Origin of the sequence: Curtobacterium sp. PhB142 (assembly GCF_004341255.1) — a bacterium.
GTDB lineage: Bacteria > Actinomycetota > Actinomycetes > Actinomycetales > Microbacteriaceae > Curtobacterium.
Genome location: NZ_SLUT01000007.1, coordinates 111191 through 226533 on the forward strand (window position 1 = coordinate 111191; position 115343 = coordinate 226533).

General features: G+C 70.1%; 104 protein-coding genes and 3 tRNA genes (2 of these 107 running past the window's edge). 63 read left to right on the forward strand and 44 right to left on the reverse strand.

Annotation, left to right across the window (positions count from 1 at the left end):
* From hrpA to EDF31_RS14755, 6 genes are all read right to left on the reverse strand, one after another.
* A protein-coding gene (hrpA, locus tag EDF31_RS14730) for an ATP-dependent RNA helicase HrpA (protein WP_131846654.1) crosses the window boundary here: on the reverse strand, window positions 1-2777 show its 5' portion. The gene continues 1099 nt to the left of window position 1, outside the view; only the first 2777 of its 3876 coding nucleotides appear in the window; it begins with the start codon at window positions 2775-2777; its stop codon lies beyond the left edge, outside the window.
* Window positions 2778-2795: 18 nt separating this feature from the next.
* Entirely contained in the window at window positions 2796-4640 is a 1845-nt protein-coding gene (locus EDF31_RS14735; RefSeq protein WP_131846655.1) for a DUF255 domain-containing protein, read from the reverse strand.
* A 90-nt stretch (window positions 4641-4730) separates the two neighbouring features.
* Window positions 4731-5276 carry an ATPase gene (locus tag EDF31_RS14740; protein ID WP_131846656.1) on the reverse strand — a complete coding sequence of 182 codons (546 nt, stop codon included), beginning with the start codon at window positions 5274-5276 and terminating at the stop codon, window positions 4731-4733.
* On the reverse strand, window positions 5273-6340 hold the full coding sequence (locus EDF31_RS14745) for an NAD-dependent epimerase/dehydratase family protein (protein WP_131846657.1): 1068 nt from the start codon (window positions 6338-6340) through the stop codon (window positions 5273-5275). Before EDF31_RS14745 ends, EDF31_RS14740 begins: the two co-directional genes overlap by 4 nt.
* A gap of 31 nt (window positions 6341-6371) precedes the next feature.
* Complete coding sequence (locus EDF31_RS14750) at window positions 6372-7244, reverse strand: rhodanese-like domain-containing protein (RefSeq protein WP_165901438.1); 873 nt, start codon at window positions 7242-7244, stop codon at window positions 6372-6374.
* 227 nt (window positions 7245-7471) lie between these two features.
* Window positions 7472-9013 (reverse strand): MFS transporter, encoded by a 1542-nt coding sequence (locus EDF31_RS14755; RefSeq protein ID WP_131846659.1) that lies wholly within the window; start codon window positions 9011-9013, stop codon window positions 7472-7474.
* A gap of 169 nt (window positions 9014-9182) precedes the next feature.
* Between EDF31_RS14755 and EDF31_RS14760 the strand changes: the two genes are divergently transcribed.
* Window positions 9183-9845 carry a TetR/AcrR family transcriptional regulator gene (locus EDF31_RS14760; protein ID WP_165901439.1) on the forward strand — a complete coding sequence of 221 codons (663 nt, stop codon included), beginning with the start codon at window positions 9183-9185 and terminating at the stop codon, window positions 9843-9845.
* Window positions 9846-10023: 178 nt separating this feature from the next.
* Here the strand turns inward: EDF31_RS14760 and EDF31_RS14765 are convergent, their stop codons facing one another.
* Complete coding sequence (locus EDF31_RS14765; protein ID WP_123291815.1) at window positions 10024-11655, reverse strand: phospholipid carrier-dependent glycosyltransferase; 1632 nt, start codon at window positions 11653-11655, stop codon at window positions 10024-10026.
* A 66-nt stretch (window positions 11656-11721) separates the two neighbouring features.
* Here EDF31_RS14765 and rsmI point away from each other — a divergent pair, with 66 nt between their 5' ends.
* From rsmI to EDF31_RS14805, 8 genes are all read left to right on the forward strand, one after another.
* Window positions 11722-12543: a 16S rRNA (cytidine(1402)-2'-O)-methyltransferase gene (gene rsmI / locus EDF31_RS14770; protein ID WP_123292295.1), complete on the forward strand. Its 822-nt coding sequence runs from the start codon at window positions 11722-11724 to the stop codon at window positions 12541-12543.
* Window positions 12544-12677: 134 nt separating this feature from the next.
* Window positions 12678-14255, forward strand: coding sequence for a methionine--tRNA ligase (metG, locus tag EDF31_RS14775; RefSeq protein ID WP_131846661.1), 1578 nt, complete (start codon window positions 12678-12680; stop codon window positions 14253-14255).
* On the forward strand, window positions 14252-15160 hold the full coding sequence (locus EDF31_RS14780) for a TatD family hydrolase (RefSeq protein WP_131846662.1): 909 nt from the start codon (window positions 14252-14254) through the stop codon (window positions 15158-15160). Before metG ends, EDF31_RS14780 begins: the two co-directional genes overlap by 4 nt.
* Window positions 15160-16011 (forward strand): 16S rRNA (adenine(1518)-N(6)/adenine(1519)-N(6))-dimethyltransferase RsmA, encoded by an 852-nt coding sequence (rsmA, locus tag EDF31_RS14785; RefSeq protein WP_131846663.1) that lies wholly within the window; start codon window positions 15160-15162, stop codon window positions 16009-16011. The genes EDF31_RS14780 and rsmA overlap by 1 nt, the downstream gene beginning before the upstream one ends.
* Before the next feature lie 92 nt (window positions 16012-16103).
* Window positions 16104-16376 (forward strand): hypothetical protein, encoded by a 273-nt coding sequence (locus EDF31_RS14790; RefSeq protein WP_131846664.1) that lies wholly within the window; start codon window positions 16104-16106, stop codon window positions 16374-16376.
* Between the two features lie 2 nt (window positions 16377-16378).
* Window positions 16379-16912 (forward strand): type II toxin-antitoxin system VapC family toxin, encoded by a 534-nt coding sequence (locus EDF31_RS14795; protein ID WP_131846665.1) that lies wholly within the window; start codon window positions 16379-16381, stop codon window positions 16910-16912.
* Window positions 16913-16949: 37 nt separating this feature from the next.
* The gene (locus EDF31_RS20040) at window positions 16950-17489 is read left to right on the forward strand and encodes a hypothetical protein (protein WP_165901440.1); all 540 of its coding nucleotides are present in this window, start codon (window positions 16950-16952) and stop codon (window positions 17487-17489) included.
* Window positions 17490-17541: 52 nt separating this feature from the next.
* On the forward strand, window positions 17542-17967 hold the full coding sequence (locus EDF31_RS14805) for a hypothetical protein (RefSeq protein ID WP_123291822.1): 426 nt from the start codon (window positions 17542-17544) through the stop codon (window positions 17965-17967).
* 117 nt (window positions 17968-18084) lie between these two features.
* On the opposite strand, the gene EDF31_RS14810 is transcribed toward EDF31_RS14805, so the two are convergent.
* Window positions 18085-18825, reverse strand: coding sequence for an SDR family NAD(P)-dependent oxidoreductase (locus EDF31_RS14810; protein ID WP_131846667.1), 741 nt, complete (start codon window positions 18823-18825; stop codon window positions 18085-18087).
* Between the two features lie 101 nt (window positions 18826-18926).
* On the opposite strand from EDF31_RS14810, the gene EDF31_RS14815 reads away from it, so the two are divergent.
* From EDF31_RS14815 to EDF31_RS14835, 5 genes are all read left to right on the forward strand, one after another.
* Window positions 18927-19769 (forward strand): helix-turn-helix transcriptional regulator, encoded by an 843-nt coding sequence (locus EDF31_RS14815; protein ID WP_131846668.1) that lies wholly within the window; start codon window positions 18927-18929, stop codon window positions 19767-19769.
* A gap of 177 nt (window positions 19770-19946) precedes the next feature.
* Window positions 19947-20936, forward strand: a complete 990-nt coding sequence (locus EDF31_RS14820; protein ID WP_131846669.1) for an alpha-L-glutamate ligase — start codon at window positions 19947-19949, stop codon at window positions 20934-20936.
* A 108-nt stretch (window positions 20937-21044) separates the two neighbouring features.
* Entirely contained in the window at window positions 21045-22097 is a 1053-nt protein-coding gene (locus EDF31_RS14825) for an LLM class flavin-dependent oxidoreductase (RefSeq protein WP_131846670.1), read from the forward strand.
* Window positions 22097-23404: a PLP-dependent transferase gene (locus tag EDF31_RS14830; protein ID WP_131846671.1), complete on the forward strand. Its 1308-nt coding sequence runs from the start codon at window positions 22097-22099 to the stop codon at window positions 23402-23404. Before EDF31_RS14825 ends, EDF31_RS14830 begins: the two co-directional genes overlap by 1 nt.
* Window positions 23405-23413: 9 nt before the next feature.
* Entirely contained in the window at window positions 23414-24346 is a 933-nt protein-coding gene (locus EDF31_RS14835) for a 4-(cytidine 5'-diphospho)-2-C-methyl-D-erythritol kinase (RefSeq protein ID WP_111084697.1), read from the forward strand.
* Between the two features lie 12 nt (window positions 24347-24358).
* Here EDF31_RS14835 and EDF31_RS14840 read toward each other — a convergent pair whose 3' ends face one another.
* Window positions 24359-26011 (reverse strand): glycosyltransferase family 39 protein, encoded by a 1653-nt coding sequence (locus EDF31_RS14840; RefSeq protein WP_131846672.1) that lies wholly within the window; start codon window positions 26009-26011, stop codon window positions 24359-24361.
* Between the two features lie 95 nt (window positions 26012-26106).
* Between EDF31_RS14840 and EDF31_RS14845 the strand changes: the two genes are divergently transcribed.
* The 6 genes from EDF31_RS14845 to EDF31_RS14870 are packed head-to-tail and all read left to right on the forward strand — an operon-like array spanning window position 26107 to window position 31376.
* The gene (locus EDF31_RS14845) at window positions 26107-27162 is read left to right on the forward strand and encodes a HesA/MoeB/ThiF family protein (RefSeq protein ID WP_165901441.1); all 1056 of its coding nucleotides are present in this window, start codon (window positions 26107-26109) and stop codon (window positions 27160-27162) included.
* A gap of 52 nt (window positions 27163-27214) precedes the next feature.
* A complete protein-coding gene (locus EDF31_RS14850) occupies window positions 27215-27631 on the forward strand; it encodes a TOBE domain-containing protein (protein ID WP_123291829.1) in 417 nt (138 codons plus the stop codon).
* The gene (modA, locus tag EDF31_RS14855; protein ID WP_131846674.1) at window positions 27628-28437 is read left to right on the forward strand and encodes a molybdate ABC transporter substrate-binding protein; all 810 of its coding nucleotides are present in this window, start codon (window positions 27628-27630) and stop codon (window positions 28435-28437) included. The genes EDF31_RS14850 and modA overlap by 4 nt, the downstream gene beginning before the upstream one ends.
* 3 nt (window positions 28438-28440) lie before the next feature.
* Window positions 28441-29241 (forward strand): ABC transporter permease, encoded by an 801-nt coding sequence (locus tag EDF31_RS14860; protein WP_131846675.1) that lies wholly within the window; start codon window positions 28441-28443, stop codon window positions 29239-29241.
* Window positions 29238-30263, forward strand: a complete 1026-nt coding sequence (locus tag EDF31_RS14865) for an ABC transporter ATP-binding protein (protein WP_131846676.1) — start codon at window positions 29238-29240, stop codon at window positions 30261-30263. The genes EDF31_RS14860 and EDF31_RS14865 overlap by 4 nt, the downstream gene beginning before the upstream one ends.
* Window positions 30264-30275: 12 nt before the next feature.
* Window positions 30276-31376, forward strand: coding sequence for an ionic transporter y4hA (locus tag EDF31_RS14870; RefSeq protein ID WP_131846677.1), 1101 nt, complete (start codon window positions 30276-30278; stop codon window positions 31374-31376).
* A gap of 139 nt (window positions 31377-31515) precedes the next feature.
* Here EDF31_RS14870 and EDF31_RS14875 read toward each other — a convergent pair whose 3' ends face one another.
* Genes EDF31_RS14875 through EDF31_RS14885 form a run of 3 tightly spaced genes read right to left on the reverse strand, consistent with a single transcriptional unit; the run spans window position 31516 to window position 34268 of the window.
* Window positions 31516-31755, reverse strand: coding sequence for a MoaD/ThiS family protein (locus EDF31_RS14875; RefSeq protein ID WP_123291834.1), 240 nt, complete (start codon window positions 31753-31755; stop codon window positions 31516-31518).
* Between the two features lie 3 nt (window positions 31756-31758).
* Window positions 31759-32823, reverse strand: a complete 1065-nt coding sequence (moaA, locus tag EDF31_RS14880) for a GTP 3',8-cyclase MoaA (protein WP_131846678.1) — start codon at window positions 32821-32823, stop codon at window positions 31759-31761.
* A gap of 5 nt (window positions 32824-32828) precedes the next feature.
* Complete coding sequence (locus EDF31_RS14885; RefSeq protein WP_131846679.1) at window positions 32829-34268, reverse strand: glycosyltransferase family 87 protein; 1440 nt, start codon at window positions 34266-34268, stop codon at window positions 32829-32831.
* A gap of 21 nt (window positions 34269-34289) precedes the next feature.
* Here EDF31_RS14885 and EDF31_RS14890 point away from each other — a divergent pair, with 21 nt between their 5' ends.
* Genes EDF31_RS14890 through pheA form a run of 4 tightly spaced genes read left to right on the forward strand, consistent with a single transcriptional unit; the run spans window position 34290 to window position 37683 of the window.
* Window positions 34290-35672 (forward strand): molybdopterin-dependent oxidoreductase, encoded by a 1383-nt coding sequence (locus EDF31_RS14890; protein ID WP_207896239.1) that lies wholly within the window; start codon window positions 34290-34292, stop codon window positions 35670-35672.
* Complete coding sequence (locus EDF31_RS14895) at window positions 35669-36118, forward strand: hypothetical protein (protein ID WP_123291837.1); 450 nt, start codon at window positions 35669-35671, stop codon at window positions 36116-36118. The genes EDF31_RS14890 and EDF31_RS14895 overlap by 4 nt, the downstream gene beginning before the upstream one ends.
* Before the next feature lie 9 nt (window positions 36119-36127).
* Window positions 36128-36673, forward strand: a complete 546-nt coding sequence (locus EDF31_RS14900) for a MarR family transcriptional regulator (RefSeq protein WP_131846680.1) — start codon at window positions 36128-36130, stop codon at window positions 36671-36673.
* A gap of 53 nt (window positions 36674-36726) precedes the next feature.
* Window positions 36727-37683 carry a prephenate dehydratase gene (gene pheA / locus EDF31_RS14905; RefSeq protein ID WP_131846681.1) on the forward strand — a complete coding sequence of 319 codons (957 nt, stop codon included), beginning with the start codon at window positions 36727-36729 and terminating at the stop codon, window positions 37681-37683.
* Window positions 37684-37951: 268 nt separating this feature from the next.
* On the opposite strand, the gene EDF31_RS14910 is transcribed toward pheA, so the two are convergent.
* Entirely contained in the window at window positions 37952-39028 is a 1077-nt protein-coding gene (locus tag EDF31_RS14910; protein WP_123291840.1) for a diacylglycerol kinase family protein, read from the reverse strand.
* Window positions 39029-39100: 72 nt separating this feature from the next.
* Between EDF31_RS14910 and serS the strand changes: the two genes are divergently transcribed.
* The 5 genes from serS to EDF31_RS14935 all read left to right on the forward strand — a co-directional run bounded on the left by serS (window position 39101) and on the right by EDF31_RS14935 (window position 42501).
* A complete protein-coding gene (gene serS, locus EDF31_RS14915) occupies window positions 39101-40363 on the forward strand; it encodes a serine--tRNA ligase (RefSeq protein WP_131846682.1) in 1263 nt (420 codons plus the stop codon).
* Window positions 40360-41223: an HAD-IIB family hydrolase gene (locus tag EDF31_RS14920; RefSeq protein ID WP_123291842.1), complete on the forward strand. Its 864-nt coding sequence runs from the start codon at window positions 40360-40362 to the stop codon at window positions 41221-41223. The genes serS and EDF31_RS14920 overlap by 4 nt, the downstream gene beginning before the upstream one ends.
* Window positions 41224-41311: 88 nt before the next feature.
* Window positions 41312-41399: transfer RNA gene (locus tag EDF31_RS14925), tRNA-Ser, on the forward strand.
* Entirely contained in the window at window positions 41399-41941 is a 543-nt protein-coding gene (locus EDF31_RS14930; RefSeq protein WP_131846683.1) for a GNAT family protein, read from the forward strand. The genes EDF31_RS14925 and EDF31_RS14930 overlap by 1 nt, the downstream gene beginning before the upstream one ends.
* Entirely contained in the window at window positions 41938-42501 is a 564-nt protein-coding gene (locus tag EDF31_RS14935; RefSeq protein ID WP_131846684.1) for a GrpB family protein, read from the forward strand. Before EDF31_RS14930 ends, EDF31_RS14935 begins: the two co-directional genes overlap by 4 nt.
* 42 nt (window positions 42502-42543) lie before the next feature.
* Here the strand turns inward: EDF31_RS14935 and EDF31_RS14940 are convergent, their stop codons facing one another.
* Complete coding sequence (locus EDF31_RS14940; protein ID WP_123938372.1) at window positions 42544-42798, reverse strand: hypothetical protein; 255 nt, start codon at window positions 42796-42798, stop codon at window positions 42544-42546.
* A gap of 41 nt (window positions 42799-42839) precedes the next feature.
* A complete protein-coding gene (locus tag EDF31_RS14945) occupies window positions 42840-43535 on the reverse strand; it encodes an SDR family oxidoreductase (RefSeq protein WP_131846685.1) in 696 nt (231 codons plus the stop codon).
* A gap of 85 nt (window positions 43536-43620) precedes the next feature.
* Between EDF31_RS14945 and EDF31_RS14950 the strand changes: the two genes are divergently transcribed.
* Window positions 43621-44076, forward strand: coding sequence for a helix-turn-helix domain-containing protein (locus EDF31_RS14950; RefSeq protein ID WP_131846686.1), 456 nt, complete (start codon window positions 43621-43623; stop codon window positions 44074-44076).
* Between the two features lie 57 nt (window positions 44077-44133).
* Here the strand turns inward: EDF31_RS14950 and EDF31_RS14955 are convergent, their stop codons facing one another.
* Window positions 44134-45147: a LacI family DNA-binding transcriptional regulator gene (locus EDF31_RS14955; protein ID WP_235035939.1), complete on the reverse strand. Its 1014-nt coding sequence runs from the start codon at window positions 45145-45147 to the stop codon at window positions 44134-44136.
* Window positions 45148-45221: 74 nt separating this feature from the next.
* Entirely contained in the window at window positions 45222-46457 is a 1236-nt protein-coding gene (locus tag EDF31_RS14960) for a Gfo/Idh/MocA family oxidoreductase (RefSeq protein WP_111084773.1), read from the reverse strand.
* 197 nt (window positions 46458-46654) lie between these two features.
* Here EDF31_RS14960 and EDF31_RS14965 point away from each other — a divergent pair, with 197 nt between their 5' ends.
* The 4 genes from EDF31_RS14965 (at window position 46655) to EDF31_RS14980 (ending at window position 50720) form a co-directional block, all read left to right on the forward strand.
* On the forward strand, window positions 46655-47632 hold the full coding sequence (locus EDF31_RS14965; protein ID WP_228506149.1) for a sugar ABC transporter permease: 978 nt from the start codon (window positions 46655-46657) through the stop codon (window positions 47630-47632).
* Between the two features lie 15 nt (window positions 47633-47647).
* The gene (locus tag EDF31_RS14970; RefSeq protein WP_111084668.1) at window positions 47648-48589 is read left to right on the forward strand and encodes a carbohydrate ABC transporter permease; all 942 of its coding nucleotides are present in this window, start codon (window positions 47648-47650) and stop codon (window positions 48587-48589) included.
* Window positions 48590-48616: 27 nt separating this feature from the next.
* Window positions 48617-49990, forward strand: coding sequence for a sugar ABC transporter substrate-binding protein (locus EDF31_RS14975; RefSeq protein ID WP_123938368.1), 1374 nt, complete (start codon window positions 48617-48619; stop codon window positions 49988-49990).
* A gap of 97 nt (window positions 49991-50087) precedes the next feature.
* A complete protein-coding gene (locus EDF31_RS14980; protein WP_131846687.1) occupies window positions 50088-50720 on the forward strand; it encodes a ScbR family autoregulator-binding transcription factor in 633 nt (210 codons plus the stop codon).
* On the opposite strand, the gene EDF31_RS14985 is transcribed toward EDF31_RS14980, so the two are convergent.
* Window positions 50683-51111, reverse strand: a complete 429-nt coding sequence (locus tag EDF31_RS14985) for a BLUF domain-containing protein (protein WP_123338593.1) — start codon at window positions 51109-51111, stop codon at window positions 50683-50685. The two genes, EDF31_RS14980 and EDF31_RS14985, sit on opposite strands and share 38 nt — an antisense overlap.
* Window positions 51112-51173: 62 nt before the next feature.
* The gene (locus tag EDF31_RS14990) at window positions 51174-52319 is read right to left on the reverse strand and encodes an AI-2E family transporter (protein WP_131846688.1); all 1146 of its coding nucleotides are present in this window, start codon (window positions 52317-52319) and stop codon (window positions 51174-51176) included.
* Window positions 52320-52456: 137 nt separating this feature from the next.
* Between EDF31_RS14990 and EDF31_RS14995 the strand changes: the two genes are divergently transcribed.
* Window positions 52457-53098 (forward strand): hypothetical protein, encoded by a 642-nt coding sequence (locus EDF31_RS14995; RefSeq protein ID WP_131846689.1) that lies wholly within the window; start codon window positions 52457-52459, stop codon window positions 53096-53098.
* Here EDF31_RS14995 and EDF31_RS15000 read toward each other — a convergent pair.
* On the reverse strand, window positions 53027-54319 hold the full coding sequence (locus EDF31_RS15000) for an MFS transporter (protein ID WP_131846690.1): 1293 nt from the start codon (window positions 54317-54319) through the stop codon (window positions 53027-53029). The two genes, EDF31_RS14995 and EDF31_RS15000, sit on opposite strands and share 72 nt — an antisense overlap.
* Before the next feature lie 80 nt (window positions 54320-54399).
* Here EDF31_RS15000 and EDF31_RS15005 point away from each other — a divergent pair, with 80 nt between their 5' ends.
* From EDF31_RS15005 to EDF31_RS15015, 3 genes are read left to right on the forward strand one after another with little or no spacing between them, the layout of a single operon-like run.
* Window positions 54400-55122 carry an MSMEG_4193 family putative phosphomutase gene (locus EDF31_RS15005; protein ID WP_131846691.1) on the forward strand — a complete coding sequence of 241 codons (723 nt, stop codon included), beginning with the start codon at window positions 54400-54402 and terminating at the stop codon, window positions 55120-55122.
* Window positions 55123-55155: 33 nt separating this feature from the next.
* Window positions 55156-55683: a DUF3090 domain-containing protein gene (locus EDF31_RS15010; protein WP_123291859.1), complete on the forward strand. Its 528-nt coding sequence runs from the start codon at window positions 55156-55158 to the stop codon at window positions 55681-55683.
* Window positions 55680-56438, forward strand: coding sequence for an SCO1664 family protein (locus tag EDF31_RS15015; protein WP_131846692.1), 759 nt, complete (start codon window positions 55680-55682; stop codon window positions 56436-56438). Before EDF31_RS15010 ends, EDF31_RS15015 begins: the two co-directional genes overlap by 4 nt.
* Window positions 56439-56782: 344 nt before the next feature.
* On the opposite strand, the gene EDF31_RS15020 is transcribed toward EDF31_RS15015, so the two are convergent.
* Both EDF31_RS15020 and EDF31_RS15025 read right to left on the reverse strand, forming a co-directional pair.
* A complete protein-coding gene (locus EDF31_RS15020; RefSeq protein WP_131846693.1) occupies window positions 56783-58783 on the reverse strand; it encodes a VWA domain-containing protein in 2001 nt (666 codons plus the stop codon).
* On the reverse strand, window positions 58776-60161 hold the full coding sequence (locus EDF31_RS15025) for an AAA family ATPase (protein WP_123291862.1): 1386 nt from the start codon (window positions 60159-60161) through the stop codon (window positions 58776-58778). The genes EDF31_RS15020 and EDF31_RS15025 overlap by 8 nt, the downstream gene beginning before the upstream one ends.
* Before the next feature lie 220 nt (window positions 60162-60381).
* Between EDF31_RS15025 and EDF31_RS15030 the strand changes: the two genes are divergently transcribed.
* The 4 genes from EDF31_RS15030 to EDF31_RS15045 all read left to right on the forward strand — a co-directional run bounded on the left by EDF31_RS15030 (window position 60382) and on the right by EDF31_RS15045 (window position 64751).
* Window positions 60382-61836: an MFS transporter gene (locus EDF31_RS15030; protein WP_311316753.1), complete on the forward strand. Its 1455-nt coding sequence runs from the start codon at window positions 60382-60384 to the stop codon at window positions 61834-61836.
* A gap of 170 nt (window positions 61837-62006) precedes the next feature.
* Window positions 62007-62687: a GntR family transcriptional regulator gene (locus tag EDF31_RS15035; protein WP_131846694.1), complete on the forward strand. Its 681-nt coding sequence runs from the start codon at window positions 62007-62009 to the stop codon at window positions 62685-62687.
* Window positions 62688-62857: 170 nt separating this feature from the next.
* Window positions 62858-64171, forward strand: coding sequence for an LCP family protein (locus EDF31_RS15040; protein WP_131846695.1), 1314 nt, complete (start codon window positions 62858-62860; stop codon window positions 64169-64171).
* Between the two features lie 491 nt (window positions 64172-64662).
* A tRNA-Ser gene (locus tag EDF31_RS15045) sits at window positions 64663-64751 on the forward strand.
* 296 nt (window positions 64752-65047) lie between these two features.
* Here EDF31_RS15045 and EDF31_RS15050 read toward each other — a convergent pair.
* Window positions 65048-67852, reverse strand: coding sequence for a DNA methyltransferase (locus EDF31_RS15050; RefSeq protein ID WP_131846696.1), 2805 nt, complete (start codon window positions 67850-67852; stop codon window positions 65048-65050).
* 240 nt (window positions 67853-68092) lie between these two features.
* Entirely contained in the window at window positions 68093-68710 is a 618-nt protein-coding gene (locus EDF31_RS15055; protein WP_165901442.1) for a PIN domain-containing protein, read from the reverse strand.
* Between the two features lie 524 nt (window positions 68711-69234).
* Between EDF31_RS15055 and EDF31_RS15060 the strand changes: the two genes are divergently transcribed.
* The 7 genes from EDF31_RS15060 to EDF31_RS15090 all read left to right on the forward strand — a co-directional run bounded on the left by EDF31_RS15060 (window position 69235) and on the right by EDF31_RS15090 (window position 76659).
* The gene (locus EDF31_RS15060; RefSeq protein ID WP_131846698.1) at window positions 69235-70062 is read left to right on the forward strand and encodes a hypothetical protein; all 828 of its coding nucleotides are present in this window, start codon (window positions 69235-69237) and stop codon (window positions 70060-70062) included.
* 501 nt (window positions 70063-70563) lie between these two features.
* Window positions 70564-71313 (forward strand): hypothetical protein, encoded by a 750-nt coding sequence (locus tag EDF31_RS15065; RefSeq protein ID WP_131846699.1) that lies wholly within the window; start codon window positions 70564-70566, stop codon window positions 71311-71313.
* Complete coding sequence (locus tag EDF31_RS15070; protein WP_131846700.1) at window positions 71313-73043, forward strand: hypothetical protein; 1731 nt, start codon at window positions 71313-71315, stop codon at window positions 73041-73043. The genes EDF31_RS15065 and EDF31_RS15070 overlap by 1 nt, the downstream gene beginning before the upstream one ends.
* 223 nt (window positions 73044-73266) lie before the next feature.
* Complete coding sequence (locus tag EDF31_RS15075; protein ID WP_131846701.1) at window positions 73267-74277, forward strand: hypothetical protein; 1011 nt, start codon at window positions 73267-73269, stop codon at window positions 74275-74277.
* Between the two features lie 568 nt (window positions 74278-74845).
* A complete protein-coding gene (locus EDF31_RS15080) occupies window positions 74846-75733 on the forward strand; it encodes a metallophosphoesterase (RefSeq protein WP_165901443.1) in 888 nt (295 codons plus the stop codon).
* Between the two features lie 85 nt (window positions 75734-75818).
* The gene (locus EDF31_RS15085) at window positions 75819-76217 is read left to right on the forward strand and encodes a hypothetical protein (RefSeq protein WP_131846703.1); all 399 of its coding nucleotides are present in this window, start codon (window positions 75819-75821) and stop codon (window positions 76215-76217) included.
* 139 nt (window positions 76218-76356) lie between these two features.
* Complete coding sequence (locus tag EDF31_RS15090; RefSeq protein ID WP_131846704.1) at window positions 76357-76659, forward strand: hypothetical protein; 303 nt, start codon at window positions 76357-76359, stop codon at window positions 76657-76659.
* Between the two features lie 53 nt (window positions 76660-76712).
* Here EDF31_RS15090 and EDF31_RS15095 read toward each other — a convergent pair whose 3' ends face one another.
* From EDF31_RS15095 to EDF31_RS15105, 3 genes are all read right to left on the reverse strand, one after another.
* Window positions 76713-77279: a hypothetical protein gene (locus EDF31_RS15095; RefSeq protein WP_131846705.1), complete on the reverse strand. Its 567-nt coding sequence runs from the start codon at window positions 77277-77279 to the stop codon at window positions 76713-76715.
* 302 nt (window positions 77280-77581) lie between these two features.
* Window positions 77582-77779, reverse strand: coding sequence for a hypothetical protein (locus EDF31_RS15100; RefSeq protein ID WP_131846706.1), 198 nt, complete (start codon window positions 77777-77779; stop codon window positions 77582-77584).
* Window positions 77780-77925: 146 nt separating this feature from the next.
* Window positions 77926-78630 carry an Abi family protein gene (locus EDF31_RS15105; RefSeq protein ID WP_165901444.1) on the reverse strand — a complete coding sequence of 235 codons (705 nt, stop codon included), beginning with the start codon at window positions 78628-78630 and terminating at the stop codon, window positions 77926-77928.
* A 253-nt stretch (window positions 78631-78883) separates the two neighbouring features.
* Between EDF31_RS15105 and EDF31_RS15110 the strand changes: the two genes are divergently transcribed.
* Window positions 78884-79315 carry a hypothetical protein gene (locus tag EDF31_RS15110; protein ID WP_131846708.1) on the forward strand — a complete coding sequence of 144 codons (432 nt, stop codon included), beginning with the start codon at window positions 78884-78886 and terminating at the stop codon, window positions 79313-79315.
* A gap of 235 nt (window positions 79316-79550) precedes the next feature.
* Here EDF31_RS15110 and EDF31_RS15115 read toward each other — a convergent pair.
* The 4 genes from EDF31_RS15115 to EDF31_RS15130 all read right to left on the reverse strand — a co-directional run bounded on the left by EDF31_RS15115 (window position 79551) and on the right by EDF31_RS15130 (window position 86260).
* Window positions 79551-80707 (reverse strand): IS3 family transposase gene (locus tag EDF31_RS15115; protein ID WP_131846709.1). Its coding sequence is split into 2 segments (ribosomal slippage): window positions 79551-80434 and window positions 80434-80707, totalling 1158 coding nucleotides; the frame shifts between segments, so codons are not numbered across the junction.
* Window positions 80708-80892: 185 nt separating this feature from the next.
* Entirely contained in the window at window positions 80893-83379 is a 2487-nt protein-coding gene (locus EDF31_RS15120; RefSeq protein WP_131846710.1) for a S8 family serine peptidase, read from the reverse strand.
* A gap of 27 nt (window positions 83380-83406) precedes the next feature.
* Window positions 83407-84567 (reverse strand): ATP-binding protein, encoded by a 1161-nt coding sequence (locus EDF31_RS15125; RefSeq protein ID WP_165901445.1) that lies wholly within the window; start codon window positions 84565-84567, stop codon window positions 83407-83409.
* 496 nt (window positions 84568-85063) lie between these two features.
* Window positions 85064-86260, reverse strand: a complete 1197-nt coding sequence (locus EDF31_RS15130) for an MFS transporter (protein WP_131846712.1) — start codon at window positions 86258-86260, stop codon at window positions 85064-85066.
* Between the two features lie 158 nt (window positions 86261-86418).
* Here EDF31_RS15130 and EDF31_RS15135 point away from each other — a divergent pair, with 158 nt between their 5' ends.
* A complete protein-coding gene (locus EDF31_RS15135; protein WP_111084650.1) occupies window positions 86419-86868 on the forward strand; it encodes a MarR family transcriptional regulator in 450 nt (149 codons plus the stop codon).
* Window positions 86869-86932: 64 nt separating this feature from the next.
* Here the strand turns inward: EDF31_RS15135 and EDF31_RS15140 are convergent, their stop codons facing one another.
* Complete coding sequence (locus EDF31_RS15140) at window positions 86933-87928, reverse strand: LacI family DNA-binding transcriptional regulator (RefSeq protein ID WP_131846713.1); 996 nt, start codon at window positions 87926-87928, stop codon at window positions 86933-86935.
* A gap of 97 nt (window positions 87929-88025) precedes the next feature.
* Between EDF31_RS15140 and EDF31_RS15145 the strand changes: the two genes are divergently transcribed.
* The 5 genes from EDF31_RS15145 (at window position 88026) to EDF31_RS15165 (ending at window position 95085) form a co-directional block, all read left to right on the forward strand.
* Complete coding sequence (locus tag EDF31_RS15145) at window positions 88026-89246, forward strand: Gfo/Idh/MocA family oxidoreductase (protein WP_131846714.1); 1221 nt, start codon at window positions 88026-88028, stop codon at window positions 89244-89246.
* A complete protein-coding gene (locus EDF31_RS15150; protein ID WP_131846715.1) occupies window positions 89243-90247 on the forward strand; it encodes a sugar phosphate isomerase/epimerase in 1005 nt (334 codons plus the stop codon). Before EDF31_RS15145 ends, EDF31_RS15150 begins: the two co-directional genes overlap by 4 nt.
* A 172-nt stretch (window positions 90248-90419) precedes the next feature.
* The gene (locus EDF31_RS15155) at window positions 90420-91412 is read left to right on the forward strand and encodes a MoxR family ATPase (RefSeq protein ID WP_243650084.1); all 993 of its coding nucleotides are present in this window, start codon (window positions 90420-90422) and stop codon (window positions 91410-91412) included.
* Window positions 91412-92743 carry a DUF58 domain-containing protein gene (locus EDF31_RS15160; RefSeq protein WP_131846717.1) on the forward strand — a complete coding sequence of 444 codons (1332 nt, stop codon included), beginning with the start codon at window positions 91412-91414 and terminating at the stop codon, window positions 92741-92743. Before EDF31_RS15155 ends, EDF31_RS15160 begins: the two co-directional genes overlap by 1 nt.
* Window positions 92740-95085, forward strand: coding sequence for a DUF3488 and transglutaminase-like domain-containing protein (locus tag EDF31_RS15165; protein WP_131846718.1), 2346 nt, complete (start codon window positions 92740-92742; stop codon window positions 95083-95085). The genes EDF31_RS15160 and EDF31_RS15165 overlap by 4 nt, the downstream gene beginning before the upstream one ends.
* 444 nt (window positions 95086-95529) lie before the next feature.
* On the opposite strand, the gene EDF31_RS15170 is transcribed toward EDF31_RS15165, so the two are convergent.
* Both EDF31_RS15170 and EDF31_RS15175 read right to left on the reverse strand, forming a co-directional pair.
* Window positions 95530-96138 (reverse strand): TetR/AcrR family transcriptional regulator, encoded by a 609-nt coding sequence (locus EDF31_RS15170; protein WP_131846719.1) that lies wholly within the window; start codon window positions 96136-96138, stop codon window positions 95530-95532.
* A gap of 257 nt (window positions 96139-96395) precedes the next feature.
* A complete protein-coding gene (locus EDF31_RS15175) occupies window positions 96396-97181 on the reverse strand; it encodes a trimeric intracellular cation channel family protein (protein WP_123291876.1) in 786 nt (261 codons plus the stop codon).
* Window positions 97182-97250: 69 nt separating this feature from the next.
* On the opposite strand from EDF31_RS15175, the gene efeU reads away from it, so the two are divergent.
* The 3 genes from efeU to efeB are packed head-to-tail and all read left to right on the forward strand — an operon-like array spanning window position 97251 to window position 101351.
* Window positions 97251-98846, forward strand: a complete 1596-nt coding sequence (efeU, locus tag EDF31_RS15180; protein ID WP_131846720.1) for an iron uptake transporter permease EfeU — start codon at window positions 97251-97253, stop codon at window positions 98844-98846.
* Window positions 98833-100053 (forward strand): iron uptake system protein EfeO, encoded by a 1221-nt coding sequence (gene efeO, locus EDF31_RS15185; RefSeq protein ID WP_131846721.1) that lies wholly within the window; start codon window positions 98833-98835, stop codon window positions 100051-100053. The genes efeU and efeO overlap by 14 nt, the downstream gene beginning before the upstream one ends.
* A complete protein-coding gene (gene efeB, locus EDF31_RS15190; protein ID WP_131846722.1) occupies window positions 100050-101351 on the forward strand; it encodes an iron uptake transporter deferrochelatase/peroxidase subunit in 1302 nt (433 codons plus the stop codon). Before efeO ends, efeB begins: the two co-directional genes overlap by 4 nt.
* A 329-nt stretch (window positions 101352-101680) precedes the next feature.
* Here efeB and EDF31_RS15195 read toward each other — a convergent pair whose 3' ends face one another.
* The 3 genes from EDF31_RS15195 to EDF31_RS15205 all read right to left on the reverse strand — a co-directional run bounded on the left by EDF31_RS15195 (window position 101681) and on the right by EDF31_RS15205 (window position 106191).
* Window positions 101681-104035, reverse strand: a complete 2355-nt coding sequence (locus EDF31_RS15195) for a bifunctional UDP-sugar hydrolase/5'-nucleotidase (protein WP_131846723.1) — start codon at window positions 104033-104035, stop codon at window positions 101681-101683.
* 66 nt (window positions 104036-104101) lie between these two features.
* Window positions 104102-105037 (reverse strand): sugar phosphate isomerase/epimerase, encoded by a 936-nt coding sequence (locus tag EDF31_RS15200; protein ID WP_131846724.1) that lies wholly within the window; start codon window positions 105035-105037, stop codon window positions 104102-104104.
* Window positions 105034-106191, reverse strand: a complete 1158-nt coding sequence (locus tag EDF31_RS15205; protein WP_165901446.1) for a Gfo/Idh/MocA family oxidoreductase — start codon at window positions 106189-106191, stop codon at window positions 105034-105036. The genes EDF31_RS15200 and EDF31_RS15205 overlap by 4 nt, the downstream gene beginning before the upstream one ends.
* 76 nt (window positions 106192-106267) lie before the next feature.
* Between EDF31_RS15205 and EDF31_RS15210 the strand changes: the two genes are divergently transcribed.
* From EDF31_RS15210 to EDF31_RS15220, 3 genes are all read left to right on the forward strand, one after another.
* A complete protein-coding gene (locus EDF31_RS15210) occupies window positions 106268-107689 on the forward strand; it encodes a glucose-6-phosphate dehydrogenase (RefSeq protein WP_131846725.1) in 1422 nt (473 codons plus the stop codon).
* Window positions 107690-107717: 28 nt separating this feature from the next.
* A complete protein-coding gene (locus EDF31_RS15215; RefSeq protein WP_131846726.1) occupies window positions 107718-108503 on the forward strand; it encodes a dienelactone hydrolase family protein in 786 nt (261 codons plus the stop codon).
* 110 nt (window positions 108504-108613) lie between these two features.
* Window positions 108614-108686 (forward strand) — tRNA-Arg (locus EDF31_RS15220).
* A gap of 96 nt (window positions 108687-108782) precedes the next feature.
* On the opposite strand, the gene EDF31_RS20045 is transcribed toward EDF31_RS15220, so the two are convergent.
* Complete coding sequence (locus EDF31_RS20045; RefSeq protein ID WP_159572282.1) at window positions 108783-108941, reverse strand: hypothetical protein; 159 nt, start codon at window positions 108939-108941, stop codon at window positions 108783-108785.
* 36 nt (window positions 108942-108977) lie between these two features.
* Between EDF31_RS20045 and EDF31_RS15225 the strand changes: the two genes are divergently transcribed.
* Complete coding sequence (locus EDF31_RS15225; protein WP_243650085.1) at window positions 108978-109352, forward strand: HIT family protein; 375 nt, start codon at window positions 108978-108980, stop codon at window positions 109350-109352.
* 71 nt (window positions 109353-109423) lie between these two features.
* On the opposite strand, the gene EDF31_RS15230 is transcribed toward EDF31_RS15225, so the two are convergent.
* The 6 genes from EDF31_RS15230 to EDF31_RS15255 form a co-directional block, all read right to left on the reverse strand.
* Window positions 109424-109747, reverse strand: a complete 324-nt coding sequence (locus EDF31_RS15230; RefSeq protein ID WP_165901447.1) for a DUF4190 domain-containing protein — start codon at window positions 109745-109747, stop codon at window positions 109424-109426.
* Between the two features lie 223 nt (window positions 109748-109970).
* Window positions 109971-112097 carry an acyltransferase family protein gene (locus EDF31_RS15235; protein WP_131846729.1) on the reverse strand — a complete coding sequence of 709 codons (2127 nt, stop codon included), beginning with the start codon at window positions 112095-112097 and terminating at the stop codon, window positions 109971-109973.
* 209 nt (window positions 112098-112306) lie between these two features.
* Window positions 112307-113398, reverse strand: a complete 1092-nt coding sequence (locus tag EDF31_RS15240; protein ID WP_131846730.1) for an alkene reductase — start codon at window positions 113396-113398, stop codon at window positions 112307-112309.
* A gap of 41 nt (window positions 113399-113439) precedes the next feature.
* Complete coding sequence (locus EDF31_RS15245; RefSeq protein WP_173169183.1) at window positions 113440-113652, reverse strand: hypothetical protein; 213 nt, start codon at window positions 113650-113652, stop codon at window positions 113440-113442.
* A 51-nt stretch (window positions 113653-113703) separates the two neighbouring features.
* Window positions 113704-114144, reverse strand: a complete 441-nt coding sequence (locus tag EDF31_RS15250) for a MarR family transcriptional regulator (protein ID WP_131846731.1) — start codon at window positions 114142-114144, stop codon at window positions 113704-113706.
* A gap of 288 nt (window positions 114145-114432) precedes the next feature.
* Window positions 114433-115343, reverse strand: the 3' end of a protein-coding gene (locus EDF31_RS15255) for an MMPL family transporter (protein ID WP_131846732.1). The gene runs 1786 nt beyond the window's last position; the window shows 911 of its 2697 coding nt (coding positions 1787-2697); its start codon lies off the right edge, out of view; it ends in the stop codon at window positions 114433-114435.

The following is a 115343-nucleotide window of genomic DNA, read 5'->3' on the forward strand; positions in this document are numbered from 1 at the left end:
GACTCCGACACCGGGACGTAGGTCATGCGCTGGATCGCCTTGGCCAGGGTCGCGCGGAACGACTCGGTCGGCTCGGTCGGGGCGTCGTCCGGCAGTTCGGCGACGATCTTCTCGGCCCAGTCGGCGGCGGGTACGACGTTCTTGCGGATCTGCTTCGGCAGCGACTTGATGAGGGCGGTCACGAGTTCCTTGCGCAGGCCGCGGACCTGCCAGTCGAAGCCCTCTTCGCGCATGCGGGGGAGCAGTGCGAGCGGCACCTGCACGCTGACACCGTCGTCCTGCGCGCCCGGCTCGAAGCGGTACTGGATCGCGAGTCGCTGGTCGCCGCTCCGCCACTGGGTGGGGTACTCGACGTCGTCCTCCGCCGCCTCGGCAGCGGATTCGTCCAGGAGGTCCGCCCGGCGCATCGTGAGCAGGTCCGGCTGGTCGCGGCGCGTCGTCCGCCACCACCCCTCGAAGTCGCGGGTCGTCGCGATGTCGGCGGGGATGCGGGCGTCGTAGAACTCGTAGACGTTCTCGTCGTCGAGCAGGATGTCGCGCCGGCGCGTGCGCTCCTCGAGCTGCTCGAGTTCCTTGCGGAGCTTCCGGTTGGCACGGTCGAACGCCTGCTGCGACTCCCACTCGCCCTCGACCAGGGCGTGGCGGATGAAGAGCTCGCGCGAGTGCTCCGGGTCGATCCGGGCGTACTGCACGCGGCGCCGCTGCACGATCGGGACGCCGAACAGGGTCACCCGCTCGTAGGCGACGACCGCGCCCTGCTTCTTCTCCCAGTGCGGCTCGCCGTAGGTGCGCTTCAGCAGGTCACCGGCGAGGGGCTCGACCCACGCGGGGTCGATCCGGCCGACGGTCCGTGCGAACAGCCGGCTGGTCTCGACGAGTTCGGCCGCCATCACCGCGTCGGGCTGCTTCTTCGCGAGCACACTGCCCGGGAACACGACGAACCGGGTGTTCCGCGAGCCGAGGTAGTCACGCTTCTCGCGGTCGCGCAGCCCGATCTGGCTGAGCAGACCGGCGAGCAGGGACCGGTGCACGGCATCGCCGTCGTCGGAGCGGGACTGGCCGACCCGGACGTCGACCTGCTTCGCGGCGCGGGAGAGCTGGCGGTACAGGTCCTGCCACTCGCGGATGCGCAGGTAGTTGAGGAACTCGGCCTTGCAGAGCCGGCGGAAGGCGCTCGACGACAGCTCTTCCTGCTTGTCCTCGATGTAGTTCCACAGCGCGAGCAGGGTGAGGAAGTCGCTCGTCGGGTCGGCGAAGCGGGCGTGCATCTGGTCGGCGTGGGCGCGCTTCTCGAGCGGGCGTTCACGGGGGTCCTGGATGCTCAGGGCGCTGACGACGGCGACGACCTCGCGCCCGACGCCCTGGCGACCGGCCTCGAGCACCATCCGGCCGAGCCGGGGGTCGATCGGCAGTCGGGTGAGCTGTCTGCCGGACTTCGTGATCCGGCCGTCCTTGTCGACGGCGCGGAGCTCACGCAGCAGGTCGAGGCCGTCCTTCACGCCCCGGGAGTCCGGCGGCTGCAGGAAGGGGAACGACTCGATGTCGCCGAAACCGAGCGAGATCATCTGCAGGATCACCGCCGCGAGGTTCGTCCGCAGGATCTCCGGGTCGGTGAACTCGCCCCGACGCTCGAAGTCGTCCTCCGAGTAGAGCCGGATGGCGATGCCGGCACTGGTGCGGCCCGCTCGACCCGAACGCTGGTTCGCGCTGGCCTGCGAGATCGCTTCGATCGGCAGCCGCTGCACCTTTGCACGCGGGGAGTACCGCGAGATGCGGGCGGTCCCGGTGTCGATGACGTACTTGATGCCCGGCACGGTCAGCGAGGTCTCGGCGACGTTCGTGGCGAGCACCACGCGCCGGCGCACCCCCGGGGTGGTGCGTCGGTCGAAGACACGGTGTTGATCGGCGGCGGAGAGCCGGCCGTACAGGGGCAGGACCTCGGTGCCCTGGTACCGCTTGCCCTCGATGGCGTCCTGCGCGTCACGGATCTCGTTCTCGCCGGACAGGAACACGAGCACGTCGCCGGGTTCTTCGCGCGCGAGTTCGTCGAGCGCGTCGGTGATCCCCTGCAGGGTGTCGCGGTCGTCGGCGCCGTTCGACCCGCCACGGTCGGCCGTGCGCGAGTCGGTCTCGTCGTCCTCGTCGTCCTCGTCGTCCTCGTCGGTGTCTTCGGGATCCTCGGACACGAGCGGGCGGTACCGGATCTCGACGGGGTAGGTCCGGCCGGAGACCTCGATGATCGGGGCGTCGCCGAAGTGCTTCGAGAACGACTCGGGGTCGATCGTCGCGCTCGTGATGATGAGCTTGAGGTCGGGGCGCCGGACCAGGAGCCGCTTGAGGTAGCCGAGCAGGAAGTCGATCGTGAGCGACCGCTCGTGCGCCTCGTCGATGATGATCGTGTCGTACCGCTTCAGGTCGCGGTCGAAGTGGATCTCGTTCAGCAGGATGCCGTCGGTCATCAGTTTGATGCGGGTGTTCGACGACACCTTGTCGGTGAACCGGACCTGGTAGCCGACGAGGTCGCCGAGGTCGCTGCCGAGCTCTTCGGACACGCGCTCGGCGATGGTGCGAGCGGCGATCCGGCGGGGCTGGGTGTGCCCGATGTGCTCACGCCCCAGCTCGAGGCAGATCTTCGGCAGCTGGGTGGTCTTGCCCGAGCCGGTGGCCCCCGCCACGATGACGACCTGGTTGTCACGGATGGCGGCCGCGATGTCGTCCCGCCGCTGCGAGACCGGCAGTTCGGGCGGGTACGTGATGACTGGCGGCGTGGGAGACATGAGCATTCCAGGATACCGTCACGCCGCCGGTGCTGCGAGCCCGGCGGCCAGGTCTCCTGCGGACCGAGCGGGCAGGGCGCACACGCGGTCGTGGCAGACGTACGCAGCCGGGTCGAGGGCGTCCCGTGCCTCGAACAGTTCGAACCCCGCAGCCGACCACTCCGCAGCCTGCGTCGGGGTCACACGAGCGATGACCGTGCCGGGTCGGCGCGCGGCGCGGGCGGCATCACGGAGTGGGTCGCGCGGGTCCGACGTCACGACCACGACCTCGCGCGAGGGTCGTTGCAGGCCGAGTGCGACACCGAGGGCGTCGGCGTGCCCGAGCGGTCGCTCGGTACCCGTCGTCGCGCGGTCGGCCACCAACCGCGCCGCCGCTGTCCGGTACGCGGAGTCCCCGGTCAACGCCGCGAGGCCGGCTGCCGCTGCGGCCAGCGCCACCGTGCCGGAGCGCATCGCGGTCTGCGGCTGTTCCCCGGTTGCCGTGCCCGCTCCGGCGAGCACGGCGTCGACGTCGAACCGGTTCGCCAGGCCGTCGTCGACCAGGGAACGAGCCGTCACGGCGTAGGTGACCTGGCCGGTCACCAGGGCGAGCTCGAGCAGACCTTCGGCCAGCAGCCCGACGTCCTCGATGGTCGCCGGTGCTGCTGACGCGCCGCGAGGCGTGCTCGAGCGGACCACGACGTGCCCGTCACGCACGTGCGACCGCAGCAGCGCATCGGCCGCATCCCGGGCGATGCCGATCATCTCGGGGTCGTCATGGCGGTCACCGGCGATCGCGAGTCCGCGGATCGCCAGGCCGTTCCAACCGGTCAGGACCTGGTCGTCGAGTGGTGGCGGCTCGAGGAGCGCGCGCTCCGACAGCGGCCGCCGGTACCACTCGCCCTCCACCCGCTGGCCGTCGATCGTGGACTCGCTGTCCTGCGCGGCGACGAACGCCCCGTCGTCCTGGCGCAGGGTGTCGCGCAGGAAGTCCGCGATGCCGCGCGCCTGTTCGGCGCCGGCGACCGCGAGGAGTCCGGCGTTGTCGTAGAGCATCCGCTCGTAGTGCGGCACACTCCAGTCGCGCTTGGTGGCGTACCGGAAGACACCGCCGTCGGCATCGGTCAGCTCGGAGGACCGGATCGCGTGGAGCGACCGGTCCAGCAGACCGTCGGCCTCGGCATCGCCGTCGCGTGCTGCGTCGGCGAGGAACTCCAGCAGCGGCGTGCTCGGGAACTTCGGAGCACCGCCGAAACCCCCGTAGGTGGTGTCCTCTGCTTGCGACAACTGGCCGGTGACGGCCCGGATGCTGTCGGCGGACGGGAGGCCCGTGGCTGCTCTGCCAGCTGCCTCGCCGGCGCGGGCGGTCGCGTCCACCTCGGCCCCCTGCCGGATCGCCGTCGCGATGGCCGCGGCGTTCGCGTCGACCTCGTGCCGCCGCTCGGTCCACGCATCGAGCACCGCCGCCAGGATCTGCCGGAACGCGGGCACCTGACCGACGGGGGTCGGCGGGAAGTAGGTGCCGGCGAAGAACACGTGGCCCTCGGGCGTCAGGAACGTCGTCAGGGGCCACCCGAGCTGCTGCGTGAACGCGCTCGCGGCGGCCATCAGGCTGGCGTCGACGTCGGGACGTTCTTCACGGTCGACCTTGACGGCGACGAAGTCCTGGCGGAGCAGTGAACCGATCTCCGGATCGGCGAAGCTCTCACGCGCCATGACGTGGCACCAGTGGCACGTGGCGTAGCCGACCGACACCAGGACCGGGACGCCCCGCTCACGTGCCTCGGCGAAGGCTTCGGGGCCCCACTCGCGCCAGTCCACGGGGTTGTCGGCGTGCAGCCGGAGGTACGGGCTGACCGAGGTGCCGAGTCGGTTGTCGTTCATGGCTCCAGCGTGCCCCGTGGCGACTGAGCGGGCCAGCGACGGACGCGATCTGTGGACGGATCGCGGAGTCCACAGGCCGCAGCGGGACGGTCAGCGGGGGAGCCACCCCGTCAACGCGGCGAGACGCTGTGCGACCTGGGTGGGGGTGAGACCGTCCGTGTCCACCCGGGTGACCGTGTCCCCGGAAGCCGAGTCGAGCCTCCCGGCCGTCCGCGTGCTGTGCGCGAGCTGCGCCTGTGGGACCTCGCCACCCGACCGTCGGGCCAGCCGCTCGGCGGTGGGACCGTCCGCCGCGCGCAGCAGGACCGTCGTGACCACCGGGTCGTCGCCCATGGCGGCCGCCAGACGCTCGTGTTCGAGCACGGAAACGGTGTTCGTGTAGACCAGCCGGTGGTGGCCGAGCTCGCGGTAGGACGTCCACAGGGCGGCGAGGTTCCGCTCCGCGAGGCGCGCCTCGGGGTGCTCGACGTGCGGTGCCGGGTGCGCCAGGTCGAGCAGGTCGCCCTCGATCACCGCGTGGCGGACGTCCGCAGCGACGAGCAGGTCGTGCAGCGCCTCGGCAGCGGTGGACTTGCCGACACCGGACCGCCCGCCGATGAACAGGACCTCGGAGCGGGGCGTGCTCGGCGCCGTCACCCGAGGCCCAGCGACAGGAGCGCGAGGGCAGCGTCCTCGGGGCCGTAGTCGAACATGCGCTCCCAGAACGGGTCCTCGGCCCACGGCACGTCGCCGTCGGCCGGTGTGGACTGCGCCGTCTCCACCAACCAGTCGAGTTCGGGCAGGACCGCGGTCGCGAAGGTCGGCGGCTGCCACCCGAGCGTCCGTGCCGCCGTCGTGTCGAGGACGAACGGTGACGGCGACGACCACGGGGTCGTGCCGACGAAGGCAGGGGCGTCCGCGTCGAGCAGGACCCCGTCGAACCGGTGGTCGAGGTGCCCAGCGATCGTCCGCACGATCTCGAGCGCCGTCGGAGCGGAGTCGTCGGCGACGTTGAGGATGCGCCGGTCCGGAGCGTCCGCGACCAGGCGGACGAGCGAGCCGATGCCGCTCGCCGCCGTCGTGTGGTCCACACCGCGGCCGTGGTCGGCGAGCAGGATGCGTTCCCGGCCGTCGAGGACCCGGCGGACCACGAACCACTCTCGCGGACGGCCGATGCCGATGCCGTACACCTTCGACGGGCGCAGCACCGTGACCGGGGCGCCGTGGTCGAGCAGCACTTGCTCGGACGCCACCTTCGCCGCGCCGTAGCCGTCACGGCTGGTCGGGTCGCCGTCGCCCGCCGTGACGGTCGGCTGGATCTCGGTGACCGCGGCGCCGAAGACCGGCTTGTCCGTCGAGTTCGCGTGCCGGCCCTGGTCGTCGACGTAGACCGCACGCGAGGAGACGAACACGGTGGACCCGACGTCGTCGAGGAACGGCAGGAGCTGCGTCGCGTCGTCGCGGGTCAGCCCCACGGTGTCGACGAGCAGGTCCGCCCCGGGGCGGAGGAGGTCGCGCAGGGTGCTCGTGTCGCGGCGGTCACCCGCGGTGAAGTTCGCGCCGCGGGCAGTGAGGGGATCGGCTGCCGGGCCACCGCGGCGGGCCAGGACGTCGACCTGCCAGTCGTCGCCGCCCCGCCCGGAGGCGTCGAGGAGCTCACGCGCGACGGCCGAACCGATCCCGCCGGTACCGCCGAGGATGACCGCGCGTCTGGAGCTCATGCGCCAACGCTAGCCGGGACGCTCGTCGTCGTCAGGACGCCAGGGCCTCGGGCTCGTGCCGCCACCAGTCCAGCAGCGAGCCGTCGTACACGATCACCTTGTCGTGGCCGAGCACGGTCAGCGCCAGGGCATCGACGCACGCGGCGCTACCGACTCCGCAGTACGTCACGATCTCGTCCTCGCCGACGACCGCGGCGAACGCCTCGGCGAGCTTCGGCCCGCGCAGGTACGCGTTGGTGTCCGGGTCGACCAGGGTGTCCACGGTGATCGGGGTGCTCCCCGGGATGATCGGCGGGTGGTCGTCGCCGAGGGCCGCTGCGGGCGCCGCGAACACCAGTGCCGCGGGCTGTTCACCCGTCACTGCTCGGCGGACACGGGCGTGGTCGGCCCAGAGCGGGCGCTCTTCACCGGCGAGGAAGGCGCTGTCGTCGTCGGGCGCCTTCGCCGGCGATGGTGCCTGGCGCAGGGCACCGACGCGGACCGGCCGGCCCTCGTCGCGCCACTTCGTGAACCCGCCGTCGAGGACCGCGACGGAGTCGAAGCCGAACGACCGGAAGATCCACCACAGCCGCGCCGACCACTCGCCGACGCTGTCGTCGTAGACCACGACCGTCGAGGTGTTCGTGACACCGAGGTCGCCGGCAGCTGCCTCGAACCGCTCGGCACTCGGGCGGGTGAAGGGCACCTCGGCGCCCGGCGTGGAGAACGCGTCGACGAGGTCGGCGAAACGGGCACCGGGGACGTGCCCGCGCTGCTCGTAGGAGTCGACCGCGGAGTGCCACATCGTCTCGAGGCCGGTCCCCACCGTGTGCACGGAGGCGTCGAGGACGACGAGCTCGTCACCACCGAGGTGGTCGGCGAGCCACTGCGTCGACACGAGCGGCGAGGTCAGGACGGGGGCCATGCCGCACACGATAATGCGGACCACTGACGGGTGACAGGGAAACCGACACACTGCGCAACCGGGGCGCGTGTGGTGGCTTGTGCGTCGACTCGGAACGACAAGGTGGTCGTCGTACGACATCGCGATCGTCGTTCCGAGTCGGCAGCCCCGCCCACCACGCCCCACACACACGCACGAACGGCCCGCCCCGGCAGAACCAGGACGGGCCGTTCGGACGAGCTGACGCGTCAGTGTGCGGCGGCGGGGATGCTCCCGGTCGTCGTGGACGCGGCGTGGGCGAGTCGGTCGAGCCGCACCGACTGCCGGTTGATGAGCAGGCCACCCGCGAGGGCGACGAGCACGAGCACACCGGCCGAGATGCCGAACGCCACGTGGTAGCCGTCGAGCGTGGCCTGCGCCTGCTGCAGCTTCGTGGGCGCCGCCGACAGCCCGGTCAGGCTGTTCTTCACGACGTCGGCGAAGATCGTCGACAGCAGCGCCGTGCCGATCGAGCCACCGATCTGCTGCATGGTGTTGACCGTCGCCGAGGCCACACCGGCGTCGGCTCGGGCCACTCCGGTGGTCGCGGTGTTCATCGCGGACGAGAAGATCGTGCCCATGCCGAGCCCGATGACGATCAGCGCCGGCAGGACGGTGCCCGCGTAGGAGCTGTCCAGGTCGGTGCGCAGCAGCAGGAGCAGGCCGATCGCGGCGACGAGGCCACCGGCGAAGATCAGGATCTTCGGGCCGATGCGGGGCAGCAGTCGGCCACCGATCTGCGTCGCCGAGACCATGATCGACAGCGGCATCGGCAGGAAGGCCAGACCGGTCTGCAGCGAGCTGAACCCGAGGGTCTGCTCGAGGTAGTAGGTCAGGAACAGGAAGATGCCGAACATGCCGATCGCCACCAGGCCGATCGCGATGAACGACCCGCCGCGGTCACGGTCGAGCACGACCCGCAGGGGCAGCAGCGGGTGCGCCACACGGGTCTCGATGAACACGAACGCGGCGATCAGGACGACGCCACCGGCGAGCATCGCGATGGTGACGGGGGAGTCCCAGCCGTTGGTCTCGGCGTTCGAGAACCCGTAGACGACACCGACCAGGCCGGCGGTGATGGTGATGACGCCGGCGACGTCGATGCGCGGGCGGTCGACCTTCGGCGGCTTCTCCATGAAGACGAGCGCGCCGATCACGCCGAGCACGGCGAAGACGACGTTGACGTAGAGGCACCAGCGCCACGACGCGTACTCGGTGAGCACGCCGCCCAGGAGCAGGCCGATGGCCGCACCGGAACCGGCGATCGAGCCGAAGATGCCGAACGCACGACCGCGCTCCTTCGGGTCGCGGAACGTGGTGGTCAGCATGCCGAGCGCGGACGGTGCGAGCAGGGCGCCGAAGACACCCTGCAGGGCGCGGGCCGCAACGAGCAGGCCGAACGAGTCGGCGAGACCGCCGAGCACCGACGCGACCGCGAAGCCGACCAGGCCGATGATGAAGGTGTTCTTGCGGCCGAACAGGTCGCCGAGGCGCCCGCCGAGCAGCAGGAGCGAGCCGAACGCCAGCGAGTACGCGGTGACGATCCACTGGCGCTGGTCGGTGCCGAACCCCAGGTCGGCCTGGGCCGAGGGGAGCGCGATGTTCACGATCGTGGCGTCGAGCACGACCATCAGCTGGGCGAGGGCGATGACCGCCAGGGCGATCCAGCGGTGGTTGCTCTTGGCGGGGGTGGTGCCAGAAGTCGTGGGTGCTGCCCCGGTGGGGGTCGGCACGGTGTGTTCTGCCGTCACGGCAGCCTCCTTCGAGAAGGTTGGAGGGGGAGCACGAAGCGCGCACCGTCGGGCGTTTCGAAGAGGGGAGGTGTCAAACGGATGCGCGGCATCCGTTTGTCGACAGTGTAGACCGAAACGGAAGGTCCGCATCCACTTATTCCCAGAAAGTTCAACTAGGTTCGGCATCGTGAGCACCACCGAGTCCGCGCCCGACCTCGAGCGCCCGTTGCGCGCCGATGCGGCACGCAACCGCGAGCTGATCCTGCAGACCGCTCGCAAGTGCTTCGCGGAGCGCGGGCTGTCGGTCACCCTGAACGACATCGCGCACGAAGCGGGGGTCGGTGTCGGCACCGTGTACCGACGTTTCGCCGACAAGGACTCCCTGATCGAGGCGCTGCTCGCCACCAAGTTCGAGGCGATGAACGACGCAGCAGCCCGCGCCGCCGACGTCGTCGACCCGCGCGAGGCCCTGCGGGTCTACCTGACCGGGGTGTTCGAGTTCCGCGCCCGCGACCGTGCGCTCGCCGACGCCATCGTGCGTGCGGGCAAGGCGCGTCCGTCGATCGTGCAGGAGCGTGACCGGTTGGAACGCCAGGTCTCCGCGATCATCGGGCGGGCCGAGACCGCCGGGGTGGTCCGCCCCGGCTTCGACTACCGCGACCTCCCGATGCTCACCGCCATGGTGGGTGCCGTCGCGGACGCCACCCGCGAGCACGACCCGAACGCCTGGCGCCGGTACGCCGAACTCCTCATCGAGGGCGTCCTGCCGCAGACCCGGACCGCGCCGAGCATGGTCGGCGACCCGCTCGACCGCGAGTCGATCGAGCGCGCGCTGCACGCGCAGTCCTGACGCGTCCCCGCGGACCGCGCGCGGCTCGGCCGCCAACCGACCCCGGACGGGAGGCCCGTGGCGGGCCCGACCCGTGCCTCCTGTCCGGCGGTCTGGTCGCGACCGGTGCGCCGGGCCGGTCGCGACCAGCGCGCCGGGCCGGTGGCGAACAGCGCGCCGGGCCGACACCCGACGCGCGCTACAGCCAGCTCGGCAGCCAGTAGTGCGACCGGATGAAGTCCCACGGCACCTGGATCGCGGTCCACATCGGGTACCAGTACGCCGACGCGAGCACCACCACGACCAGGTACACGCCGACCCAGACGATCGCCCGGGTCCGTCGGGGCCGCGGATCGGTCCGTGACCCGAGCACCAACCCGATCGCCGCCGCCAGCGCCATCACCATGAAGGGCTCGAAGGCGATCGTGTAGAACTGGAAGACCGTCCGGTTGACGTACATCAGCCACGGCAGGTAGCCCGCGGCGACGCCGAGCAGGACGAAGCCGTACTGCCACTGTCGGCGCAGGATCCAGAGCACGAGCAGCGCCACGGTCGCGATGACCGCCGCGTACCAGATGAACGGGTTCGCAACGCCGGTGATCGCCTCGCCGCAGCGGCTCGCCGAGCAGCCGTCCTGGCCGGCATCGGTGCCGACGTAGAACATCGACGTGGGCCGCTGCATCACGAGCCAGAGCAGCGGGTTCGCCTGGTACGAGTGCGGCGTGTGCAGCCCGATGTTGAAGTTGTAGATCTCCGACTGGTAGTGCCACCAGTTCTGCAGACTGTCCGGCACCCACCGGAGCAATCCGGTCCAGCGTTCGCCGCCGGAGGCCAGCCAGTTGCGGTCCCAGCCGTCCTTCGACACGAACCAGCCGGTCCACGACGCGACGTAGGTGACGGCAGCGATCGGCACGGTGAGCAGGAACGAGACCGGGGCCTGCTGCAGCAGCGCGCTCGACGACCAGAACTCGACCCCGGCACGGCGGCGCATCATCATGTCGCTCAGCACGGAGTACACGGCGAAGAACGCCAGGAAGTACATCCCCGACCACTTCGTCGCGGTGGCCAACCCCATCGTCAGCCCCATCGCGAACAGCCACGGACGCCACCAGAGCACGGGCCCCCACAGGGTGTCGCGGCCGGCGGCGACGCGCTCGGCGACCCAGTCGTCGAGCCGCCGCTGACTCCGGCGCCGGTCGAGCAGGAGCGCCCCGAACCCGAGCACGACGAAGAACGTCAGGATCCCGTCGAGCAGCGTCACGCGGGACATCACGATGGCCTGGCCGTCGATCGCGAGCAGGCCGCCGGCGAGCGTGCCGACCAGGGTGGAGCGGAACAGCGACCGGGCGATCACCGCGGTGAGGAACACCGTGGCGATGCCGAGCACGGCGACGGCGAACCGCCAGCCGAACGAGTTGTCCGCCCCGAACAGGAGCATGCCGAGCCCGATCAGGTACTTGCCGAGCGGCGGGTGCGCGATGAACTCCGCGGCGCTGGTGAAGACGTCCGTCTCACCGCTCGAGAACCGGTCGTCGGTCGTCGGGGCGGAGTCGCTGCTCGGGTTCGCCGGCCAGGTGCCCTCGTAGCCGAGGTGGACGATCGACCAGCCGTCCTTGACGTAGTAGGTCTCGTCGAAGACCAGCGAGTGCGGGTTCCCCAGGTTCGCCAGGCGCAGCACGGCGGCGAGCAGCGTCACCGCGATCGGTCCGGCCCAGCGCCACACCGCGACGCGCTGGGCGGTGGAGAGCACCCGCCCCCACCAGTCGTCGAGGCGCGAGCCGACCGGCCCGTCGGGCACGGCCGTGCGGTCGTCGGTCAGCTCGCTGGTCATCGCTGAGCATCCTACGGATCGACCGCATGTCCGCGCTGCGACCGTGCTGCGACGACAATGGGTGGCGTGATCGTCCTCGCAGCAACCCCCATCGGCAACCTCGGGGACGCCTCGCGCCGTCTCGTCGAGACCCTCTCCAACGCCACGGTGGTCGCGGCGGAGGACACCAGGACCGCCATCCACCTCATGCGCGCCCTCGGCATCGAGAACCGTCCGCGGCTCATCGCCCTGCACGAGCACAACGAACGGGCGAAGGCGTCCGAGGTCGTCGAGCTCGCCCGTGACGAGGACGTCGTGGTCCTCACCGACGCCGGTATGCCCGCGATCAGCGACCCCGGCTTCCCGCTCGTCGAGGCAGCGGCCGCCGCGGGCGTCACGGTCACGGCGCTGCCCGGCCCGTCGGCGGTGCTCATGGCGCTCGCCGTCTCCGGACTGCCGACGGACCGCTTCACGTTCGAGGGGTTCCCGACGCGCAAGGGCGGGGAGCGGCGTCGTGCGTTCCAGGCGCTCGCGGGGGAGCAGCGCACGATGGTCTTCTTCGAGTCGCCGCACCGGTTGGCCGAGACGCTCGCCGACATGGCCGTCGGGTTCGGGGGTGACCGTCGTGCCGCCGTCTGCCGCGAGCTCACGAAGCTGTACGAAGAGGTCCGTCGTGGGCCGCTCGACGAGCTCGTCACGTGGGCGTCAGAGGGGGTCCGGGGCGAGATCTGCATCGTCGTCGCCGGTGCCGCCGAGGCCACCGAGGAGGCAACGCTCGACGACGGGGTCCGCCTCGTGCTCGAGCGGGTGGCCGCCGGCATGCGCATGAAGGAGGCCGCAGCGGCGGTCGCGGACGCGACCGGCCTGTCGAAGCGGGACCTGTACGAAGGGGCGCTCGCGGCGCGCTGAGCGGGGCTCGTCACGTTCGCGTCGGCCGGTCTGGAGGCGCGGGGCGGGCCCGCCACGGGCCTCCCGGATCCGGTTTTCCACAGTCCACCGCCGCGCGCGTCATCCGGGTTCCGCGCGCCCGTAGGATGGTCCGCATGTCCGACGGGTCCTCGTTCAGCATCACCACGCCGATCTTCTACGTGAACGACGTGCCCCACATCGGGCACGCCTACACCGAGGTCGCCGCGGACGTCCTCGCACGCTGGCACCGGCAGCGGGGTGACGACACCTGGCTGCTCACCGGCACCGACGAGCACGGGCAGAAGATCCTGCGCACCGCCTCGGCGAACGAGGTCACGCCCCAGGAATGGGCCGACCGACTGGTGACCGAGGCGTGGAAGCCACTGCTCGACACCGTCGACGTGGCCAACGACGACTTCATCCGCACCACCGACGAGCGCCACGAGCGCGGTGTGACGGCGTTCCTGCAGAAGCTCTACGACGACGGCTTCATCTACGCCGGCGAGTTCGAGGGCTTCTACTGCGTGGGCTGCGAGGAGTACAAGCAGCCGAGCGACCTGGTTCCCGGCACCGGTGCGTACGAGGGGCAGCAGGTCTGCGCCATCCACTCGATCCCGGTCGAGGTGCTGTCCGAGCGCAACTACTTCTTCCGGATGTCGGACTTCGAGCAGCGCCTGCTCGACCTGTACGAGTCGAACCCGCTGTTCATCCAGCCGGAGAGCGTCCGCAACGAGATCATCTCGTTCGTGAAGCAGGGCCTCCGCGACCTGTCGATCTCGCGGTCCAGCTTCGACTGGGGCATCAAGATCCCGTGGGACAGCGACCACGTCCTGTACGTGTGGTTCGACGCCCTGCTCAACTACGTCACGGCGCTGGGCTACGGCACCGAGGACGACGAGGCCTTCAAGCGCCTGTGGCCGAGCGTGCACATCGTCGGCAAGGACATCGCCCGCTTCCACGCGGTCATCTGGCCGGCGATGCTCATGGCTGCCGGCCTGCCCGTGCCCGAGCGCGTCTTCGGTCACGGCTGGCTGCTCGTCGGCGGCGAGAAGATGTCCAAGTCGAAGCTGACCGGCATCGCGCCGTCGGAGATCACCGACACCTTCGGCTCCGACGCCTTCCGCTACTACTTCCTCCGCGCCATCACCTTCGGGCAGGACGGCAACTTCAGCTGGGAGGACATCTCGGCGCGGTACCAGGCCGAGCTCGCGAACGGCTTCGGCAACCTGGCCTCGCGCCTGGTCGCGATGCTGCAGAAGTACTTCGACGGCGCAGTGCCGGCGCGCGGCTCGCTGACCGAGTCGGACCAAGCGATCGATGCCCTGGCGGTCTCGGTCACCGAGCGTGCCGACGCCGCCATCGCCGCGTTCGCCCCGCACGAGGCGATCGCTGCCGTCTGGGAGCTCGTCGACGCCCTGAACGGGTACATCACCGAGCAGCAGCCGTGGGCCCTGGCGAAGGACGACGCGAACCGCGAGCGGCTCGGCACCGTCCTGACCACCGCGCTCCGTGGGCTCGGCACCGTCGCGGTCCTGCTCTCCCCGGTGATGCCGAAGGCCACCGAGAAGCTGTGGGCGTCGATCGGTGCCGGCGGCTCGATCGCCGAGCAGCGAGTCGACCGTGCCTTCGAGTGGCAGGGTGCTTCGCACGTCGTGGCGCTCGAGAGTGGGCTGTTCCCGCGCATCGAGCAGTCGGAGCAGGTCTCCGCGTGACCGACGCCCACCTCCGCTCCCGTGGCGACGGGGACGGCTCCAAGCGCGACCTGACCTACCCGCCCCTGCCCGAGGCGCTCGTGGTCCCGGTCTACGACAACCACACGCACATGGAGATCGCCGACGGTGGCGACGGGGCGCTCGACTACCGCGAGCACCTCGGCCGGGCATCGAGCGTCGGGGTCCGCGGTGTCGTGCAGGTCGGCACCGACCTGGCGACCTCGCAGTGGTCCGCGTCGATCGCCGCCCGTGAACCCCGCGTGCTCGCAGCGGTCGCGCTGCACCCGAACGAGGCGCCCTCGCTGCAGGAGCAGGGGCTGCTCGACGAGCACCTCGCCGGCATCGAGCGGCTGGCGGCACTGCCCCGCGTCCGGGCGATCGGTGAGACCGGGCTCGACTTCTTCCGCACCGGTGAGGGCGGGCGCGACGCCCAGATCCGCTCGTTCGAGGAGCACATCCGCATCGCGAAGGAGCACGGCCTCGCGCTGACCATCCACGACCGCGACGCGCACGACGCCGTGGTCGAGGTGCTCGACCGCGTCGGGGCTCCGGAGCGCACGGTGTTCCACTGCTTCTCCGGCGGACCCGACCTGGCTCGGCTCTGTGCCGAGCGCGGTTGGTACATGTCGTTCGCCGGCACCGTGACGTTCAAGAACGCGGCACTGCTCCGCGAAGCCCTCGTCGTCGCGCCGCGGCACCTGATCATGGTCGAGACGGACGCGCCGTTCCTGACCCCGACGCCGTACCGCGGCCGGCCGAACGCCCCGTACCTGATCCCGATCACCCTGCGGTCGATGGCGGAGACCCTCGGCACCGATGCCTCGATGCTCGCCGCGCAGATCGCGTCGAACACCGAGCTCGTCTACGGTGCGTGGGACGCCGAGCCCGTGACGGTGGACGAGTAGTGGGCGCGCTGCTCGGCCCGGCCGAGATCCGGGAGCTCGCCGCCGAACTCGACGTGACCCCGACGAAGAAGCTCGGGCAGAACTTCGTGCACGACGCCAACACCGTCCGACGCATCGTGTCGGTCGCCGGCGTGACGCCGTCGTCCCGTGTGCTCGAGATCGGACCCGGCCTCGGCTCCCTGACGCTCGGGCTCACCGAGACCGGCGCGCCCGTCACCGCCGTCGAGATCGACAAGCGGCTCGCGGCGAAGCTGCCGTCGACGGTCAGCGCGCTGCAGCCAGCGGCGACGTTGACGGTCGTGCAGCAGGACGCGATGACCGTCGCCGCATCGGACCTCGACACCGAACCGACGCACCTCGTCGCGAACCTGCCCTACAACATCTCGGTGCCCGTGCTGCTGCACCTGCTCGCGACCTTCCCGTCGATCGAGCGGTCGCTCGTGATGGTGCAGGCCGAGGTCGGGTACCGTCTCGCGGCGGGCCCGGGCAGCAAGGTCTACGGGTCGCCGAGCGTCAAGGCCGCCTGGTACGGCTCGTGGAGCACGGCCGGGCTCGTCAGCCGACAGGTCTTCTGGCCCGTCCCGAACGTCGACAGCGTGCTCGTGGCGTTCGACCGGCACGAGCCCCCGGGGGACGAGCGGCTGCGGTCGCGGGTCTTCACCCTGGTCGATGCGGCGTTCCAGCAGCGGCGGAAGATGCTGCGGCAGAGCCTGTCCGGCGTGCTCGGTGGCAGTGCCCACGCCTCCGAGGTCCTGACAGCGGCGGGCATCGACCCGACGGCGCGGGGCGAGGCGATCGGGGTCGACGACTTCGTGCGGCTCGGTCGGACGGTCCTCGCGGCTGCGGAGTAGCTCGTCTCCCGCCTCGGATCGGCGAAATACGGAATGTTTGGTACCGTCCGTTCGGTGCTCCTACGGTTGATCACATCGACCAAGGAGACACCATGCAGCCGACCGAACCACGCCGACCGAACCGCCGCGGCCTGACCGAGGAACAGCTCACAGCGGGACGTCGTCGCGCCCTGCTCAGCGCGGACCCCGGTCGGCAGCGGGGGCCGAAGATCTCCACCGAAGCCGAACGGCAAGCGCTGTTCGCTCGGATGCCGCGACCTGAAGGCACGTTCGAAGAACGCCGCGAGCGCCGACGACGAGCGATCGAGTCGATCGATCCGGACTGCCGGGCCGAACCCATCGCGCGCATCCGCCAGGTGCGCTGACCGTGTTCGAGCGACTCGGATCCGATGAGTTCGACGAGCATCGGGTACTGGAGTTCGACGGATGCACCAGCAGGCCGGATGCCGTCCTCGTTGAGACGAGTTTCATCCAGTGCGTGCTGCACCGTGCGGAGCCGCACCATGTCGGGGCGTCAGCGTTCTGGGACCACCTTGACCTGGCCGACACGCGGATCCTGTACAGCGCGTTCACCGAGTTCGAACTGTTCGAATCGGCCCACCACCGGGGACTGCAGGCCGCACGTCGCCATGTGGCTGCATGGCGAGACCTGCTGCGGTCGACGCAACTGCACTGGGTCGGGATCGATGACGTCAGCGACGGAGTCCCCGGGCTGATCGAGGAGTTCGGCCTGACAGCCTCGGGTGCCGTGCACGTCGCCACGGCTTTCCATTGGGAAGTCGACGGCTTCGTGACGGTCGATCCCGCGTTCGGCGTCGTGGACAAGGAGCGCCTCCCGCTGATCATCGACGCCGAGGGTGCGCAGCTGGCGCGTCGCCTGCGGGCAGGTTCCCAGCGCTGATCCGCGATGGCGGTGTCCTCCGGCCTACGATGACGGCATGACCGACGGAACGGTTCGCTCGCACGCGCAGGGGATGGCGCCGGACCGTGTCCTCGCGGCGACGGGCAAGTCACCGGACGAGTGGCACGCGCTGATCGACACGGCGGGCGGAGCCACCATCGGGCACGCTGCGATCGCGTCGTGGATCGTTGGTCAGGGTGTCGAGCCATGGTGGGCGCAGGGCATCACCATCGGGTACGAACAGGCTCGTGGGCTCCGCGTCCCCGGGCAGCGCTCGGACGGCACCTTCGCGGTGTCGGCCTCACGGCAGGTCCCCGGTGAGCGCGAGGCGGTGCTCGATCGGATCGTGCCGGTGTTCGCGACCGCACTCGGGTCCACGCCGACGTCCGAGCGCCGCGGCGGCAAGCGCCCGTCGGCCCGGTGGACCTTCCCCGACCGCGAATCCGTGCTGCTGAACACCGAGGACGGTCCCAAGCCCGACACCGTTCGCATCTCGGTGCAACGGGAACGGCTCACCGGACCCGAGCGGATGCCCGACGCCAAGGCCGAACTGCAGCAACTGCTCGCCGGACTCTGAGCCCGCGAACGGGGGAGCGCGCGCAGGACCCGCGGACCCCTACGATCGGCGGGTGCGTCGCATCACCCTTTCCCAGTGGCTCGCGATCGTCGCCGTGCTCGGCGGGCTCGTCATCGAGTTCTTCGCCGTACCCGCTGTCGTGCGGGACCCGGCGAACGACGCGGCGTGGGCGGGTGCGGTCCTCGGGGTCGCATTTCCGGTGTTCGGTGTCGCGGTCTCAGCGTTCCGAGACGATCCGAGCGACGTCGATGACGACTTCCGGCCGCCGATGCGCCTCGACCGGCTGGGCCGGGTGGCCGAGGGGGCACTGGCCGTGACGGCGTTCACCGCCGCCTGGGCGGTGACACGGCTGCACCACAAGCCCCTCGACTCGGCGTTGTACAGCGCGGTGATCGCCTCGGCGCTTCCGCTCGCGAGCCGTGCCCTCGATCGGCTCGCCCGTCGCCGTGGTGAGCAGGCCGACGGCGCTGACGACTGACGCGCTCCTCGCACCGTGCGAGGCACACCACGCGTGGTGCGAGGTTCCGTGGTCGGTGCGAGCCGAAGTGCCTCGCACGGAACGCGGAACCTCGCACCGTTCGAGGCGTCGCCCGGGTCAGTGCGCGCGCGACGCCATCGCCTCGAAGATCTGCTGGTGCGTGCCGTCGCGCTCGGCGAACCGGAGCGGCAGCACGTTCTGCACCAGGATCTCGGGCGAATCGCCGGCGGACAGCAGCCCGATGACCTCGTCGGCGAAGGCGTCGAGCGGCATGCCACCGAAGTCCGCTCCGCCCATCAGATCGGTCGACACCGCCGGCGGAGCGAGTTCGAGAACCGACACCGGGGTGCCGAGCAGCTGCTGACGGAGCGACTGCGTGTACGAGTGGATGCCGGCCTTGGTGGCGTTGTACGTCGGCGTCGCGGTGAGCGGGACGAACGCGAGGCCGGACGAGACCGTGACGATGGTCGAGGCGGGCTGTGCCAGCAGATGCGGCAGGAACGCGTCGATGAGGCGGATCGTGCCGACCAGGTTGGTCTGGATGATCTCGAGCGCGTCGTGGATGTGGTCGGGGGACCGCAGGTCCTCGTTGCGCATGATCCCCGACATGGTGACGAGGGCGTCGAGCGACGGGTACGCCTCGAGGACGGTGACGGCGGCCTTCTCGATCGATGCGGCGTCGCTCACGTCGATCTGCACGGTGCCGAAGCCGTGCTCGGCGGCGAGCGAGTCGAGGAGCGACTGGCGGCGCCCGCCGATGACGACGGTGCTGCCGGCGGCCTGCAGGCGCTGGGCCAGGGCGAGACCGATGCCGGAGGTCGCGCCGGGGATGAAGACGGTGGAGTTCGTGATGTCCATGTCCACCACCATGCGCTGTCGTCGGCAACCCATCCAGACTTCGGTCATCGGGGGATCGGCGATCCCTGGCACGGCGGCGGGAACCGGACGATGATCGATCCATGGACCGCGCTGCACTCGCCGACTTCCTCCGCCGTCGCCGCGAACTGCTGCGCCCCGAGGACGTCGGCCTCGGCCAGGGGCCGCGACGCCGGACCCCGGGGCTCCGCCGTGAACAGGTCGCTGCCCTCGCCGGCATGTCCGTCGACTACTACACGCGTCTGGAACAGCAGCGCGGCCCGCAGCCGTCGGAGCAGATGATCGCCGCGATCGCCCGGGCGCTCCGCTGCAGCCTCGACGAACGCGATCACCTGTTCCACCTCGCGGGGCAGAACGCGCCGACCCGGTTGCACCGCGCCGACCACGTCGACCCCGCGATCCTGCGGGTGCTCGACCGGCTCGAGGACACCCCCGCGATCGTGGTCAGCCACCTGGGCGAGACGCTGGTCGAGAACCGGCTCGCGGCGGCGCTGCTCGGGTCGTCCGTCAGCCTGCCCGGCAACGAGCGCTACCAGGCATGGCGGTGGTTCGTGACCGGCGACGAGCTCGCGAAGTACGCGCCGGAGCAACACGAGCGACTGGCCCGGGTCGTGGTGGCGTCGCTGCGGGCGGCGGTGGGGCTGGCCGGACCGGGGGACCGTCGGGCCACCGAGCTGATCGCCGAGCTCGAGACCCGCAGCCCCGAGTTCCGCGAGCTCTGGGCACTGCACGAGGTGACGAGTCGCTGGTCCGACAACAAGACGATCGTGCAGCCGCAGCTCGGCCGGATCACCGTCGACTGCCAGGTTCTGCACACCGACGACCAAGCCCAGGCGCTGTTGCTGTTCACCGCACCCCCAGGATCCGAGGACGCGCAGAAGCTCGAGCTCCTCGGCGTCGTCGGTCAGCAGGCCTTCGCGGGCTGACGCCCCGCACGGTGCGCGTCCGTCCGGCTCGTGCGAGGTTGACCACTCGGTGCCGCCCTACAGGCCGGCACCGAGTGACCAACCTCGCACCACGAAGACGCACCCGGGCGCTCCACGCGAAGCAACCGCGCGTCACACACTTGGCCGCGTGCGGTATACCGTGCCTAGGGTGGGCGGGTGAGCACTCCCCGCGTGTACGTCATCCACGAGAACCCCGAGTGGTTCCCGCCGCTCGCCGCAGCCTTCGAGGCCGAGGGCGTCCCGGTGCAGGAGATCCTGCTGACCGAGGGACAGATCGACCTCGGTGCCGAGCCGGAGCCCGGTGTGTACTGGTCCCGCATGTCGGCGTCGAGCCACACCCGCGGCCACGAGCACAGCAAGGAGTACACCCGCGCGGTCCTCGGCTGGCTCGAACGATCGGGTCGCCAGGTCGTCGGCGGCAGCCACGTGCTCGAGCTCGAGGTCTCCAAGGTGGCCCAGCACGGTCTGCTGCAGCACGCCGGGTTCGACGTGCCACGCACCACTGCCGTGTTCGGCACGACGACGCTCAAGCAGGCCGCGCGCACCTTCACGAACGGCCAGGACGTCCCGTTCATCACGAAGCACAACCAGGGCGGCAAGGGCCTGGGCGTCCGGCGCTTCGACTCGCTCGCCGAGTTCGACGCCTACGTCGACTCGCCGGAGTTCGAGGCGCCGGTCGACGGCATCACGCTGCTGCAGGAGTTCCTGACGGCCCGTGAGCCCTTCATCACCCGTGTCGAGTTCGTCGGGGGCGAGTTCGTGTACGCCGTCCGAGTCGACACGAGCGCCGGCAGCTTCGAGCTGTGCCCGGCCGACGCGTGCGAGGTCCCCCAGGTCATCGCTGGAGCGGTCTGCGACGTGCCGGGAGCCGAACAGCCGAGCGCGTTCAGCGTCCGGACCGAGGTCACCGCCGAGCACCCGCTCGTCCAGCAGCTCCGCACGTTCCTCGCCGACCAGCGCGTCACGATCGCGGGCGTCGAGTTCATGGAGACCACGGACGGCCGCACGGTCGTCTACGACATCAACACGAACACGAACTACAACCCCGCCGTCGAGGAGTCCGCGCCGGCCTCCGGTCCGCGTTCCATCGCGCGCTACCTCGGTGGCCTGCTGGAGACGCAGTACGCGGCGCAACTCACGGCCTGAGCACGCAAGAACCACCGGACAGGAGGCCCGTGGCGGGCCCGCCACGGGCCTCCCGTCCGTTCCGCGCCCCTTCCCGGGCACTCCCCACCTCCCCAAGGAACTCACCCCGTGCGATTCGGATACTGGACCCCGCTCTTCGGCGGCTGGCTGCGCAACGTCGACAACGAGAACATGCCGGTCACCTTCGACTACGTGAAGCGGCTGGCGCAGCGCGCCGAGCGGATCGGCTTCGACCTGACGCTCGTGCCGGAGCTCAACCTCAACGACATCAAGGGCACGGCGGCGCCGTCGCTCGAGGCCTGGTCACTCGCCGCGGCCATCGCGGCGACGACCGAGCGCCTCGAGATCATGGCGGCCATGCGCCCCGGCTACCACCTGCCCGCGGTGACGGCGAAGCAGGCGGCGACGATCGACGACATCTCGTGCGGCCGATTCACGTTCAACGTGGTGAGCGCGTGGTGGGCGGAGGAGGCCAAGCAGTACGGCGGCATCTTCTCGGAGCACGACGACCGCTACAAGCGGACGGCGGAGTTCGTCGAGGTCATGAAGGGGATGTGGCGGGAGACGCCGTACTCGTTCTCGGGCGAGTACTACGACATCGAGAACGCGCACCTCGAGCCGAAGCCCCGCGTGACCCCGCGCATCTACGCCGGCGGCGAGAGCGAGGCGGGCAAGGCCGCGATCACCGGGTACGCCGACGCCTACGTGACCCACGGCGGCACGGTCGAGGAACTCCGCACGAAGATCGCCGAGATGAAGCAGCGCCGGGTCGACGCCGGACTGCCGCCGTTCGAGGCGTTCGGCATGGCCGCGTACGTCATCGTCCGCGAGACCGAGGAAGAGGCGCAGGCCGAGCTCGCGCGGATCACCGACGTGCAGCACGGCAACGCGTACGAGTCGTACCAGGACTTCATCTCGAAGTCGCAGCTCGAGCACGTCCCCTCGCTCGAGGACTACTCGGTGTCGAACCGCGGCCTGCGCCCCGGGTTCGTCGGCACGCCGGCGCAGGTCGCTGCCCGGATCAAGGAGTTCGAGGACGCCGGGGTGGACACGCTGCTGCTGCAGTTCTCGCCGCAGCTCGAGGAGATGGACCGCTTCGGCGAACAGGTCATCCCGCTCGTCCGCCCGTCGGTGGCCGCGCCGTCCGAGGCGGTCGTCTGATGAGCACGACCGAGGAGGAGTGGGCGTTCGAGACCCGGCAGATCCGCGCGGGCTTCAAGGCCGACCCGGGGTTCGGTGGCAACGTCCCGCCGATCGCCCAGACCGCGGCCTTCGTCTACCCGTCCGGTGAGGACGCGGCGGACCGCTTCATGCTCAACGCCGCGGGGCACACGTACTCGCGCGTGAACAACCCGTCGGCGGCGGCGCTCGAGCGTCGGATCGCGGACCTCGAGGGCGGTGTCGGCGCCCTTGCGCTTGCGTCCGGCCAGGCGGCCACGTCGTTGGCCGTCCTCGGCGTCGCCCGGGCCGGTGACCACGTCGTGTCGAGTGCCTCGCTGTACGGCGCGACGTACACGCTGTTCGCGTCGACGCTGCACGACCTCGGCATCGCGTTCACCTTCGTGCAGGACCCCACGGACCTGGACGAGTGGGCTGCCGCGGTGCGTCCGGAGACGAAGGCGTTCTTCGGGGAGTCGATCCCGAACCCGCGCGGTGACGTCCTGGACTTCGCCGGGGTGGCCGGGGTCGCGCACGACGCCGGCGTCCCGCTCATCGTCGACAACACCATCGCGACGCCGTACCTGGTCCGTCCGATCGAGCACGGTGCCGACATCGTCGTGCACTCGGCGACGAAGTACCTGGCCGGTCACGGCAGCGCCATCGCCGGGCTCATCGTGGACAGCGGCAACTTCGACTGGGCGGCTTTTCCGGAGCGGTTCCCGCAGCTCGCGACCGCCGAACAGTCCGGGTTCGCGAACACGAACTTCGCCGAGAAGTTCGGGCGGCGCGCGTTCATCCAGCGCACTCGGTCGAAGCTCTCCGCCGACCTCGGTCCGGCGATCGCCCCCTTCAACGCCTTCCTGGTGCTGCAGGGCATCCAGACGCTCTCCCTGCGGATGGAGCGGCACGTGTCGAACGCCGCCGCCGTCGCGTCGTGGCTGGACGCGCACGACCAGGTGCTCGGCGTGCACTACGCGGGACTGCCGTCGTCGCCGTGGCACCACCTGCAGCAGCGGTACGTGCCGAAGGGGCCGTCGGCGGTCCTGGCGTTCGACCTGGACGGCGGGGTCGAGGCCGGACGGCGGTTCGTGGCCGCCCTCGAACTGTTCGACCACGTGTCGAACATCGGTGACGTCCGGTCGCTCGTCGTGCACCCGGCGTCGACGACCCACGTGCAGATGACGTCGTCGGAGCGGGCTGCGGCCGGTGTCGGCGACGGGCTCATCCGGCTGTCGATCGGCCTCGAGCACATCGACGACGTCCTCGCCGACCTGGCGCGGGGCTTCGCGGCAGCCGCAGCGGGATAGGTTGGGGGCATGACCACGTTGGCCGCCCCGACCCGCGTGCGGACGCGCGCCCCCGGCAAGATCAACGTGTTCCTGTCCGTCGGTGCGCTGCAGGACGACGGCTACCACGACGTGGCGACCGCGTACCAGGCCGTGTCGCTGTACGAGGACGTCACGGCCGAGCACGCCGACGACTTCTCGGTGACCTTCACCGGCCCGATCGACACGTCGAACGTGCCGGTCGACGAGTCGAACCTGGCGATCCGTGCGGCCCGGCTGGTGGCCGACGCCGCTGGGCACCGGGGCGGAGTCCGGTTGACGATCGACAAGCAGGTGCCGGTGGCCGGCGGCATGGGTGGTGGCTCGGCGGACGCCGCGGCCACGCTGCTCGCCGTGGACACGCTCTGGGGCACCGCCCTCGGGCGTGAGGAACTGCTCCGTCTCGCCGCGCAGCTCGGCGCGGACGTGCCGTTCGCCTTCGCCGGTGGCACGGCCGTGGGCACCGGCCGCGGCGACGAACTCAGCCCCGCGCTGGCGAAGGGCGAGTTCCACTGGGTCCTTGCCCTGAGCGACGACGGGCTGTCGACCCCGGCGGTCTACCGTGCGCTCGACGAGCACCGGGAGCGCTACCGCGCCGACATCGCACCGGCGCCGTCCCACCCGGTGGTGGAGTCGAACGTGCTGCAGGCGCTGCGTGCCGGCGACCCCGACCTGCTCGCCGACTGCGTCCACAACGACCTGCAGGCCCCGGCCATGCGGCTGCAGCCCGGACTCGCGTCGACCCTCGAACTCGGCGAGAAGGCCGGAGCGCTCGCGGGTCTGGTGTCGGGCAGCGGTCCGACGGTGGCGTTCCTGGTCGGTGACCGTGACGCCGCGCTCGAACTGCAGGTCGAGCTCAGCGCTGCCGGCCTGGTCGCGCTCCGTGCCACCGGACCGGTGCACGGCGCCCGCCTCGTGCACTGACGGCGACGACCGTCAGCGGCTGTACTTCCACAGGATGACCGTGTCCGTGTGCCAGTACCGCACCACGTGGAAGCCCTGGTCCTTGAGCGTCTCGGAGACCTCGGGGCGGATGTTCCGCGACTTGGCGCCGACGAACCAGACGGTGTCGATGTCGGCCAGGCGTGCCGGCACGGTCGTGGCGATGTCGCCGTTCACGTTCCAGAGCTCACCACGCTGCGCACCCGTGCTCGCCACCGCCAGGTCCCGCATGCCGCTGAAGGCCTCGGGGTAGGCGTCGGCGATGACCTGCGCCGTCGCGGTCGGGTGTTCCCACACGCTGCCGTAGATCACCCCTTCGTCCGAGTCGGTGGTCACGTTCCGCTCGCGTTCGATGATCGCCGCCGCGTTCGCCCAGTGCGAGGACTGCTTGGCGTGCGGCAGCCGCACGATCGTCGACGTCGGCACGGACACCAGGACCATGGCCACGACGGCCATCGCGATCCAGCGTCGCGGCCGGATGGCCGTGATCGCCAGTCCGATCAGGAGCGCCACGAACGGCAGGCTGATGCTCGCGTACTTGGGGGAGTACAGGTGCTCGCCGGCGGCGGTCGCGGCGACCAGCAGCGCGGTGGGCACGATCGTCAGGGGCACGGCGACCCGGACGGCCTGCATGCGGAGCACGTCGCGGGCGGCCGGCGACGGGCGTCGGGCCGCGCGCACCGCCAGCACGACGGCGACGATCATGAGCAGCCACCCGAGGGCGGCGTACGGGTAGACGACCCCGAACCACGCGGTCGCGAACACCTGGCGCAGGGTGGCCCACCCGATGCCGGTGATCCAGCCGACCTGCTTGGCCTGACCGGCGGCGAGTCCGATGAACGGCAGGACCACGACGGCCGCGGCGGAGGCGGCGACGGCCCAGCGGACGACGACGGCGCGGTCCACCATCGCCGAGGGCACCGTGCCACTGCGATCCGTCACCGTGGCCTGCCGTCGGGCCGCCCGGTCGGCGACCCCGGTCCACGCGAGCACGACGCCGTGCGCCACGACGGCGAGGGACAGGTACACGTTGAACAGGACGGCCACGGCCGCCAGCACGCCGTAGACGACCCACCACCGCGTCGCGTGGTGCCGCACCCGGGTGCGACGGACCGCGGTCAAGCCGACGAGTGTGAGCAGCGCGGCGAAGGTGGTGACGGTCGCGTACGGGCGGCCCTCGGTACCGGCCCAGGCGACGCGGGGCAGCAGCAGGAAGACCAGACCGGAGACGACCCCGAGCCGGACACCGCCGAGCCGCCGGCCGAGCGCCACCACGAGGGCGGCGGCGATCCCGATCGCCAGGGCACTCGGGAAGCGGAGCGTGAACGGGGAGTAGCCGACCAACGCGAGCCAGACGTGCATGAGCGCGTAGTACAGGCCGTGCACGGCGTCGACGTTCTGCAGCTCCGCCCAGAGCGCCGGCCAACTGCGCTGCGCACTCGTGAGGGTGGCGGCTTCGTCGTACCAGACCGACGGCACCCACGTGAAGGCGGCGGCGACGACCACTCCGACCACTCCTACGGTGATCTCCGGCGCACGCACCAGGGTCCGCACGGTCGACAGGGCGAGTGCCCGGAGCCGTGCGCGCGTCGACGCGTCCGACGTCGTGCGTCGGACCGTGACGGTGCCGGTGCGGGGAGAACTCACGCCCGCGACCGTACCGAGCGGCACTGAGCATCCGCCGCGTCCACCCGCTGAGCATTCACATGCAGGGATTCGGTGCGACCGGCCAGAATGACGGGATGGACCCCCTCGTCGCCCCCGTCGCAGCGCTCTCCCCGTGGCGGACACGGCTCGGCTCGCGGACCGCTGCCCTGTCCGACGTCGGCGGCATCGGGCTCCGCCGGCTGGCCGCTTCACGCGTCCTGGTGGTCGGCGCCGGCGGGCTCGGGGCGCCCGTCGTCGCGTACCTCGCGGGGGTCGGGCGGCTCACGGTCGTCGACCCCGACGTGGTCGACGCGTCGAACCTCGCACGCCAGACGCTCTTCACCGCGGCCGACGTCGGATCGTCGAAGGCCGAGGTCGCCGTCGCCCGCGCCCGCGCCGTCGACCCGGAACTCGACGCCGTCGCCGTGGTCGGGTGCTTCACCCCGGAGCTCGTCGCCGGGCACGACGTGGTCGTCGACGCGGCGGACTCCGTCCTGGTCACCCGGGCGGTCTCGGACGCCTGCGCCGACGCGGGCGTGCCGTTCGTCTGGGGCACGGTGCTCGGTCACGACGGCCAGGTCAGCGTGTTCCGCGACGCCGGACCGGAGGGCGTCGACTTCCACGACCTGCACCCCGAGGCCCTGCCCGACGAGGGCTCCTGCGCCCTGGACGGCGTCGTGCCGGCACTGTGCGGCGCCGTCGGAGCGGTGATGGCCGGACAGGTGCTGGCCCTGGTCACCGGCACCGGCGAACCGCTGCTCGGACGCGTCCTGACCGTCGACGCGCGCCGCTGGCGGTGGAGCGAGAGCCCCGTCCGGCGCGGGCCGGCATCACGCCGACCCGTCGTGGTCGCTCCCGCTCGGACCGACCGCATCGCGCCGTCGGCGCTCGCCGCACGCCTGGCCGACCCCGCGGACCCGGTGGTCGTCGTCGACGTGCGCACCGACGCCGAACGGGCGGACGGCGTGGTCGCCGGAGCCGTTCCGGACGACGCCGACGCGGCGGACGTGGTCGTCTACTGCGCCCGTGGTCCGCGCGCGGACGCGTGGGCTGCCGCACAACCGGCCTGGAGGCACGTGGCGGTCCTCGACGGCGGGTTCGAGGCCTGGCGCCGCGAAGGGTTGCCCGTGGCGATCGGGCACACGTCCTGATCCGACACGATCGGGTCCAGAGCGCCGCTTCCGCGGCTAGGATCGTCGCATCATGACGCAACTGCGGATCCGCGATGCTGCTGCCTTCCTCGGGGTGAGTGACGACACCGTGCGCCGACTCGTCGACGGCGGCACCTTCGACCGGGCCACCGACGACGCCGGTCGCGCCGTCGTCGACGGTCGGCAGGTCGCCGAGTACGCCCGGGCACGGAGCTCCGAGCTGGCCGCACCGGACACCGGCGTGAAGAGCTCGGCACGGAACCGCTTCGTCGGCATCGTCACCGACCTGGTCGTCGACACCGTGATGGCGCAGGTCGAACTGCAGTGCGGCCCGCACCGCGTCGTCTCGCTCATGAGCGCCGAGGCGGTGCGCGACCTCGGGCTCGAGGTCGGGTCCGTCGCCGTGGCGTCCGTCAAGGCCACGATGGTCACCGTCGAGGCACCCACCCACCAGGAGGACCCCCGATGACCCGTCGTTCCCGCACGCTGCTCGTACCCCTCGCCGTCGTCGCGGCGCTCGGCCTGGCGTCGTGTTCCACCGCCGACGCTCCGGCGGGGTCGTCGTCGCCGTCGTCGTCCTCGTCGTCGAGCGCCGATGTGTCGGGTTCGATCACCGTCTTCGCCGCAGCGTCGCTCCAGAAGACCTTCACCACGCTCGGCAAGCAGTTCGAGGCCGCCCACCCGGGCACCTCGATCGAGTTCTCGTTCGCGGGGTCGAGCGACCTGGTCACCCAGATCCAGAACGGCGCCCCCGCCGACGTGTTCGCCTCCGCCGACGAGGCGAACATGGCGAAGCTGTCCGCGACCGACCTGGCGAGCGGGTCACCGGAGGACTTCGCGACGAACGTCCTCGAGATCGCCGTCGCGCCGGGCAACCCGAAGGGCATCACGAGCCTCGACGACCTGACCGGCTCCGACGTCCAGCTCGTCACGTGCGCCGCCCCGGTGCCGTGCGGCGCCGCGACGGCGAAGGTCGAGTCCGCCTCGGGCGTCGACCTGCAGCCCGTCAGCGAGGAGCAGTCCGTCACCGACGTGCTCGGCAAGGTCGAGTCCGGTCAGGCCGACGCCGGGTTGGTCTACGTGACCGACGTGCAGGGTGCCGACGGCAAGGTCGACGGTGTCCCGTTCGACGAGTCGAGCAAGGCCGTCAACACGTACCCGATCGGCGTGCTCAAGGCGTCCGAGGACCCGGAGCTCGCGCAGGCGTTCTCCGACTACGTCCGGTCCGCCACGGGCCAGAAGGTGCTCACCGCCGCCGGGTTCGGGAAGCCGTGACCCGTGGCCTCGCGGGCTGACGGACGGCCACCGGTCGCCTGGTGGCTCCCGCTGCCCGCGGTGCTGGGCGGCCTGTTCGTCGTCGTCCCCGTGCTCGCGATGCTCGGTCGGGTCGACTGGTCGTCGTTCGTCGCCCTCGTCACCTCGACGGCGTCGCTCACGGCCCTCGGGCTCAGCCTCGGCACCGCGCTGACCGCCACGGCCGTCGCGTTCGTGCTCGGGTACCCGCTCGCCGTGCTGTTCGCCCGGTCCCGGTCACGGTGGGTGGGCGTCGCTCGCGCCGTCGTGCTGCTGCCGCTCGTGCTGCCGCCCGTCGTCGGCGGGCTCGCGCTGCTGGCGGCGTTCGGTCGCCTCGGGGTGGTCGGGGCGTTCCTCGACGACCACGGGCTGCACATCGCGTTCACCACCACCGCGGTCGTCATCGCGCAGACGTTCGTCGCCATGCCGTTCCTGGTCTCCTCGATCGAGGGCGCGCTCCGCGTCGAGGGGGACCGGTACGAGCGGGTCGCCGCCACCCTCGGCGCCGGTCCCACCCGCACGTTCCTCACCGTCACGACCCCGAGGGTCCTGCCCGGCATCGTCTCCGGCCTGGTGCTCTGCTTCGCGCGCGCACTCGGCGAGTTCGGTGCGACCCTGACGTTCGCGGGCAGCCTGCAGGGGGTCACCCGGACCCTGCCGCTGGAGATCTACCTGCAGCGCGAGGTCGACCCGGACACCGCTGTCGCACTGGCGGTCGTGCTCGTCGTGGTCGCCGTCGTGGTCATCGGTGCCTCGTCGCTCCGGACCCGGGGCGTGGCAGCGTGAGCGGGGTCACCGCACGCATCGTCGTCGAGCGACGCGGGGTCGACGTCGCCCTCGAGGTCGCGACGGGGGAGTGCGTGGCGGTCATCGGGCCGAACGGCGCGGGCAAGTCCACCGTGGTCGAGGCCCTCGCCGGCCTGCTGCCGATCGACGCCGGACAGGTGGTCCTCGGCGGCACCGTGGTGTCGGACCAGCGGCGGACCGTCCCCGCCCACCGCCGCCGCATCGGACTCGTCGCCCAGCGGCCCGACCTGTTCCCGTTCCTCGACGTGGTCGGCAACGTGGCGTTCGGCCCGCGCACCGCCGGTGTCCGACGGGCCGCGGCCCGTGCCCGCGCGCTCCGTGCCCTGGCGGCCCTCGGCATCGACGACCTGGCGGGACGGAGCCCCGATGCGCTGTCCGGCGGGCAGGCCCAGCGCGTCGCCATCGCCCGGGCGCTCGCCACCGACCCGGCGGTCCTGCTGCTCGACGAACCGACGTCGGCGCTCGACGTCGCCGCGCGTGACGAGGTCCGTGCAGCCCTCCGGACCGCGATCTCCGGGCGCCCGAGCGTCCTGGTCACGCACGACCCGGTCGAGGTCGTCGCCCTGGCCGACCGGGTCGTCGTCGTCGAGCACGGCCGGGTCGTCGAGGACGGCACCCCAGCGGCCGTGCTCGGACGGCCGACGAGTGCCTTCGCGGCGGCGTTCTCCGGACTCGCACTGGTGCGCGGGACCGCCACCGCGGGTGGGATCGCGACCGACGGCGGGGGCGAGTTGGCGTCGGGGACGCACGCCGTGCCTCCCGGTCGGCCCGCCCTGGGCGCCTTCCACCCGACGGCCGCCGTGCTCACGCGGGACGGCGCCGGACCGGCGCGCACCGTCACGTCGCTCGAGCCGCGGGACGGTCTGGTGCGGGTGCGCGCTGGCGACCTGGTCGCGGACCTGACCCTCGCGCGCGTCACGGCGCTCGGGGTCGGACCCGGCGACGCGGTCCACGTCGACGTCCCGGCGTCCGAACTGGCGGTGTACGCGCCGCGCGGTTGAGACAATGGACGGATGACCTCCTGGTTCCCCAAGGCGTGGCCCGTGGCCATCCCGATCCTGGCGGCCGTCGTGCTCGCGTTCTCGTACGGCCGCTACGGACTCGGCACCGTGGTCGTGGCGATCGTCGCGGTCGTGCTCGCCGCCACCGTGCTCGCGGCGGTGCACCACGCCGAGGTCGTCGCGCACCGGGTCGGGGAACCCTTCGGCTCACTCGTGCTCGCCGTGGCGGTCACGATCATCGAGGTCGCGCTGATCATCTCGCTGTCGAGCTCCGGCGGCGCCCAGGCCGAGACCCTGGCGCGCGACACGGTGTTCTCGGCCGTGATGATCACGATGAACGGGCTGGTCGGCCTCGCGATCCTGATCGGGACGCTCCGGCACAACACCGTGCGCTTCAACCAGGAGGGCGCGAGCGCCGCGACGATGACGGTGGCCGCGCTCGCGGTGCTGACCCTGGTGCTGCCGACGTTCACCACCGGCACCGACGACGCGTCCTTCACCGGGACGCAGCTCGTCTTCGTGGCCGTGGCGTCGATCGTGCTCTACGGCCTGTTCGTGGTGACGCAGACCGTGGCCCACCGCGACTTCTTCCTGCCCGTGAACCGTGCCGGCGGGGTGCTCGTCGAGTCCGAGGACGCCCACGCCGCACGCCCGTCCGGTCGCACCACCCTGGTGTCGCTCGGGCTGCTGGTCGTCGCCCTGGTCGCCGTCGTCGGGCTCGCCAAGGTGGAGTCGCCCGCGATCGAGGCCGGCGTCGCCGCGGTCGGCTTCCCGCCGTCGTTCGTCGGCGTCGTGATCGCGCTGCTCATCCTGCTGCCCGAGGGCATCGCGGCGTCGAAGGCCGCCGCCCGCAACCGGATCCAGACGAGCCTGAACCTGGCGATGGGGTCGGCGATGGCGTCGATCGGTCTGACGATCCCGTCCATCGCGGTGGCGTCGCTGTTCATGCCGGGCACGCTGCTGCTCGGGCTCGGGTCGTCGCAGATCGTGCTGCTCGCGCTGACGATCGTCGCCGCGGTGCTCACCGTGCTGCCGGGTCGGGCGACGCGACTGCAGGGCGGGGTGCACCTGGTGATCTTCGCCGCGTTCATCGTGCTGTCCGTCTCGCCGTAGAGGGTGGCGGCGCGGCGGCGGCGAGGCTGGCCGGCGGCGTACCTGGTCGGATCGGGCGTACCTGGTCGGAAGTTCTGACCCGGTATGCCCGGAAACACCAGGCATCGCGGGCGTTCTGGGAAAGAACGAGCGGGGGCGCTCAGCCGCCGGCGAAAGGGGGCATGACGTCGACGACCGCGACCCCGGACAGCGCGGTGGCCCGGTCGCGGGTGGTCACGCCGTCGACCAGGTACGAGCACCGCTCCTGCAGCGCACTCCAGCGCGAGGGGTCGGTGGCGGTGACCTCGCGCAGCGCCTCGTCGAGCGTGCCGGCCGCGGTGGTCAGCGTGTCCGCGCCGACCGCCGCCCGGGCAGCGGCGAAGAACCGGATCGTGGTCATGTCTCAGCCGCCGATCGCGCTCATGCCGCGCGTCGGGTGCACGAGCTCGTCGCTGTCGTCGCCGTGGTCGCGAGGCTTCGCCCACATCGCCCGGCGCCACAGCTCGGCCAGGTCGTCGTCCGAGACCCCCGCGCGCATCGGGCCGAGCACGTCGGTCTCCGCGTCGGAGAACAGGCAGCTCCGGACGTTGCCGTCGGCGGTCAACCGGGTGCGGGTGCAGTCGGCGCAGAAGGACTCGGTGATGCTCGCGATGATGCCCACGGTGCCGAGCAGCACGCCGATGCCCGACGCAGCGGCGTGGTCGCGTGCGTGCACCCGGTACCGCTCGGCCGGGGCGCCGTCACGCGGGGCCTCGTCCGGCGTCAGCACGAACGACGACGCCAGCAGCGCCCGGGTCTCGGCAGCGGTCACCATCTCGGTGCGGTCCCAGGCGTGGTCGGGATCGAGCGGCATCTGCTCGATGAACCGCAGCTCGTAGCCGCGGTCGAGGCACCAGCGCAGCAGCTCCGGCGCGGCCTCGTCGTTGATCCCGCGCAGCAGCACCGCGTTGACCTTGATGTCGAGGCCGGCGTCGTGGGCGGCGGACAGCCCGGCGATGACCTTGTCGAGGAACGGGCGGCGGGTCACGGTGGTGAACACGTCCGGGTCGACGGTGTCGAGCGACACGTTCACGCGCCGCAGCCCGGCGTCGTACAGGGCCTGGGCGCGGTGGGCGAGGCCGATGGCGTTCGTGGTGAGCGACAGTTCCGGGGCGTCGGGCAGCGCGGCGCACCGGGCGATCACGTCGACCAGGTCGTGCCGGAGCATCGGCTCGCCGCCGGTGAACCGCACCTTGCGCACGCCGAAGCGCGACGACCCGATCCGGACCAGCCGCTCGATCTCGGTGGCGGTCATCAGGGCGTCGTCGGGGGCGAAGGGCAGCCCGGCGGCCGGCATGCAGTAGGTGCAGCGCAGGTTGCACCGTTCGGTCAGCGACACCCGCAGGTCGATCGCACGGCGCCCGAAGCGGTCGACGAGCCCGGCGGACGCCGGGTCCACGGTCGTGCCGAGCAGGGTCGCGGGTGCCATGCGGCTCAGCGTACGTGCTCGACGCTCTGGAACGACAGCCGTTCCCACCAGCGCCGCCAGTCCGACCGGCTCGTGCGCAGGAGCGTCACCACCACGATGACGGCCACGGCGGCGAGCAGCCACCACCGGTACGCGTCGGTGGAGGGCCACACGCCGCGCAGGGCGATCGCGAGCCCGATCGACAACCACTCCCACCGGCCGGACAACACCACGAACGGGATGAGGAGCAGCGCGTACCAGGGGTAGCGCGGGGTCACGGCGAGGAACGTGACCCCGATCATCAGGACCTCGCCGGACCACGGCCGCGACGGGTCGGACAGCCGCCAGGCCACGAAGGCGGCGAGCAGCACGGCGAGCCCGACCACGACGGTCGCGGCGTCGCCCCGGAAGACCAGCGACACCAGGGCGAAGCGCGAGCCGTCCTCGTAGCCCTCCTCGCTCAGGTAGCCGGGCAGGTACCCGAGCACGTCGAGCCCCGTCGTCAGCACGTAGGGCACGTAGAGCAGGCCGAACACGGCGATGCCGACCGGGATCGCCCACCAGGAACGCCACCGGCCGAGCAACGGCGGGTACACGATCGCGGGGATGAGTTTGGTGGCCGTGGCCGCTCCGAGCGCGATCCCGCCCCAGATCGGTCGACCGAACGCGACGAGGACGGCACCCGCGGTCGCGAGCGCCGCGCCGAGGGCATCGACGTGCGAGTTCGTCACGGCCTCCGACGCCACGAGCGGCGACCAGGCCCAGAGCGCCGCCCACCAGGTCGGACGACCGGTCTTCCGCAGCACCACGACGAGGGCGATGGTCACCACGAGCGAGAGGAGCAGGCCCGCCACCTGGAACGGCATGTACTGCGCGGTCGCCGGCACGAACGCACGGACCGCGGCGAACCAGAGCTGCGCCATCGGCGGGTAGATCGTCGTCACGTCCGGCCGGTTGATCGCGGTGCAGTGGCCGTCCGCGCCGTCGCCGAGGCCGCGGAACCGGGGCTTGAGGTCGTCGCACGTGCCGTTCACCTTGTCCGGGAACAGCCAGTCGGGCCGCAGACCGGACAGTGCCGTGGACTGGGGGGTGTGCGCGTAGGGTGAGACTCCGGCATGCTGGACGATGCCGTCCCACGCGTACCGCGCCGAGTCGGTGCTGGTGCTCGGGGGGCCGGCCAGCGCCGCGAGGCCGACCACCACCGCCCCGACCATGACCACGGCGGTCATCCACCGGGCGGGCACGAACCGCAGCGCGAGCACGGCGATCACGAACACCGTCCAAGCGATCAGCGTCCACGCAACGAATGACGAACGAGTGTCGGATCGGAGGAACCCCAGATGCGTGACGCCGAAGGCGATGACGCCCGCGAGGGCCAGTACCCCGACGACCGCGCCCACGACGGCGAGGCGGGCACCGGGTCCGACGGCGGAGGACGGTCGGACGGCACGCAGTCGGTCGCTCATGGTCCGTCGAGGCTAGCGGGCATGCGGCACCTGCTGTTCGAGGCGCGGGCCGCTCTGGCCTCGCCGAACCGGAACGCGCGCTCCGCGGTGGTGCTCGGACGACTGCTCGGCATCGCCTTCGTGGTGTGCTTCGGCACCGGCATCTACAGTCACCTGCTGCAGGAGCCCCTCGGCTGGATGCGGTTCCCGACCCGGCCGACGCAGCTCTACCAGTTCACCCAGGGCCTGCACATCACCACCGGCATCGCGATCATCCCGCTGCTGCTGGCCAAGCTCAACACCGTCATGCCCGCGCTGGTGCAGGTCCCGCCGGTGCGCGGCGTGCTGCACCTGTTCGAGCGGCTGTCGATCGCCGTGCTCGTGTCGGCCTCGATCATCCAGGTCACGACCGGCCTGCTCAACACCTACCAGTGGTACCCGTGGCCGTTCCCGTTCCGCCAGGTCCACAACGCGATGGCGTACGTGATCATCGGGTCGCTCATCATCCACATCGCGTCGAAGCTGCCGGTGATCGCCCGCTACTGGCGGAAGCGCGACTCCTACGACGAGCAGGGCCGGTTCATCGTGGACCCCGCGTCCGGCAGCGAGTTGCTTCCCCCGGTACGGGAGGCCCGCCCCGCGTCCGCCCCGCCGGCTGCGGGTGCCGAAACGACCCAGTCCACGGCCCCCGGCCTGCTCGGCCGCGTGTTCCGCTGGATCGACGGCGTCGACGCGGTCGACGCAGCCCCGGACGAACCGGCGGCCGATGCGCCGGAGCCGACCCGGGCCTCCCGGTCGGTCGAGGAGCGCGCACAGGGCCGACGCCAGCGGATCGCACGACGCGGGTTCTTCGGTGGCGTGACGGCCGCGGTCGTCGGCGTCGTCGCCCTGACGGCGGGGCAGTCCTCGAAGCTCGCCGAACCGTTCAACGTGTTCGGCGCGCGCCAGCGCGGTCTCGGCGCGAACGGCCTGCCGGTCAACCGCACCGCCCGCGCGGCGGGGGTGCTCGCCAGCGCGACCGCCGCGGACTGGACGCTGACCGTCGTCGGACCCGACGTGACCCGGACCTTCGTGCGCGCGGAACTCGTCGCGCTCGGTACCACCGAGGTCGACCTGCCGATCTCGTGCGTCGAGGGGTGGAGTCAGATGGGCAGCTGGAAGGGCGTGCGGATGCGCGACCTGCTCGGCGCCGTGCAGGCCGAACCCGGATCGCACGTGCGCGTCACGAGCCTGGAACGGCACGGCGGCTACCGGATCATGGACATGGGGCCGGAGTACGCCGAGGACCCGACCACCCTGGTCGCGCTGGAGCTGAACGGTTCGACGCTCGACCTGGACCACGGGTTCCCGGCGCGGATCATCGCTCCGGGGCGACCGGGCGTGCTGCAGACCAAGTGGATCGAGAAGATCGAGGTGCTGCGGTGAAGGCCGCGCGGATCGTGCTCGTCGTGCTCGGCGTGCTGGTGATCGCGTTCGGCGCCTACGTCCTGGTGACGTCGGTCAAGCCGAACCGGATCGGTGGGCTGGCGACCTGGCTGCTCGGCGCGGTGATCCTGCACGACGCGATCCTGTCGCCGTTCGTCGTCGGCGCCGGACTGCTCCTGCGTCGCGCGGGGCGGTCGCTCCGGGCGTGGGTGCTCGTCGTGGTGCAGACGGTGATCGTGCTCGGCAGTGTGCTCGCCCTCGTGGTGCTGCCCGAGATCGCGGCGAAGCGGCACGGGCAGAAGAACCCCACGATCCTGCCGTTCGACTACGGCACGCGGCTGCTGATCGTCGAGGGGGTGCTGCTGCTCGTGGTGGTGGCGGTGCTCGTCGTCGGGGTGGTCCGTGCGCGGCGGACGGCACTGGTTAAAGCGACAACCATTCGGTAGGATGCAGACATGACCGACGAGACCCCGTGGCTCACCCGCGAGCAGCTGCGCGCGTGGATGAAGCTCGTGGCCGTCATGGAACTCCTGCCGGCGGCGCTCGACCAGCAGCTGCAGCGTGACGCGGACCTGACGCACTTCGACTACATGGTCATCGCGATGCTCTCCGAGACCGACGGTCGCACGCTGCGCATGTCGGCGCTGGCCTCGGCGACGAACGCCTCGCTGCCCCGGTTGTCGCACGTGGTGTCGCGGCTCGAGAAGCGCGGGCTCGTGACGCGCTGCCCCTCGACCTCGGACCGCCGCGCGACCGACGTCCGGCTCACCGACGCCGGGTACGCCACGATCGTCGAGGCCGCTCCGGACCACGTCCGCACCGCACGCCACGTCGTGATCGACGCCCTGAGTGACGAGCAGGTCGTCCAGCTCGACGGCATCGCGGCCGCACTGCTCACACGGCTCGACCCCGAGGGGCGGTTCGCTGCCCTGACGTACCCGCGCGACGGTGACGACACCGCGATCTGCGAGGCACGGCTGACCGGCGCCAGCACCGACTGAACGGCGCTGTGCGCCCGCGTCTGCGAGCTCGGTCGTTGCAATAGGCTCGGCCCATGACCGACCCCGCCGCGCCGTCCGACACGTACTCCTACCTCGGACCCGCCGGCACCTTCACCGAGGCGGCCCTCAAGCTCGTCGAGGCCGCGGCCGGCAAGCCCTGGCGGAGCGTCAACAACGTCGGTGAAGCCCTCGACGACGTCATGTCCGGCCGCTCGGTCGGCGCGGTCATCGCGATCGAGAACAGCGTCGACGGCGGCGTCAGCGCGACGCAGGACGCCCTCGCCCGGATCCCCGGCGTGCGGATCGTGGGGGAGTACCTCGTGCCGGTCGACTTCGTGCTCGTCGCGCGCCCCGGCACCGTGCTCGCCGACGTCCGCACGGTGAACGCGCACCCGGTGGCGTACGCGCAGACCCACAACTGGCTCGAGGCGAACCTGCCCGGTCACGGCCACATCCCGGCGTCGTCGAACGTCGCCGCCGCGCTCGCCCTGCTCGAGGCGAACCCCACCGCCGACGCCGCCGTCGCACCGCCCGGCATCACCGACCACCACGACGTCGTCGTGCTCGCGTCGTCGATCGGCGACAACGCCTCGGCCGTCACCCGCTTCGTGCTCGTGTCCAAGACCTTGGCGCTGCCCGAGCCGACCGGTGCCGACAAGACGAGCGTCATCGTCGAGCTGCCCGCCGACCACCCCGGCGCCCTGGTCGACATGCTCGAGCAGTTCGCGACCCGCGGCATCAACATGGGGCTGCTGTCGTCGCGGCCGATCGGCGACGAGCTCGGCCGCTACCGGTTCGTCATCGACCTGGACGGGCACGTGCAGGACGAGCGCGTGGCCGACGCCCTGCTCGGTCTCCGTCGGTTCAGCCCGCGCGTGACGTTCCTCGGGTCGTACCCGCGAGCCGACGGCGCGCAGCCCGAGGTGCCGGCGCGCTACTCGGACGCCGCGTTCGTCGAGGCGCGGGACTGGCTGCGCGCGATCGTGTCCGGCGAGCCCGACGTGGGCTGACGCGCGGCGGTGGCTCGTCGGTCGGCGCGTCTGGCGCACGGTGCGGCTCTTGTCGGCCGGTGCGAGGTTGCCCGCTCCGTGCGCCGCTACAACCTCGCACCGAGCACGCAACCGCGCACCAGTCGACCGAGCCCGCACGGTGCGTGATCACCCCGGTCCGCACAGCCGCGCACGTGCTGAACAAACCCGCACGGTGCGTGATCGCCCGCCCGCGCAACCGCGCACAGGCCGAACAACCCCGCACGGTGCAGCGCGGGCACCTCCCGGCTCAGCGCTTGCGGCCGCGCACCCAGCTCGGCCGCGGCTCCACCGTCGGCACCTTGACGGTCAGCGAACCGGGGTCGATCCGCGCACGGAACGCCGTGATCTCGCCCACCGGATCGCCGTCGATCTCGAACTCGTCGGGCTTCTCGAGTCGCAGCGTGAACTCCTCGCCGCGCATGTACCGCAGCGGACGCTCCTGCTTCGCCGCCGTCGTGATGCGTCGACCGATCAGGGTCTCGGACAGGGCCGAACGCCGGAACCAGCGCAGGATCCCGTTCTCCCAGAACACGCGGGCACCGATCCGCACCCAGCCGAAGAAGCCGCGGGGGCGCATCACGACGATGTCGAACACGCCGTCGTCGATCTCGGCGTCGGGCAGGAGCATCGCGTTCGCCTGCAGCATGCCGCAGTTGCCGACGATGACCGAGTGCGCGCGCACTGAACCGTTGCGGGCCGACTCGTCGAGCCGGTACTTGAACTCGAAGCCGTCGGTGTCCCGCACGGAGCGCAGCAGCGAGTCGAGGTACGCGAGCCACCCGACGCGCTTCTTCAGCTCGGGCCGGGTGTTCGCGATCATCCGGGCGTCGAGCCCGAGGCCCGCCATCACGACGAAGCCGAACTGCTCGCGGGCACCGTCGGGCCGCTCGATGCCGATGAGGCCGAAGTCGATCGCCCGCTCGTGGCCGGAGAAGATGGTGTGCGCGCTGCTCGCCAGGTCGTCGAGGGGGAGCTTCATGTTGCGGGCGAGCAGGTTGCCCGTCCCGCTCGGCAGCAGTGCGAGCGAGGCACCGGAGCCGTGCACGACCTCGGCGACGGCGCGCACGGTGCCGTCGCCACCCGCGGCGGCGACGACGTCGGCTCCCGCCTCGAGCGCTGCGCGGGCCATGCCCCCGCCCGGGTCTTCCTCGGTGGTCTCGAACCAGAGCGTCTCGGCCCAGCCGGCTTCCTGCTGGTGCTGTTCCACGGTGGCCTTGAGGGTCGGCAGGTGGACCTTGACCGGGTTGTAGACCACGGCAGCCGTCCGGTGCTCGGTGGGGAGGGCGTCCTGGTCCGCGGGCGCGGTCTCCGAAGGGGTCGACATGGGATCAACGGTACCGATCGGACGCTGCGAGCGGCGGGTTCCTCCCCATGTCGCCGCCTCTAGGATGGAGCGGTGATCGATCCCCAGCTGCTTCGTGACAACCCGGACGTCATCAAGGCCTCGCAGGAGTCCCGCCGCGCATCCGTCGCCGTGGTCGACGAGGCCGTCGCTGCCGACGCCGCCCGACGCAGCGCGATCACCGCGTTCGAGTCGCTCCGCGCCGAGCAGAACGCCTTCGGCAAGACCGTCGCCAAGGCCCCGAAGGACGAGAAGGCCGCGCTCGTGCAGCAGGCGCAGGCGCTCTCGGCCCAGGTGAAGGAAGCCCAGGCGACCGTCACCGCGGCCGAGGAGACCTTCAACTCGGTCGTGCGCGCCATCCCGAACGTCGTGCTGCCCGGCGTCCCGGCCGGTGGCGAAGAGGACTTCGTCACCCTCCGCACCGTCGGCACGAAGCCCGAGTTCGACTTCGTGCCGAAGGACCACGCCGACCTCGGCGAGCACCTCGGCATCATCGACATCCCGCGCGGCGTGAAGGTCTCCGGCTCGCGCTTCTACTTCCTGCGTGGCCTCGGCGCCCGGCTCGAGATCGCGCTCATGTCGCTCGGCCTCGACCGCGCCATCGCCGCCGGGTTCGAACCGCTCATCACCCCGACGCTCGTCCGCCCCGAGACGATGGCGGGCACCGGTTTCCTCGGCGAGCACGCGGCCGAGGTCTACCGGCTCGAGGCCGACGACCTGTACCTGACCGGCACGAGCGAGGTCGCACTCGCTGGCTTCCACGCCGACGAGATCCTCGACATCGAGAACACGGCGCACCGCTACGCCGGCTGGTCGACCTGCTACCGGCGCGAGGCCGGGTCGGCGGGCAAGGACAACCGCGGCATCCTGCGCGTGCACCAGTTCAACAAGCTCGAGATGTTCGCGTACGTCCACCCGGACCAGGCCGAGGCCGAGCACGAGAAGCTGGTGTCGTACCAGGAGCAGATGCTGCAGGACCTCGGACTGCACTACCGCGTGATCGACGTCGCCGCGGGTGACCTCGGCACGAGCGCGGCGAAGAAGTACGACATCGAGGCCTGGGTCCCGACGCAGGGCACGTTCCGCGAGCTCACCTCGACGTCGAACTGCACGACGTTCCAGGCCCGTCGCCTCGACATCCGGTACCGCACCGAGAGCGGCAAGACGGCCCCGGTCGCCACCCTGAACGGCACCCTCGCGACCACCCGCTGGATCGTCGCGATCCTCGAGACCCACCAGCAGGCCGACGGATCCGTCGTCGTGCCCGAGGTGCTGCGCCCCTACCTCGGTGGCGTCGAGGTGATCGAGCCCCGATGAGCACGCAGGGGCGGTTCGTGGACGGCGCCGCGCAGGGCGCGGGCGCCGGTGCTCCCGCCCGCACGAAGCGGTGGCTGGTCGCGCTCGACATCGACGGCACCACGATGCGCGAGGACGGCGTCATCACAGAGGCCGTGGTCGCCGCCGTGCGCGATGCCGAGGCCGCCGGGCACGAGGTCATGCTCTCCACGGGCCGCAGCGAGGGCATGACGGTTCCGCTGCTGGAGACCCTCGGCATCGAGCCGAAGTACCTCGTCTGCGCCAACGGTGCGCTGACCCTGGCCCGTCGTCCGGACGGGTCCTACGAGCGTGTCCACGTCGAGCACTTCGACCCGAGCGACGTCCTGCAGACCATCCGTGGCGCCCTGGAGAACGCGGCCTTCGGCGTCGAGGACGAGACCGGCCACTTCCGGTTGTCCGAGAACTTCCCCGCCGACACCATGACCAACGCCGGCGAGCTGGTGCCGTTCGAGCAGCTGCTCACGGTCGAGGCCACCCGCGTCGTCGTGATCTCGCCGGAGCACGGGCTCGAGGAGTTCCTGCAGATCGTCGAGGACATGGGGCTGCACAAGGTCTCGTACACGGTCGGGTGGACCGCGTGGCTCGACATCGCACCAGAGGGCGTGACGAAGGCCACCGCGATGGAACGCGTGCGCGAGTGGCTCGACATCCCGCGGTCGCGCGTCTTCGCCGCGGGCGACGGCCGCAACGACATCGACATGCTCCGGTGGGCTTCGACCTCCGGTCGCGGCGTCGTGATGGGCCAGGCGCCCGACGACGTCGTCGACGCCGGCAACGAACTCACCGGTGGCGTGTCCGACGACGGCCTGGCAGCGGCGCTCGACTCCCTGCCGCGCTGACCCCGGCATGCGCTGACGCGCACGGCGGACGGGAGGCCCGTTAGACTTCCCGGGACGCGGTCACGTCTCGCCACGTGGTCGCGTCACTGGAGGGTTGTCCGAGCGGCCGATGGAGCCTGTCTTGAAAACAGGTGGGCAGAGATGTCTCGTGGGTTCGAATCCCACACCCTCCGCCATGGACACCCGGTTGCGCCTGCTCCGCGTCGACGACGCGGCGACGCTCGCCGCCGTCATCACCGCGAGCGCCGAGCACCTACGCCCGTGGGAGCCGTCCCGGGCCCCGGCGTACTTCACCGAGCAGGGCCAGCACGACGTCATCGTGCAGTCGCTCGCCGCAGAGCGCGCCGGCACCGCGGTCCCGTTCGTGATCGAGTCGACCGACGGTGAACTCCTCGGGCGCATCACGCTGAGCGGCATCACCCGCGGAGCCCTGCAGTCGTGTGCCATGGGGTACTGGATCCGCGCTGACCGGCTGCGCCAGGGCCACGCCTCCCGCGCCGTCGCCGCCGCTGCCGTCCACGCGTTCGACGTCCTCCGACTCCACCGGGTGCAGGCCGAGACGCTTCCGGAGAACGTGGGGTCTCAGCGTACCCTCGAGTCCGCGGGGTTCAAGCGCTACGGGTTCGCGCCGGAGTACATCACGATCAACGGAGCCTGGCGCGACCACGTCATGTTCCAGCTCCTCGCACCCCCTCCCGCCACACGGCGCACTCGATGATCGAGGTCGTCGAGTACCAGCCGTCGTGGCCCGAGCGGTTCGCGGTGTTGCGGGACGCGTACGCCGCAGCCCTCGACGCCGCCCATGCGCCCTACCGCAGCATCGAGCACGTCGGCAGCATATCAGTGCCCGGTCTCGCGGCGAAGCCCGTGATCGACGTCGACATCGTCGTCGATGCCAGCGACGTCACGGCGGCGGTCGCAGCGCTGGCCGTGATCGGCTTCGAGCCACGGGGAGACCTCGGCGTCCCCGACCGGCAGGCCTTCCGGACTCCGGAGCACTTCGCCCCGAGCAACACCTACGTCGCCAAGGTCGGATCGCTCTCGCTCCGGAACCACCTCGCCGTCCGCGACGTGCTGCGCGCCGACCCGGCCCTGCGCGACGAATACGCCGCCGTGAAGCGATCAGCGGCCGCAGAGGCCGAGGACATCGACGACTACATCGAGCGGAAGAGCGACGTGCTCGGTCGTGTCCTCGCTGCGGCGGGCATCTCGGTCGAGGAGCGCGCCGCGATCACCGCCGTCAACCGCGACATGACCGGCCGAGGCGCCCGCGGTTGACGGTCCTGGTTCGGGAACCTCGCGGTTCCCGAACCAGGACCGTCAACCGGCCCGGTCCTCGACGTCGCCGTGTTCGCGCTCCCACTCGTCCTTCCGCGCCACCGCCTGGTCGAGCTGCTGGTTCCTGACGGCACGCTCCGCCGCGGTCTGACCGACGTAGCCAGCGACGGCGAGCAGCGCCGAGCCGACCCCGAGCAGGATCTTCAGCAGCTCGCCGTCCGACGTCGCCAGCAGCCAGAGCGCGAGCGCGCCGAAGCCGGTGATCGGGACTCGGAGGGCGGACGCCAGGAACTGCACGTCCTCCACCGTACGGCGTACGCCGCGCCCGCGACCGGACCTCAGGCGGTCGCGAGCGCCGGGTACAGCGCCGCCAGCGGCGCACTGAGCCCGGCGCGGACGTCACGGCTGACCTGGTCCGCCAGCACCTCGTGCTCGCCGGCCTCGACGGCGTCCCAGATGAGCCGGACGATGTCCGCCGGGTCGGACTTCTCGACGTCGAGCCCCGCGGTCATGCCGGTGTCGGTGTAGCCGAGGTGTGCGCCGACGACCTGGGTGCCCTGGGGTGCGAGCTCGAGGCGGAGCGAGTTCGTGATCGACCAGAACGCTGCCTTCGACGCCGAGTACGCGCCGGCCAGAGCGACCCAGCTCAGAGCCGAGTGCACGTCGATCAGTGCGCCGCCGCCGATCGAGGGGGCGAAGGCCTTGGCGACACGGAGCGCGCCGAAGACGTTCGTCGCGAAGATGCGCTCGACCTCCGCGACCGAGGTGTCGATGAGCGGGTCGGCGCCGGCGATCCCGGCGTTGTTCACGACGATCGTGGTGTCCGCGGCGGCACGGGCTGCGGCGTCGACGCTCTCCTGGCTGGTGACGTCGAGGGCGAGCGGCACGATGCGCTCGTCGTCCCAGGTGCGCGGGGTGCGGGCGGTCGCGTAGACCTTGGCGGCGCCGCGGTCCAGGGCCTGCTGGACGAACTCGGCGCCGAGGCCGCCGTTCGCTCCGGTGACGAGGACGATGGCGTTGGTGAGGTCGGTCATGAGGGGCTCCAGACGAGAGAAGTTGAGTACGGAAACCGAACCTAGCAGGTTGTGTCCGGAAGTCGAACCCAGCTAGGATGAACGCATGCTCGGCATCCTCGGCGGCGACGAGCGCTGCCCCATCGCACGGTCCCTCGACGTCCTCGGCGAGAAGTGGACGCTCATGATCGTGCGTGACGCCCTCGCCGGTTCCACGCGCTTCAGTCAGTTCCAGCAGAGCCTCGGTGTCCCGCGCGAAGTCCTGACCGCACGACTGGCCTCCCTCGTCGACGGGGGAGTGCTCGAGCGCACGACCTACAAGCCGGAGGGTGCCCGGGCGCGCGAGGAGTACGTCCTCACCGACGCCGGCCGCGATCTCTCGCTGGTGCTCCTGGCGCTCGGCGGCTGGGCGGATCGGTACCGCCCCACGGAGCTGACGTCCGACCTGCGCTTCGTCGACACCGATTCCGGCGAGCCGGTCGAAGCGGTCGCGGTGACGCAGGAGTCCCAGCAGCGTGTGCCGCTCCAGCGGCTCACCGCCGTCATGGACCCGGCCAACTGACGGACGGGAGGCCCGAGGCGGCCCCGCCCCGCGCCTCCAGGACGGTTTGGTGGTGCGTCAGCGACGCACGTCGCACCCGCAACTCGCGCCCAGGACCAACTCGGCGGGCACCAGATCGCGGTGCCACTGGTTGTCCGCGTCGAGCCCGAGCACACGGTCGACGGCGGCGGTGGCCATCGTCTCGATCGGCTGCCGGACCGTCGTGAGCTGCGGGTTCGTGTAGTCCGCCTCGGCACCGCCGTCGAACGACACGATCGCGACGTCCTCCGGTGCGCGCAGCCCGAGTTCCCACAGTGCCCGCAGTACACCGACGGCCTGCATGTCCGAGCTGACGAAGACGGCGCGGGGTCCCGTCCCGTCCGCGAACATGCGGAGGCCGGCCTCGTACCCGCCCCGTCGGGTGAAGTCGCAGCGCACGATCGGGCCGTCCGGCAGCCCGGCGTCGCGCAGGGCCCGCATCCAGCCCTGTTCGCGGAGTTCCATGGAGCCGGCGTGCCCCATGACGAGGCCGATCGATCCGTAGCCGTGCTCGACCAGGTGCTGGGTGCCGTCGTACGCGCCCCGCAGGGCGTCGACGCCGATGCTGGCGTACTCGGGCACCTCGAAGAAGGTGTTGAGCAGGACCATCGGGATGCCCGGGTCCGACACGGTGGACAGGTCCGGGTGGGTCATGATGCTCGTGACGATGATCCCGTCGACCTGGCGGGCGGACAGGCTGCGGAGCCGCTCGCGCTCCTGAGTGGCGTCGCCGTCGCTGTTGGCGAGCAGGACGTCGTAGCCGCGGGCTGCTGCGGCGTGGGTGACCTCCACGGCGAGCTCGGACCAGAAGGGGTTGTCGAGCTCGGGCACGATGAGCCCGAGCATCTTCGACGACCCGGTGCGCAGGGCCTGGGCGCTGGCGTTCGGGCGGTACCCGAGGACCCTGATCGCGTCACGGACCCGGGCGGCGGTGGCCGCCGCGACGGGGCGGGGGCCGTCGTGCACGACGTAGCTGACGACGGAGGTGCTCACGCCGGCGTACCGGGCGACGTCGGCGCGGGTGACCGCCCTCGGGGTCGTCGGGACGCTCACGGGTGCCACCTTCGTCGGCTCGGAAGTCGCGTTCGGGTGCCGGCCCGTGTAGACCGACACCCGAACACCACTTGCTATTCGCTGGCGATACTAGACGAGGGCGCCGCCGAGGTCGTCTCCGGGGCGTCCCCGAAGTCCGGCACCTCGAGGCGTGCGCCGCCCTGCAGGGCCGACTGGTGGGCGATGATGCCGGGCAGCGTGAAGCGTGCGGCGGTCCAGGCGTTCACCGGCGGCAGGGTCCGGTCGACGACGGCGCGGACGAAGTCGTCGGCCAGGAACTGGTGCGAGCCCTCGTGCCCGGTCGGCACGCCGGCGTACTCGGCGGGCAGGCGGTCGGTGTCGTGCACCTCGGCGTACCCGGACACGAACGCGTCGCGCAGCGAGGGGTCGACGCCGGCGAGACGCGGGTCGTCGAGGTCCATCGTCGCCTGCGTGTTGATCTTGTCGCTGATGTCGTGCGAGTCCTCCTTGTCCTGCCAGACGCTGGTCTTCGCGAGCTGCTCGAAGCTCGCCTCGGTGCCGAAGTAGCGGAAGCGGGACTCGCGGATGTGCGACGGGTAGCCGACACGGCGCATCTCGTTGATGCGCATGACGCCGCCGTTGTCGAGCTCGAACAGGGCGGTGGCGTTCGAGAAGTCGTTGTCGAACTGGCTGACGTCCTTGTCGAAGACGCCGTCGCCCCGGTCGTCCTTGACACCGATGCAGCTGACGCTGACCGCGTGTCCGGGGATGGCGCCGAGGACGCCGCCGACGGAGTGGGTCGGGTACAGCATGGGCGGGTAGCTGGCGGTGCGCTTCCAGTCCTCACCACCGCTGAACTGGTACGCGGCGTAGAACCCGAGGTCCATGTCGTGGACGTAGTCGCCCTCGGAGTAGAAGACCCGGCCGAAGGCGCCGTCGGCGACCTGCTTGCGGGCGAACACCGTCGCGGGGTTGTAGTAGCTCGTCTCGCCCATCATGTAGGTGAGCCCGGTCTCGCGGACGGCCTCGATGATGTCGCGGATCTCGTCGACCGAGATCGCCATCGGCACCGCCGAGTAGACGTGCTTGCCGGCGCGGAGCGCCTTGACGACGAGCGGACCGTGCGTCCAGCGCTGCGTGAAGATCGCGACGGCGTCGACGTCCGAGGCGAGCACGGCGTCGAAGTCGGCGAACGTGCCGTCGAGGTGCTGCGACTCGACGAGCTCCGACGCGCGGTCGTCGACGAGGTCGGTCACGAAGACGCGGTCGACGTCCGGGTGGAGCTTGAACAGCTTGGCGAACTGGGGGGCGAACTGGCCCGCGCCGACCATTCCGACAGAGATCATCAGTGACCTTTCCAGGGTGAGGGATGCGTCGCCGGGCAGGTCGCGCCGATGCGATCGACCGCCATCCTGACACGATTGTCTACACGTGACAACCCCGGATTCGGAGCGTGAAAAAGCCTCTTGCTACCCGGTGTCACCACGTGTAGATTCCCGGCTCACGGACTGCTGCACGTCAGTCCACCGCAGACGAAGGAGTCGCGATGGCCACCGAGAGCCCTGTGTCGTCACCCTTGACGACCGCCAGCACGAGACGGAGGAGTCGGGCAGCCGACCTCCCGCTCGCCCGTACCACCGTCCCACGCCGCCGCCGTCCCCGGAACGACCTGTGGCTCGCGCTGCTGTTCATCGCGCCGGCCGCGATCGGCTTCGTGGTGTTCCTCGCCTGGCCGACCGTGCGGGGCATCTACCTGAGCTTCACGTCCTACAACCTGCTCACCGAGCCGGAGTTCACCGGGCTGCAGAACTACGCGCGGCTCGTGCAGGACTCGATCTTCTGGCACTCGATGGTCGTCACGATCGAGTACGTGCTCATCAACATCGTCATCCAGACGGTCGTCGCCCTGTTCATCGCCGTGATGATGCACCGCCTGACGAAGTCGACCTTCGTGCGCGGCATCGTCCTGGCGCCCTACCTGGTGTCGAACGTCGTCGCGGCGCTCGTCTGGCTGTGGATCCTCGACACCCAGCTCGGCATCGGCAACGAGATGCTCGCGGCCCTCGGCCTGGACCGCATCCCGTTCCTGCAGAGCGACGTCTGGGGCATCCCGTCGATCGCGCTCATCAACGTGTGGCGGCACGTCGGCTACACGGCGCTCCTGATCTTCGCCGGTCTGCAGTCGCTGCCCGAGACGGTGTACGAAGCCGGCCGCATCGACGGTGCGAGCGAGTGGAAGATGTTCTGGCGCATCACGGTGCCGCTGCTCCGCCCGATCCTGTCGCTGGTGCTCATCATCACGGTGATCGGGTCGTTCCAGGTGTTCGACACCGTCGCCGTCACCACGCAGGGCGGCCCCGCGAACGCCACGAACGTCGTGCAGAACTACATCTACAACCTGGCGTTCGGCCGGTTCCAGTTCGGCTACGCGTCCGCGGTCTCGGTCGCGCTCCTCATCGTCCTCAGCATCATCACGATCATCCAGTACCGCCTCACCCGCTCGGGTGAGTCGGACCTGGACTGAACGGAGCGCCGCACCATGACCACGACCCTCACCCGTTCCGTCACCACGAAGCGTCCGCCCCGCCTGGGAGCCGGCCACCGTCGCCGTCCGTCGGTCGGCCGCGTCCTCGCCTGGGTCGCGATGATCATCGTCATCGTCGTCACCCTGTTCCCGTTCTACTGGATCCTGCGCACCGCCCTGTCGTCGAACGGTGCGATCAACTCCGACCCCACGTCCCTGCTGCCCGTCGGGTTCAGCCTGGGTGGGTTCGAGCGCGTCCTCGGCCTGCAGTCCACCGAAGAGGCGCTCGCCCAGGGTGGCTCCGGCGCTGCCCTGAACTTCTGGCGGTACCTGCTCAACTCGGTGATCGTGTCGACGCTCGTGACGGTCGGCCAGGTGTTCTTCTCGGCCGCTGCCGCGTACGCCTTCGCCCGACTGCGCTGGCCCGGACGCGACAAGGTCTTCGGGGTGTTCCTCGCGGGCCTGATGGTGCCCGCGATCTTCACGCTGCTGCCGAACTTCACGCTCATCAAGCAGCTCGGACTCGTCGACAACCTGCTCGGCATCGCGTTGCCGACGATGTTCATGACCCCGTTCGCGGTGTTCTTCCTGCGGCAGTTCTTCCTCGGCATCTCGAAGGAGGTCGAGGAGGCCGCGCTGATCGACGGCGCGGGCAAGGTCCGGGTGTTCTTCCGGCTCGTCATCCCGATGGCCGCCGCACCGATCGCGACGCTCGCCGTGCTGACGTACATCACGAGCTGGAACGACTACTTCTGGCCGCTCATGGTGTCGTACACGGACAGCTCGCGGGTGCTCACCGTCGCCCTCGGTGTCTTCAAGTCGCAGTCCCCGCAGTCCGGCACCGACTGGGCCGGGCTGATGTCCGCGACCCTCGTGGCGGCGCTCCCGATGATCGTGCTGTTCGGCGTCTTCGCCAAGCGGATCGTCAACTCCATCGGCTTCTCCGGGATCAAGTAGCCCCGGCTCGGACAGGACCACCACACCATGACGAACAACCTCTCCCGCCGCGCACTGTTCGCGGGCGGCGCTTCAGCCCTCGCCCTCGGTGCGCTCGCCGCCTGCTCGTCCCCGAGCCGGGGGACCGCGTCCAAGAGCGGCGCACGCACCGTGAGCTACTGGCTCTGGGACTCCAACCAGCTGCCCGCCTATCAGCAGGTCGCGAAGGCCTTCCACCGCGAGAACCCCGACATCACGGTGCAGATCACCCAGCTCGGTTGGGCGGACTACTGGACCAAGCTGACGGCCGGGTTCATCGCCGGCACCGCGCCGGACGTCTTCACCGACCACCTGACGAAGTTCCCGCAGTTCTCCGACCTCGACGTGCTCTACAAGCTCGACGAGCTCGACGCGACGAAGTCCATCAGCGACGACGACTACCAGTCCGGCCTCGCCGAGCTGTGGAAGGGCCAGGACGGCCACCGCTACGGCTCGCCGAAGGACTGGGACACCATCGGGATGTTCTACGACCGGAAGGCGATGCAGAAGGCCGGGGTCTCCGACGACGAGCTCGCCACGCTCGAGTGGAACCCCGACGACGGCGGCTCGTTCGAACGGATGCTCGCGCACCTGACCATCGACTCCAAGGGTCGGCGGGGTGACGAGCCCGGCTTCGACAAGGAGAACGTCGAGGTCTACGGCATCTCGTCGAACGGGTCTGGCGGCGACGGCTTCGGCCAGACGCAGTGGTCGCCCTTCACCGGGTCGACCGACTGGTTCTACACGAACGAGAACCCGTGGGGCGACAAGTTCCGCTACGACGAGAAGACCGTGCAGGACACCCTCGCCTGGTACTACCGCCTGGCAGACAAGGGCTACATGGCGAAGTACGGCGTCTTCTCGACGACGACCGGTCCGGACGTGCAGCTCGGCGCGGGCAAGTGCGCGCTGTCCTTCAACGGTTCGTGGATGATCGGCACGTACCTGAACATGAAGGACCTCGACATCGCCGTCGCCCCGACGCCGATCGGGCCGACGGGCAAGCGGGCGTCGATGTTCAACGGGCTCGGCGACTCGATCACGAAGCAGGCGAAGGACCCGGAGGCGGCGGCGAAGTGGGTCGCGTTCCTCGGCAGCGACACCGCCCAGGAGATCGTCGGCCGCGCGGGCGTGGTGTTCCCGGCCCGTCCCGCTGGCACCGAGGCGGCGGTCGCGTCGTTCCGGAAGCGCGGGCTGGACGTGTCGGCCTTCACTCGGCAGGTCGAGGAGAAGACCACCTTCCTGTTCCCCGTCACCCGCAACCCGGCGGACGTGCAGGCGCTGCTGCAGCCGGCCTTCGACAACGTCTACGCGAACGGCAAGCCGATCTCGACGTTGACCGGCATCAACGAGCAGGTCAACAACCTGCTGGCGCTCACCTGAGCGCGCGGGTCGCCTGACGCGGTCTGACGCGACCACCCCTCGGTCTGGAGGCACGGGGCACGCCCGCCCCGCGCCTCCAGACCGTCAGACTGGTCACGTGGAACGACGTGAGCAGATCCTGGTGGCCGCTGCGGAGGAGTTCGACCGCGTCGGCTTCGCCGCCGCGACGATCGCGGCCATCGCCCGCGGGGCGGGCGTCTCGCAGGGGGCGCTGCACTTCCACTTCCCGACCAAGCTGGCCCTCGCGCTCGGCGTGATCGACGAGCAGAACGTCCGGACCTTCGACGTCGTGAGCCACACCGAGCAGTCACCAGCAGCTGCACTGGTCGGCGCCTCGCGCGCCATCGCGGACCTGCTGCGGACCGACCCGATCGTGCGGGCGGGCATCCGGTTGTCACTCGAGCGCGGCGAGTTCCACGCGGCCACGGTCAGCTTCTACGAGCAGTGGATCGGCGGGATCGTCGACGTGTTCCGGCTGGCGATCGCGAGCGGCGAGCTCCGCACCGACCTGACCGCGGAACAGCTCGGTTCCACCGTCGTGCCGTACTTCACGGGCGTGCAACTGGTGTCCGACGTCCGCACCGGGCGGGCCGACCTGTTCCCCGCGGTCGCGACGATGTGGCGGGTGGTCCTGACGGCCACGGCGGACCCGGCACACCGCGACCGGCTGCTCGGGGTCGTCGACGACGCGTTCAGCGGTCGTGGAGTTCGCGGTCGCGGAACCACTTGAGCAGCCACGCGGCGCTCGTGCGGTCGAACGACCGCGGGAAGTCCGTCTCGCCGGACAGGAACGGACTGAATCCCGGCTCCGCCTGGACGTCCGCGTCGTCGAGCGAGCGGTAGGCCATCGACCAGCCGTCGAAGCGTCGCCGCTCGATGTCCTCGCGGATGAGCGACTTCACCTCGCCGTGCCGCGGATCACGGCTGATGGCGGCGAACCGGTCGTCGACGCTCCACGCGGGGCCCTCGAGCAACTGCATGAAGCGGCCACCCTTCACGACGAGCAGCCCGGAGACACCGAGCGCCTCGTTGCGGAGCCGTGAGCCGTCCAGCAGCGTCGCGAGGTCGCCGTCGTCGAAGGGGACGACGGCGCGACTCATGTAGACGATGGAGACGAGCACGGGTCCATCTTCGTGCGACGGCCCCGATTGCGCGAAACGGATGTCCGCAGAACGTTCTCGGCTCAGTCGGCGGGGAGTTCGTGGGCCGTGACGTCCTCGTTGCGCTTCTTGCGCCACGGACGCGCGGGGGTGTTCGGGCCGTCCCAGACCAGGATCGCGCCCCACGCGGCGGCCAGCAGCGGCACCGAGATGATGGCACCGGTGATGCCCGCCAGGACGGTGCCCGCGGTCAGGCCGATCAGGATGACGAGGCCGTGCAGCTTCAGGGTGCGTCCCATCAGCACCGGCTGGAGCAGGTTGCCCTCGAGCTGGTTCACGAGGATCACGATCCCGACGACGATGAGCGCCTGGACTGGACCGAGTGCGACGAGCGCGACCAGGGCGGCGAGGATGCCGGCTGCCGTCGCACCGACGATCGGGATGAAGGCCGTGATGAACACGACGACGGCCAGGGGGAGTGCCAGCGGGACGCCGACGATCGCGATGCCGACACCGATGCCGATGGCGTCGACAGCGGCGACCGTGGCGGTGCCGCGGACGTACCCGCCGAGGGTCGAGACCACCCGGTCGCCCACCCGACGTGCACGGTCGTAGCGCTCACCGGTGAACGGGCGGAGCAGGAACTCCCAGATGCTCGGGCCGTCCTTGAGGAAGAAGAACAGCACCACGATCATCAGCACGAGGCCGGTCAGGAAGTTCGCGGTGGCCGAGGCACCGGCCAGGGCGCCGGAGCCGAACTGCGCACTCGTGATGAAGTCGGTGACGGACGCCACGGCGTCGTCGACCTGCTTGTCCGAGATCGAGATCGGCAGGTTCTTCGCGAAGTCCTGCAACTGCTGGAACCCGTCGACGGCCGACTTCTGCAACTGCGACCACTGGTTCTCGACGGCGACGACGATGAGCCACCCGATGAGCCCGAGCACCGCGAGGACGCCGATGAGCACCGCGAGGGTCGCGAGGACCGACGGCACCTTGTGCTTGCGCAACCAGGACACGATCGGGTGCATGGCCGAAGCGATGATGAGCGCGAGGAGCACCGGGATGGTGACGACGCTCAGCACGCTGCCGGCGTAGACGACGCCGGCGATGACCACGACGACGATGATCACCTGCAGGCACCGCGTCGCCAGGCGGCCCGTCGAGTCGGACCACGCCGCCTGGATCTTCGAGGGAGAGGTCGGCTGGGGGCTGTCGCGGAAGAACGGCATGGGATCGACCGTACTTATCCGCGGGGCGGCGCGCCCGGACCCGCGCTCCGTGCCGCGTTCGTCGGGGTCCTGGCCGTCCTCCGGGTTGCTGCGGTCGACGCCGACCTGGCACGCTGGCGGCGGACCGAGGGGGAACGGTGGCGGATCGGAAGCGCGCGGGGTGGCGGACCGGACTGGGGTGTCTCGGGGCCGCGCTCGTGCCGGTCGGCAGCGTGGTCGTCGTCCTCGTCATCGCGGGAGTCGTCGGCGCGGCGACCCGGAACGCCGACCCAGGCACGACCGAGTCGGGCACGCTGTCGCGCGACTCGGACACCCGCATCGCGGTCACCTACCGCACGACCGCTCGGGCGTCCGAGGCGCAGGCGGAGCAGTGGGGCCGCAGCGTCCTCGGCACGAACGACCCGTCCGAGGGCACCCCGTACGTGGTCGTCGCTGACCTGGAACTGCCCGACGGCGGCCGGGTGACCGAGGACGATCTCCGGGCCTTCACCATCGCGGTCGAGCACGACGACGAACGCAGCGGGTCGAACGTCGAACCGACGTCCTCGGCCGAGCCGGTCGACGGGTGCGTGACGACCGCCGGGGCGCTCGCTGAGGCGCTGTCGGACGGCGGCTCGGTGCGCTCCTGCAGCCTGGTGCGGCTGACGGCGACGCCCGAGGTGGTGAGCGCCGGACAGCTCTACCGGCAGGAGCGCGTGCGCCGGACGTCACACACCCGGGTGTTCCGGGCGCACTGGCAGGTCGGCGACATCGGCGTCTGGTCGGGCCGGGTCGACTGACGCATCGGCGGTGTGTGCGTCGCGAACGTCTCGGGTGTCGCGGGAGTCCCGTGCGGCGGGCGCGACGACGAAGGCGGCGACGAGCAGCACGAGGGGCACCAGCATCGCCGCCTGCAGCCCGAGGTGCTCGCCGACGAAGCCGAGCAGGGGCGGTCCGACCAGGAACGCGATGTACCCGGCGGTCGCGACGACCGACACCCTGCGGTCCCCGTCGGTCGGGTGGTCACCCGCTGCCGAGATCGCGAGCGGGAACCCGAGCGCGATGCCGAGCCCCCAGACGGCGGCGGCGATCGCCGTGACGACCGGACTCGGCGAGACGACCACGAGCAGGACCCCGATCCCGCCGACCGCGGCACAGAGCCGGACGACCGGGCCCCGCCCGAGCCGCGTGACGAGCGGGGTGCCGGCCGACCGGCCGATGAGCATGGCGAGCGCGAACCCGGTGAAGACCAGCGAGCCGACCGCTTCCGGGGCGTCGTGGTCGGTCGTCATCAGGAGCGGAAGCCAGTCGCTGGCAGCACCCTCGGCGAAGGCCATCGCAAGCGTGATCACCGCGATGAGCGCGAGCTGCACGGTGCTGACGGAGCGGCGGGTGGCCGTGGTGACGCGGGACGCGCCTGCGGCGTCCTCGGTGTCGGCCCCGTCCGTCTGCGCCGCCGCACGCGGCAGCGGCTGCAGGTTGAGCGCCGCGAACGCCGCGAGCGCCGCCATCACCGCAGCCCCCACCAGCAGGTGCACGACCACCGGTGTCCGGGCAGCCGTCATCGCGATGCCGACGACCCCACCGACGACGGTCCCCAGGCTGAAGCAGGCGTGCAGCACGGGCACCACCGGGCGGCCGATGCGCCGTTCGACCGCGGCGGCCTCGACGTTCAGCCCGATCTCGGCGACCCCCGACCCGAACCCGATCAGGAACAGCCCCGCCCAGACACCCGCCGGCACCTGCGCAGGGGCGAGCAGGGCGACGAGGACCATCCCGACCACGGGCAGCGCGCCACCGAGCAGGATCAAGGGTCGTGTCCCGAGCCGTCGGACGAGCGCACCGGCACCGAGGATCCCGATCATCGACCCGATCGACAGCCCGAGGAGCACGAGCCCCATCGCCTCGATCGACGCCCCGAGTTCGTCGCGGATGGCGGGCGTCCTGGTCACCCATGTGGCGATGCCGAAGCCGGTCATCGTCGACGTGGCGAACAGGGCCCCTCGAGGGTGCCGGGTCATGTGACCATCTGATCGGTCCGCCGACGGCCCGTCAAGGGCGGGAGCGCTCGCCGCGGTCGGTGCCGCCTAGGATCGGGCACATGGCGACCGTCCTCCTCGTCCGACACGGACGCACCACCGCGAACGCCACGGGCGTGCTCGCCGGACGCACCGCCGGCGTGCGACTCGACGCCGTCGGCCGGAAGCAGGCCGACCGCACCGCGGAGCGCATCGCGGCCGTGCCGGTCGTCGCCGTCGTGTCGAGTCCGCTCGAGCGGTGCCGGCAGACGGCCAAGGCGATCCTGGAGCGACAGTCGGGCGACCCCGCGTCGGCCATCGAGCGGGCGATCACCGAAGCGGACTACGGCGAGTGGCAGGGGCGGAAGCTCGCCGACCTGGCGAAGGAGCCGCTCTGGCGGACGGTGCAGGCGAACCCGAGCGCCGTGGTGTTCCCCGGCGGTGAGTCCATGCAGACCATGCAGTCCCGGGCGGTGTCGGCCGTCCGGCGCATCGACGCCGAGGTCGAGGCGGAACACGGGCCCGGAGCGGTCTGGGTCGCGGTGAGCCACGGCGACATCATCAAGTCCGTCCTGGCCGACGCGTTCGGCATGCACCTCGACCTGTTCCAGCGCATCGGCGTCGGGCCGGCGTCGGTGTCGGTCGTGCGGTACGGCGAGCACCGGCCCGAGGTGGTCGCGACGAACACCGAGTCCGGCGATCTGTCGTGGCTCGCGACCGCTCCGGCGCCCAGCGGGGACGCAGCGGTCGGCGGCGGGGCCGGACATCCGGAGGCCCCGTCCGAGGCAGGCCCTGCCAGACCCTGAACGGGCGCAGGCCCGCACTCCTACAATGCGGGTATGCCCTCCATCGTCCACGGCTTCGACTGGCCGGACCGCCTCGTCGTCGGCACCATCGGCCGTCCGGGCGAGCGCGCCTTCTACCTGCAGGCCCGCTCCGGCAAGCGCGTCACGAGCGTCGCCCTCGAGAAGGAGCAGACCGCCGTGCTCGCCGAAAAGATCGACGAGCTGCTGGACGAGGTCGCCACGGTCGAGGCGAACCGCTTCAGCGTGCCGGACACGGCCCCCGTGGAGCTCCGCGACCCGGAACCGCTCGACCAGCCGGTGGAGCCCGAGTTCCGTGCCGGTGCCCTGAGCCTGGGCTTCGACCCGTCGACAGCGCAGGTGGTCATCGAGGCCTACCCGATCGATGACGACGTCGAGATCGTGTCCGAGGAGAGCGAGGACGGCCTCGAGATCGAGGCGGTCGTCGAGATCCCCGAACCCGACGAGCTCTTCCAGGTCAAGATCCCGGTCGGCACCGCACGCGCGTTCGTCGAGCGCACCCGCGAGATCGTCGCCGCCGGCCGTCCGCCCGGCGACGCATGAGCGACGGCTCACTGAGCATCACGGCGCGGATCCGTGAGGCCTCGAACGCGACGTTCCTGGCCGAGCTGGACGGCGAGGCGGTCGTCTACAAGCCGATCGAGGGGGAGCGCCCGCTCTGGGACTTCCCGGACGGCACGCTCGCCGGCCGCGAGGTCGCTGCGCACCTGGTGTCCGAGGCGTTCGGCTGGGGCATCGTGCCACCGACGTGGCTCGGTGACGGACCGTTCGGACCCGGCATGGTGCAGCGCTGGCAGACCGTCGACCCGGACCAGGACGCCGTCGACCTCGTCACCCCCGAGGCCGCCGAGGCGGACGGTTCGCCGTGGCTGCCCGTCCTCGAGGCGATCGACGAGCACGACCAGCCGGTGACGCTCGTGCACGAGGACTCCGAGGCGTTGCGCCGCATGGCCGTCTTCGACGTCGTGGTGAACAACGCCGACCGCAAGGGCGGGCACGTGCTGGCGATGCCCGACGGACACCGGTTCGGTGTCGACCACGGGCTGGCCTTCCACGTCGAGCACAAGCTCCGCACGGTGCTGTGGGGGTGGATCGGGGAGCCGCTCGGGCCGGACGAACTCGAGGGGCTCGACCGGGTGTCGGAGGCGCTCCGCGGTGCCCTGGGCGACGAACTCGCCGAGCACCTGACGCCGGAGGAAGTCGACACGGTGCGCGCGCGGTGTGCGGCGCTGCGGGCCGTCGGCATCTTCCCGCCACCGCCGGGGCACGGCCCCGCGGTGCCGTGGCCCTTGTTCTGACGCACCCGTCGTGAGCCGGCGGCCCGGCCCGGCCAGCCGTGGCGACTCCGGTCCGGGACGGTGGGGCCCGTCGGGTCCGGACCCCACCGACCGGTCCGCGTCCGTGATCCGTGGACGCGGAGAACCGTGGCGTCCGGTGGCGTGCGCCGTTGCACTCCGGGACCCCGCGGGAGTCGACCGGTCGAGAACGGATCAGGTGCACTCGGCCGACCGCTTCCGGCACGCCGACGAGGTCAGCGCGGGAAGAACGATCACGGCGGCCGGGGTCTGGGGCAACTGTGGTGGCGCTCAGCATACGACCATGGAACCCCGCGCAACAGCCCCTGTCGGGATCGACCCGGCGGCTAGTCGAACAACGACTGCCCGCCGCGGCGCGACCCCAGGTACGACCCCACGACGGCGACACCGAGGTCGTCGTTCTCCGGAGCGACGACCGAGCCGTCCACCCGCTTCGCCATCGCGTCGATGAACCGTGCGAGCCCCGGGTCGTCGCCGAGCCGGAAGAACGTCGTCTGGGCGCCGAGCCGACCGGCGTTCTCGAGCTCCCGAACGGTCAGTGCGATCGTCACGGGGTCCGGCGGGTAGTCGAACCACACCTGTCCGTTCGGCTCGAGGTGCGACGTCGGTTCCCCGTCGGTGACGATGAGCAGCACGGGTTGCGCGGTCGGGTGCTTCCGGAAGTGCCGGTTGGCGAGGAGCAGCGCGTGGTGCAGGTTCGTGCCCTTGTCCCACATCGCGTCGAGACCCACGAGCTGCTCGATGTCCACGACCTCGGCCTCGCGTCCGAACGCGATGAGCTGCAGGTCGTCGCCGCGGAACCGCGTCGAAACGAGCGTGTGCAGCGCCAGGGCCGTGCGCTTCATCGGCACCCAGCGGTCCTCCATCGCCATCGAGAACGACGTGTCGACGAGCAGCGCCACGCAGGCCTGTGTGCGGGACTCGGTCTCCTGCACCTCGACGTCGTCGATGGTCAGGCGGACGCCCGGGCCGACCCGCCCGTCGGCCGCGGTCCGGGTCAGCGCGTTGGTGATCGACCGGGTGACGTCCCACGGCTCGGTGTCGCCGTACGCCCACTGCCGGGTCGCGCCCGAGGGTTCGCCGGCCGCGCCGGACTGCCGGATGTCGCGGGCACCCTGTCGGCCGGACATCCGCTCGGCGACGTCACGGAGCAGGCTCTTGCCGAGCTGCCGCATGGCCTTCGGGGTGAGCCGGAGCTGCCCGTCCGCTCCGCGGCGCATCGCCCCGGAGTTCCGCAGGGCCTTCTCGAGCTGCTGCAGGGTCCTGGCGTCCACGGCGGCCTCGGCACCGAGTTGCCGGGTCAGGGCGTCGAGGTCCAGGTCGTCGAGCTCGGAGCCCGGTCCGGACTGGGCGAGTTGGTCGGCGAGGGCGTCGAGGTCGGCGATGTCCTGGAAGACCCCGGTCCCGTCGCCGAGCCCGAGCCCCTGGTCGCCCTCCATGCGCTCGGATCCGCCCCAGTCCTCACCGGGGCGCAGGGACCGCAGGTTGCCGTCGAGCTGGGACAGCTGCCCCATCAGGTCGGGGGAGCCGAAGGCCTGCTGGGCGAGGGCGTCGAGTTCGTCGCGCTGCTCCTCGGTCATCGAGTTCCGCATGCGCTGGGCGGCGGCGGCCCGTGCCGCGAGGTCGTCGAGCAGCTCGTCGACGTTCGCGGGGTTCGACGGGAAGTACTGCCCGTGCTCCGCCATGAACGCGTCGAACTGCTCCTGCGAGTCGGTGCCGGCGCGGTGGTCCTCGAGCAGCTGGTTGAGGTCCTGCATCATCGCGCTGACCGCGGCACGGTCCTCGTCCGTGGCCCCCTCGAGCGCCTGCTTCATGCCCGCGAAGCGCTGGTCGAGCACCTCGCGACCGAGCAGGTCCTTGATCTCGTCGTACTTCTGCCGGGCCTCGCGGCTCGTCCAGTCGTACCCGCCGAGCTCCTGCACCGCGGCGGCCGGCGACGGGGACAGGCTGTCGAGCTGCATCTCGGCCAGGGCGCGGTCGCCGTCGTCGAGCTCGACGTTGCGGGCGAGTTCGCCGCGTTCGGCGCGGAGCGCCTGGTCGAGCAGCTCGCGGACCTGCTGCAGGGTGCCGTCGAGGTTGTTCTTCGCGGTGAGGTCGCGGCGCCGTTCCGCGACCTTGCGCGCGAGGTCGTCGAGTCCGCGCTGCGTCCGGCCGCCTCGGCGCAGGAACTCCCGCATGGCACGCTCCGGTGAGGTGCCGGCCATCACGTCCTGCCCGATGGCGTCGAGCGCTTCGGCCAGGTCAGCGGGCGGGGCGAGCGGATCCGGTCCGTCGGTGTATGCCCCGTACCGGGTGTCCCGCGTCAGTCGTCGGTTCTGCCTAGCCATAGACGGCTTCGCCCCCGCCGGACTCCTTGCTGATGCGGCGGGCGAGGAAGAGCCCCTCGAGCGCGAGTTCGATCGCACCCGCGCGCTCGCCGTCGTTCGTGGCGCCGAGACGCTCGCAGACCTGGTCGTACAGGTCGGACTCGCCGATCGACGGCAGCCCCTCGAGGAACGCCCGTGCGCCGACTTGTTCGCCCGTCGTCACCATCGTCCCGCCGTCGAGCGCCTCGACGAGCACCCCGAAGTCGAGTCCGCGGAACCGGGCACGCACCGTCTCGGCCGTGGCGGTCCGCAACAGGTGCTCGAGGACCTCGTCCGCGCGGTCCTCTTCGCCGTTCTCGAACTCGATCTTGCCGCCGAGCACGTCGACCGCGGTCTCGAGGTCGATCGGTCGCGCGACGGCCTCCGGCTCACCCTGGCGTGCTGCACGGTGCACGGCCGCCGCGGCGACCGTCTCGGCGCCGGCGATCGCGAACCGGGCGCTGACACCGCTGCGCTGGTCGACCGCGCTCGACCCGCGCAGGGCACGGGTGAAGCGGGCGAGGATCTCGACGATCGCGTCCGGCACCTCGGCGGTGAGCTGCGCCTCCTGCCGGATGACCGCGATCTCGTCCTCGAGTTCGATCGGGTAGTGGGTGCGGATCTCCGCGCCGAAGCGGTCCTTCAGCGGCGTGATGATCCGGCCGCGGTTCGTGTAGTCCTCCGGGTTCGCGCTGGCCACCACGAGCACGTCGAGGGGGAGCCGGAGCACGTAGCCACGGATCTGGACGTCGCGTTCCTCCATCACGTTGAGCATCGCCACCTGGATGCGTTCGGCGAGGTCCGGCAGCTCGTTGATCGCGACGATGCCGCGGTGGCCGCGGGGGACGAGTCCGAAGTGGATGGTCTCCGGGTCGCCCAGGCTGCGCCCTTCGGCGACCTTCATCGGGTCGACGTCGCCGATCAGGTCGGCGACGCTCGTGTCCGGCGTCGCGAGCTTCTCGACGTAGCGGTCGTCGCGGTGCCGCCACGAGATCGGCAGGGCGTCGCCGAGGTCGTCGGCTCGGCGGGCGCTCGCGGTGGTGATGGGCTCGTAGGGGTGCTCGCCGAGCTCGGAGCCGGTGATCACCGGGGTCCACTCGTCGAGCAAGCCCTGCAGGGTGCGGAGCAGGCGGGTCTTGCCCTGGCCGCGCTCACCGAGCAGGACAACGTCGTGTCCGGCGATCAGGGCACGTTCGAGTTGCGGGATCACGGTCGTCTCGAACCCGTGCAGGCCGGGCCAGGGGTCGTCTCCCGCGCGCAGCGCGGTGAGCAGGTTGTCGCGGATCTCGGCGCGGACCGTCTTCTGGACGTGGCCAGAAGTGCGGAGCTCGCCGACCGTGCGGATGTCGGGTCGGGTCACCTCTTCGACGCTACGCCGCGATCGCGAAAGCGACCGGAAGGCGGACGGGAGGCCCGTGGCGGGCCCGCCCCGCGCCTCCCGTCTTGTGGGTTTCCATAGCAACCGCAATGATTGGAGCTCCGGCATCGGAGCCGGATTCGATAGGGGGATCCGGCTCCGAGCCGGCCCCGTCGTACCGAATGTGAACCATCTCGCCGATCTCGGCGTAGGTTCCCCTCTCGTGAGCAGCACGAACGGGGCGATCAAGAGCCTGGTCCCCGCCAGGATGGACAGACTGCCGTGGACGAGGTTCCACTGGAGTGTCGTCGTCGGACTCGGGGTCTCCTGGATCCTGGACGGTCTGGAGATCCAGATCGTCTCCAACGCCGGCTTCCAGGCCGACCTGAACCTGTCGACGCAACAGGTGACCTCCCTCGGCACGATCTACCTGGTCGGCCAGGTGGTCGGAGCGCTGGTGTTCGGGCGCATGTCCGACCGGCTCGGGCGGCGCAAGCTCTTCATCCTGACGCTCGCGATCTACCTGATCGGCTCGGGCGTCGCCGGTCTCGCCCAGGACTTCTGGTTCCTGGCCGCGTTCCGGTTCGTCGCCGGCCTCGGCATCGGCGGCGAGTACGCGGCGATCAACTCGGCGATCGACGAACTGATCCCCGCGAAGTACCGCGGACACGTCGACATCGCCATCAACGGCACCTACTGGGGCGGCGCCGCGCTCGGTGCCTTCGCGAACATCTACCTGCTCGACACGGCCAACTTCTCGGAGAGCATCGGCTGGCGCATCGGCTTCTTCCTCGGCCCGGTGCTCGGCATCGCGATCATCTTCCTGCGGCGGCACATCCCCGAGAGTCCGCGCTGGCTCATGACCCACGGGCGCGAGGAAGAGGCAGAAGCGACCGTCACCCAGATCGAGGAGGCGGTCGAGAAGTCCACCGGCAAGCGGCTGCCGGACGTCGACGAGTCGAAGGCCATGACCGTCACGCCGACGGACCGCGTCGGGTTCCTGACCATCGCGCGCGTGCTGCTCAAGCAGTACCCGACGCGCACCCTGGTCGGGGCGTCGATGATGATCACGCAGGCGTTCCTCTACAACGCGATCTTCTTCACCTACGCGCTCGTCCTGACGAACTTCTTCGGCCTGAAGACCGCGCAGACGTCGATCTACTTCTTCCCGTTCGCGATCGGGAACCTGCTCGGACCGATCATCCTCGGTCGGTTCTTCGACACGTGGGGCCGTCGGCAGATGATCTTCCTGACGTACCTGGTGTCGGGGCTCGTCCTGGCGACCTCGGCGTTCCTGTTCCGCGCCGACGCGATCTCGGCGACGGTCCAGGTGGCCTTCTGGTGCGTGTCGTTCTTCTTCGCCTCCGCCGGTGCCTCGAGCGCGTACCTGACGGTCAGCGAGATCTTCCCCCTCGAGCTGCGGTCGCAGGCCATCTCGTACTTCTTCGCCCTCGCGCAGGTCTTCGGTGCCGTCGCACCGCTGATCTACGGTGCCTTCATCGGGGACGGGTCCTCGCGTGAACCGCTCTTCTGGGGGTACCTGCTCGGGTCCGCGGTGATGATCGGCGGTGGGGTGATAGCCCTGGTCTTCGGGGTCGATGCCGCACGGAAGGGGCTCGAGGACGTCACCCAGCCCCTGTCCGTCCTGACCGGGGACGCGGAACAGCAGCGGCGCTGAACAGCAACGGCGGCCATGCAACATTCTGTATTCAGAGTGTTTAGCACGGCCGTCGTCGTGGTGTCACGGTGCTGGCATGGCACTCCTCCACAGCGCGACACCCACCACGACGATCCACGACGGTGCCGGTGCGGTCGGCCAGGGTGACCGCCGTGCGTGAGGCTGGCGCGATGGAGCAGTCACCGATGCGTGTCGGCCGGGGCGACCGCGACCCCCACGGCCTCCGGCGCAGTCTGTTGCGCGACGCGGTCTTCCTCCGCCTGCTCGACAGCGTGCTGCGCGGCGAGTACCGCCGCGGGCAGCGCCTGCGCCTCGACACCATCGCCGAGGACATGCGGGTCTCCCGCACGCCGGTGCGCGAAGCCCTCGTCTCCCTCGAGTCCCATCAGCTCGTCACCGTGCAGCGGTACGTCGGCGTGGTGATCACGCAGTGGTCCGTCGGGCAGATGACCGAGCGCCTGCGCATCGCCCGGGCGCTGGTCGTCGACCCGCCGGTGAGCGGCACGGGCCACGACGACCGCTTCGACCCGGCCTGGCTCCGCGAGTGCTGGACCGAAGCCGGGGCCTTCGTCGAACTCGCCGCGTGGTTCCTCCGGCGGCGCGGCGCCTCGGTCAGCGCCGACTGGATGCTGTCGCAGCGCACCGTGCTCGACACGTTCTTCACCGACGACGTCGCACTGGCCAACGGGATCGACGCCGTGGTCGACCGGGCGCGGCGACTCGACCTCGTCGACCAGGCCGTGCGGGCAGCGGAGCGCGACGCGCTCGACGATTGCGCCGTGGTGCTGCTCGAGCTCGCGGCGGCGCTCATCGCCCTGCCGGACCGGTTCCGGGTGGCCGTGGCCTCCTGAGCCGTCCCGGCTGCGGGTTCGTACAGGTCGGCGCCACGGCGCACGGATCCGGGGGTCGACGGTGGCCCGGTGGGCTCGCTCTGACGTCGTTCGCACCGGATCGCCAGGGACCTCCGTGGCAGCCTTGACCGGTTGCCACCCCGGCGCGTCCACCGACGACAGGAGAGCCCGTGAACGACGTCCGCGATCGCTCCCACCGTCTCAACCGAGCCGACGGGATCGCACGGCACGGACGTCTCCGACGGTCCGGACCCTTCCGGACCGTCGCTGCGCTGGTCGCGAGCGTCGCCGCAGTCGCGCTCGTCAGCACCGCCTCGGTCGCCGCGATCGCCGCGAAGCAGGTGACCGACGACCTCGGTGACGGCGTGCAGATCGAGGGGCAGCCCGCGCCGCGGTCGAACGGCACCAAGGCCCCGTCGCTCAGCGCGTACAAGGGCGGCTTCAACATGCTCGTCGTCGGGACGGACAACGACCCGGACCAGTCCGCGGAGTTCGGGGAGCGCGACGCGACCCTCAACGACGTCAACATTCTGCTCCACGTGTCGGCCGACCACACCAACGCGACCGCGGTGAGCATCCCCCGCGACCTCGTCACCCCGATCCCCGCGTGCAAGAAGACCGACGGCTCCGGGACCGCGTCGGCCATGGCCGCGCAGCCGATCAACACCTCGTTCAGCGACGGCGGGCTGAACTGCGTGACCCAGACCGTGCAAGGGCTCACCGGCCTGGACATCCAGTACTCGGCCGCGGTCTCGTTCAACGGCGTCATCGAGATGTCGAACGCGATCGGAGGTGTGCCGGTCTGCGTGGCGCAGCCGATCGAGGACCCCTACACCGGGCTCGACCTGCCCGCCGGCACCTCGACCCTGCAGGGCGACGAAGCCCTCGCGTTCCTCCGGACCCGGCACGGCGTCGGTGACGGTTCCGACCTCGGTCGGATCTCGAGCCAGCAGGTGTTCCTGTCGTCGCTGCTCCGGACCGTGAAGTCGAACGACACCCTCACGTCGCCGACCACCCTGTACAAGCTGGCCCGCGCCGCGGCGTCGAACATGCAGCTGTCCCAGAGCCTGAACGACATCGGGACGATGGTGCAGATGGGTCGGGCGCTGCAGGACCTCCCGCTGTCGCAGGTGAACTTCGTGCAGTACCCGGGCACGACCGGCGGCACCGGGGTCTACGAGGGCAAGGTCCAGCCGACGACGTACCTGGCTGACCAGCTGTTCGCGAAGATCAAGGCGGACCAGTCGTTCTCCCTGGGGGAGGACAGCACGGGCATCGGCTCCGAGGCGAACGCGGCGCCGTCTGAAGCGGCCTCGTCGCCGGCGGCTGCTGCGCCGTCGGCTCCGGCGTCCGCACCCGCGGCTGCTGCGCCGTCGTCGCCTGCCGCCGCTGCTCCGACGGCATCCGCGACGCCGGAGACCATCGACGGGCTCGAGGGGCAGTCCGCCGACCAGGAAACGTGCTCCAAGGCCTTCGGCTACTGACCCGGCTGGGGCTCTGGGTCCGGGCTCGCCGGGCTCCCGCCCCGCTCGTCCCACCCCGCGTCTCGCGAAAGCGACAGTCTGCCGCCGAACATCCGCGGCACACTGTCGCGCTGACGGCACAGACCGCGGGCCGTGCCGGAACACTGTCGCTTTCGCGTACTGGTCGGCCGCCATGCCCGGACGCAGAAACGGGGGCGCGGTGGTGGACCGCGCCCCCGGAAGCCGCTCCCCGAGCGGGCGCCAGACAACCGGGCGCGCCGGGCCCGGCTCGGAGAGCGACGTCGGTGCTGTGTCGCGACTACGGGGACGAGCCCCGGAATGTGATCGCCGCGTCTCGATGATGCTATTCACCGGGGTACGTCGGGACAACCCCGAGGTGTCCCCACTTCGGGGGACCCGCGTTCTGCGACCGTGCCACGCGCGGGGGTACGGTCGGGTCGAGAGTGGCCCGGTCCTCCTGTATGATGGTCGGAGCGCTCGCGAGAGTGCTTGGAGACGTCGCATAGTCCGGCCGAGTGCACCACCCTGCTAAGGTGGAGTCCCCTTTAGGGGACCGAGGGTTCAAATCCCTCCGTCTCCGCACTCGGGATGTTAACGACCTCGACCCGTCGGTATTGATGGGTCGAGGCCGCACATCCCTTTGGCTTTGCGGATCTGAGCAGCGCTTTCTGGATGCTTGCGGCGTCCCGTTCATTCGCAGTTTTGGCGCGTGTCACAGAAGTTCCTAGGCCGCGAGCGGAGCCGCGGCTGTGCCTTGCGCCGGCAAGGAGAGCGTTTGATCGCAATCCATCGACGGACGGCGCTGCGTAGCGACCAAAGCGAAGTGCCCGCTGCCTGCCAGGCAGCGGGCACTTTGCTGTCCCGGACGCTCGGTGTCTACGCGGCGAGCTGCCCCTGCTGGGTCATATGCACGTACCGCTCGAAAAGGCGCTGCGCCCGCGCCTGCTCGGAGGGCACCTTCGCAAATCCGAACAGCCGATCGATAATCTTGTCCAGATGCATGTGCGCCTTCAGCAGCTCGGCGTCCATCGCGATCGGGTTGTACATCTGCGCTAAGGACTGTCCGGCGAGTGACTCTCGGGCGTCGAGCACCGCTTGCCCTGCCGTGATGATCCGTTCGCGCTCGGCCGCGGAGATGCTCGGGAACGGGAACGTGTTCCAGGTGGACGTGTTGCCGAAGCGAAGGTCGGACTTGATGCGGCCCCCGACGAGGCGCTGCCACGCGAGAAACATCTTTGACGAGATGACGGCGAAGAGCAGTCCGTCGGGGTCGACAGCGGTGAAGTTGGCGTTGCTGGCGACGACGTTCGGTTCGAAGCGGGCCACGGTCGCGTAGTCGCGCGCTGCGGTGAAGTGTGCAGGGATGCAGATGTACGGGACGCTCGGCTGCTGGTCGTTCCAGAACAGGTGAGGGGTCTGCGCCATCGCGAGGGTCGAGGGGTAGGTGCTCGCCTCGCGCATCTCGCGCACCTTCGCGAGCCGGTCTGCGATGAACGGGCTGCGCAGTGCTTCCGCGAGGTTGGCGTCGCGGAGCCACAAGCACCACCGCCCCTTGTTGGAGATCAGCTCGTCCGCGCCGACGTATCGCTGGACGTAGGGTGCCGCGATCGGGTCGCGGAGGGCCTCGTCGCGAGCTTCGGCGTCGAGCAGGAGATTTCCTCCGTCGCTCGGCTGCGACCCGACCATCGCGGGGCTCAGCGCCGGGCTCAGCGGGGTCATCCGCTTCGTTACCGGGATTTGAGCACCCTCGGTGAGGTAGGGGCTGATTTCCTGTACCCACTCTTCGCGGTCGCCGGACGCCGTGGCGGTGAAGATGCGGCGGGGGTCGCTCGGGTTGCGGTCGCAGCCGATGATGACGCAGTGGACGGCGGCGGCTCCCGCGGCTTCCGATGTCCAGGCGAAGTTCCGGTAGGCGAAGCGGATGTGCCAACCGAGTCTGCGCATGGTTCCGAAGAGAGACTCGACGGGTTCGCCTTGCGTGATCGAGTTCGTTGCCACGAAGGCGAAGTGGCCGCCTCCCTGCGCGCGGGGGTCTTGGAAGTACGTCATCGCGGCCGCGAACCAGGAGGTGACGAAGTCCATCTGCTTGCTGTATTTGCCGTGCTTGGACCAGACGCGGTCCATCGTGTCGCGCTGCGCCGCGGTGCGGACCTTCTTGCCAAGGAAGGGCGGGTTGCCGAATACGTAGACGTGCGGCGAGGGAGTGAACAGGTCGACCCAGTCGACGGTCAGGGCGTCAGCGTGGACGATCTTCGGCGCGAGCTTGATCGGCAGACGTTCCGGCGCGGCGCCGAGCGATTCTGCCATGCGCTGGTTCGCCTGGTGGTCGACAAGGAACATGGCCGTTTCAGCGATCTTCGCGGGCCACCAGTTGATTTCGATGCCGCCGAACTGATCGGGGCTGACCTTCAGGTCCCAGGTGCCGTCGAGCGTATAAGAGGTGGTCTCGCCGCGGAGTTCACGGAGCCGTTCGAGGAGCCGCAGCTCGATGTCGCGCATCTCGCGGTAGGCGATGATGATGAAGTTCCCGCAGCCCATCGCCGGGTCCATGTAGCGCATTGCCTGGAAGGAGTCGTGCAGCTTCAGGAGGGCCGCTTCCGATGGCCAGGCAGCCTTCAGCTGCTCTTCGATGGCGTCGAGGAACAGGGGCCGCAGGGTCTTCAGGATGTTCGTCTCGGTTGTGTAGTGCTCGCCTTGCTTCCGGCGCGCCTCGCGGCTCGACATGCCCTGGAACAGGGAGCCGAAGATGGCGGGCGAGACGCCGCTCCACTCCTCCCGGCATGCGACCAGGAGGGCGGCACGCATATCGCGGTTGAAGGTGGGGATGTCAACTCGATCCTGGAACAGGCCGCCGTTCACATATGGGAAAGCGAGGTAGATGTCATCGAGGTGCGGGGAGCGACGCTGCTTCGGTGTGTCGAGCACTTGGAAAAGCTGTGTGATGAGTGCGCCGCAGTCGGAGCCGTCTTCGGCGGTGTGGTCGAGGACGAAGCGCTCGAACAGGCCCTGGTCCCAGAGCCCTCCCGCGTCGTCGCCGTAGAGCAGGAACAGCAGGCGCGTCATGAAGACTGCTGCCTGCTCGGAGTCGTGCCCCTCGGCCATCGCGTCCACGTCACCGAGGAGCGTGTCGTAGAGGGCGCCCATGGTGCGCGCCGCCTGAACGGTGACTGCTTCCTGCTTCTCGATTGCGCGCTTTGGGGCGCGGTAGCCAGAGAGGAACGCGAAGTGGCGGATGTTCTTCGTCAGGTCCTGAACCCGGAACTGGATCGGGTCGTCGGAGGGCGATTCGAGGTCCCGGATGCGGATGACGTCGAAGTCTGAGGCGACGACGTAGCGCGGCATCTCCGCCGGGGTGATGTCGCCGGTGGCAAGGTAGTCGAGCGCCTGGTCCTCGGCGGCCTGGAGGTCCTTCCCGAGGCTCTTGGACTCGCCGATCATCACGCCGGGCATGAAGATGTCGATGCGGCCGCGTTCGCCGGTGGATGCTCGCTTGGCGCGCTGCTCGAAGACGGCGACGGTGCGACGGTCGAGCCCGAACGTCTCAAAGAGGTCGTTCCACCAAGTCTGGGAGTCGGCCTGCTCGCTGCTCGCCCCCTTCCAGGTCGCGACGAACTTCTGGGCGCGGCGGGTCATCTCCGTGGTGGAGAGCACTTTCGGCTTGGCGCTGGGCTTCGAGGCCATGGGGTCCGTTCTCGGTCGCGCGGGGCCGAAGCCGGGAACCCCCCGCTCGGCAGTGGTCTTACGGTACCTGCAGCGCTGAGTCGTCCGGCGACCTAAGCCCCCGTCACCGACTTACCGCCAAATCTATAATCTCTATAATCGGGGCGGGACCTTCCGTCACCCATCGGCACTCCTTCTCGATGGGCACCGTGGGGAGAAGGTAGACTTGCGGTCGTCGACACCGAATTAGCCGCGCGGCCGTCAGGACTGACTTTCAGTACGGGCCGGGATGTCTTCTTCTGTGACGAGAACAGCGTCGACACCGTACGCCCTGGCTCGCAGGATCATGCTTTGATCCATTGAAGCGATGACGGTGCGCTTCGTCATCAACGCCAGTTGTTGTGCGCGGTCGATGATGTCGCGGTCAGGTTCAGGCAGCGGAAGCCGGCGGTTGTCGTCCACCCATACTCGGAGGGTTGTGCCTGGGGCCTGGGTCTTGAAGGGACGCGGTGTCGGCGAGTCGGCCAGGAGCTGCCGGAGCCACTTCAGAGCGTAGATAGCTCTACCTCGCGTATCCGAACTGCGATTCAACTTGAGCTTGTCGAGTTCTTCAACGGCGACGATCGGGATGGCAAACGCGACGTTGCTCGTCGGATGCCGAAGCAGTGCATCCCAGTCGATTCCCGCGAGTCGAGGTCCAGCATGCATGAGCAGGTTGGTGTCGAGGAGAACGGCAACGGCCTCATGGCCCCAATACTTCAGCGCGTCCTCGATTTCGGCAGTTGCGTGAGCGATACGACCTCGAAGCTCATCAAGTTCCGAGTCGATGAGGACGGCGAGGCTAGCGCCGTGGACGGCGGGAGCAATCTCATGGAGCATCGCGTATCGAGGGCCTCGCACAATCGAATCCACGGTTCGCTGGGTGAGAGCGCTCCCGGCGCGGAGAGCAGCTCGAGGGGACCAACTGCGCCACGCATCCAGGCGCTCGACTGCTTGCGTGCCATTCGACAGATTCGCCGCTTCGCGAGCAAGGTCTCTGAGAAGGGCACGCGCGGTCGCGAGTGGTACGCCAGGCCTGAGATCCATCATCGGCTCAATCTAAGCCGCACCGGTTCCTCGGGACTCTGGCTACTCATCAGACCCCTAACAGCTCGAACGACGTGTACCGCCTGAACACCATGTTCGCGTGCGCGGGCTGCAGTCCGAAGCAGCAAGCCCGCGGGTGAAGGTTGTGATCGCAAGACGCGACACCAGCGCAGATCATCGAGAGCAGAACGCCTTACTGAGTACGACGTCCACGCGCCGCATCCCCTCGGAGATGATTGTTGTAGGCAATAAGGATGCTGTGTCTCTCAGTCACAGCTTGTTGTGACTTGTTGTGGTGTTGCTGGCAGACTGGCGTCATGGAACAAGGTGGGTGGCCCTTCGAGGTCGCCCTCCACCACCGGATGCAGTGGCCCTGCGTAGATCCGTGGTGCGAGCGCTGCGAAGCCATCGGGCCGGAGTTCCAAGCGGTCGGGGTAGTAGCGCAATACATCCGCCAAACGGAGCAGCGTCTCAACGTTTCAGGCAGCAGGCACGAGACTGCAGCGCTTCGGGTCGCTCTCCGCCGAGAACTTGGTCTTACCGAAGATCAGTTCAACAACCTGCGCAAGGGCGAACGCTGGTTGCAGCCGTCGGACTACGCCCGGCTCCTCCGCCACAGCATCCTCGGGCTTCGACTACAGGCGGTGCTCTCGGGATCTGTGGTGCTACACAAAGCGGTCCAGGACGTGCGGCTTTCACTGCGCAGCCCCTTCACACAACTGATGCAACAAGCAATCGTGGAGACCGTGAGAGCGCGAACAATGCACGACGTGCATGAGCAGGAGGAACGACTCGGTCATGTGGCCGAGACGATCCGAACGCTCATGAGCGTTGCTGCTGAGTTGCAGCGCGCTGTCACCGAGCAAGGCGGCGACCCGGGGCCCGAGTCCTGGGAAGCAGAACGGCTGCGCTTGGATCGAGGCTCACCGGGAGCCACCTCGCTCGCACGCATGCCGCTGCGGCAACGCGTTCTGCGGTTGGTCACCGCAGAAGGCACCGCAACCGGAGTTATCCGGGCAACGCTGCACGCGCGAGGAATCGAATGCACCGCCACCCAGATCGCGCAAGCGATCAGCGGACTACGTCGCTCGGGTCTGATCGAACGAACCGACGTCCGCGGCGTTTGGCGGCGCACCAACCCCTGAAAGGAACACGCTTCATCTCATGAATCACCGTCGTTACGACGGTGGAACCAGAAAAGCCACCAACCGCCCCCTGGTCGGGAGAGTGGCTGATGGCCTTCGAGGAACTGTGGTAAGTCGCCTCGATCCTACTGGCGTGCGCCCCTGCACGCAAGAGCTGGTTCCACCGCATCCGCATCTGAGTACCAGCACGTCACCTCCCGGTCCGCTGGCCCCGCCCTGCAACGTGCCTCACCGCACCCGACGCGCACCCCTTCGAGTGCAGCGCCGCCCAGCGGCGCCACGGCCTGCCCGTCGGACGCGGAGCACCTCATGGTGAGCCGCGCTTGGGTGGGTGGAGCTTGGGTCTACTCTGCCGACGAGGTCATCGATCGGTACCGCTCTGTGCACGCCCATGAACCGACTTGGGAGCAGCAGAACGCGTTCGTCCGGCCACTCGTCGCCGCACTAGGACTGCAGACTCCCACGGCTGCGTACAAGGCCATGGTTGCCGCATGTGACTACGTGCGTTGGCTGAGCGCTCAGGACGTTCCCCTCGAGGCCGAAGCGGTCTTCACTCCGGAGAACGTCGAGTGGTACTGCGCCACACAGCTGCAGCGTCTCGGAGAGCACTCTCGCTCCACGAAACGCGGCGCCCTTCGGCAGATCGGGCGAGCCAATACACGGCGCGCCGCCTGGTCGCCCCCCGACACGCGCTTCACGAAGCCCCTGGCCGCGGAGCCGTACTGCACCGACGAGCGACGCGGGCTTCGCTGCCTCGTTCCGGTGCAGCCCACTGAAGCCCGGCGGCGTTTCTTCGCTGGCGTTCTCGGGCTCGGGTTCGGATTCGGATTGCGTGGTGTCGAGATGCGCTATGTGCATGCCTCTGACCTCTTCGAGCGCCGCGGGGCGCTCCACGTGCGGGTTGGAGGGGAGTATGCCCGGACCGTGCCTGCCCGCGCCGCGTTGACGCAGTCGTTGCTGCAGCTCGCCCTGGAGTATCCCGAGGGACCGCTGCTCGGGCCCTACCGGGATGAGCAGAAAGCGCCGATGTCGCGGATGAAGGCGAGGCTGATCATGCCTGACAACGCCCCTGCGCTCTCGCTGCGGCGACTCCGCATGTCGTGGATGGTCGACGTTCTCAACGACGGCGTTCCCCTCGGCGACTTCGCCGCCGCCGCAGGCGCCACCGACCTGCGCCTCGGGTCTCTCCTCCCACACCTATACCGAAAGGACACCGCGGCTGTCATCGCGCAGCTGACGGGTACGAACTGATGATCGACTCCACTCTCCCAGAGGGCTTCCGACGGATGCCCGGCCACCTTCCCGAGGGCGTCATCCCCACCAACGCGGAAGCTATCCGCATCGCCGTCGAGGTACTTGACTGGTCAGGAATGCGACCAGTCCTCGAACGACTGCAGCACGCTCGCCCCGGACTGACCGCCACGGTGCCGATGGCCACAGTTCTGCAGCTCGGGATCGCGTTCAAGGTGCAGGACCCCAAGCGGGACTTCCTGCTCTCCGACCTCACCCGGTGGGCGGCAACCTTAAATCGTGCCCAACGACGCCGCATCGGCCTGTCCAACCGATTCACCTACAACCGCTTGCAGGTCCCGTGGCGGCAACTGTGCGCGGCACTCGACCCGGAAGACAGCATCTTCCGCCTCGACGACGACGGAGCGCTGCTGACGCCGCGGCTGGGCTGGCTACCGAGCCTCGACGTCTTCGCAAACGCACTCGTCGGCGCCTCATGTCGCCTGCCCGGCTGGCGCACAATCCTTCCACCCACTCCGGTGCAGGCGATGGACTCCACCGACGTCGAGACCAGCGCGAAGTCTCGGGCATGGACTGCCACCCCGGACGGCCCTGACCCAGTCGCTCCCAACGACGCCGCGCCCAGCAGCGAGTGGACGCACGACGCAGCGGTCTGGCCGAAAACCGGAGCCGACGGCCGAGCGATTGTCAGCGCCGACCTGGAGGCCCGCATCGGTTGGCGGACCAAAACCATGGAACGCGGAGCGAACGCCTTCAACGGGCGTGATGGCCATCTCCTCGTCGACGCCGGTGAAGCGGGGAGTCGCTTCTGGGTGCCGCTAATCCGAGGCGTCCTGCTGCGCGCAGCCGGCAGCTATAAAGCTGCCGCAGGCATCGCACTGCTCGACTCACTTCTGGGCGGCATCACCTTCAACACCCTCGTCGTCGACCGCGGATACAGCTACGCCGTCCCCGAAGCATGGGCCCAGCAGATCCGCACCCGCGGCCTGCACATCGTGCATGACCTGCACACCGCACAGCGCCGACCCCACCCAGCAGACACGCTGCTCGGCGCGTTCTGGCTGGATGGGTCACTGTTCCCCGCTTCGCTGCCGCAGCGGATGCGGAAGCTCCCCGGCTTCAAAGCGCGCACCTCTGCCGAAACGCGCGACAAGCTCCACGCCGCATACGACGAACGCGCCACGTGGGCGTTCGTCCCCAACCGCCGCTACCCCGACGGGAGCGTCCAACTAAAGGGCCCCGCACGTGCCCTCCACGTCCGCTGCGTCAACTACCCGCCCTCGACTCGATTGGGCAGCAACATCCCACGCACAACGTGCGAACCCGGGGCGCCGTGCGTCTGCGCCAAGACAGTCGTCATCCCACCCACCGAAGCGGAATGGGAACGGCAGACGTTCGTCTACGGCACCACCAAGTGGGCCGCCCACTACGGACTGCGGAACCTCGTCGAGAGCCAGAACGCTCAGCTCAAGTATTGGCGAGGGTCCATGCGCCGCAACAGCACGGCGATGTTCGGAACCACGGCGAACACGCTCGTGTTCGCGTTAAACAGCATCGCGGTCAACATCAGCATGCTCCGCGACGCCTACGGCGACATCGACCCCACCAGCACCACCTCCACGTCGCACACCGCTCCGCGTCGCCGCCGCACTCCCGCCGTCGTCGCCCGACACCTCCGCAGCAAGCCGCGTCGCCAGCGCTCCACCACGAAAACGGACACTCCCGCATGACCGCACCAAGCCTTCTGCAGCGCGCTGCGCGCATCCTGCAACGCAGCACCGGCAGTGCGACCCCCAAGTACATGGCCGCACTCCGCGAAGCGACCGAACGAGAGGCAGCCGACCCGGGATGGGCTCGCCGCATGGTCGGCGCACACGCCGCCGCGCGGGACAGTGCCCGGGCACGCGGCGATGACCCCGGCCGCTTCGGTTCGACACCGCCCGGACCAATCGCATGAGCGAACAGGCGCCACCGCAGAACGAGTCACCGGCAACCACCGCAGAACCGGAAGGTGCGTCGCTGGTCTACCGGGGCCCGCACTCGGCGACCGTTCTCGCAACCATCGATGGGTTCCCGCGCGCTCAACACGTCCTGCCGTTGGAGGCGCAGCACATCGAGTTCATCCGAGACGCTGTCCGCGCGGTCGACCCCAGGACCCCGAAAACAGCCTACAAGCTTCTCACTGCACTGGCCGGCTTCACCACCTGGGCTCAGGAGCAGGACCTTCCCCTCACTCCCGACCGCGTCCTCACCCCGGACCGCGTCGACGAGTACCTCTCTACCGGACGTCGACGTGACCTCGCTCCCGGCACCCGCGCGACGCTGCGCACCCAACTGCGCCGGGTCGCGCGGGCCACCACCCGCACAGCCCCCTGGCCCTCCGAGACCAACTTTGCCTACCTGCGTCCAAACCGCTTCCTCCCGCCGTACACCCCGGCGCAGATCAAGCACTACTGGGACGCGGCATCGCTGCAACCGACGCTACGACTGCGGCAATACATGACGTGCCTGCTCGTCTTCGCGCACGGGGCGGGGCTTCGCAGCATCGAGATCCGGGCCCTCACCGCTGCGGACATCACCCCAGGCGTCTCGGAAGAGGTCGGATGGCTGGTTCATGCCCGCCCACGGGGAACTACTCGGGGGAGGACCGTCCCGGTCCTCCGCCGCTACAACCGAGCCGTAACTCAGCTACGGTTCGACCGCCCGACGGGGGCTCTCGCAGGACGATACGACGAAGACCCAGACGATCCGCTAGCGAAGATCCGAGGGCAGCTGCGACTCCCAACCTCCCTGCCGCCACTGGACCCTCGGCGACTTCGGAACACCTGGTTGTGCGAACATCTCGACAGAGGCGTGGCGCTCCGCCCGCTCCTCGAAGCAGCGGGAGTGAAAAGCCTGCGTATCAGCGAGATGCTGCCGTACCTGCGGGAGGTCAACGCCACCGCCCGCCTTGCGGGCAACTAGACTACGCGATTGATGCCGTCGGCCCGATCGGTCACGAGGAACCCACGTCGGAAGTTGGAGAGCCGGGCGCTTCGAGCCATCGAACGTTCAAGTCCAAAAGCCCGAACGCTATGAAATTGCCCGGCTGCTGATTCTGATTCAACGAGTACATCGAGCGACCATCGTCGTGATGCCCTTCGGCGCGTACGTGATGGTGTCCGTCGAATAGCAGTTGCGGGCGGATACCGTCCCACAACTCGGCGATCCGCTAGCGTCCGTGCTGCGTCTACGCACGGTTTCCGACGTTCCGGAGTGGGCGACGCGCAAGCATCGCGTCAACACGTTCCGAACCCCCGATCGGTGCTTCATGGGTCAGGACAATGTCGGCACCGCCGCCAGGACGCTCGTCGCCACCTCGGCGACGGTCGGCATCTCACGACGCCACCGGGAACATCCTTCGGCTTCTGGGGGTCGTCTAGTTGAACCAGCTCACACCCCGGCCAGATCGCCGGAACGGGCCGCTATTCACCCTCCGCCAGTGCCGCAGCCGAAGCCTGAGCCTGAGCCTGACATCCTTCGAAGGAGCCGAATGTCTGAACAACGCCGCCCGCCCACGCGTACCAAGCTTTCCGCCAGTTCACGACGCGTCTGGCCCACTCAAACCGGCGCACCGACCCACAACCTGACGCTTTCGGGAGAGCACACCGTCGCTATTGTCGGCGACTGGGAATCACACCGCGCCCATATCAAGACGACCCTAGACGTCATCAACCGAGAAGCCCCCTCGACCCGCACAATCCTGCACCTCGGAGACCTCCGCTTCGCCGCTCCATCGGCTGGGAGCGGCGCGCATCTGCAGTTCAGTCCGCGCTTCCTCCCGTGGCTCGACGAACAACTCCACGAGCGCAACATCGAGCGCCTGCTCCTAACACCCGGCAACCACGAGTGGTGGGAGCAGCTCCACCAGGAGTTCAGCCGACACCCTAACCGGCCCTATCGGGTGAGTCGGAAGATCTGGATCCTCCCCAGAGGTTTCGAATTCATGATCGCAGACACCACCTTCTTGTCGTTCGGCGGCGCTGCTTCACTGGACCAGGGACCAGGTTCGTCGCGTTGGAGCGAACATGAGGTGGCATCGGCAGACGAAGCAGCCGCAGTCCAGCCGATCCAGCACATCAATGTGCTTCTGCTTCACGAGGCGGTCAACGCGGGCATCGCACAGATCGACGCCATCATCAACGGGGGGACGCGGTGGCCTTCCGAACGCCTCCGCGCCAGCGAGGAGTCGCGAGAACTCGTCACCGCGCTTCGCGCACGACTCCGGCCCGACCTCACTTTCCACGGACACATGCACGTCGCAGGTAGCCACATTTCCGCAGCGGATGGCGATGTTCACGCTCTCGCTCGTGCGCCTCTTGCTGGCAGCATCGCCCTCCTCGACACACGCAAGCATGGGGTCCAGATTGTGCGCGGCTGACCCGGCCCAGCTGCGACCTGACCGCTCTACGACCGGTCCTCAGTCAGGCAATGAGTTCAGGCTCGAAGAGATGGAAACAGGAGCGATGACTCTCGTCGGCATCAACAGCGACACGCTATCGACGTTCCCCGTTGCGGTTGCGACGAACGATTCGCTCGTCACGGTCGAACGACTGGTCCTTGAACGTGGCAAGCGAGGGCCGGCCACGGACGTTGTCGTGCATCTCCGATACAACGTCGGAGAGGATCATGCTCCGGCCTTTATCTCCTTGCTCGTGATCGTCAGCGCGATCATGAGGGATCCGCTGACTCAGATTGAGCTGGAGCCGCGCGTCTACGACGAAACTGCTCCTGTTTCCTGGGCGGCGCGCCCGGAAGAAGTTCGGATTCAAGCACCGCTGTCCGCCCACTACTGGGCCACTCCGGCCGCTCTCACGGTGGACCTACGGGTCACCCCATGGCTCGGTCCTTCGCCCACAGGCTGAACTCCATCAGAACGCATGCAGCAGCTACCGACCACCCTCCGTTTGAAAGCTTCGCGTTTCGAGCGCGACCCCTCCGAAATCCTCGAGGTCAGACCGGCGGCGACAACGAGGGTTCGGTACTGCCCGATAGAGTTCGAGCGTGACTCAGAATCTAGAGATTGTCCCGGAAGCCCCCGCCGTCCAGATTGCGGGAGAGGCTGACAACGTGGCCGTGATCGACTACGACCGCATTCGCGCTGCCATCGACTTGGCCGTGTCCGCGGTTCCCCGTGACCTGGAGCGGCTGCAGGAGATGGGTGGCAAGGATCGATCGGACACGCTCGAGGAGGCAGTGAGTGGGCTCTCCGCCGCCGTCGCAGCAGTCGCGGGCGAGCTTCTGGCTGTTGCGCGGGCGGTCAAGTTTGGCCGCATCGCGGTGACGAACTTCCCCGGCGAGGACTGAGCCAGTCAGCCGGTATCCCCTCGGGTTCTTTCGGAGCCCGAGGGGTTTCGTCGTCACTGGTACAACGTGCGGCGGTAGGCGTTGAGAGCCTCGCCCGTTTCCGTCACCAAGGTCGGAAGGCGGTGCAGCAGCTGGTAGTCACGCTCGGCCTTGAGCTCTTCGACAGACATGGCCTGCCAGTCCGACGGCGGGAGCTGCATCCGAGACAGCTCGCTTGACGCTGTCTCTAAGGTGGCCCGCACGTCACCGTCGAGTACTTCGCTGATCGCCAGACTGAACTCGACCTGCAGGGCAAGGTCATCGTCGTTCGACGGTGTGCTGCTGGTCATCCGTCCGAACTCTTTGAGCGTCGAGAGGTCGAACAGAAGCAACTTTGCGACCGATCGTGCGTTGTGCTGCAGCAGCCCGGGGAGTCGCGAGAACGTCGAGATCTCGAACGCACGCCGCTCCGCAGCCCGCTGTTGCGCACGTTCCTCCTCGCGGGCCTCTCGTTCGCGCTCGGTTGTGCGCTTGTCCGTACCGCGCTGGATCATCCCGGAGCCGATGAATCCGACCGCAGCGCCTAGGAGCGGCCCGAATCCGAGCGTGGTTAGGGACTCGAGCCAGGTGACTTCTGCCATGCAGCAACGCTAGACGAAGCAGACGCACCGAGGTCCTCCTCGGGTTCCTTCGGCCGCTCGGGGGGGGGGGGGCAGAGGTCCGGAGCTTCGCGAAACTGGGTGGCGGTCTGCCCGTTGACGTCGTGACCGCCGATCTTGATGAACCGCCGCCCATCATGCTGCAGCGAGTCCGGAACGGGCCCCCGAACCCAGACGCGCACTTCGCGCTGATCGACCTGTCGAAGGTGCACTAGATTCTTTGGGGGTCGTCGTCGGCGGTGACGATCACGGGGAGCTCGTCGGGCTCTTCGACAGGAGGCATGTCAGTCGTCGCTTCGGAAGTAGTCCGGCGCGATCTGACCGAGTCGGTCGTCGTCAGTGCCCGTGACGTCTTCGAGGAAGACATGCCGGACGATGTCGAAGTGGCCGTGCTTGTCGTTGCTGTACCAGACGTCGACCACACGGAAGCGGCGGTACCCACGACCCGCGTCGAGAAGCCCGTCGCCTCTCGCTAGGGGCACGTGGTATTACTCGTCCTGCCATCCAAGCTCACCGTCGACCCAGTAGGTGTTGGTCCAAGGGTGCTGATCCTCAACGCGCATGCCGCCAGGGTATCGGCAGCAGTCCAACCGCTCGGAGTTGAACCATGAGTGCGAGCGAGCGACCCTCACGTGAGGCGGAGCTTGCGCTCCTTCACGAAACGCTGGAACTCCTGCGCCTGAGCCCCGAACTCGTCGTTCTTGACGAACCACTTTTTGGCGTCTCGGCTGACGGCATCAATGACGTCGCTGATCACGCGCCTCTTACCGACCACGTCAAGGTGGTAGATCGGTTCATGGTGAGCTACGCGGTTGCGGAAGTCGTAGGCGATGCCCAGCCACTGCGCCAAAGTGTCGGTCGTCGTTCGGTCCTGCCGCCCCGGAAACGCCTTCGTGAGAGCCTCGTCCCAGATGCGCTGCTTCGCCATGTGAGTGCTGCGAGGGGGGAGCAGGTAGCGCCAGGCGCCAAAGCTCATCTGGGCCAGAACATCGTCATGCACGACGGGCCGCCCTGACTTCCGAAGTGCCTTGGCCGCCTTCGTAGCAGCGTCAGACAGGTCACGACCGCCGTCGTAGAAGCAGGCCTTCAGCATGGGAGCAGGGCTCAACGTCCAGTCCTCCGTGCCGACCACGTCCTGGTTCCATGTACGAAGCTGCTGGTCCATGGCGTTACGCACGATGACCTCGCACATCTGGATAGCCTTGAACGCGCTCCCGGCCAGCCGAAGGTTGAACTCGTAGAGCTCCGCGGCAAGCTCGACGTCGTTCCGGCAGTGTGCCAGGTACTTGCCGAAGCGCGGTTCGCTCACCAGCGTGGCAAGTTTGGCGTTCACAGGGGCAGCGTAGTAGCGTCCCCTCCGAAGACGCGAGTTCATCCGACGCGTTTACGCTCGAAGTCGCCCGTCAGCCTTGTCGTTGACGGGCGCTTTGCGTTTCACGGCCTGTACCGCGTCTCGCCAGACCCAAGCGGCGTTGGCGGCTTGCCCGACCCCAACCGACGAGCACAGCGCGCTCCGTATTCGGTCACGCCGACGCTCCGCTGATTCGCCTTCCGTCGCCGTCGGTGCCTTGGGCTAGGTTCCGACCATGAGCTACGCCGTGGAGCACGACAACAACCGTGACGGCCGAGCAGACGGCCCCTATCGAACTGGCGTGTACAGAACAGTCGCCGAAGCGAAGGCTGCTGGCGACCGGCTGGCGGCGAAGGAAGGGCTTGCGAACATCGTGGTCCGCGACGAGGGCGACAAGGTGAGCGTCTTCGCCGGCAACGTGGTCTCCGAACTCGTCGAGGACGAGTGGCGCGATCGCGGCATCTTCGATGTCCAGAACTGGTGGCCGAAGCTCGATGATTGCACCCGTACATGGCTCCTCGAGCACGCTCAGGAGCGGATCCCGACTGAAGTGCTCCGTCGTGTCGTGGCAGCAGGGGGCGTCGTGCCCGGAACCTTTAGGGAGGGCCAGGACTGCGAGTTCCGCTTCCCCGAAGCCGCGGTTGCTTGGATCACCGCACAGCGCTAGCGCCCGAGCCGTGACTGCTGCAGCGATGCCTGGCATGGCGCAGCTGAGTGGACTGCAGCGCGGGCAGCGTTGGGCGTACCGAACCGAGGAAGCTCAGCACCAACTCGACGTGCTGCAGAAAGCAGGGTCAGCCCGGTCTCTGCATGCGCTCGTTTGCCTTTAGGGTGTCGTTTAGTTCGACTCGGGTCGTCGAACAGTAGGAAGGGACTGCTGTCGATTCAGTTGACTCGTTGGTTTAGGCCGCGAGTGCGACCTGTGGGTTGATGATTGCTTCGTACTCGACGGGCGTCAACTTCCCGAGCCCGCGTTGTCGACGCTTCCGGTGATAGGTGCCCTCGATCCAGTGCACGATCGCGACGCGCAACTGTTCCCGGCTTGCCCATCGTCGGCGGTTGAGGACGTTCTTCTGCAGCAGCGCGAAAAACGACTCCATCGCCGCATTGTCCGCGCACGCACCAACCCGACCCATCGAGCCGAGCAGCCCTGCGTCCTCGATCGCCCGCACGAAGCGCTTCGAACGAAACTGGCTGCCCCGATCGGAATGGACGACCGTTCCGTCCGGGTTCCGGCGGGAGATTGCCATCCGCAGGGCCGCGACCGCGAGCGAAGACCGCATCCGGGAATCGATCGAGTACCCCACGATCCGGCGGGAGCAGGCGTCCTTGACGGCGCAGAGGTAGAGCTTGCCCTCGCTCGTGTTGTGCTCGGTGATGTCCGTCAACCACAGCCGGTCCAGGTCTGGTGCGATGAACGTCCGCCGGACCCGATCGTCATGCACGGGCGGACCCGCTTTCCGGTGCAGTCCCCGCTTCTTGGCGTGCAACGACCAGAGCCGCTGCTGCGAGCACAACCGCCACACCCGCCGCTCCGACACGAGATGGCCGGCGGCGGTCAGGTCGTCTGCGATGAACCGGTACCCGAACGTCGGGTCGTCCCGGTGCGCATCGACGGCGGCGTTGGTCAGATGCGCGTTCACCCAATCGCGGCGGCTCACCGGGTTCTTCCGCCAGGCATAGAACGCTTGCTTCGAAAAGCCCAGCACCCGGCAGGTCACCGCGACCGGAATCCGGTCGGCGGCGAGCTCAAGGACCAGCGGGTACATCATTTTGGGAGGTGCGCTTGGGAGAGATACGCGGCCGCACGGCGGAGGATCTCGTTCTCCTGCTCCAGCTCCAGCAGCCGGTTCCGTTTCCGCAGCTCGCGCAGCTCGACGTTCTCCGTCGTCGTGGTCCCGGATCGGGCCCCGTCGTCGATGTCTGCTCGGCGGAGCCAGTTCGTCACGGTTCCCTCGGAGATCCCGAAGTCCTTCGCGACCTGCGTCAAGGAGAGCTCACCCCGACGCGCGACCGCGATCACGTCGCGTCGGAACTCCTCCGGATAGGGCTTGGCCATGATCGACATCCTTCCAGCGAGGACCACGTCCCCACAGGTCAGGAGTCAACCGAACCGACAGCAGTCCCATGCTCTCGCTAGCAGGAGGACAACCCCCGACCAATTATTTCCGACACGGGCCCAACCGTGCTGCTAGTTTAGCAATGGTTGAGTGGGCGCGTGCCCGCGCAGGTTCACACTCAGGCTCATACAGCTGCCTCGACGCGGATTGCTGTGCGAAGGTCTTGGAGTTGAGCGCCAGAACTGATGAGGCCAGAGCGGATCTCGTTGAAGACGTTCTCATCGCCTGAGGGGTCGGAGATTGTCAAAACGAGTGAGAATGGCACTCCTTCGTCGGGGAGGAGGGTGTTGCTGCGCATCTGATATCCGATGTCGACTCGCCAGTCGGGGGACTCGCCTCGCCCCAGGGGCATTGTGGTCGCGTACGTCTTCAACGGATACCACTTGCCGAGCGCGGTGATGCGTTCGCGCTCATTGGCGTGTTCGATGCCGGTGAAGAGGACGTGTGTCTCCTTCGCCTGCCCCCTGAAGCCGTCCCCATTCGCCTGCTGCAAGGCGGCCTCCACGTTCACACGAACGCGCTCGTCGCCGTGCCGTGGGTCGAGCAGTGGACGGTGTACGAGAGTCAGGCGGATTTCACCCTGGCTCTTCCCGTCAGCGGTGGTGAGAGCTGCGGGCCAGGTGATCGGGAATTGGATTCGCCTGCCAGGCAGCAGCGTGTCGTGAATGACGAATGTCATCTCGGAGGCGACGCCCTCGAGCATCTGTTCAACAGTTGCAGGGATGCCGTGACCGACGAGGCTGCGGCCGTAGGGGTGCGCGTCCTTCCAAGACTTGGCGGTGAAGACGGATGGCATGGTACTGAAGTGCGTCATCAGGGCGATGAGCGTCTCTCTGCTCACCGCTCCCTGAATCGCAGCGTCGAGACCTGCGGCCTTACGTGCTGCGAGAGGAGCGGCGAAGCTTGTTCCATGTACGGAAACCCGATTACCGGTCGCGTCGAGAGCCGACAAGTTTGATGGTTCGAGCTTTGACGGAGCTGCTCCGCCAACTTCCGCAAGGTCGGGTTTGTTCGCAGAAGGCGTGTGGATGCCGCGCGGTGTGTACTGCGTGGGCGCATGCTCCACCGCCGCGAAGAGGCCCGGGGGATTCACCGCCGCGACCGAAAGGTTGGTGAGACTTTCGGCTGGTGCGTAAACGCCGCCCACCGACCTGTCGCCCGCCATGAACAAGGGCACCTCTTCGCCACGAAGGGGCCACGGGTCGCGTTGCTCATGCATAGATAGATTGCCGGCAGAGATCACGAATAGGACATCCTCGGCAAGCGCGATCGTGTCGAGTGCCTCGGCAGCGTGACTATAGCCGCGACTGCCTGGCGGCGTTCTGAAACGATAAGACAGGTTGAACACTCGAACGCCTGCCTCGTCGCGGGCTCGCCGCACCGCCGACCGGATCTGCCCGAGAAGATCCTCCAACGAGGAGTAGTAGAGAGTCGTCCTACTCTTCGCCGGGATTAGGTCTAGGTCGTACACGTCACATGCGTCGTCGGCCACCAGGTAGGGGTTGAACCAGTGGCCCCAAGCGATAAGCGACGCAATGCCACTTCCATGGTTGAGTTCGGTTCCGATCTTGTCGTAGTCATCGACGACGCCACTGCGCCCGACAACTGCAGAGTCCGTATATCCAGCGACACCGCCATCAATCACCCCGACGATTGCCCGCCCTTTGGAGGGCGGCGGGGGCGCGGACTCGTTCGCTTCGAAGCCCTCGGACTCGTACTCCCAATCATCCACGTCCTCGTCCAGTGAAACCTCGCGGACCACCGCGCTCGATTCGAGGTCTGCGAGAATTTGACGGAAGTTAGTGACCATGGACGATCGGTTCCCGGCGAGCCGCTGTTCTGCTTCGGCGACGGTTCCAGACGCCAGCGCGGCCTCCGTACGATCGGCGCTCAGTTCCGGCGGCCTGAACCTCGTCTGGACTGACGGCAACGCGTCGAGAGGCGTCGAGTACGAGACGAGGTCGGTTTCAGAAATGTACGCATTCAGCGTCGCATGTGCCGCGATCGATGCTCGCCGCGCCGTCTGCAGTGCCTCGTTGGTCGAGGACGCTTCTGGTAGCGCGAAGGTCGATACACGCAGGCCCGGCAGCACGGCTTGGGCCAGCCATTCCTCGGCGTCGTTGAGTGAGAATCGTCGCGCCAGTTCCGGCGACCACAACGAGACCGACTGGATCGCACTGACTTCCGAGCGCTCCTTCGACGGCACTGGCCGCTCCTTGCCTGACTGATCTACCTCGGTCGCGACGATCTCCTCGGCCGATGCAACAAGGTCGCGCACCTCACCTAGCAGTGTCGATGTCGTCGCGAAGATCAGTTCACCGTAGCGCTGCGTCCCAACGTGTGTTGCGAGACGAGCGCGGAACAGAGAACCGAAGGGGCGGTGGGACTTCGCGAGAGCATCGCCCCGCATCATGACTCTCAGATGAATCAGCGGTTTGTCGACCTCGGCGGCCACTATGCCCGTCAGGTCGGCGACCAATGCGTCCCGATGCTCGGCGAACGCCGCGTCTCGGCCAGCGTAGAAGTCATGACCACCACCGCCACCCGGCGCATCGCGGTCCGCACGAAACTGCGCAGAGTTGAGAACCAGTTGGACCGGTGCATTCGCCATCGTTGACCCCCTTGCCGAGCGTGATGCCTATCCTTGCATCCACCTCGCGACAGTTCGGCGATCCCGGTCAAAGAGCTGCCCAATTTCGCCGCCTGTCATACCCGCCGAATCAGCAAGCTCCCTGGCCAGGTCTGCGTCGGAGCCAGCCAAGGCGCGGTTGGCGTCGCTGCGCAGGTGCGCGCTGTTGTGGGACGTCGCGCGCAACAGGGCTGCTTGCGACATGGTCATCCCTGACAGCACCCAAGCCTTGGTCAGCGTGAGCACCAGTGATCGAACGTCTGCACCCGACCGACCTTCAGTCGCCCACACAACAGCTTTTGCCAGTGACGGTGGAGACCCGAGATGCGTCAGATACACATCCGCAATCTGACGCCGGAGCTCCGCGTCGGGCAGACCCAGCTGAATCTGATGCTCGAACCGGCGCCAGATCGCTGCATCCAGCAGCTGGTCGTGGTTCGTAATCGCGATCGTCAGCCCCACATCAGCGCGCTTGTCGAGGTTCTGCAGTAACGCGTTCACCACCCGCTTGATCTCGCCAACCTCGTTCGGGTCGTCTCGAATCTTCGCCACTGCGTCGAACTCGTCCAACACCAGGACGGTGTCATACCGGTTACAGAAGTCGAACAACGCCCCCAGATTGCGAGCTGTGTTGCCGAGGAACGACGAGATCAGCCCATCGAGCCGTGCGATTACAGCAGGTCGGCTCATCCGCGACGCCAGGTTCAGAGCGAGGGTCGTCTTTCCCGTGCCAGGCGGGCCGTACAGCAGCAGTGACCGGCTCACTGCGAGGCCGGCTGCATGAAGCGCCTCCTCATGAGTCCATTCGCGGACGAGGCTCTCGAACGCGGCCTCCGCGCGCTCCGGCAGGATCGGTTGCGCCGGTCCTGCATCCGGGAACACCACCTCACAAAGCGGAGCACTGGTCTCCCGATCAACCGGTAGCGAGGACTTCGTTGATAGGCGCGGTGGCGTGCGTGTTGCAGGAGCCGCGCTCGGCACGAGGTTCAACGGCTCAACCGCCTGGACGCGCGACGCTCGGTCCAAGATGCCGCGGAGAGAACGAGCCTCGTTGGCGCGGCCGTCAGCCGCGAGCGCACTCTCCAGACGCTCAATCTGTCGAGTTACCGCGGCTCGCCCGCCACCGAGCGCCGTCCGCGCCAACGCCTCAACGACATCAAAGTGCTCCACGTCGACCAAAGTACGGCACTCCTGTGACACTCAGCACGCTCGATGTGACACAAACGGAGCCTGAATGGACACCAAATCGGCATGAACGCGCCCCGGTGACCCGTGGGTGCGACATCGCTCTGGCCGTCGCGGCCAGCGAGCGGCCGGGCGTTTCGAGCCATGCTGCTCGTCGTGCCTGCCGTACAGGTCCTGTCGGCTGGTTGCTCTGCTGCCTCGGGCGCCAGCTACGCCTACGCAATGTCATCCCGGCCGACGGCTGTGCCAAACGCCACCTCCATGCTGTGCCGCACGTCCTCCGGACTACGGGCTCCTTCCGCGCAACTACGGGCCTCGGTGGAAACTCGTTAACTACCCGCACTCCATGAAACCCCGGTCCGATCGGACCGGGGTTTCGTCGTCTCCGTGCTGGTCTGCACGCCGCGTGAACCAGGTTCCGGACACGGCACCGCGGAACGGCGTGGTGCTGTGTCCGGAATCTGGTTCCGCCGGGCTGCCGTCAGGCCGTCGCGATGCTCCCTGTCGAGGTCAGCTCGCCAGCGCCGCGCGAACGCCCACGCCGCACGGCACCCATGGCGACGAGCGTCAGGGCCACGGCGGCGAGGGTGATCCCGGCGCCCGCCCAGATCGGCGACGTGTAGCCGAGCCCGGCGGCGATGGTGAGCCCACCGATCCAGGCACCGAGCGCGTTCCCGAGGTTGAACGCCGCGATGTTCGCCCCGCTCGCCAGGGTCGGCGCGTGGTCCGCGTACTGCATCACGCGCGTCTGCAGGGCTGGCACGGTCGCGAACCCGAAGGCGCCCATGAGCACGAGCGCGATGACGGTCAGCACGGGCGACGTCGCGACGAGGGCGAACAGCCCGAGCACCACGGTGAGGGCGACGAGCACGACGAGCAGGGTCCGGTCGATCGAGCGTGCGGCGAGCTTGCCGCCGACGAAGTTCCCGACGAACAGCCCGACGCCGAACACCACGAGCAGCCACGGCACAGCTGACGACGGGAACCCGGACACCGAGGTCAGCGTGTACGCGATGTAGGTGAACGCCCCGAACATCCCGCCGTAGCCGAGCACGGTCATGCCGAGCGACAGCCACACCTGGCCGGAGCGGAAGACCCCGAGCTCGCGGGCCAGTGACGGGGTCTCGGTCTGGCGGACGGCGGGGACGAGCACGAGGACGCCGACCAGGGCGACGACACCGATCGCGACGATGGCCCAGAAGGTCGAACGCCAGCCGAGCGCCTGGCCGAGGAACGTGCCGAACGGCACCCCGAGCACGTTCGACGCTGTCAGCCCCGTGAACATCAGGGCGACCGCCGAGGCGCGCTTCGAGCGCTCGACCATGTTCGCGGCGACGACGGAGCCGATGCCGAAGAACGCTCCGTGGCAGAGTGCCGCGATGACGCGTCCGGACATCATCACCTCGTAGGTCGGTGCGATCGCGGACAGCGTGTTGCCGATGATGAACAGCACGAGCAGCCCGAGCAGGACGGGCTTGCGGGGGAGCCGGGTGGTGGCTGCGGTCAGGCCGAGGGCGCCGACGATGACGGCGAGTGCGTAGCCGGTGACGAGCCACCCGGCCGTGGTCTCGGTGACGCCGTAGTCGGCCGCGATCTCGGGCAGCAGGCCGGTGATGACGAACTCGGTCAGTCCGATGCCGAATCCGCCGAGTGCGAGGGCGATGAGTCCCGCGGGCATGGGGGTTCCTTCCGTTGTGCGGTGGCGCTGTGCCGCGTACGCTGGTTGTTGCAGACGCGCGGTATCGATAGTTGCACACGCGGGGTATCAGCGCAAGCAACTGCACGCGCCCGCAACGACCGCAGCGACCGACCGCGCAGCCGACCAGAAGGAGCCCGATGTCCGTCGACGACACCTCCACCGCTGTCCGTGCCCACGGCTGGCGCACCCTGGCGGCACTGCACGGCCTGATCGAGACGCGACTCGAGCGCGCGCTGCGCGACGTCGACCTCTCCGTGGTCGAGTACACCGTGCTCGATGCCCTGCGCCGGCAGGACGGCTTCCACATGCGCATGCAGCAGCTCGCCCGCGCAGCTGCCCTCAGCCCGAGTGCCACGACCCGGCTGGTCAACCGACTCGAGGAGCGTGCGCTCCTCACCCGCGTGCTCTGCGCCGACGACCGCCGCGGGCTCTACACCGAGCTCACCCACGCCGGTCAGCGGCTGCTCGACGCGGCCACGCCGATCCACGCCGCTGCGCTCGAGGGGGCGCTCGCCGAAGCGCGCGAGGTCCCGGAACTCGAAGAACTCGCGGTCGCGGTCGACCGGCTCGAGGGTGCCACGGTCTGATCCGTCGGCCGGGAGGCCCGGATCACCGCCGCCCCGCGCGCTGCGGTCGTGCGGCGGCGGCGTCTCAGGCCCGCGGCGGCGCCGTCGTGGACCGCACGACGAGCGACGGTGGCACCAGGACCCGGGTCGGGGCGGGCCGTTCGGCCGCGCCGACGAGCTCCACGAGCCGATTCGCCGCGAGCCGCCCGACCTCGTCGTTGTGCGGGTCGACCGTGGTCAGCCGCAGCAGGGGTGAGGCGGCGAGCGGGGTCTCGTCGTTGCCGACCACCGAGACGTCCTCGGGGACCCGGAGTCCGGCTTCGCGCACGGCGGCGATCGCGCCCATCGCCATGACGTCGTTCGCGGCGAACACCGCCGTCAGGTCCGGGTGGTCCCGCAGTGCGCGGCGGGTGCCCTCGTACCCGGTCGTCTCGGACGTCGGGCCGTCGCCGTAGACCAGCGGCGCGATGCCGGACGCGACCATCCGCGCGACGGTGCCCTCGCGGCGGGCCGCAGCCGGGCCTCCCGAGCCGGTGACGTGGACGATGCGGCGGTGACCGAGTCCGATCAGGTGATCCGCTGCCAACCGGCCGCCGGCGGCCTCGTCCGAGGCGACGACGTCGAGCCCGCCGGGCACGTCGGCCCGGGCGCCGGCGACGACGACGGGGGTGTCGTCCGGCACGACGAGGTCGGGGAAGCCCTCGGCGGCGAGGACGACGCCGTCGACCCGCAGTGAGACGAGGTCGTCGAACGGCGAGGAGTCGAGGTGGGCGTTCGCACGGGTGTCCGCGAGGGTGAGCCGCAGGCCGTGCGGTGCGAGCGCGTCGCGGATGCCGTCGAGCAGGGGGACGAACCACGGGTTGCGGAAGTCGTCGACGATGACGCCGACGGTGCGGGTCCGGGTGCCGGCGAGGATCGCGGCGGCGCGGTTGGGGCGGTAGCCGAGCTCGGCGGCCGCCGCGAGCACGGCCGAGCGGCGTGCGTCGGAGACGCCCGGATCGTCGCGGAGCACCATCGAGACGAGTGACTTCGAGACGCCGGCACGGGTCGCGACGTCGATGATCGTCGGGGGTCGTGACACGCGGCTCCTTGACAGGACATGGGGTGGTCGGGCTACAGTCTACCGACACGTTCTGGAACGTTCCAGAATCGGCACCGGACTTCTCGAAGGAGAGAACATGAGCGACAGCATCGGCGTCGCCGTCATCGGGGCGGGCATGGCGGGCAAGGCCCACATGGCCGCGTGGCGGAACGCACCCTCACTCTTCGCCCCGACGCCGCCGCCCGTGCGGCTCGTGTCGATCGGCGACGTGTACGAGCCGTTGGCGGCCGAGGCTGCGCAGCGCTTCGGCTACGCCCGCCACGACACGGACTGGCGAGCCATCGCCGAGGCCGACGACATCGACGTCGTGAGCGTCGTCGTCGCGAACAAGCTGCACCGCGAGATCGTCGAGGGGCTGCTGGCCGCCGGCAAGCACGTCCTGTGCGAGAAGCCGCTGTCGGACTCGCTCGAGGACGCACGGGCGATGGCCACCGCGGCCACCGAGGCATCGCAGCGCGGGCTCGTCGCCCGCGTCGGCTTCACCTACCGCCGCGCCCCTGGCCTCGCCGCGATCAAGCAGCTCGTCGAGGACGGCACGCTCGGCCGTGTCCTGCACGTCTCCGCCCGTTACTGGACCGACTACGGCTCGTCGCCCGACGTGCCCTTCTCGTGGCGCTTCGCGGGTGCCCCCGGCACCGGAGCCCTCGCCGACGTCGGCTCGCACCTGGCGTACGTGGCCGAGTTCCTGGCCGGCGAGGTGCAGAGCGTCAACGGCGGCATGTTCACGACCGCCATCACGAAGCGCCCGATCGCCGCCGGGTTCGCCCTGCGCGGGCAAGCCGTCCCGCTGACGGGTGAGTTCGCCGACGTCGAGAACGACGACTACGCCACCTTCAACGCACGCTTCGGTGACGGCTCCGTGGTGGGCTCGCTCGAGGTGTCCCGGGTCGCCACGGCGCACCCGAACGGCCTGGTCATCGAGGTCTTCTGCGAGAACGGTGCAGCGCGCTGGGACCAGGAGCGCGCCTCGGAGATCGGCCTCGCGCTGCAGTCCGACGGCTCCCGCCTCGGTGGCTACCGCCAGGTCGTCCTCGGCCCGGACCACCCCTACGTCGCCGGAGGCATGGCGATGGACGCGCCCGGTGTCGGCTGGGGGCAGAACCAGATGTTCGAGTACCAGGCACGCGCGTTCCTCGACGAGGTCGCCGGCGTCGCGGACCCGCTGCCGGCCAACGCCACGTTCGACGACGGCGTGCACAACATGGAGATCCTCGACGCGGTGGCACGGTCCGCCGGGGCCGGTGGGGCCTCCCTCGAGGTGCCGTCCGTCCGCACCACCGAAGGAGCGCACGCATGAAGCTCGGTCTCTACAACGCCATCTTCCACGACCGGCCGCTCGCCGAGGCCCTGACGGCCATCGCGGGCAACGGCCTGACCGGCATCGAGCTGAACACCGGCGGCTTCCTGCCGCCGGTGCACGTGCCGGACATCGACGCGATCCTCGAGGACGACGCAGCACGTGACGCCTTCCTCGCGCAGTTCGAGGGCACCGGGGTGTCCATCGCCGGCCTGAACTGCAACGGCAACCCGCTGCACCCGGACCGAGCGATCGGTCAGGCCCACGCCGAGGACATCCGGCGCAGCATCCGTCTCGCCGCCCGCCTCGGGCAGGACCGCGTCGTCACGATGTCCGGGCTGCCGGCCGGCGAGCCCGGCGGCACCCGACCGAACTGGATCGTGAACGCCTGGAACTCCGCCGCGCTCGACGTCATCGAGTACCAGTGGAGCGTCGCGGTGCCGTTCTGGCAGGAGATCGACGCCCTGGCGCGGGAGCACGGGGTCAAGGTCGCGCTCGAGCTGCACCCGCAGAACGTGGTGTTCAACCCGGCGACGATCCGCGAGCTCGTGCAGCGCGGTGGCCTGACGAACACCGGCGTCGAACTCGACGCGAGTCACCTGTTCTGGCAGCAGATGGACCCGGTGGCGGTCGTCCGCGACCTCGGCGACCTGGTCTTCCACGCCGCCGCGAAGGACGTCCGGATCAACCCGCACGCGGCCATCAACGGCGTGCTCGACAACTCGTTCCGTCGGCTGTCGCCGGACGAGCCGCGCACGAACCTCGGTGGCGACGAGTGGGCCAACGAGTGGCCGAAGCCGTCCGCGTGGGACTTCGTCGCGCTCGGCAAGGGCCACGACGAGGCGTACTGGTCGGCGTTCCTCGAGGCCCTGCGCGAGGTGGACCCGGACATGTGGGTCAACATCGAGCACGAGGACACCGAGCTCGGTCGCGAAGAAGGGGTCGCGGTCGCCGCGAAGGTCCTGCTCGCAGCCGACACGGCGCTCACGACGCGCGCGTGAGTCGCGTCTGAGACGCACCACGTGATCCGGACGGGAGGCCCGTGGGACGTGCGCCGATCGGCGCACGTCCCACGGGCCTCCCGTCCAGTGCGCATCGGTGACACGCCCACCGGGCGCTGTCACCGGACCGATGTAGCATGCACGACACCTGTCCCGAGACGAGGAGCCCTGCGTGCCGGAGCCGACCGACCCCGCCTTCCCCCTCGAGCGCATCCGAGAGGTCGGCGACGCCATCGTCGCGTCCGTCTCGACGGTGATCGACGGCAAGACCGAGGCGATCCGCACCGCCCTCACCGTGATGCTGGCCGAGGGACACCTGCTCGTCGAGGACGTCCCCGGCGTCGGCAAGACGGTCCTGGCGAAGGCACTCGGCGCCTCGGTGGGCGGCTCGGTGAACCGCATCCAGTTCACGTCCGACATGCTGCCGTCGGACGTCACCGGGGTGAACATCTTCGACCAGTCCTCTGGCACGTTCCGGTTCTCACCGGGGCCGGTGTTCGCGAACGTCGTCATCGGTGACGAGATCAACCGCACCAGCCCGAAGACCCAGTCCGCCCTGCTCGAGGCGATGGCGGAGGCGCAGGTCACGGTCGACGGCGTGACCCGGCTGCTCGACCGCCCCTTCATGATCGTGGCGACGCAGAACCCGATCGACATGGAGGGCACCTACCCGTTGCCCGAGGCCCAGCGTGACCGCTTCATGGCGCGCATCACGATGGGGTACCCGAGCGTCGACGCCGAACGGCAGATGCTCGCGAACCGCGGCGGCGGCGACCCGCTGTCGCACCTGCGACCGATCGTCGACGTGACCACGCTGCGCGGGATCATCGAGGCCGTGGCGAACGTCCACATCGCCCCCGACGTCGAGGCGTACGTCATCGCGATCGTCCGCTCCACCCGCACCCACCCCGACCTGGTGCTCGGCGCCAGCCCCCGCGCCACGCTGCACCTGGCCCAGGCAGCCCGTGCCCACGCGGCGTTGCTCGGCCGGCCGTTCGTCACGCCGGACGACGTCGCCGCCCTGGCACCGATCGTGCTCGCCCACCGGCTCGTGCCGGTGGCGCGGGGACTCGGCGGCACGGGCGAGGACACCGTGCGCGAGATCGTCGTCCGCATCGTCTCCGACACCGCCGTGCCGTTCACGGCGACCCCCGTCCGCTCCTGATGCCCGGCCGATCGGCACCGTCGTCGCTGCTGCGGCGCACCGGTGCCGCGCGCTCGACGCTCGGGCGCTTCGGCCGCCGCGGGCTGTCCCTGCTCCGGCGCACGCCGTTCCCCCGTCCGACCGTGCGCGGCTGGACCGTCATCGCGACCGGCATCGGGCTGATCGGGGGCGGACTCGTGGGCACCACCAGCGTCGCCGTCTCGGCCGGGCTGCTGCTGCTCGTGCTCGTCGTGCTCGGCATCGTGATGGCGTTCGTGGTCGCCGCACCGCTCCGGGGCAGCCGGAGCACGGCCCGCGCGATCGTGCAGGTCGGCGAGGTGTACCGCGAGCGGATCACCCTCGGCAGCACCAGTCTGCCGATCGGACCGCGGTCGACCCTGCTCGTCCGCGAACAGCTCGAGGACGCCTTCGCCAGCGCGTCCGAGGCGGAGACCTACGCGCTCGTCGGCCCGGGCCTGCCGCCAGCGGTGCTCGACGTCGAGGCACTCGCGATGCACCGCGGCCGCACGCTCGTCGGACCCGTCACCATCCGGGTCGAGGACCCCTTCGGCCTGCTCCGCATCGACCGCCCGGTGGTGCCGGCGGAAGAGGTCGTCGTCGTCCCCACGAGCGCACCCCTCGCCGCGATCGACACCGGCGCCCTCGCCGGGGCCGTCTCCGCCGACGAAGGACGGGTCGGGCAGGGCGGGTCCGCCGACGACAGCGAACTCCGGCCGTACCGTCCCGGCGACCCCATCCGTCGGGTGCACTGGGCGCAGAGTGCCCGCCGCGGCGAACTGCACGTCCGGCAGACCACGCAGGCGCAACCACCCGAGGCCGTCATCGCGCTCGACGTCCGGCGCGAGTCCTACCAGGGCCTCGGGCGTGAGGACCTGGCGGAGCTGTCCGACCTGGGCGGTGACCAGGCCTTCGAGCACGCGGTCGTCGTCGCCGCCAGTGTCGCCCGCGCCCTCGCCGCCCGGACCTCGCGCGTCGTGCTCGTGAGCGACGGACCGTCCGGCAGCACCCGGCACGCCGGTGACGTCGGCGGCCTCACCGACGTGCTCGTCGGACTCGCGGACGTCCGGCTCCGCAGCGACGCCCGTCCGGTCACCGAGGTCCTGCCCGAGGTGCGCGGGCGGGACGTGCACGGCATGACCGCGGTGGTCACCGGCAACTGCACCGCCGAGCAAGCGGCCGAACTCGTGACGGCGACGAGCGGATCGAGCCGCGGGATCATGGCGACGATCGTGCCGCCGGACCCGGTGGTCCGGGGGATCCTCGACCGCGGCGGTTGGCGCACCCTCGTGGTGCCGGTCGCCGGGGCGACCGCGTCCGGAGCCGCACGGTGAGCGGCGCCGCTGCGTCGTCGCGTCGACCCGTCGACGTGCGTGAGGTCCTGGACCGCGACGACGACACCCGTGACACCCCGAGCACCTGGGTCGTCGCGCTCGCCCCGGTGCCCGTGCTCATCGCCGCGCTCGCGATCCGCCCGCTCGTGCAGGGCACCGCCTGGTGGGTGTCCGGCGTCGTGGTCGTCGCGGTGCTCGTGGCCGTCATGCTCGCGGTGCGTCGCCGGGCCCCCGGGGTCCGGTTCGTGGCACTCGTCGCCACCCTCGTGCTGTGCTCGTGCGCCGCCGCCCTGGTCAACGACGTGCAACCCCTCGGCTGGCTCGACGCCGACGGGGCGCTGGGCGAGACGCTCGCCGCCATCCGCCTGAACCCCGCGCCGTTGCCGCAGACCGACGCGATCCGACTGGTCGTGACCGTGTCGATCGCCTGGGTGGCGGGCGTCTCGTTGTTCCTCGCCGCGATCGCCCGGATCCCGTCGCTCGCCGCCGCGCCCGCCCTCGTCATCCTCATCGTGCCGGGGATCATCACCGGACAGCCGGCGGGCACCGCACTCGTGATCACCACGGCCGTCGCCTTCCTCGCCCTGCTGTGGCTGTCGGTCCGACCCGTGCAGCGAGCGGTCCCGGCCGCGGTCGTCGGTGCGATCGGGCTCGTCGTCGCGATCGGCCTGCCCGCGATCGTGCCGCTCAACGCGAGCTGGCTGTCCGGCGTCACCGGGGCCATCCAGTCGCCGATCCAGCCCGGGCGACCCGGCACCCTGCTCGAGCTCGGCAACGACCTGCGGCAGCCGAGCGAACTCGAGGTGCTCCGCTACCGGTCGTCCGACGGCCAGCCCGAGTACCTCAAGCTCGCCGACCTGGACGAGTTCGGCACCGGGGACTGGGTGCCGACGGTGACGAACGCCGCCGAGGCCGACACCGCCGACCAACAGCAGTGGGCCGAGGGCGTGAACCCCCGCCTGGCGACGCGCGGTGACGTCACGGTCCGGATCACCGGGCTGTCGAGCACGTACCTACCGGTGCCGTCCGGGGCGGTGTCGATCGAGTCGCGTTCCACCAACCTCGACCTGTCGCAGTGGCGCTGGATGGGGTCCTCGAGCACCGTGCGGTCCACCGGTCCGGCCACGCCGCGCGGTGCGACGTACGAGGTCTACGGTGCCTCGACCTTCGCGAACGCGTACCTCGACGCCGTCGCGGCCTCGGGTGTCCTGTCCCGTGCCGACGGCCGGGGGTTCCGCGAGCCGAGCGGCGACCAGCTGCAGACCGACCTGACGCTGCCGAAGGACCTCCCCGCGAACATCACGTCGACCGCGGAGCGGGTGGCCGGGGCCGCGTCCGACGACTACGCCCAGGCCCGCGCCCTCGAGCAGTGGTTCCGCAGCGACCTGTTCACCTACTCCGAGACGGCCCCCGTCGAGCAGGGCTACGACGGCGACAGCATGGACGTCGTCTCGACCTTCCTGCAGGTGCGCGAGGGCTACTGCGTGCACTTCTCGTCGGCGATGGCCGTGATGGCCCGGACGCTCGGCATCCCGTCCCGGATCGCGGTGGGGTACCGGGCCGGGGCGGCGCAGCCCGACGGCGAGTACGCGGTGTCGAACCGGCAGCTGCACTCCTGGCCCGAGCTGTACATCAAGGGGGCCGGGTGGGTCGCGTTCGAGCCGACACCGGACTCCGACGCGGCAGCGCAGCCCTCGACCGAACCCACGGAGACCCCGACCGCCGCGACGCCCGAGTCTCCGCTGCCCGCGCCCGAGCAGTCCGCACCCGCCGAGTCCTCGGCGACGTCGACCCCCTCGGCGTCGGCGCAGCCCGGTGCGGCCGGTGCCTCGGGTGGCAGCGGTCCGGCCGGCCTGCTGTTCGGCGCGGCACTCGTCCTCGCGTTGCTCATCGCCCCCGGACTCGTCCGAGCACTCCGACGGCGGTCGCGGTTGTCGGCCGTCGCCGCTGGTCGCTCACCCGCGGTGAACGCCTGGCGTGAGGCCCTCGACGACGTCGCCGACCACGGCTACGCCCCGGGGCTGGCACCACCCGGTGACGCAGGGGCTGCGGCCCGGACTGCCCGAGCCGTCCTCGGGCGACTCCGTCAGGTGCTGCCGCCGTCGGCACTCCCGCACCTCGACGCCGTGGTCGACGCCGTCGACCGTGAACGGTTCGCGGCCGGCGGGGTCGCAGCGGTCGACGGCGAGGCGCTCGTGCAGCACGTGCAGCAGGCGCGGGAGGCGCTCGACGCCTCGGTCTCCGGTGGACGGGTGCTGCGGTCGCGCCTGCTGCCGCCGAGCCTGCTGCCGTCGTCGGCGTGGTCGCACGAGGGTCGTCGGCGCTCCCGTCGCCCTGCCTGACCCCGCCTGACCCCGGAGTCTCGGCTGGTGCGAGGTTGACGGCTCCGTGCGGCTCTACAAGCGGGCACCGAGCGGTCAACACGGCACGGGATCGCCGCGGTCGCACCGTGCGCCGCAGCGCCGCGCCGCGCCGCACCGTGCGGGGGTCGCCGGGTGGTGCGAGGGTGACGGCTCCGTGCGGCGCTACAGCCTGCCACCGAGCGGTCAACGCGGCACGGGATCGCCGCCGCCGCACCGTGCGCCGCCGCGCCGCGCCGCCGTCGCACCGTGCGAGCGTTGCCGGGTGGTGCGAGGTTGACGGCTCCGTGCGGCTCTACAACCGGGCACCGAGCGGTCAACGCGGCACGGGATCGCCGCCGCCGCACCGTGCGCCGCCGCGCCGTGCGCCGGCCGCGCCGGCCGCGCCGCGCCGCGCCGTGCGCCGCCGCGCCGCGCCGCGCCCGGTCAGCGGCGGCGGATGACCGCCTCGACCAGGGCGGCGATGACCTCGCCGGGGTCGACCCCCGGCAGCGCGGGCCCGTCGAACACGACCCCGACGTTGGCGGCGACGAGCGCCGTGGCGAAGGCATCGAGCGGCATGCCGGCGTCGACCTCCGGGTGCGCCCCGAACCAGAGTCGCACCAGCTCGTGCACGCCGTCCTGCAGCACCCGTCGCTGCCGCACGAACTCCGGCAGCAGGTCGGTGTGTCGGATCGCGTAGGCGCGGAACTCCGACAGCAGCGCGAACTGCGCGCGCTGGTCGTGCCGTCCGAAGGCTGCCCGCACGACGTCCGCGATGTCCGCCGCGGCGATGTCGGCGCGGATGAGCTCCTGCAGCGACCCGAGCACCAGGTTCGTCCCGCGCTGCATGACCTGCGCGAGCAGGTCCTCCTTCGACGAGAAGTTCGAGTAGACCGCGCCCTTGCTGAACCCGGCACGGGCGGCGACCTCGTCGAGACGTGCTCCGTGCACGCCCTGTTCGGCGAAGACGGCAGCGCCGGCGATGAGGAGACGTTCTCGGACCTCGGCCCGTGGTGTCCGCGGCGTGGGGGAGTCGGAGACGTCGTCGTTCATCGTTCCTGCCGGGGCGGGGCACCGGGCTGGAACCCGGGCGGGCGAGCTGGGGGCGGGCGAGCTTGGGGCGGGCGAGTTTGGGGTGGGAGACCTGCCGCGCCGCGCGTCTGATCACGCGCGGCATCAGCGAAGCCCCCATCACCACGTCTGCGCGGAACCGGCGCGTTCGGGTCGCGTCGGTTCGGTGCGGACGACATGAGCCGGGTCGATACCCGACGGTAGGGATGCTACGCCGGAGCACCGACAGATGACACCCCTCAGTCGTCGAACGAGGAATCCGTTGCCGTGTCGTGTTCTTCGCGGACACTGCCCGCTCCCGTGCGCCGTCCGGGGCGTCGGAGCAGCCGGAGTGCGTCGGGTCGCAGGCTCCGCCCGCGCCGCAGCAGCGAGCCGAGCGTCGACTTCGGCTGCCAGTCACGACCGTTGGGCAGTCCCCAGCCGCGGCGGACCGCACCCCAGCGCAGCCCGAGCGACAGCGCGATCGCGGCCACGATCCCGATCGACGGCGACCCGAGGGCGGACGCGACGACCATGACGACCGACGCCGCGACGGCCACAGTGGCGTACAGCGCGTTCCCGCCGAACACCGCTGGCACTCGGCGGAGCAGCAGGTCCCGCATCGCGCCGCCGCCGACCGCGGTGATCGTGCCCATGATGATCGCGGCGGGCCACTCCAAGCCGGCGTCGTAGGTGCGCTGCACCCCGACCACCGCCCAGAACCCGATCACCGCGGCGTCGAGCACGGTGAACAACCGGTCCCAGGTGATCTCGGAGAACGACACGAAGAAGGCGATGAGTGCCCCGGCCAAGGCGACCGGCACGTAGAGCGGGTCGACGAGCGCGACCGGGGGGCCGTTCTGCAGCAGGGTGTCGCGCAGCATGCCGCCGCCGAGCCCCGAGACGAAGCCGACGACCAGGAACCCGAACAGGTCGAAGTCCATCGCGCGGGCGATCGATCCACCGAGGAGGGCGGACGCGAACACCCCGGCGAGGTCGAGCACGTTCGTGACCGACGCCAGGCCATCGACGGACAGCAGGTTCATGAGAACCATCAAACCCCACGCCGAACGACTGGCGGGCCGAACGGCGGTTAGGTTAGCCTCACCTACGTCATGCTCGCCACTCTCGTCATCGGCCTCCGTGAAGGCCTCGAAGCGACGCTCATCGTCGGCATCATCGCCGCGTTCCTGCGTCGCAACCGTGTCCCCCTCGCCCCCATGTGGTTCGGCGTCGGGGTCGCCGTCGTGCTCAGCATCGGCGTCGGGTTCGGCCTGCAGGTCGTCGAGCAGGCCCTGCCGCAGGCGCAGCAGGAGGGCATGGAGGCGATCATCGGCATCGTCGCCGTGGTCTTCGTCACCGGCATGATCGTCTGGATGCGCACCCACGCGCGCACCCTGACCAAGGAACTCGAGGCGAGCGCGACCGAGGCGCTCGGCCGCGGCACCGCGTGGGCACTGGCCGGCATGGCCTTCCTCGCCGTGCTCAAGGAGGGCTTCGAGACCGCGGTCTTCCTCCTCGCGACCTTCCAGGCGTCGTCGGACACCGGTCTCGCCGCCCTCGGCGCGGTCATCGGCATCGCGGGCGCCGTCGTCATCGGCTACGGCATCTACACCGGCGGCGTCCGGCTGAACCTGTCGAAGTTCTTCACCGGCACCGGCGTCTTCCTGGTGTTCGTCGCCGGCGGGCTCGTGCTGACGGTGCTCCGGCGCGCGCACGAGGCCGGGTGGATCGTCATCGGCCAGCAGCGGACCGTCGACCTGTCCTGGCTCGCCCCGAACGGGTCGGTGCAGGGTGCGCTCGTCACGGGCGTGCTCGGCATCCCGCCGGATCCCCGGGTGATCGAGGTGCTCGGGTGGGTCCTCTACGTCGTGCCCGTCCTCGCCCTGACGCTCTGGCCCCGCGCCTGGCGTCCGTCGGCGGCGCGCGTCCCCGCGATCCGCGCCACCGTCGCCGGAGCCCTCGCGGTGGCCGCAGCCGCGCTGGCGATCGCCGTCCCGACGGGCGGCGTCGACCTGCCCGGCTCCGCCACCGTCCGCGGCGACGCCACGTCCGTCTCGGCGGACATCCACGGTGCGTCCGGCGTCCTCCGCGTCGCCGGCACCACCACCGGCCAGGAGGCACGGCTCACGTTGCCGACGTCAGCCCACCGCCGCGTCACCCGCGCGGGCGTGGCCGCCGACCGGTGGCGGGTGCGCACGTCGGCCACCGCAGCGAGCCGCCCCACCACGCTGACGCTCGACGACCTCGTCGACCTGTTCGGCCGGATACCCGTCGGCGTCTCGCCGTCGACGAACCCCGGCCCGTTCACCGCCCGCTGGGCGGTGCGCGACACCGTGACCCTCTGGACGGTCCGTGGTGGGGTCCTGGACGCCACCCGCGACGAACGCACCGTGCTGACGCTGAGCGACGGGGGCCTCCCGTCCGCGCGCACCACGACACTGGACCGCTCCGTGTGGTCCGTCCCCGACTCCCGCGTCGAGCGGTCCGCCACTGCGGTGGCGGCCGCGGACACGCGGGCTGCCGAGCTGCTGCTCTGGAAGGCCTGGTTGCCGATCGCCCTCAGCGTCGCGGCTGCCGCCCAGGCGCTGCTCGCGCTCCGTGACCGCCGTCGTCGGACCGTACCCGTGAACCCCACCCCCGAAACCGTCCCGACGCGCGGCCCACCCGCCGGGGACCCTGCAAGGAGCAACGACTATGCCGTTCGGTAAGCCCGTTCGACCCCTGATCACCCTCGGCGCCCTCGGCGTCGTCACCGCCCTCGCGCTGACCGGCTGCGCGAGCTCCGACGGTGCCTCCGACAGCTCCACCGACGCCGCGAAGGTCTCGCGCGTCACCATCACCCTGACGAACGACGGCTCGGACCAGTGCAAGGTCTCCGAGACGAAGGTCCCCGCCGGGCCGGTCACGTTCTCGGTGAAGAACGAGTCCTCGACCGCCATCACCGAGGTCGAACTGCTGCAGGACCAGCGGATCCTGGGCGAGAAGGAGAACCTCGCACCCGGCCTCGACGCCGTGCAGTTCACCGCGACCCTGACCGGTGGGGAGTACCAGGTGTACTGCCCCGGAGCCGACACCGAGCTCACCGACTTCACGGTCACGGGCAAGGTCACCTCGACCGCGAACAGCAGCGCCGCCACCCTGCTCGACGAGGGCACGAAGGGCTACGCCGACTACGTCGACGGCCAGGTCACCGACATGGTCACCGCGGTCGAACTGCTGCAGAAGGACATCGACGCCGGCGACCTCGACGCCGCGAAGACCGATTACGCGAACGCCCGCCCGTTCTACGAGCACGTCGAGAGCGACGTCGACGGCTTCGTCAAGAAGGGGCACGAGGCGACCGACAACGCCGGCAACCTCGACTACCTGATCGACATGCGCGCCTCGAACCTCGACCCGGCCGTCGGCTGGAGCGGGTTCCACGACGTCGAGAAGGACCTGTTCCAGGCGGGGGAGATCACCGCGTCGACCAAGAAGACCGCGGCCGACCTGACCGAGAACGTGAACCTGCTCGCGAAGCTCGTCCCGACGCTCGACTACAAGCCCGAGGACCTGGCGAACGGTGCCGCCGGCCTGCTCGAAGAGGTCCAGTCGAACAAGGTCACCGGTGAGGAAGAGGCGTACAGCCACATCGACCTCGTCGACCTCGCCGCCAACGTCGAGGGTGCCCGTCAGGCCTTCGCGTACCTCAAGCCGGGCCTGACGAAGCTCGACCCGACCCTGACGAAGCAGATCGCGAAGCAGTTCGACGCGACGAACACGATGATGGACGGCTACCGCAACGCCGACGACCTCGGCGGCTTCGACACGTGGGACGCGGCGACCAAGAAGTCCGACGCGAACCGCATCTCGCAGCAGATCCAGGCCCTGCAGGACCCGCTGTCCCGCCTCGCCGAGAAGGTCGCCACCGCGTGACGCAGCCCGACGACGACCGCGCAGCCCGCACCGGGGTCTCCCGGCGCGGGCTGTTCGGCGCGGGGCTCGCCGCGGCCGGAGCCGGAGCGGGCGCCGCGGTCGGCATCGGCGGCGCGACGGCCGCGACGGGGGTCAACCCGTTCACGGCGGCCGCCAACGGTGACGAGTCCATCGACCTGTCCCAGAGCCACCCGTTCTACGCGACCGCCGCACGGCAGCCGCAGGGCGGGGTGCAGACCGCCCCCCAGCGGTACTGCGTGTTCATGACCTTCGACCTGTCCACCAGCGTCGCGACCGAGCTGCAGGTGCTCCTCGCCCGCTGGTCCGCGGCGATCGCGCAGCTGCAGGCGGGCAAGACCGTCGGCAGCGTCGAGCCCGCGCACGGTGACGGCGTCGGCGCGGACACCGGTGAGGCGCTCGACCTCGGCCCGGCGTCCCTGACGGTCACGGTGGGGTTCGGCCCCGGCGTGTTCGACGAGCGCTTCGGGTTGGCCGACAAGCGTCCGGCGGACCTCGCCGACGTGCCCCGGCTGCCGAGCGACAACCTGCAGGCCGGACTGACCGGCGGCGACCTGTCGTTGCAGGCCTGCGCCGACGACCCGCAGGTGGCGTACCACGCCGTCCGCGACCTGGCCCGGATGGCGCGGGGGACGGCGACCGTGCGGTGGACCGTGCTCGGCTTCGGTCGTGCGTCGGCCGGCCCGCACCAGACGACGCCGCGCAACCTGATGGGCTTCAAGGACGGCACCAGGAACATCACGACGGACGAGGACCACGACCGCTTCGTGTGGGTCGACGACCCGGGCGACGGTGCGGCGTGGATGACCGGCGGCACCTACCAGGTTGTGCGGAAGATCCGGATGAACATCGAGATCTGGGACGCCGACGTCGTCAGCGACCAGCAGCGCGTGTTCGGTCGGTCCAAGATCGAGGGCGCACCGCTGTCCGGCGGGACCGAGCACACGACGCCGGACTTCGCGGCGACCGACGGCGACGGTGCCACGAAGATCGACGCGACGTCCCACATCGCCCTGGCCGCCCACGAGGCGAACGGCGGCGTGAAGATCCTGCGTCGTCCGTACAACTACACCGACGGTCTCAACGAGTACGGCCAGCTCGACGCCGGGCTGCTGTTCCTGGCGTACATGAACGACCCGGAGCACTTCACCCGGCTGCAGCGGAAGCTCGGCGCCTCGGACCGCTTGAACGAGTACATCTCGCACATCGGGTCCGCGGTGTTCGCGATCCCGCCGGCACCGCGCAAGGGGTCGTACATCGGCGAGCAGCTGTTCCGCTGACGGTGTCCGGAGCGCGCTGACGCCGCTGGGGGAGAGGGCGCCCTCCGCCGTTTCCCTGGAGGCGGAGGGCACCCGCGCCGCGGGGTCTCGTCGAACGGAACCACCGCCGACCTGAGAGGCGACCCGGCGCGACGCGTCGCGATGCGACAGCCCCGAGAGTACCCCGCCGATCCCCGGATCCGCAGTGCGAGCGCTGCTATGGGACAGGGAGCGCGGCAGCGGATCCGTGCGCGGTGCGCGCCGGACGCGATCCGTGCCTCCCGGCGTGACGGAACGGGCCGCCTCACGGTGGTGAGACGGCCCGTTCGTGTCGGACGGGAGGCGCGGTGTCAGTCCGTCTGGACGCTCGCGTCGGTCCGTGCGCGCTTCCGGCGCACGGCGACGAGTGCGGTGATGCCCGCCAGCAGGAGCAGGCCCGCTGCGATCCCCGGCGCCGTCAGGTCCGCGCCCGTGTAGGCGAGGTCACCGCCGGCGTTCGTGGAGTCGGCGGGGTCGCCCGCCAGGCCCGTGCCGGTGCCGGTGCCCGTTCCTGGAGCGTTGCCGTTGCCGTTGCCGGCACCCGGGGCGTCCCCGTTGCCCGCGCCCGGGTCAGCCGGGTCCGTGGGGTCGGTCGGGTCCGTGGGCTCCGTCGGGTCCGTCGGATCGACGGCCGCGGCGAGCGGGATGGTCACGGCGAGCGTGATCGTCTGGCCGCCCGGCAGGGTGACGACGAGCGGCTCGTCCGTCGCCGCGGCGGCACGGGCAGCCGTCCGGACCGTCGCTGCGTCGGCCGACGACTGGACGGTCGGCACGGCGAAGGTCAGCGTCGCACGACCCTGCTCGTCGTTCGTGTCGACGATCGTCGGGTCGATCTCGGCGGTGGCGAGCTCGACGTCACCGGCGCTGACCGACACGGTGCCGGCTGCAGCGGGGTCGTCGCTGCTGAACACGAGCGACGACAGGTCGATCGTGATCTCGTCGCCGGGCTGGAACCCGCCCTCGGGGGTCGGCGTGACCGTGGTGCCGACGGCACGCTGGTCGGACGGCGGGGTGACCGTCGGGTTGTCCAGGAAGTAGTCCACCTGCGCCTGCAGGTCGACCTGGCCCGAGTCGGCGATGTTCGCGCCGGTCGCGAAGGCGGCGAAGTTGTCGCCACCGGTCGACAGGAACGAGTTGACCGTCACCTTGAGGGTGTCGTCGAGGGCGATCGACTCGCCGTTCAAGGTCATGCCGGTGATGCGCTCGCCACGGCCCTTCGCGGGGTCGTAGGTGTACGCGAAGCCGTCCGAGACGCCGAGCTTGAGGAACGGACGCGGCAGGCCGTCCGGCTGCCACTGCTGCTCGAGGGCGTCCTTGATCTGCTGGCCGGTCATGTCCTCGGTGACGAGGGTGTTCGCGAACGGCTGGACGAGCGCGGCCTCCTTGTAGGTCACGGTGCCGTCCGGGTCGCCGACGCCGCTCGACGCGTAGACCATGTCCGTGCGCAGCCCGCCGGGGTTCATGAAGGCGATCTGCGAGCCGTTGCGCACGGTCGCGGAGCGCTGCACCTCGGCGATGTAGTTGCCCAGGACGGACTCGCCGCCGCGGTTCTCGGTCGTGCGGTCCGACTGCACCGCACGACGCAGGTCGCCGGTGATCTCGCCGAGCTTCTTGCTGCCCTCGACGTCGGCGACGGCCTTCGCAGCCGTCACGATGTCGGCCACCGCGTCCACCGAGGTGGAGTCGGCCGGCACACGGGTCTCACCGTTGACCGACTTGACCTCGGACGTGATGCCGGTGAGCTGCTTGTCGGCGTCGACGGTGAGCTGCAGGTGTCCGAAGTTCACGCCGTAGGAACCGGTCTGGATCACCGGGCGGGTCGTGCCGTCGGGACCCGCGATCTGGTGGTTGTAGGTCGCGTGGGTGTGTGCGGAGACGATCGCGGACACCTTCGACGAGACGCCCGAGGTGATCGTGCCGAACACGCCGGACCCGGTCGCGTCGGCGAGGGCGTTCGTGGGAGCACCCTCGTGCACCAGCAGGACGAGCACGTCGGCCTCGCCGTTGCTGTCGACACCGTCGGTGAGCTGGTCGGCGTACTTGTTGACCTGGCTGACGATCGGGGCCATCGCGAGGCCCTCGACACCGCCGGGGCTGACGAGCCCCGGGATGAGGTCCTCGGTGGTCGCGCCGATGAAGCCGACCTTCACGCCGCCCTTCTCCACGATGGAGTACGGCTCGAACGCGGGGTCGGTCGTGCCCTGCTTGACGATGTTCGCCGAGACGTAGGGCCAGTCGGCCCGGTCCTCGATGCGCCCGGTCAGGTCGTCCTGGCCCTTGTCGAGCTCGTGGTTGCCGATCGCGCTGACGTCGAGGTCCATGGCGTTGAGCGCATCGATCGTCGGGGCGTCCTGCTGGATCAGCGAGGTGAACGTCGAGGCACCGACGTTGTCGCCGACACTGGCGAAGATCGTGTTCGGGTTGGCCTCGCGGTACGACTGCACGACCCCGGCGAGCTCGGCGGCACCGGCCGCCTTGTCGACGGCGGTGCCCTCGGACTCGATGCGGCCGTGGAAGTCGTTGACGTCGATGATGTCGATCGTCGTGTCGCCCTCGGCAGCGACGGCGGTGGAGGGGACGGACAGTGCGACGAGCACACCCGCGGTGGCGAAGGCCGCGCCGCTGGTGATGCGCCGTCGGCGGCGCGGAGAGGAGTGGAGGTTCATCGTCGGAGAACCTATGAGGACGCACAGCCGACCCGCCAGTGTCGGGTCGAAGTCGTCACACGACGTTCACATGAGCTGGGGGTCCTGTGCGATGAGGGGACGGAGCGTGCGGTGGGCGATGCGCAGCCCCTCGAGGACCTTCTCGTCCGTGCCGCCCCAGAGCGGGTCCTCGTGCTCGACCGACAGGGTGCCGTCGAACCCCGCTTCGTACAGGCGGTCGACGACGTGCGGCCAGTCCACGACGCCACGGCCCGGCACCCGGAAGCGCCACCAGCCCATGTCCCACGGGTCGTCACCCTTGTCGACCTTGCCGAAGAACCCGTACTCGTTGCGCTCCCGGGGGAACAGCTCGAGGTCCTTCGCCTGCGCGTGCACGATGTGCTCGGCGAACGGCAAGATCGTCTCGACCGGGTCGATGCCGATCCAGGTCAGGTGCGACGGGTCCCAGTTCAGACCGAAGCCGAGGCCGGTGACCCAACCCCAGAGCTCGGGGGAGTACGCCAGGTTGCCGGGGTAGCCGTCCGGGTGCCAGCCCTCCATCACGCAGTTCTCGATGATCAACCGCACACCGCGCTCGCCGGCGTAGTCGACGAGCTCAGGGAGCACTCGGTCGCCGATCCGCATGTTGTCGACGACGCTGCGGCTCATGTCTCGGCCGATGAACGTGCCGACGTACGGCACGCCGAGCACCTGTGCGGCATCGATCGCGTGCTTGAGGTGGGTGCGGACCTCCTCGCGGCGGTCGAGGTCCTGGTGCAGGTTGTTCTCGTAGTACGCGAGCGCCGAGATCTCGAGGCCGGTGCGGTCGAGCAGGTCACGGGTCGCAGCGGCGTCCTCGTCGGTGAACGTCGCCACCGGCAGGTGCGCCGCCTCGAAGTCGCGGCCACCGGTGCCGGGCCACACGCCGACCTCGAGCCGCTCGTACCCTTGCTCGGCAGCGAAGGCCGTGATGCGGTCGAGGGTCCAGCCGGGCAGGCAGGCCGTCAGCATGCCGAGCTTCACCGGATCTCCCGCCACGTGGTGTCGGCCGCGCTGGTGATCACGGCGTCGATGATGTCGGCGGAGCGTGCGCCGTCCGCGAAGGTCGGCAGGCCGTCGGGGGCCACACCGGTGCGGACCGCGGTGTAGGTGTCGGCGACGAACGCGGCGAACGCGTCGAGGTAGCCCTGCGGGTGCCCGGACGGCACGATCGCCAGACGCCGCTGGTCCGGGTACCCCTGCGACGGGTCGCGCACGACGATCTGCGCACCACGCTCGTTGCCGAACCACGCGGACTCGGGCTGTTCCTGGTCGAAGGCGGCGCTGCCCCGGGTGCCGTCGACCTCGAACCACAGGCGGTTCTTCCGACCGGACGCCACCTGCGAGATCACCACGTTGCCGATGCGCCCGGTGCCGGTGCGGAACGTCGCGACCGCGGTGTCCTCGGTGGTGACCTCGGCCCGTTCCGCAGCGTCGGCAACCGGGTCGGGGTCCGGGGATCCGGAGAACGACGGCCCCGAGGCCGCCGGCCGGGTCGGGTACACGATGTCGGTCGCCGCGGACACCGAGGTGAAGCGCTCACCGGTGACGAACTCGACCAGGTCGCACCAGTGCGAACCGATGTCGGCGAACGCGCGGGACAACCCGCTCGAGGTGGGGTCGACCCGCCAGCTCGAGGCGTCCTCGTCGAGCATCCAGTCCTGCAGGTAGTGGCCGTGCACGGCGAGCAGTCGGCCGAGGTCGCCGTCGGCGATGCGCGCGCGGATCTCACGGATCATCGGGTGGTAGCGGTACACGAACGGCACCGTGGCGACGACACCGGCGTCCGCCGCCGCGGCGACGAGTTCGGCGGCCTGCGCCGGGTCGATCGCGAGGGGCTTCTCGCACACCACGTGGATGCCCGCGGCGATGACCGCCATCGCCTGCGGGTGGTGCTGGTCGTTCGGCGTGCAGATGTGCACGACGTCGGGGGCGTCCGCGATGACGTCGTCGAGCGAGGCGTACCCACGAGGCAGGTCGAGTTGCGCCGCGACCTGCTCGGAGCGCGATGCGTTCCGGCCGAGCACCCCGAGCACCTCGGCACCGGCGGCCCGGGCCGCGCGGGCGTGGACCCCCGCGATCATGCCGGTGCCGATCACGACGACGCGGAGGCGTCGTCCTTCGTACCCACTGCTCATGGTGCTCCCTCGCGCCGAACTGTCACCACCGTAGCGGCCCGGCCGTCCACCGGGGCCGATGAGTACGGTCGGAGGCATGTCGAGCCTCCAGACCAGCCTGCTCATCCTCGGAGCCAGCGGCGACCTGTCCAAGCGCCTGCTCCTGCCGGGTCTCGCGACCCTGCTCGAGGTCAAGGACGACTGGGACGTCCAGCTCATCGGGGCGGGTGTCGAGGACCTCTCCGACGCCGACTGGAAGGCGCAGGTGCGCGAGTCCTTCGAGAACGCGCAGGCGTCGAAGAACGAGGGCGACGAAGGGGCGGAGGGCGACTCGTCGCTGTCGGAGCGGCTGCAGGCCGTGATCGACGCGTCCTCGTACCGGAAGGCCGACGTCACGAGCGCCGACGACCTGCGCGCGCTGCTCGGAGCCTGCGACCACGACCCCGCGATCTACTTCGCGCTGCCCCCGGCCGTGACCGAGAAGAGCTGCGAACAGCTCGCCCACCTCGACCTGCCGAAGCGCACCCGCCTGGCGCTCGAGAAGCCGTTCGGCACCGACGCGGCCAGCGCCGAGCACCTGAACGACCTGCTGCACTCGTTCATCCCCGAGGAGCGCATCCACCGGGTCGACCACTTCCTCGGCCGTTCGACGGTGCTCAACCTGATCGGGCTGCGCTTCGCGAACCGCATCATCGAGCCCCTGCTGTCCTCGCAGCACGTCGAACGGGTCGACATCGTGTACGACGAGACCCTCGGGCTCGAGGGACGCGCCCGCTACTACGACAAGGCCGGTGCCCTCACCGACATGATCCAGAGCCACCTGCTCCAGGTCATGGCGGTCGTGGCGATGGAGGCACCGGCGTCGATCGACGCCGACGACCTGCGGACCCAGAAGGAACTCGTGCTGCGCGCCGTGCGGCCGTGGGGCGGGGACGTGGTCGCCGCCGGCAAGCGCGCCCGGTACACCGCGGGCACGGTCGGCGACCGCAAGCTGCCGTCGTACGCCGACGAGGACGGCGTCGACCCCTCGCTCGGCACCGAGACACTCGCCCAGCTGACCCTGGAGATCGCAAACTGGCGATGGGCCGGCGTCCCCTTCACACTGCGTTCCGGCAAGGCGCTTGCGAAGCAGCGCCGGGAGATCGTCATCACGTTCAAGGACTCCCCGCAGGTGCCGGTCGGTCTGTCCGGCGCCGCCCAGCCCGACCGGCTCCGGATCTGGATCGCCCCGGACGAGATGCAGCTCGAGCTGAACGTCAACGGCCCCGGCGACCCGTACACGATCGACCGCACGAGTCTCGAGACGACGTTCAACCCCGGACGGCTCAGCGCCTACGGCGAGGTCCTGGCCGGTGTGCTCGAGGGCGATGCGACGCTGTCGGTCCGCGGTGACAGCGCCGTGCAGGGCTGGAAGGTCGTCGGCCCGTTCCTCGAGGCGTGGAAGGCCGGCACGACGCCGCTCGACGAGTACCCGGCCGGGTCGAGCGGTCCTGAGGACTGGGACAACATCGAGGCCTGAGCCGGACGGCGGCGTAGCGTCGGACGACGTGACCACCATCGACGACGTCCTGCAGACCGTTCCCGAACCCGCCGGCGCCGACATCCGTGTCGAGCCCGTCCACTACGACCACGACGGCACCGACCTGCTCGGCGTGCTCGCGAAGGACGCTGCCGTGGCCGGGCCCCGTCCGGCCGTCCTGGTCGTGCACGACTGGCACGGCGTGAACGAGCACGTGGAGGCACGGGTGACGATGCTCGCCCGCCTGGGCTACGTCGCGTTCGGCGCGGACATCTACGGCGCCGGCGTCCGGCCCGGTGACGACACCGCCGGCCAGGTCGCCGGGTCGTACTACCAGGACCTGCCGTTGCTCCGGGCACGTGCGACCGCCGGCCTCGAGCGGCTGCGACAGGACCCCGACGTCGACACCGCCCGCATCGTCGTCATCGGCTACTGCTTCGGCGGCTCCACCGCGATCGAGCTCGCGCGCACCGGCGCGGATCTCGTCGGTGCGGTGTCGTTCCACGGCGGGCTCATCACGCACGAGCCCGCCGACGCCTCGGCGATCCGGGCGAAGCTGCTCGTGCTGACCGGGGGAGCGGACCCGGTCGTGCCCGACGACGCCGTGCACGCCTGGCAGGACGAGATGCGCACCGAGCCCGGCGTCGACTGGCAGGTCGTCACCTACGCCGGGGCCATGCACGCGTTCGCCGTGCCCGGGACCGACGCGCCCGACCACGGCGCCCAGTACCAGGAGCGCGCCGACCGCCGATCGTGGCAGGCGCTGCGGGTGTTCCTGGCCGAGGTCTTCGACGAGGAGGCCGCGGCGCTGTGACGTCGGGGGCTCGGCTGTCGCCTCGCGACACGCCGGGTGGAGCGGTCGGGCGGCCTCGATTGGCGCCCGGGCCGGAGCTGTTGTAGAGTCTTCCACGGCCGCAAGGCCACGCGCTCGTAGCTCAATGGATAGAGCATCTGACTACGGATCAGAAGGTTGGGGGTTCGAGTCCCTTCGAGCGCACAGTGCCGGTTGAACGGCATGACACCGAACAGATGAAGGGCCCCGGCGGATTCCGCCGGGGCCCTTCATCGTTGGTGGTGGCGCGTGAGTCGTGTTTCACCGACGCTGACGCCCGAGCAGCGCGATCCCCAGTACGACCAGCGCCACGACGACGAGCCCGACGACGACGAGCAGGGGGAGCAGGTCGATCGACGCGGTGTCGTGGCACTCGACGGTTCCCACGGCACAGGATGCGAGGACGGTCGTCGTGGTCATGGTCCGAGTGAAGCACGGCGAGGTTGGATGGGGAACATGACGACGACGTCCGTGTTCGAACTGGTACCACGCACGCAGTGGGTCGCGGACGACGAGCTCGTCTTCGCGATCCTCGATGCACACCCGGTGTCACCTGGCCACACGCTCGTCATCCCGAAGCGGCGGATCACCAGCTGGTTCGATGCGACCGAGGGAGAGCTCGCCGCGATGACCCGGATGGTGGCGCTGCTGAAGGCCCGGCTCGACGAGCAGCACCACCCCGACGGCTACAACGTCGGGTTCAACGACGGATCCGCCGCTGGCCAGACCGTCTTCCACGCCCACCTTCATGTCATCCCGCGCTTCGACGGCGATGTCCCGGCGCCGGCGGGCGGGGTGCGGCACGCCGTCGTCGGGCGCGGCCACTCCTGAGCGCGGTGGTCAGTGGTCGGTGGTCAGTGGCCAGTGGCCAGTGGCCAGCGGCCGGAGGACGGGGCGACGAGTCAGCCCCAGAGGTGGATCGTCGAGTCGATGACTCCGGACAGCGCGAGGGCTCCGGGGACGAGCACGCCGAACAGCGTGAGCGTCGCGCCGATCAGGACGGCCGCGAACGCCAGTCCGTCACCGCGCTCGCCGGTCCGTCGGACCTCGTGCCGCGCGATGAACCCGACGACGACGCCGCCGATCGGGGCGACGAAGGCGAGCGCGACCGCCACGACGGCGAGCAGGCTCAGCGGCGCGAGTCCGGGCGTCCCGTCCGTGCTCGGGGTGGAGGCTGCCGGGGCGGAGGCGGCCGGCGCGGAACGCTCGGGGGCGAGGTCGGTCACGGGAGTCTTCCGTTCAGTCGGCGCACGTGGCGAGCTGCGGGCGTGCGAGGTCCGCTCAAGAGTAGAGCGACGGCGCCCGGAGCGGAGGCCTGCATTCGGGGTCCAGCTGCGCGGTCGGGCGACTTCGTGAGCAGAAATGGTCGGGTTCATCGACGGGACTCGACCATTTGTGCTCACGAAGCGCACGGCTCACGAAGCGCATGCGCTCACGAAGCGCACGCGCTCAGCGCCCGAGCGCCGTGAGCTGCTTCTGCAACCCGCGCTCGAGGTACGGCTCCAGAGACGTCGCCCACGTCGCCGTGATGTGCGTGGTGTCCCGGTAGACCAGCACGCCGCCGATCACCGCGGGGCAGGTCGTCTCGGTGCAGTAGTAGTCGGTCAGGTCGATCACCCCGGCTCGTCCTCCGGCGGCCTTGAACGCCCGCACGGCCTCGATCGAGGAGTCGGTCTGGGCGAGCGCCTCGGAGCGGGGCCGGTCGCACGACGCGTTCGTCGGCCCGGACATCTTGCTCACACAGGCGATGACGTCGGGCCGGGGGACCGGGTTGTCGCGGATCGCGATGACGGGGAGTTCGTCGCCGGCGGCCTGCTCCCAGGCGTCGACGAGGCCGTTGCGGGTGGCGATGTCGCGTGAGGCTCCGGCCGGCAGGCTGACGGGCATCTGCGTGGCGGAGTGGGTGACGACCAGGGCGTCGGCGTCGCGGTGGGCGCGGACGTAGTCGATGGCCGCGTGCTTCCACGCGTTGCAGCCGCGCAGCGCGCCGGCGTTCACCGAGTTCTGCTGCGCCGTCGTGAGGTAGCACCCGCCGATGCCGGCCATGTCGATGCGCCACCCGTTGTCGTCGGCGATCTTCTCGTAGGCGCCGAGCAGGGCGTTGCTGTGCGAGTCGCCGATGACGATCAGGTGCTTCGACCAGCCGGTCGCCTTGCCGAGCACGCAGGTGCGGAAGGTGCCGTTCCAGCACTCGGGGCGGTTCGCGTCGTCGTCCTCGGCCGCGGCGGGGGCCGGGATCCGGGTGTCGGCGAGGGCCGGGTCGACGCAGGGGTCGGCGGAGCTGATCCGTGCGGCTGCTCCGATGCAGGACTCGTCGTCCTGTGCCCGTTCGGTCGCGAGCCGCTTCGTGAGCTGCTCGGTGGCGCCTTCGGCGTGGACCTCCTGCACGTAGACGGCGGTCAGGGTCGAGGCGCCGAGCGTGACGACCGTGAAGGTGCAGATGACGCCGAGGGCGACGACCCCGCGGGGCCGCAGGTCGCGCAGCCAGGTCGAGAAGCGTACGGGTTCCTCGAACCAGATGGTCGTGACGGCGGCGAGTCCGACCGACACCAGGAGCACCGAGGTGCTGGTCGCCCAGTCGAGCGGGCGTCCGAGCATGATCGGCAGGATCACGACGAGCGGCCAGTGCCAGAGGTACAGCGCGTACGAGATCCGTCCGGTGAACGCGACCGGTCCGAGCGCGCCGATCGACTCGAACACGGTGCGTCCGCCGAACAGCACCACGAGGGTCGCGCCGGCGACGGGGAGCAGCGCGGCGATCCCGGGGAACGGCGTCTCCGCCCCGATGACGAACAGGGACAGGACGAGGGCCACGGCGCCGACGCTCGTCAGGATCATGCGCACCCGCCGGGCGACCTCGGTGCGGACCTCGGGCAGGTGCACGGTCGCGGCGAGGCCGCCCAGTGCGAACTCCCACGCGCGGGTGCCGGTGGAGAAGTACGCGACGCCGGGGTTCGTGCTGGTCTGCACGATGCTCCACACCAGGGACAGCACGACGACCGCGCCGAGCAGCAGGCGTGCGGTGGTCAGCGTCGAGAGGCGCCCGCGCACGGCGACGGCCAACCCGAGCAGCAGCAGCGGCAGGACGATGTAGAACTGCTCCTCGACCGACAGTGACCAGAAGTGCTGGAACGGTGAGGGGTCGTCCGCCGAGGCCAGGTAGTCGACCGAGTTCGCCGCCAGCTCCCAGTTCTGCAGGTAGACCGTCGACGCGATGAGCTCGCGGCCGTACTGCCCCCACAGTGCGCTCGGCACGGCGGCGAGCACCGCTGCGCCGGTGGTGGTGATGGTGAGGAACGCGGCCGGCAGCAGGCGTTTGGCTCGGCGTGACCAGAACCGGCCGAGGTGGATCGTGCCGGTGGCGACCTGTTCGCGCAGCAGGAGTCCGGTGATGAGGAACCCGGAGATCACGAAGAAGACGTCGACCCCGACGAACCCGCCCCGCAGGGCGTGCGGCCACAGGTGGTACACGACGACGGCCAGCACCGCGAACGCGCGGAGACCCTGGATGTCCCACCGCGTCGTGTCGCGCGCGCGGTGCGCGGGGCCCCGCGCGCCCGGCGTTGCAGTGTTCACTGCGACGATCCTACGAGAAGCGCGTCACGCCCTGGGACGGCACGCGAGAAGACGGGAGGCCCGTGGCGGTCTCGCCACGGGCCTCCCGTCCGTCGTTCGCTCGCCCCCACCCCGTGGGGTTCCGAGATCTCGGAACCCCGCGGGCACGCGCCGTCCTGATCGGAACCTCGACGCACAGCGCGCCGCGTGTCGTGGAACCGCGCGCAGCGTCAGACGGTCGCGCGCACCTCGGCCAGCGACGGGTAGTCGGTGTAGCCCTCGGCGCCCGCGCCGTAGAAGAGCTTCGGGCGGGGCTCGTTGAGCTCCGCGTCCTGCTCCCAGCGGTGGGCGAGGTCCGGGTTCGCGATGGCGGGACGGCCGACGGCGATCGCGTCGGCGATGTCCTGGTCGTGGACGACGGTGATCGCTTCCTCACGCGTGGTCATCGCGCTGAAGCCCGAGTTGACGATGAACGGTGCGCCCGCGGTGCGACGGACGTGCTGCACGAGGTCGCCGGTCGGCTCGGCGTGCAGGACGTCGATGAACGCGAGTCCGAGCGGGGCGAGGCCCTCGGCGATCGCCGTGTAGGTCGCGCGGACGTCGGCCGCGTCGTCCTCGATGACGCCCTGGATGCCGTGCTCGGGCGACAGGCGGATGCCGGTGCGGTCCGCGCCGACGGCTTCGGTGACCGCGGTCGTGACCTCGATCGCGAAGCGGGCGCGGTTCTCGGGGGAGCCGCCGTACTGGTCGGTGCGGGTGTTCGACACCGGGGACATGAACTCGTGCACGAGGTAGCCGTTGGCTCCGTGGACCTCGACGCCGTCGAGTCCGGCGGCGATCGCGTTGCGGGCGGCCTGCGCGAAGCCCTGCACGGCGTCCTGCACCTCGGCGGTGGTCAGCTCGTGGGGGACGGGCATGTCGGCCTTGCCGGTCGCGGTGTGGGTCTGACCGGGAGCGGCGATGGCGCTCGGGGCGACGATGCGCGGCGTCTGCGAGATGTCGGGGTGCGAGACACGGCCACCGTGCATGAGCTGCATCACGATGGTGCCGCCCTCGGCGTGCACGGCGTCGGCGACGCGGCGCCAGCCGGCGATCTGCTCGTCGGTCTCGATGCCGGGCTGCCCGGGGTAGGAGCGGCCTTCCTGCACGGGCCAGGTGCCCTCGGTGATGATCATGCCGAGGCCCGCACGCTGACGGTAGTGCTCGACGAGCAGGTCGTTCGGGATGCCGTGCTCACCGGCGCGGGTGCGCGTGAGCGGGGCCATGACGACGCGGTTCGACAGGCGCAGGGCGCCGAAGGAGGTGGGTTCGAAGAGCTTCACGAGGGAGTGGAACGTCGTGTTGCTCGGTGCAATTCCCGCCGTCAGTCGCGCGGGCAGACCAGGGTCGACGAACGGACCTGGCCCTCGGGGCGGATCACCTGGTGCAGGGAGAGGGGCTTGCCGCAGATCGGGCAGCCGCGGTCCACCGATCGGTCGTCGACCCCCTCGGGGTGTCCGGCGCCGATCTGCGACGGTCCCATCTTGTTGATGAGCGTCGTGTTCCACCGTTCGTACCACTTGCCGAAGCGCCCCACGGTGCGTCCTTTCGTTCGTGCACGAACCATTATGGCACCATCGGCCGCGGATCACACCTGGTCGACCCGCTCCAGCAGTTCCGTCAGGTCGTCCTTGAGCGCTTCGAGGCGTTCCAGTGGCCACCCGAGCCGGTCCGCGACCGCCAGGGGGACCGCTCGTGCGCGGTCGCGCAGGGCCCGCCCGGCCGTGGTGAGCGAGACCGCGAGCTGCCGTTCGTCGGCGGCGCTGCGGGTCCGGCGGACGTAGCCGGAGGCCTCGAGTCGCTTGAGCAACGGGCTGAGGGTGGCTGAGTCGAGCCGCAGTTCGCCGGCGATCTCGCGCACCGACCGGGGGTCCTGCTCCCAGAGTGCGAGCATCACGAGGTACTGCGGATGCGTCAGGCCCATCGGCTCGAGCAGGTCGCGGTACAGCCCGATGACGCTCCGGCTCGTGGCCGCGAGGGCGAAGCAGAGCTGCCGGTCGAGCGCGAGCGGGTCGGGTGCGGAGGTCATGCGCCCACGATACCGTTCGCCCACGAAGTGTTCCCGGGGTGCGGTGGGTCGGTGCGGGTCGGTGTGGGTCGGCGCGACAAGTTCGACGTCGTCCGACATCGATCTTGTCGCACTGGCGCGGCCGCAACAGTTGCAGGCGCGGGCTGGCGACATCCTCGATGTCGTACGACATCGAGGATGTCGTTCCGGGTCGCGGGTCGGCGTCGGCCGCGCGGGGTGGGCGCACGCACGGGAGGCCCGGTGCCGGTCTCGTGGACCGGCCCCGGGCCTCCAGGCTGGGTGCGTCGACTACGCGCGGTGCGCGGGCGGGTGCCCCGACTCGTGCGCGTTGGCGTCCGGCGCCACGGGGAGGGCGTGCGACCCCGTGTGGGTCTCCTCGTGGCCGGGCTGACCGGGCTGACCGGGCTGACCGGGCTGGCCCGGCTGACCGGCGACCGGGTGCGACCGCTCGAGCTTCGCGCCCTCGACGTCGACGTCCGGCACGATCCGGTCGAGCCACTTCGGGAACCACCACGCGCTCTGGCCGAGCAGGTGCATCGCGGCCGGGATCAGCAGCATGCGGACGACGAACGCGTCGATGAGCACACCGAACGCCAGCCCGAAGCCGATCGGCTTGATGGTGGAGGAGTCCGAGAAGATGAAGCCCGCGAACACCGAGATCATGATGATCGCCGCTGCCGTGACCACCGCGCGACCGGCGTGCAGCCCGCGCTGGACCGCGACCTTCGCCGAGGCGCCGTGGGCGTAGGCCTCACGCATGCCGGACACCAGGAACAGCTGGTAGTCCATCGCCAGACCGAACAGGATGCCGATCTCGATGATGGGCAGGAAGCTCAGGATCGGCGCCGGGTCGTGCACGCCGAACACGGAGCCGAGCCAGCCCCACTGGTAGATCGCGGTCAGGCCACCGAACGACGCCATCACGGACAGGATGAAGCCCGCCGTCGCCGTGATCGGGACCAGGAAGGACCGGAACACGATGATCAGGATGATGAGCGACAGGCCGACGACCACCACGAGGTAGAGCGGCAGGACGTTCGACAGCTTCTCGGACACGTCGATGTTGGCGGACGCGTTGCCCGCGACACCGAGCGTGACCGTGCCGTCGTCGGTCGTGACGGTCTGCTCACGCAGGTCCTTGACCAGGTTCTCGGTGGAGATGCTGTCGGGACCGCCGCCGGGCTTCACCTGGAACGCGA

Bases quoted from the DNA above. Each gene is read 5' to 3' on its own strand.
- EDF31_RS14735 (WP_131846655.1), bottom strand. From the start codon at position 4,640: ATGAACGACAACCGACTCGGCACCTCGGTCAGCCCGTACCTCCGGCTG.
- EDF31_RS14745 (WP_131846657.1), bottom strand. From the start codon at position 6,340: ATGAGCTCCAGACGCGCGGTCATCCTCGGCGGTACCGGCGGGATCGGT.
- EDF31_RS14750 (WP_165901438.1), bottom strand. From the start codon at position 7,244: ATGGCCCCCGTCCTGACCTCGCCGCTCGTGTCGACGCAGTGGCTCGCC.
- EDF31_RS14765 (WP_123291815.1), bottom strand. From the start codon at position 11,655: ATGACCAGCGAGCTGACCGACGACCGCACGGCCGTGCCCGACGGGCCG.
- metG (WP_131846661.1), top strand. From the start codon at position 12,678: ATGTCCGACGGGTCCTCGTTCAGCATCACCACGCCGATCTTCTACGTG.
- EDF31_RS14790 (WP_131846664.1), top strand. From the start codon at position 16,104: ATGCAGCCGACCGAACCACGCCGACCGAACCGCCGCGGCCTGACCGAG.
- EDF31_RS20040 (WP_165901440.1), top strand. From the start codon at position 16,950: ATGACCGACGGAACGGTTCGCTCGCACGCGCAGGGGATGGCGCCGGAC.
- EDF31_RS14810 (WP_131846667.1), bottom strand. From the start codon at position 18,825: ATGGACATCACGAACTCCACCGTCTTCATCCCCGGCGCGACCTCCGGC.
- EDF31_RS14815 (WP_131846668.1), top strand. From the start codon at position 18,927: ATGGACCGCGCTGCACTCGCCGACTTCCTCCGCCGTCGCCGCGAACTG.
- EDF31_RS14830 (WP_131846671.1), top strand. From the start codon at position 22,097: ATGAGCACGACCGAGGAGGAGTGGGCGTTCGAGACCCGGCAGATCCGC.
- EDF31_RS14835 (WP_111084697.1), top strand. From the start codon at position 23,414: ATGACCACGTTGGCCGCCCCGACCCGCGTGCGGACGCGCGCCCCCGGC.
- EDF31_RS14845 (WP_165901441.1), top strand. From the start codon at position 26,107: ATGGACCCCCTCGTCGCCCCCGTCGCAGCGCTCTCCCCGTGGCGGACA.
- EDF31_RS14850 (WP_123291829.1), top strand. From the start codon at position 27,215: ATGACGCAACTGCGGATCCGCGATGCTGCTGCCTTCCTCGGGGTGAGT.
- modA (WP_131846674.1), top strand. From the start codon at position 27,628: ATGACCCGTCGTTCCCGCACGCTGCTCGTACCCCTCGCCGTCGTCGCG.
- EDF31_RS14870 (WP_131846677.1), top strand. From the start codon at position 30,276: ATGACCTCCTGGTTCCCCAAGGCGTGGCCCGTGGCCATCCCGATCCTG.
- EDF31_RS14875 (WP_123291834.1), bottom strand. From the start codon at position 31,755: ATGACCACGATCCGGTTCTTCGCCGCTGCCCGGGCGGCGGTCGGCGCG.
- moaA (WP_131846678.1), bottom strand. From the start codon at position 32,823: ATGGCACCCGCGACCCTGCTCGGCACGACCGTGGACCCGGCGTCCGCC.
- EDF31_RS14885 (WP_131846679.1), bottom strand. From the start codon at position 34,268: ATGAGCGACCGACTGCGTGCCGTCCGACCGTCCTCCGCCGTCGGACCC.
- EDF31_RS14890 (WP_207896239.1), top strand. From the start codon at position 34,290: ATGCGGCACCTGCTGTTCGAGGCGCGGGCCGCTCTGGCCTCGCCGAAC.
- EDF31_RS14900 (WP_131846680.1), top strand. From the start codon at position 36,128: ATGACCGACGAGACCCCGTGGCTCACCCGCGAGCAGCTGCGCGCGTGG.
- pheA (WP_131846681.1), top strand. From the start codon at position 36,727: ATGACCGACCCCGCCGCGCCGTCCGACACGTACTCCTACCTCGGACCC.
- EDF31_RS14910 (WP_123291840.1), bottom strand. From the start codon at position 39,028: ATGTCGACCCCTTCGGAGACCGCGCCCGCGGACCAGGACGCCCTCCCC.
- EDF31_RS14920 (WP_123291842.1), top strand. From the start codon at position 40,360: ATGAGCACGCAGGGGCGGTTCGTGGACGGCGCCGCGCAGGGCGCGGGC.
- EDF31_RS14930 (WP_131846683.1), top strand. From the start codon at position 41,399: ATGGACACCCGGTTGCGCCTGCTCCGCGTCGACGACGCGGCGACGCTC.
- EDF31_RS14935 (WP_131846684.1), top strand. From the start codon at position 41,938: ATGATCGAGGTCGTCGAGTACCAGCCGTCGTGGCCCGAGCGGTTCGCG.
- EDF31_RS14945 (WP_131846685.1), bottom strand. From the start codon at position 43,535: ATGACCGACCTCACCAACGCCATCGTCCTCGTCACCGGAGCGAACGGC.
- EDF31_RS14950 (WP_131846686.1), top strand. From the start codon at position 43,621: ATGCTCGGCATCCTCGGCGGCGACGAGCGCTGCCCCATCGCACGGTCC.
- EDF31_RS14965 (WP_228506149.1), top strand. From the start codon at position 46,655: ATGGCCACCGAGAGCCCTGTGTCGTCACCCTTGACGACCGCCAGCACG.
- EDF31_RS14970 (WP_111084668.1), top strand. From the start codon at position 47,648: ATGACCACGACCCTCACCCGTTCCGTCACCACGAAGCGTCCGCCCCGC.
- EDF31_RS14975 (WP_123938368.1), top strand. From the start codon at position 48,617: ATGACGAACAACCTCTCCCGCCGCGCACTGTTCGCGGGCGGCGCTTCA.
- EDF31_RS14990 (WP_131846688.1), bottom strand. From the start codon at position 52,319: ATGCCGTTCTTCCGCGACAGCCCCCAGCCGACCTCTCCCTCGAAGATC.
- EDF31_RS15000 (WP_131846690.1), bottom strand. From the start codon at position 54,319: ATGACCCGGCACCCTCGAGGGGCCCTGTTCGCCACGTCGACGATGACC.
- EDF31_RS15005 (WP_131846691.1), top strand. From the start codon at position 54,400: ATGGCGACCGTCCTCCTCGTCCGACACGGACGCACCACCGCGAACGCC.
- EDF31_RS15010 (WP_123291859.1), top strand. From the start codon at position 55,156: ATGCCCTCCATCGTCCACGGCTTCGACTGGCCGGACCGCCTCGTCGTC.
- EDF31_RS15015 (WP_131846692.1), top strand. From the start codon at position 55,680: ATGAGCGACGGCTCACTGAGCATCACGGCGCGGATCCGTGAGGCCTCG.
- EDF31_RS15020 (WP_131846693.1), bottom strand. From the start codon at position 58,783: ATGGCTAGGCAGAACCGACGACTGACGCGGGACACCCGGTACGGGGCA.
- EDF31_RS15035 (WP_131846694.1), top strand. From the start codon at position 62,007: ATGGAGCAGTCACCGATGCGTGTCGGCCGGGGCGACCGCGACCCCCAC.
- EDF31_RS15050 (WP_131846696.1), bottom strand. From the start codon at position 67,852: ATGGCCTCGAAGCCCAGCGCCAAGCCGAAAGTGCTCTCCACCACGGAG.
- EDF31_RS15055 (WP_165901442.1), bottom strand. From the start codon at position 68,710: ATGCTCCATGAGATTGCTCCCGCCGTCCACGGCGCTAGCCTCGCCGTC.
- EDF31_RS15060 (WP_131846698.1), top strand. From the start codon at position 69,235: ATGGAACAAGGTGGGTGGCCCTTCGAGGTCGCCCTCCACCACCGGATG.
- EDF31_RS15070 (WP_131846700.1), top strand. From the start codon at position 71,313: ATGATCGACTCCACTCTCCCAGAGGGCTTCCGACGGATGCCCGGCCAC.
- EDF31_RS15075 (WP_131846701.1), top strand. From the start codon at position 73,267: ATGAGCGAACAGGCGCCACCGCAGAACGAGTCACCGGCAACCACCGCA.
- EDF31_RS15080 (WP_165901443.1), top strand. From the start codon at position 74,846: ATGTCTGAACAACGCCGCCCGCCCACGCGTACCAAGCTTTCCGCCAGT.
- EDF31_RS15085 (WP_131846703.1), top strand. From the start codon at position 75,819: ATGACTCTCGTCGGCATCAACAGCGACACGCTATCGACGTTCCCCGTT.
- EDF31_RS15095 (WP_131846705.1), bottom strand. From the start codon at position 77,279: ATGGCAGAAGTCACCTGGCTCGAGTCCCTAACCACGCTCGGATTCGGG.
- EDF31_RS15110 (WP_131846708.1), top strand. From the start codon at position 78,884: ATGAGCTACGCCGTGGAGCACGACAACAACCGTGACGGCCGAGCAGAC.
- EDF31_RS15120 (WP_131846710.1), bottom strand. From the start codon at position 83,379: ATGGCGAATGCACCGGTCCAACTGGTTCTCAACTCTGCGCAGTTTCGT.
- EDF31_RS15130 (WP_131846712.1), bottom strand. From the start codon at position 86,260: ATGCCCGCGGGACTCATCGCCCTCGCACTCGGCGGATTCGGCATCGGA.
- EDF31_RS15135 (WP_111084650.1), top strand. From the start codon at position 86,419: ATGTCCGTCGACGACACCTCCACCGCTGTCCGTGCCCACGGCTGGCGC.
- EDF31_RS15145 (WP_131846714.1), top strand. From the start codon at position 88,026: ATGAGCGACAGCATCGGCGTCGCCGTCATCGGGGCGGGCATGGCGGGC.
- EDF31_RS15150 (WP_131846715.1), top strand. From the start codon at position 89,243: ATGAAGCTCGGTCTCTACAACGCCATCTTCCACGACCGGCCGCTCGCC.
- EDF31_RS15160 (WP_131846717.1), top strand. From the start codon at position 91,412: ATGCCCGGCCGATCGGCACCGTCGTCGCTGCTGCGGCGCACCGGTGCC.
- EDF31_RS15170 (WP_131846719.1), bottom strand. From the start codon at position 96,138: ATGAACGACGACGTCTCCGACTCCCCCACGCCGCGGACACCACGGGCC.
- EDF31_RS15175 (WP_123291876.1), bottom strand. From the start codon at position 97,181: ATGAACCTGCTGTCCGTCGATGGCCTGGCGTCGGTCACGAACGTGCTC.
- efeU (WP_131846720.1), top strand. From the start codon at position 97,251: ATGCTCGCCACTCTCGTCATCGGCCTCCGTGAAGGCCTCGAAGCGACG.
- efeO (WP_131846721.1), top strand. From the start codon at position 98,833: ATGCCGTTCGGTAAGCCCGTTCGACCCCTGATCACCCTCGGCGCCCTC.
- EDF31_RS15195 (WP_131846723.1), bottom strand. From the start codon at position 104,035: ATGAACCTCCACTCCTCTCCGCGCCGCCGACGGCGCATCACCAGCGGC.
- EDF31_RS15205 (WP_165901446.1), bottom strand. From the start codon at position 106,191: ATGAGCAGTGGGTACGAAGGACGACGCCTCCGCGTCGTCGTGATCGGC.
- EDF31_RS15210 (WP_131846725.1), top strand. From the start codon at position 106,268: ATGTCGAGCCTCCAGACCAGCCTGCTCATCCTCGGAGCCAGCGGCGAC.
- EDF31_RS20045 (WP_159572282.1), bottom strand. From the start codon at position 108,941: ATGACCACGACGACCGTCCTCGCATCCTGTGCCGTGGGAACCGTCGAG.
- EDF31_RS15225 (WP_243650085.1), top strand. From the start codon at position 108,978: ATGACGACGACGTCCGTGTTCGAACTGGTACCACGCACGCAGTGGGTC.
- EDF31_RS15250 (WP_131846731.1), bottom strand. From the start codon at position 114,144: ATGACCTCCGCACCCGACCCGCTCGCGCTCGACCGGCAGCTCTGCTTC.